Here is an 85,472-nt window from a genome sequence, read left to right on the forward strand (position 1 = left end):
ACTTGCCACGTCGAGCGGTATCTGCTTGTAGCTTTCGTCTTCCTGCCGCTCGTAAAAGCGCATATACGTTTTCGAGCTGACCACCTGTATGCTCTCGGTGATCGCGTCCATCGCGCGCCGCCATGTTGCGTCCGTGATGTTGAGCCGGCGCAAGCCGAGCACTTTGCCGGTACTGACGAGTCCGTTTTTACCGACGTTAAACGCGTCGTCGACAAGCACTTTCAGCTCCGGACGTGCGTTCTTGCTCCACTTACCGATACATTCGTCGATGAGTTGCTTTGCGATCTGGAGCTTTTCGTTGAACAGAATGCCGTCGTTGACCGCCACGATGAGCTTGTAGCGCCCGTCAAAACTCGTGAGCGTGATGTTGCCTTTTTTTCCGCCGAGCTTTTTCGCGCCGCTGTCCTTTGCGCTCTCATCGACAAACGCTTGAATCTCCTCCCATACCTGCCGCTTGAACTCGGCGAGCCGCTCGCGCTCTGCAAATGTCCGTTCCATGATCGAACACACCAAATCGTTCCGTTTAAGATCGAATTTTTTAATCATCGATACCGGTACCTGCCGTCCCTGCGCATCTTCCATAAATTGTTTACTCATTCTTTTCCTCCTGTTTCTCTTTCGTGCAACTCTTGAAAAGCATCCTCAAGCCGTTCCATATCGTAATCATCCACTCCGCAGCTCTCAGCAAACTCTTTTGTAATACCTGCGTTTCCAAGCACTTCAACGATTTCCGCTCCGGAAGCTATCTCTGCAAGCGCAAGACAAATACCGCACGTCATATATTCATCTCTGATCCTTTTTTGATTTTTTACTTTCATACGACATTCTCCTTTGCCGCCCGCTTTGCAGCCGCGAGTACCGTCTGCCAATCGGGAAGCCCGAGCGCTTCGGCGATCGCCTGTTGAATGCGCGCCGATGTGCGCCGTCCGTGAATAACCGCCCACACCGATGTATCGCGGACTCCGAATTTCTCAGCGATGTCCGTTTGCGATACGTTGATGAGCGCGAGCTGATACTTGATCCACCCGCCGTAAATGTGACCGAGAGTTCGATTTTTCGGCTTGTGAAATTTCACTTTTTGCTGTATCATAGATACCGTCCTTGCCTGATCACAGGCTTGTTTTTTGGGAAAAGCGGAAAATATGAAGCGTTTTTCGCTTTTCTTTTTTTTACCGGCTTAGGTTAACCAATGTTCCAGCCGATATGTATTATTATAATACATATCGGCTAAATGTCAAGCGGATTTGTATTAAAAGAGGTTATTTTTGGAAGATTTAGCACAAAAATTAAAGGTTTTTCGGGTAAGCAAAGGTTTTTCGCAGACCGAAATGGCCGAAAAATTGAAAATACCGCAAACGACATGGTCAGGATATGAACGAGGACGTTCCACCCCGACATTGGGTGTGCTTATAGAACTTGAAAAAATAGGTTTTAAACCGTTTAAATCACCTTTTGAAAATGCCGCCGAAGATGCGGGATTGACGCTTGAAGAAGCAAGCGATCGCCTTGACCTATTGGCAAACCTGCCTGCAGATACGGATTTAGCGACAGCAGAAAAGATAATCAGTGATTTCAAATCTGATCAATACACGATTTTTAAGTACAATAAATCAATTCCCTTGCCGATACCCACCAATAAAGCAGATACTGCCGCGCTTGTACTCTTGCCGCTCTATAGTCAAAAGGCCGCGGCGGGAACGGGTGAGGAACCGACACAGCTCGGTACGGTAAAATCGTATATACCTGTTATCACTGATTTACTGCGTGGAGCCGATCCGCGTAAATGCGGAATGTTACGAGTTAAAGGCGACAGTATGACCGATGTCGGCCTATATGACGGTGACTATGCGATTTTTGATACAACACAACTTGAAGGTGACGGTATATATGTCATAACCGTTAATGGACTAACACGCATCAAACGGTTGGAAAACCGTGTCATAGAAAAGAAAATTATTATTTCAAGCGAAAACGCGCGGCGTTATCCGAAACCGGAAGAACTTTCCTACGAACAGGCGGAATCGTTGCTTAGAATACACGGTAAAGTCATCGGCTGGATACACAGCCATTTTTATTAAAAAAATGTAATTAAGGATATTTTATCATGAAATATAAAATTGTGTGTGTATTATTTTTTGTTTCTATAGCTGTCTTTGCTCAGTCGTGGGAAGATCCTTTTTTTACCGCGTTGGAACGAAAATCATTAGAAGAGATAAAAGAACTTGTTGTCCAAGGCACCGATGTCAATAAGCAGGATTATGCTGGATGCTTCCCCCTTGAATATGCTATCAGGTGTCGTTGTGGCGTTGAAATATTACAGTATTTAATCGACCAAGGTGCGAACATAAATCCGAAAATTGATTCCGTAAGTTCCTTGCCACCTCTGTTACGAGCTGTTGATATGGATGATGCCTCTTTAGAAACTATAAAACTTCTTGTGAAACACGGGGCTGATATAGCGGCTATAGATCATAACGGATATACAATAATGATGCTTGCGGCTGATCATAGCGGTAATGCGCCAATTATTGAATTTCTTATACGAGAGAGAGCTGATATACAAGCAAAAGAAAAAAATGGACAAACAGCTCTGCACTTTGCAGCAAATAGACAAGAGCCAGATGTTATAAAACTGTTGGTACAAGCTGGAGCCGATATAAATGCACAAACAAAAGACGGTGATACGCCGTTGATGAAATCGATTGACACTCCTGCATCAGAACATAATACGGCAGAAACGCTAATAAAATTAGGCGCAAAAGTAAATCTGCAAAACCAGAAAGGAATGACTGCTTTAATGTATGCCTGTAAACAGAACCGTTATATTGACACAATACAATTGCTCCTTGATTATAAAGCGAATTCAACATTGGAAGATGTAACAGGAAGAACCGCACTGGATTATTTTGATGTAAATAAAAATAAATTTGTTCGCGAAAACCCGATTAGAAAAAGATTAAAAGAAGCAATATAAAGATTGGAAATCTTATAGAAAGTACGGGCAAATAGTCCAGCCTTAATATACTTTTTCAATGTGCAAAATAAAATATCGTATCCCTGTTTTTGCACCCCATCTTTCAAGTCCTTCTCCGATGCTGAGCCAACATAAAATATCGATATGAGGGCTTTGTTTCCGATAACCGTTTCTAAGCCGTACATGAATCGGTGCAATTGTTTTCAAAAACGGAGAAAACCTGCTTGTATAATACGGTTTGATTTCTCTATATTCTTCGCGTTTTTCTCCCGACCGTATCATATCAAACCATTTCTTTTTGATGGGTAATATAATCATAGCTTATTTACAACAGAGATTTTACCTGTTTTGACTTCGCTGTAATTCTTTATAAAACCCTGCCGGTGTTTTATCGGAGAGTGTCCTCAGATAACCGAAGCCGATCATAGCAAGTTGTTTTTGTTCTTTCGGGGTTAGTGTAACCCACATATCCATATAATCGCCGCCGGTTGCATTTTCTGTTTTTTGTTCAAGTGTTTTTCGCAAAGCCTTTTTTCTGCTCGATTTAATTTGTCGAAAAAAAGTATCTGCACATTTTTGACTGCATACGAAAACTTCTTTTTTCACTTCAGGCAATTTCTCATCCGGCGCTATCACGCATCCAGAAGTTTTGCACTTACCGCACACTGCACATTTACGAGCCATATTATTTTCTCTCTTTTAATTCCTCAACGGTAGCGCCCACGGCAGAACAAGCAATATAACCGTTGCGCCGATATAGATGAAGGCGAACAACGCATTGGCAAAAACTTCTGTCGCATTTTTTGCACGTATTTTTACCTGTATAGAAAGCGCGAGCAGCACTCCGAAACAAAAACAAAATGTCCGCATTACGATTTCAATGTGTTTCATTGATCCACCGTGTAAAACGCTTAACGGGCATACCCAAAGCCTGCGCGATACGTATTTCCAAATTCGCGCCGCGCGAATTTGTCCAGTTGGGAAGCGTCGCCACCCCGTCGCACGCGAGCAGTGCGGCTATATCCTTTTTCATATAATCTTCCCACGTCGTTCCGTGATGCCGTATTTTGCACGGGTTTACGACGATGTATCCGCGCAGGCGGAGTGCACGCTCGGCGGCGAGGAAGTTTTTTTCATAATTTTCTATGCCCGTAATCGGACCGGATATATACAGTTTCACGTATGCTGTCCTTTTTAAAATCATAGATGCGGCGGGATGAGATTTACTGTCCCGCCGCCTGTCGATAGCGTTGTCAAAGGTTAAAACGTGCGAGCGGAAAGCCGAAGAGTATTAGAGCTGCCGACCCGAGAATTGCCAATAATATCGTCCCTGAAAAAGTAACCGCCCCTGCAATAAGCAGTAGCACGACGGCCGTATATAGCGCGCATAAAAGCGCGATAAGCGTCGGTTTTTTCTTGACGGTTTTAATTGCGTAAACCGTCGCAAGCGCACATCCGACAATCAGCACGATACCGCCGATCACGTCGAACACCCAGTACGTGCTGTAACTCATGCAAACCGCGCCTCCTGCGATGAGGGCGAGCGCAAGAATTAAAAAGAATTTTTTCATGTTTACCTTCCTTGAAAAAATGTGCCGGCACGAGTCCGCCGGCGGGACATCCGATTGGATCGATGTTGTCGATCGAGGTTATGAGTATTTTAATAAGATTGCGCTTGCCGTGTGCTGTAACGGCTGTTAATAAAACTTGACATTTGTGTTATTTGGAGTTAGAGTAAAGGCGAGATAGGATACGGTAAGAGTGCGTCGTGTGTGTCTTTATGACCTCAGCGACCAGGGACAGACCCCACAAGGGAAACTCCCCCGGCGGTAACGGAACGGGGATGTAGGCTGCCGGATTCCTATCTTATTTTTTTTAGTTTTATTATCTTGCGGTATGCTTCAATGCCGGATTCGCTTTCCGTAGAAATATCCATATAAAACATCGTATCTATTTTTGGCAGTTTTAAATATTTTTCCGTCGCAGATACATCAACGGCAATTTTCAGATATTTCATTTCAGTCAATTTCTTTAGGAAAAGCAAAGAATTCTTTTTTTCGCCGTTCCAATAGACATCCGCGTCGGCAAGGTAATCAAACAGGTTTTTCCAGTCTTGCCGTGTCGGTGCGTTGCCGGCGGCAGTGTGGCGCTTTAAGTATTTATCACTCGTAATGAGATATTGCTCGAGCACAATGATATTTCGTGCATCGGCATCGATCCCTTGCGTGTGCAAAAAATCGATGATTTTTTTATCGAAAAAGCCGACCGGCGTCGTGTTGCGGGTGTTCACGCGATTTATCTCTTTATTTTTATACGCCTCATCGACAAAGGCCGAAAGCTCATCCCGATAAATTGTCGAGTTCTGCAGCGTTTTAATAACGGCATCGATCTCTTGCGGCATCTCCTGTTGTGCCTTTTTCAAACACTCCTGCAGCACCGGGATCGTCCGTCCCGTTTGCCCCTGATTCCAGTTAAACCCCGGCGTGATGCCTTGCGGTAATCTTTCAAGCGTTCCTTTTCGCTCGTTAAAATAGTTGCGATACTTGTCCGGAGGCGCTTTTGTTTTTATGCGAAGCGTCCCGCCGCCCGAACCGTCGGCGGCAGGCGGCACTTTTATGCCTTCGTTTTCATATCGTTGTTTTCGCGCTTCCGTTACCGCCCGCGTGTAGCACTTGCACCCGTACCCATTCGGCGGAAAATGATTGTTCCAAAACGGATCGTCTTTCGGCAGGATAAGCCCGTCCCATGCGAGGTGCTGCTCGCGGTGCTTTTGGCTGTTGCCGACCCGGTACATTAAATACGGATGCATGTCGCTTGCCATCGTGCGCTCGTACTGTCCCTTTTGATACGCGCTCCGCAAATTCACATTGTAAATCGTCCGGAGCCGCCGGTCACTTCCGAGTTGCGCGTCCACCTCGCGTCCGGTCAGCGGATCGGTCATTTGCTTTTTGCCCCACCATCCCTTTTGCTGGAGTGTCGGCCTTATGTTCTTCTTAAAACTCTCAAAGCTCTGCCCGTCCTCTATCGCCTTTTCAACCGCCTTTTTCATATCGCTTAAAACATCGATCTGCATCGCTTTCGCGACGGTAAACGCCGTCGCATGTTCTTCGTTCCACACATCCTTGTACGAAAAACCGACTTTGAGATTTTTATTTTTGATATAATCGAGCGCTTCTTTCGGGATAAACTTTTCAGGCATTTGCCGCCGCTCCTTGCTCACTGAAAAGGCTTCGTTCTTTTTCTCTTATCGCGTTTTCAATCCTCGTTTTAGCGATGCTAAAATAATTGTCATCCAGCTCCATACCGATAAACTTGCGGCCGGTATTGATACAAGCGACACCGGTCGTGCCGGAGCCCATAAAGGTGTCAAGTACGGTACCGCCTTCGTCCGTACTGTCTTTGATGAATTTTTCGATAAGCTCTACCGGCTTTTGTGTCGGGTGAACCTTCTCGCCGTTTGTTTTTCGTGCGCCGGAGACAAAAGACCGAATGCCGGATATAATGCTATATGTTCCTTTTACATTAAAAGCATTCCGCTTTGTGGTAAAAATAACGAGTTCGTGTTGATAGGTATAAAAGTTACCAGGACCGGCTTGTTTGTCCCATACAAGCATATTTTTAACACCTAATATGCCGTACATAATCGGGTAGTAAAACGCATAGCTACGCCAGTCGCAAAAAAAATAAACACAGCCGTCAGGCTTTAACACCCGCTTGTATGCCGTAAAGAGTTTTTCATAAAACGGTTTACAAATGGCAAGGTCATTAAAACAACCTTTTTGTCCGTTATGCGTCATGCCTAAAAAATACGGCGGATCGGTGATGACGGCATCGATACTTTCAGCAGGAATTTTAGGCAAAAGGTCGATACAATCGCCGTGTAATAAATTGATATTTTCAGTTATTTCCATAAAATTATTCTCCATTGTCAAAGTTCGCATCACCCTCTGCTCGTGCCTTAAAAAATGCGATCGCCATCGTGCGGGCGATTTTTTCAGCATCCCAGCCGCTCACGAGCTTTTCAAGCTGAGCTTCAAAACTCTTAAAATCTGTCGCTTTATCCGCAGCCTTTTCGATGACCGCCGCAATGTCGTCCGTTATTTCGATAAAGCCGTCGCCCGTATAGTCGTCAACGGTTTGGCCGCTTTCATCTTGTGCAACTTCGCTTGCATTGAGTGCAACGAGTTCGGATGTTTGAGCGTTCATCATCGGCTCGTATGCGGCAGGCGCGGTTAATACCTCATCGTCTTTTTCGGGCGACGACAATCCCAAAAGTGCGTGCATCTCCTGCGCTTTTACATTAAAGCCCAGCGGAACAAGTTTTGTAACCGAATCGACGATGAGCTGCACGTTTTTCGGCTCAACGTATTTTATCCGCAGCTTCGGATATCGCTCCTGTTTCCCGAAATTGAAATTCACATACGGAATAACAAGGTCGCGGTTCAACGTCTGTTCAAGCTGACGTACATCGGCTTTGAGTATGTCCTGCCTGACCGCCTGCTGGTCTTGGCTGTCACCGAGTTTTCCGGGAGTTCCTTCGGCACTTGCCGTCTGCCCCAGTACGAGCTTCGACAGCTGTTTGTCTGCCCATTCGGCAATCTTTTCGTAAACTTCGGAGTTCCCCGCGGTCGTCTTGCTTTCGATGATATCGATCGCCATAGCATCGGGGATCACCGCACCGACGTCGCTTCCGATTGCGGCAACCGCCCGCTTCAAAGTGGCAATATCCTCTTTTGTAGCCTTCCTGCCGTACTTTCCGAGCCTGACCGGATAGCCGAAGCGATCGGCAAACGCCGCCCAGCTTGTTACGTCGTAGGTTTTTACGAGCCAATAAAAAAGCGCGGTAAAACTCAAACCGCTCGTTATCTGCTTGCCGCTCAACAGGTTCGGCTCGTGTATGATAAACTTGTACGGCTCTAGCGGGTGCAGCTCCATCCCGTACACATCGCGGAGCGAGAGCACACCCGTTGTCTTGTCGTAAGCAAACCAGCGCGGATCGCGATAGATAAACGTTTCGGGTTTCCAGCGCGCGCTTCCGGTATTCCAGATGATTTCATTGACGGAAAATCCCTTGCCTAATGCGTCGAGCGCATTCTTTATCAAATCCATGCTGTCGGCATGGCTGATGATATCTTCATTTACCGCTTCCGCAATGACAAGCGCTTCTTTATCGTCGCCTCCTGCCTGTACATACAGCTCCAGTCCTTCGACCGCGTGCTTACGCGTCGAGAGAACCGAGCGATAATGCGCGTCCCGCTCTTCAAGCTCTCCGGCGATCTCCAAATACTCGGCGGGTACCTCTCCGCGCCGTACCCGATTCAAAATGACGGCAAGCCGCTCCGGAGTAAGACCCGCGACAAGGCCTCCTGACCATAGATCGCGGTTTGAGTTCGCCACGGGTGTCGCACGCTGTTCGGTAAGCTCTTTTTTATGTATCTGTTCTTTTTTCGTTGTATCCGCTTCTTTTAATCGTCCCAACCGTTCCATGGGTCAACTCCTTTAGCGCCAATTTTTGCCGTTGTCTTTACCGCTTCGTAGGCATACGGCTGATAGTTCGCTTCGTAGCTCTGCAGTTCCGCATACTTTGCCATTACTTTGGCAATGCAGGCGTCTCCGTGCCGCTTCGTTCTCCCGCCTCCAGTGCGTTCGGTGATGAGCGGTACTCCCTGTACCACCTTGACGACCTTAAAATCGTCTCGGATAAACATGTCGTTCGACACGGTTGTGTTTTTATCTTCAAGCGCGCTTTTAAGATGCGGAAAGTTTTCAGCGTACCACTTACGGCTCAACATCACCTGATACACATAGCCCGGCCATTCCTGCGCGGCATATTCGGCGATCATCTGCCCGTTGCCTCTGGAGTCAAAAGCGGCTCCTTCAAAATCTTTTAATCCGTTTCCGATGAGCTTTATCAGCTGCCATTGCTGGGCAAACGGTATGTTGCGCAGTTCGATAACGCAGAGCGTTTTTGTCTTTCCTTCGGCGACGATCTCGTCGAGCCAAATAACGGTCAAGTCTCCCGATCGCGCAAAGTCTTCGCCCATAACGACGGGATTATCCGTATTGTTCAGCACCGGTTTTATTTCCTTAAACCACACGTTGATTTTCCGCTCGCGCTTCCAATCGCTTTCAAAAGTAAACGCATCGCTTTCGACAAAACGGAAGACCGGTACATCCTCTTTTACGCTGTCGATAAGAGCGCGCGGAAAATATTGCGTACCGCTTGCGCGAGGCACACAAAAAAGCTCTTCGTCAGCCCCGTCCCCGTAATCTTTAATGAGAGCATCGAGCCACGCCGCTTCTTTTTCCTTGCTCCATTCTTCGCCCTTTACCTCGCAAATGCGTTTATACAAACCGTCGTTCAATGCGTCGGTTATGGTCGTCCGCGTCAACGAGTAATCTTTTTTTCCCTCGTGAATTTCTTTTATCAAATCGTTAAACGGATTATCTTCGCCGTTATGTGTACTCAATATTGCGACTGATCCGCCCCACATCAAAAGCGCCAAAGCCGCCTTAAGCAGCTCCGGCAAGTCGTCGCAAAACGCCGCCTCATCGATTATCACATGCCCTTGCTTTGAGCGCAGCGATCGCGCAACACTCGGTAATCCCCAAATTTCAAAGCCAGAATCGAAGCGGATTTTATAGACCGTAATGTCTTTATCCTCGTCTTTGATGACCGTCTCACCCAGATCGCTGTATGCGATGTTTAAAAGCTTCGCCCAAAAAGCGGCATCGTTGATAAATTGCTGTGTCATCTCTTTCGCGTACGAAAGATAATAGCAGTTCATGCCGCCGGCACTGCGGGAGAGCGAGGCAAGCAGCACGGAGCACAGCGCCTCGACATAGCTTGCTCCGATACGCCGACTTTTTTCCCATACCTTAACCTTCGCTTCGTTCAACAGCCATTTTTTTTGATAATCGAGCAATATATCTTTGTTTAAGGCTTCAGCTATGGTCATTGTGAAATCCCGAATAATTCCCGCATTATGATTTCTTTCTTTTTTGTGCTGACCCCTTGCTCTTTGCAGACCGCATCGATTTTTGCGGCAGCTTCGGCAAGGACTGCTTTTCGAATTTCATCTTCCCGTTCGGCATTCAGCTTTTCCGCCTGCTCCAAATCTTTTAATCCCCGCGCAACCTTGAAGATGACTTCCGTCATCAATTTGGGATCAACTTCCGATTCTTCCTTTAATTCCTCCAACTCGGAAATAAGGTCAAAAGCGACAAGCCGTACTTGTTCGTTTACCACTTTGCCGAGCCGGTTCCGCGTATCGCTGCCGTATTTTTCAAGATACGCTTCCGCAACCTCACGTGCCTGCCGATTCTTTTCGGCAAACTTTTTCATTCTGACGGCATAGCGGTTCAAGCTGCTTTTCGAGATGAGCGGCTCTCCCGCTTCCGCATTTATAGCGTCCACTATTTCAAGCTGCGTGACATCGGGGCGGTTGAGTAATTCGATGAGCTTTTTCCGTAAATCTTCCGGCAGCCGATCGACGGCGCTTTTCTGTCCCATGCGTTACTCCTCGAACGGCGGATCGATACCGTCGGCGCGTAAAAGCCCGAGCGCAACATCCAAGCCCGGACGGGTAAGTTTTGCCAACACCAACGCTTTATCTGCGAGCCGTTCCGTGCGAACATAGCCGCGGCGTTCAAGCCAGTTCACGAGCGCATTCACATCTGCGAGGCTTACCGTATGCCCGTAGCTTTTTAAAAGCCGTTGGAGCATTTCATTCGACAGCGTTCTGCCGGCATCCTTTTCGAGCCCTTGCAGGATGAGTATTCTTTGATTCGGCAAAAATATATTTTCCATTTCCGTCACCCTCGCGGTGTTTTATTGATAAACCAATTTTGTATGGACTGCAAAATCGGACGCATACTTTTCAGCTCGCCTTCGATATTGCTCATCCGATGTTCGACTGACTGTACAAATGTGTTTTCGAGGTTTTCAATCCTCTTTTCCAATTTGTTTACATCCCTTTGCCGTGCTTCGCTTTCCCTCTGTAAACTTCCTTTCGTTTCGGTTTTGAAATCATTGTATTTATCCTCCTGCTTCTTTTTCCAATATTGAAAAATACTGAAAGAAAGCGTAAATACCGACACAAACGATCCGATCGAATAAAGAACAAATTTCGCTATCTCCATAGTTGCTGCAGTTTAATAGCTCAAGCGTAGCCCGATGCCTAAACCGATTCCTCCTAAAAATCCTATACTGACCCCGCTCAAGCAAAACATCCAATTTTTTATCGTTTGATTGCGCAGCTCCTTTTCAAAGCCCTGCGCCTTTACCTTCCAGTATTCGGCATCCGGTTTATAAGCGAGTACCCCTTGCTTGTACCCTGCGTTATATGCCTCGTCTATGCTTTTCTCAGACTCTTCAACGACGATATCAATGAGCGCTTGGACTTCCTTTCCCGTGTAGCTTTTCGTTAAGTCGATTCCGTACTTCGGCTCTGAACCGTTCGGCGATCGACTCCCGTTCCCCGCGTAGCTCATTTGCATTACAAGCAGCATCAACAAGATCGCCACCGGACGTCTGTTCGATTTCTTCTTTCGTTTTATCCCTTGCATTTTGCGCTTTCTCCTCAACCGTTTTTCGATCCCGTTTACGCAGCAAAATAAACCCCGCTACGGCACACACTGATGCGAGGATTGCCCAAACGGTAAGTACGACTTTTTTCAGCTTGCTACACAACACCTGCTTTACCCTTGTATATATTGTTTATCCAGATCGACGTATCAACCGGCAAAAAAACCGCCTTGCAAAAGCCGCCTGCCATGAGCGCGTCCGTCATCGCGATATGTGATATGCCGACGGCGTTCAAGACAAACGACCCGATAACGATCGCGATGCCTACGCCAGCCATCACATTGCTCACCGTCTTCATATCGATTCCTTTCTTCTCTTCCATGCTTACACCTCTATCAAAGTTCCCTGTATTTCATCACCGGCTTTTACTCCGCACGATTTTAAAACGCGATTAAACGCAGCCAAATCATTCGACGAGAGGATAAAGCAACCGGCGCTCCACGCATAACGGGTATCGGCGCCGAGTGCAAACGAAAAACGATCATGAATAAGCCAGCGGCCGTTTTGATAGCCGCCTCTAGTCGTCTGCATCGCGTTTCGGTCTATTTCCTGCCCGTCGATGTCGCGCGTTTTTGTAATCGCATGGATTTGTCCGTGAAATCTGCGCGGCGGCACAAAACACCGTACTGTAAAATCTCCCGCGGCAACGCTGTCACCGTGCGGAACTGTGTCGCCCGGCTTCATCTTCCCGAAACAATAATTTGCAACGCTTTGGCAGCGACAACGGAAAAGCTCCGTATCGTCTGCGGTCAGGATAAAATCGTCGAGACTGTTGTTTTTCCAGTTGTTCTCAAAACTGTCCGGCTTTTTCGGGTCGGCCTTAAAATCATAAGATGTTTTGTATCGATTTATTTTTATCCGCAGCATTCTTAAACTCCGTTTCCTTATCTTACCGACTTTCATCCGTAAAACTCTCGAAACGGCTGTTAATATAATCGCTGATGTAAAAAAAAGAGAGCCTTTCGGCTCCCTAAATAATTACATATACTGTAACGCGCTTGCACTATATTCCCGATATTTCCCGCTTTTTCCCGGAAAATCCCGCCTTTTCTCCGTCATTTAACATTCTATTCTCTGGCTTTATCAACATGACCGCCGCTCTGCGCTCGATTTTTTTATCTTCATACATGGCAATCAAACAGCCCGGAAGGATGCCGCAGCTGCCGGCAGTGGGAGCCGCGACGATTTTACCCATAGAGGCGTTGCAGCCGGAAACCGCCAAAGCCCGGCTCAGCGCGCGCGTTATAAACGAACCGCACAGCCCGCCGCCTGAAACTTCAGCATAGTGCAGCATTTTATAGCCTTCGCCGCCGGTCAAGCCCGACATCGATTTTTGATTTTTTTTCTGTCCGTATTGTACGGCTTCGATCATCACTTGAAAGCTTCGATCCATTTTTTCATACAATGCTTCGGGAGTGCTTTCCATGTCCGCAGCCTGATCGGCGATGACGATTTCGCTTATCGTTTTGTTTTGCGCCTGTGCGGCTTCCGTCAATTCTGCAATCGATGTATATGCCAACATAGTTTAAATCGCCTTTATCAATAAAATGTGTATCACATTCGGAATGTGTTTGATATCTTCCGTAAGACCGTCCGGAATCTGTCCGTCCACTTCAATCGTCATGAGTGCCGGCCCGCCTTTAAAAGACCGCGTCAGTTTAAAGTTTCCGATATTGATCGTTTTGTATTCTTCGAACATGAGATTTGTAACGGCGGCGACCAGTCCCGGCTTGTCGTAATGCAAAACCAAAAGCGTATTGTTTTCGCCTGAAAAATCGACTTTCATATCGTTTATCCGCGTTATGCGGATATTACCGCCGCCGATACTCGAACCCTCAACGATAATTTTTTTTCCGTCTTTTGCGGTTATGGAAAGGCGAGCCGTATTCGGATGCGTGTCGGGTATATCGACGGGAACGATTTTGTAGCGGATGTGTTTCCGTTCGGCGATCGCAAATGCGTCTCTGATTTCGGGGGAATCGCTGTCAAAGCCCATGATCCCTGCGAGCAGCGCTCTGTCCGTGCCGTGCCCCGCATAAGTTTTCGCAAAGGATCCGGAAAGTTCTACGGTGATTTTTGCCGGTTCGGCACCTTCGAGAATTTTATGTGCGACGCGCCCGATGCGTACCGCTCCCGCCGTATGCGAACTTGACGGTCCGATCATGACGGGTCCGATGATATGAAAGACGTTCATAGATGTACCGAATCGAAATACTAGCATTACGGAACAGTAAAATCAATTACAGGGCATCGATGTTGATTAATTGCAACTATGGCAGAGACGGTGAAAATGCGCTATACTGACCGCCGTAGCGGAGGCATACATGAACGTATTGGTAATCGGCGGCGCCGGGTATATCGGCAGCCACGTCGTTAAAGAATTGATGAAGCAAAATCACCGCGTAACCGTTTTCGACAATCTTTCGAGCGGATTGCGCCAAAATCTTTTTAAAGAAAACGAATTCATATACGGAACGATTTTGATCCCGGGTGATTTGGACGCGGCCTTTGCAAAAGGCTTTGACGCCTTTATACACTTGGCGGCTTTTAAAGCGGCCGGCGAATCGATGATCGCTCCCGAAAAATATTCTATTAACAATATCAACGGTACGCTCAATATCTTAAACGCAGCCGTCTCTCACGGCTGTAAGCGCATGGTGTTTTCGTCGTCCGCGGCCGTATTCGGAGAGCCGCAGTATCTTCCGATAGATGAAAGCCATCCGAAGCATCCCGAAAATTATTACGGCTATACGAAGCTTTCGATCGAAGAGTTTATGGCGTGGTACGAAAAACTGCGCGGCTTGCGCTTTGCAGCTCTCCGCTATTTTAACGCCGCAGGCTACGACGTCGACGGAGAACTCTCGGGTCTCGAACAAAATCCCGCAAACCTTTTGCCGGTGATCATGGAAGTCGCCTGCGGTATGCGCGAAAAGCTCAAAATATTCGGCAGCGATTACGATACGCGCGACGGAACCTGTATCCGCGATTACGTGCACGTAAGCGATTTGGCCGCCGCTCACGTAAAAGCGCTCGAATACATCGCAGAACACGACGAAAGTATTTCGGTAAATCTCGGAAGCGAAAAAGGTACGACGGTGACGGAAATGGTCGAAGCCGCGCGGCGCATCACAGGCCGCCCGATCCCCGCCGACTATGTCGCGCGCCGCGCAGGAGATCCCGCGTCCCTCGTTGCGACGAGCAAATATGCGTACGAAAAGCTCGGCTGGAAAGCGGAGTATTCCGATACGGATACGCTCGTCCGCACGACGTGGAACGCGTATCAAAAATACAATGCACAATAGTATTGCGCTGTGAGGTGAAAAAATGGATAAGGATACGAAACAAAAACTCTTCGATTATATTGCATCTTCGAAACGCGATATCGTCGCGCTCGAAACGCTTTTGACGAGCCATCCCGCCCTCGCTCCGGAAAACGGCGGGCAGGGTGAAATCGAAAAATGCGAAGCGCTTATCGCGTGGCTCCGCGAACAGGGTTTTACGAATATCGAACGCTACGACGCGCCCGATCCGCGCGTTGCAAGCGGCATACGTCCGAACGCCGTCGTGACCCTTCCCGGCAAATCGGACGATTTTTCGGTGTGGGTTATGGCGCACTTGGATGTCGTACCCGTCGGTGAAAAATCGCTGTGGCATTCCGATCCGTGGAAAGTCGTCGAAAAAGACGGCAAGCTCTACGGGCGCGGCGTCGAAGACAATCAGCAGGGGCTCACGTCCGGCGTCTTTGCCGCCCTCGCGTATATGAAGTGCGGCATCGTCCCCGAACACACGGTCAAACTTTTATTTATGGCCGACGAAGAAGTGGGCAGCGAATACGGCATAAAATATTTATTAAAAGCGCACAAGCTTTTCCGCAAAGAAGACATCATCGTCATTCCCGACGGCGGAGACGCAAAGGGAGAAACGATCGAAGTCGCCGAAAAAAATATTTTATGGCTCCGCTTCCGCGTAACGGGTAAACAGACGCACGGTTCGCGTCCCGACACCGGATGCAACGCCTGCCTTGCCTCCGATGCCCTTGCGCTTTCGCTCCACGATATGAAAGACGTGTTCGACAAGCGCGATCCGCTTTTTACGCCCGACTGTTCGACTTTTGAGCCGACGATGCGAATGCAAAACGTAGCCGGCATCAATATCATTCCGGGAGAAGACGTGTTCTGCATGGACTGCAGGATCATCCCGTGCTATACGCTCAAAGAAGTGTACGCTGAAGTCGATAAGCGCTGCAAAGCGATAGAAAAAAAATACGGCGTAAAAATCGAATATACGATGCCGCAGGCAGGCGAATCGCCGGCAACTCCCGTCGACGCTCCCGTCGTGCAAAAGCTTTCCGAAGCGCTCAAAGCGGTGCACGGAAAAACCGCTCGGACGATCGGCATCGGAGGCGGTACCGTCGCAGCTCCGCTTCGGGAGCTCGGCTACAACGCCGCCGTATGGAGCACGCTAGACGACATGGCGCATCAGCCCGACGAATACTGCATCCTCGACAATATCGTTTCCGACGCACAGACGCTCGCATTTTTGTTCGGCGCCTGAACGGCACGCAATTTTTACAGAGGCGATCATGAACTTTGCCGCAGTTGAACATCGTTCGTTTGACAATTACTGTTATCCGCTTGATAAAGATACGCTTTCGATACACATATGCACCGGAAAAGATATTCGGCGCGTAACGCTTGTTTGGGGCGATCCGTTTGACCGCGGCCTCATGGGAGGTGCGTGGAATTGGATCGGAAAACGTACGGAAATGACGGACGTACGTGAGCTGCCCGATCACCTGTGGTGGTCTCTCGCGGTAAAGCCCGAATTCAAACGATGTCAATATTATTTTGAACTCGACGACGGCGAGCAAACGCTGTGCTTTGTCGAAAACGGTTTTTTTACGCAAGCGGATTTGAAAAAGCAAACCTTTCCTTTCGTGTTTATATTTCCGTGGATGAACGAAGCCGATATCTGTACGCCTCCCGTATGGCCGGAAAATACGGTGTGGTACCAAATTTTTCCGTCGCGCTTTTGCAGGGGCGGCAAAGCCGATACAAATGCGTATCGCAAATGGGCGCCTCCCGACAAAACGGTAACGAATGAAGAGCGATACGGCGGTAATCTGCAGGGTATTACCGACAAGCTCGATTACCTTGCGCGGCTCGGCATAACCGGTTTGTATCTCAATCCCGTCAACCGCTCTCCGTCGCAGCATAAATACGATACGACCGATTACCTGCGGATAGACGAATCGTTCGGTACGAATGACGATATGAAGCGCCTCGTATCGGAAGCGCACAAACGCGGCATCCGCGTTATGCTCGACGGCGTTTTCAATCATACGGGCACGGATTTTTTTGCATGGCAAGACGTGCTTAAAAACCGCGACAAATCGAAATACGCATCGTGGTATATCGTCAATAATTTTGATTTCGCCGGCAGCGGCAAAGCGCGGCACGGCGATTATTATACGTTTGCATTTGCGGACGGCATGCCCAAGCTTAATACGAACAATCCCGAAGTACGGGAATATTTGCTGAATGTGTGCGAAACGTGGGTGAAGGAATACGATATCGATGCGCTTCGCATGGATGTTGCAAACGAACTGTCGCACGTTTTCTGCCGCGAGCTGCATGAGCGTATGCGTAAACTGAAAAGCGATTTTTATATCGTCGGGGAAATATGGCATAATTCGATGCCGTGGCTGCGCGGCGACGAATTCGATGCGGTTATGAATTATCCGCTTTCGAATGCCGTTTTCGATTTCGCCTCTTCGCCTGAAACGGATACGCGGACGCTTGAGAGGAATATCAATTATTGTTTTACGATGTATTACAGCCAGACGACTCGCGTACAATTCAATTTATTGGACAGCCACGATACCGTAAGGCTCGTTACAAAGACGAAAAACCGCGATAAAACGCTGCAGCAGCTTGTGTTTTTGTTTGCGATGCCCGGCAGCGTATGTCTGTATTACGGCACCGAAGTGCTTCTCGAAGGCGCCCACGATCCCGACAATAGACGGTGTATGCCGTGGAAAGAAATCGAAAGCGGCACGTACGACGAGCAAATCGATTTTACGAAAAAGTTGATCGCGCTCCGCCGCACGCACCGCGCGCTTCGAAGCACCGACGTGCGCTTTATATATGAAGGAGCGGCAAAAGCCGATTCCCGCCTTGTGCATATACGCAAATTTGCCGATGGGGAAACGGCGGATATCGTATTTAATTTCGGAAACGAAGACGTCCGTATCGCCGATGCAAGCGGAAAACCGGTGATGAGCGGCGCATACGAATCCGGTATATTGCATACCGGCGGATTTGTCGTAATGCTCACATAACTTTCCCGACTGCCGCTTTATTAGCAGCCGCGAAAAAAAACTTAAAAAATACTTAAAAATTTTGTTGACAGATTTAAAATATCGCAGGATAATTATTGAAAGTACAAAAAAGGCTTTAGTAAGGAGGCTTTAATGAAAAAGTTTTGTGTTTTCATCTCTGTTTTACTGATATTCGCCGTTCATGTATCGGCGGACGTATCGGTAAAAAAACTCGGCGACGGAAATATAGAAGTAACGTTCTTCTATGGAAATCCGCGTGCACAAGAGGTTGTCATCGCAGGAGACTTTACCGATTGGCAAAACGGCGCTCTGCCGATGACAAAAGGTGAAAAGGGATGGACATATGTCCGTATCGTTCCGCCGGGAACCGTTATGAAATATAAATTTATTTCAGACGGAAACTGGACGGAAGACTTACGCGAGCCGGACAAAGTGGACGACGGCTTCGGCGGACACAACGGTCTTGTCGATGTCGACGTTTTGGTTGCGGCGCAAAGCAAATCGGAAAATGCCGCTGCAGGTGCGAAACGCGCCGGTAATCTGAAATTTTCAACATGGAGCATGCTCGGCTATCAGATGAAGTGGGGCGACGGTACGAAAGACGCCAAAAGCGACTTCGACAGCGCCGGTTTGAATCTCTATTCGTATCTTAAAATAAGCGGCGAAGCGCTTCCGCGTCTGCCTATGTACATCGAAGTGGCGGTCGCCGAACAAAAAGGTTTTGACAATCTGTATAAACGCGGTAAGACGGATTGGGCCGACGGTTGGAAAAATCTTTTAGTCGACACGATTTTCGATCCGATTTATTATTACGGATGACAGGATAAGGCGAAATCCTATCTCGGGCACCTCAAAATGGGATTGGATACGCCGTACGTAAACTGGACGACCGGCTATAAATATGCGAAGCTTTCTCCGCACCAAAACGTAAACTGGAACACGGTCGATAAAGAATGGGAAGCGGGCTACAATGAAGTCGGCGGTTTCAATCAATTCGATTTTGCACCGCTGTTTGCAAAAGTGCTCGCAGATACCGGCGTGGAAGCCGATGTCGTCATCGCTCCGAACCGCTCTGCAGACCGTGCAGGTTCGCAGTACGGTATGTACACCTACGGATGGGCGCGCTTTAACATCGCCGATTTCCCGCAGTATATCGATCTCCAATATAACGGCGCATACGGCAAAACCTATGATAGAATTTTCAAAGAAGTGATGGAACACGACATCATCTTGGGCTATCAGGGTATTTACGGACCCGTCACCGTAAAAGCGAACGCTCTTTGGAACCGTTACGGTTCGTACGACAACGGCGACGGAACGAAGACGCTGTACGCTCCGGCGTCATCCGATGTCGGTTTGGTTGACGACAACGATAACAACTTCGGCAATAATTCCGCTTCCAACGTGAACGTTTCATTCGGCTCGGATACGGTCAAAGCGACGGTCGGGTATCGGCACCGCGGTATTCAGGCCAATATGATGTATGTCGAACAAGGAGCGGACGATCATAACAATATCACCGATCAGCTCGGTTTCCGCAATACTCAAGTGATCTTCGGCGGCGCCGATGTCATGCTGCTCGATAACGCGCTTACCGTCGGCTTGGATGCGCAGTTTACGACCGTACTCAACAAAGACAAGGATTATTACTACGACGAAACGACGAAATTCAACAACAAAGATACGGCTCTCATTAAAATAAAACCGCACGCAGCGTACGACTTCAATCCGTACTTTGATTTCCCCGCAAAAGTCGACGGCTATATCAGATTCGATGCGGTTACGAAAAGCGACGACGAGTTTAAGCGCAAAGACAAGAGCGCCTTTATCGTCGCGGAAGCGGGTGTGCGTTATAATCAAACCTTCGATACGACAGTCGTAAAAGGCCTGACCGCAACGTACGCGTTCGACAATCTCGGATGAGAATACGTATTCAATACGCTTTCGGCGGATGTTTCGATGTTGCGCGACATCGTGGCAAGCTGCGGTATCGGAGTGCGAACGGAAGGTGCGAAAGACTTCGACGATATTATAAACCCGTTTGCGTTCTTTATCGGCGCACGGAAAAAGCTCAACGTTGCGGCCATTTACAAGCCGACCGCGTATTGCTACGTATTGGCGGGTATGGATCCGTTCAAAGAATTCAACGACGGGCCGACGGCGTATCGATACAATACCGACAGCTATACGTGGTATCGCCATACGGACAGCCGAGGCGACTATGACGGCGAAACGGCAATTCGCATAGGTCTCGTGTGGGATCTCTAATCGGGAGGAAAAATGATGAAAAAAATGACAATGGCGGCACTTATCGCCGCAGCGATAGCGGCGCTTGTTTTTACGGGATGCACGACCGGTGATCCCGATTTACCGGTAGCGCTTACGCCTGCATATATCATCGGAGGCGCGACGGCAGGAGATGCGGCGGGCACGGATATGTGGGGCACAATGCGCGTGCCGATTACGTTTGCAGCGGGAAAAGCGACATACGAGTTTACGCATTCGGCGGAAAAAGAGAATGCATGGGGCGACCATGCCGGTAAAACGTCGTTTAAGCTTTTGCTCGACGAAGGGGGAGCTACGGCGTGGGCGACGAACGGCGGGCCGATCACAGCCGGCACGGAGATCGTTACGGATGTCGGAGGCGCAAACAATATCGTGCTTAGCGGATTGACGATCGGCACGAAGTATAAGATCACGATTACCGCCAGCGGATCGACTATAAAAGTCAAATTCGAATAAAAGGTTTCGTATACGGACTGTCCGAAAACTGAAGTTTTCGGACAGTTTCTTTTATTTACTATGCATTTATAAAAAATAAGTGAGGAACAGTATGAAACATAGGGGATTTTTATGCGCGCTCGCGGCGGCGGCACTGTGCACGGCTGCGGCGTCTGCGGCGCCCGCAAAGCGCATTTCGCTTAAAGTATGGGAATCGGCCGGCCCGGAACAGGAGTTCATCGTTTGGGCTATAAAAGAATTTAAAAAAACGCATAATCGAACGACGATCACGTACGAACCCGTCGGATCGACGGACACGCGCGCAAAGATCGAATTGGACGGACCCGCGGGCGTGGGTGCCGACGTTCTCGTCGCCCCTCACGATCATATCGGGGCTCTTGTAAACGGCGGACACGTCGTTGCGAATACGACGGCAGGCTACCTCGATCCGTTTATTCCGGCGGCGAAAACGGCCGCGACGTATAAAGGTAAAGTCTACGGATATCCGCTCGGCATTGAAACCTACGGTCTTTTTTACAATAAAAAAATCATTAAAACGCCCCCGAAAACGTGGGAAGATGTCATCGCCTTTGCAAAGACGTACAACAATAAATCGCAAAACAAATATGCGCTCGTGTGGCCTGTCGGCGACGGCTATTACGAATATATGTTTATGAGCGCATTCGGCGCGCAGCTTTTCGGACCGAACGGCAGCGACAGACGGCAGCACAATATCAACAGCCCTGCTGCGATAAAAGGTTTAACCTATCTGCAAAATCTGCGCAAACAGATTCTCGACGTTCCGTCCGCCGATATGACGGGAGATTTTTGCAATTCTTCGTTTATCGAAGGAAAGGCGGCTATGATCATCACCGGACCGTGGAAGATCTCGGACTTTACGAAATCCGGTGTCGACTTCGGCATCACGACGCTTCCGGAATTTCCGGGACAAAATAAACCGGCGACTTCGTTTTCCGGCGTACGCCTCGCATTCGTCAGCTCGTATTCCGAAAATGCGGAAGAAGCGGCCGCATTCGCCGCGTTTATTACGAGCAAAGAAGCGCTTATGAAACGTTTCGAAATTACCAAGCAGATTCCGCCGAGAACGGACATCACGACGAACGATCCGGTTTCGAACGGAATTTTGGCGCAGACAAAGTACGCTATTCCCATGCCGACGATTCCTCAAATGGGTACGTATTGGTCGGCGATGAATGCAGCCTATGCCGGCATTTGGGACGGCGATAACGTTGAAAAAGATCTCAACGCCGCCGCCGCCGCAATGGACGCCGCTCGCTGATCGGTTATCGATAAAAGGGAGCGCATCGGCAGTCCGGCGAATGCAAAGTACGCTTGTCCGTACGCTGCTTTGCATTCGTTCCGCCGTTTCTGCGCAGCTTTGTTTTTCCCGCTTTAGACTTCACGGCATATTTTCGCCGGTACGCTCTCCGTTTTATTTAAAACCGTAATTTTTTTTCAGTACGATTTTGCGATACAATTCCAAATGTACGTTTCTCTATTTCAAAAGGGGATATAAAAAATGAACAATAGGGTAAACCCTGACAAAGTGAGGAAGGCTCCCGTCGCTTCGTGTTTTTTTATGGGGCTCGGACAAATTCTTTACTTAAAACAATACTTACGCGGCATCATCCTTGCGCTCTTTGAAGTCGTCATACTGTGCTGCGTTATCTTCGGTACAAAAAGAATCATACCGAAAGATCAGAGCGCCTACGAATATATGCAGGGCGCTCCCGATACCGTCGAGATGATCGATTATCTCGAAGCGAACGACTGGCCGAACCTTGCAGAGATCGTGCTTGCACGCAAAGAAAAAATCCGCACCTATGTGCAAAACAGTGCGCAATCGTGGATCGCTTCCGTTACGCGCTATTACAAAAAGAAAGACGCCGCACTCGGCACTGCGGTGCAAAATCATTTCGACGATTTTGTTCCCGGCTTTTTCGCTTCGGTCGATTGGGATGATCCCTATGCCGTCGAAGATGCCGTTTTCAATTTTGTCGATGAAGTCAATACCGCAGTCGATGATTTTCAATCTCAGCTTGCGGACAAAGCGGACGATGCCTATGCCGATGAAATCGACCGTGCCGGAGAAAAATTCATAGACCGTTACGCCGCGGCAGCCGCAAAATACGATCGCAAACTTTCCAAAGCGACGGCAAAAACCGCGCTTGCAAAAGGTGAAATGGAATTGTTCGACGAAAATTACGACGGATGCGCCGTTTGCAAACATGCCGCCGCCGCCGGACGCAGAACACAGGGACATCGCGCGTTTTTCCGAGGTCCCATCGTTACCGCAATAGCAGGTTTGATTACGCTCGGTTCTCCGCAGGCGACGACGGTAACGAAATACGCCGACCATTCCATCTTTATGATGATAAACGGTTTGCTTTGTCTCATCGTCCTTGCGATTTTTTTCATCACCTATGCGTACAATATAAAATCGGCAAAAGAAGATGCCGAAAAAATAATAAAATTCAATAAATTTCCGACGCTTCGCGAAACGCGCAACGATATTTCGCAGCGTTCGTTTGCGGTGATCGGAATTACGCCGTGCATTATCCTCATAGCGTTTTTTACGGTTATACCGCTTTTGTTTTCGGCGTTCGTCGCATTTACGAATTATTCTTCGCCGGATCATATTCATCCGAACAACCTCGTCGATTGGGTCGGTTTCAGAAATTTCGTAACGATGTTCAGTTCGCACGGAAGCAGCGGCGGGCAGTGGGCGAACACTTTTTCACGCGTTGCGCTGTGGACGCTCGTTTGGGCGGTTCTTTCGACGACTACCTGCTTTTTTACGGGATTCTTTTTTGCCGTCATCCTGCAGGATAAGCGCATAAAGATTCCGGAACTGTACCGCACGGTGTTTATCCTTCCGTATGCGATCCCTCAAATGCTTTCGCTTTTTATCTGGGCGAATTTACTGAACGGAACTTTCGGCCCGATAAACCGCACGCTTATCTTTTTCAAAATCATTTCACAAGGCATACCCTGGCTTTCCGATCCGATGATGGCAAAGCTGACGCTCATCCTCGTCAATATTTGGATCGGATTTCCGTACAGCATGATCCTCATTACCAGCAGCATGACGGCCATTTCAAATTCGATGTACGAAGCGGCCGTCATCGACGGCGCGAATAAGTGGGAACAGTTTCGAAGCATTACTTTCCCGCTCGTGATGTACCAGCTGAAACCGATTCTCATCATGCAGTTCGCAGGGAATATCAACAACTTCGGCGCCGTATTTTTCCTGACCGCCGGAGGGCCGAATCTGCCCGATACGATTTCGACGCAGGCGGGATCTACGGATATCCTCATATCGTGGATATTTAAATTGACGATGAATACGCCGAATATGTACAACATCGCATCGGTGCTCTCTATTTTGGTCTTTATCGTACTCGTGCCGTTTGCACTGTACAATTTTATGCGGACGAAATCGTTCAAGGAAAGCGAAATATGAAACAAGACAGAACAAACAGCCGTTCTCCGGTAACCGTTTTTTTGACAATCATATTGGTAATTCAGCTCGTCGTCGTGCTGTATCCCATTGCGTTTACGATCAGCGCGGCGTTTACAAGATCGAATTCGCTTGCATCGACGTCGATCGTACCCTTTCCCCGCGATCCGTCGCTGTTCCAGTTTCAGCGCCTGCTGACACCCGCCAATCAATTCGTTAAAGGCACGACGGACGTGCTCGGTACCAATTACGTGCACTGGTATCTGAATACGCTGCAAATCGCATGTATGAATACCGTGCTTACGGTTCTCCTGTGCAGTACGGTCGGATATATTTTTTCGCGCTTTACGTTTCCGTTCCGCAAAACGGTTATGGCGTCGATGATCATTCTTCAGATGTTTCCGAGTTTTATCGGAATGATTGCGACCTATGTCATCCTGTGGAAAATCAACGGCCTCAATACTTTGTGGGGACTCGTGCTCGTCTATGCCGCGGGAAGCCTGCCGTTCAATTCATGGCTTATGAAGGGCTATTTCGATACGGTTCCGAAAGAACTCGCGGAAGCGGCATATATAGACGGCGCTGCTCCGTTTACGGCTTTTGTCCGTGTCGTTTTGCCGGCCGCAAAACCGCAGCTCGTATTCCTTGCGCTTACGAGTTTTACCGGGCCGTGGATGGACTTTATCTTCCCGCGCCTCGTGCTCAGAAGCGACGACAAAAAAACGCTTGCGGTCGGTCTCTATGAAATGATAAGCGGCCGTGCTGCCGATAACTTTACGATGTTCGCTGCAGGAGCGCTTCTCGTCGCGGTGCCGTTTACCGTTTTATTTATGCTCGGACAAAAAGCGCTCATTCAATCGCTCGCCGGAACGGGCGGGAAGGAATAATCTCATGAAACGCGTATTCCTGTTGCCGCTTGCGCTCTGCGGTATGCTGCCGTTTTTTTCGTGCAGCTCTTCTCCGAAAAGCGCCGCCCGTCCGCGGCACGCTTCCGAAAAATCCTCACCTATCGTACGCTTGGCGGATAAGCCGTCGGAAGGCGTGTACTACAGTCTTTTCGTGCGCTCCTTTGCCGATTCGAACGGCGACGGAATCGGCGACTTTGCCGGCATTATCAAAAAACTCGATTATTTGAATGACGGTGACGACGCAACGACGGACGACCTCGGTATCACGGGTATTTGGCTTTTGCCGATTTATCCGTCGCAGTCGTATCACGGTTACGATGTCGACGATTATTACAACGTCAACCCCGATTACGGCACGATGGGGGACTTTGAAAAATTGCTCGCCGAATGCAAAAAGCGCGGTATTTCGGTGATACTCGATATGACGTGCAATCATTCGTCCGTTTACAATCAGTGGTTTATCGATTCGCGCAATCCCGCAGACAGTCACCGCACGTGGTATCGATGGATTTCACCCGACGACAGCCGCTATAATATGCGTCAGCAGATTTGGGGACACAACGTATGGAATTATTCCGACGGCTATTATTATTCGGGGATTTTTTCTCCGAATATGCCGGATTACAATCTCGACGACGGCGCCCGCAGGCCATGCGCCGAATGTCTTTTCCGCGGCTTTGAGCGCCGTTTCTTTTTGTATGCCGCCGCTTATAAAAAGTGCGCTGTTCTGCGGCACATAGTAGCATCGGGCGATATTCATGAGGATCGTACGGACGCCTGCGAGCGGCGTTTTCGTAAAGAGCGCAGGATAAACGCCCGAATCCCGCTTCCACGGGGCTACGGCATAGATGCGCGCGTCTATGCTCGCGTTGATAAATCCCGCCGTACTGAACGAATAATTCATCACTTCGCTTTTAAGTGCGGTAAACTGCGCCGCTATGTTCGCATCGCTGAACGACGGGGAAAACGCACAGTACGCAAGTTGGGAAAACGCTTTTTCGATTTCCTCCGGCGCGATCGTCACAACGCAGCGCGCCGCATCCGTATCGCAGGAAATTTTTGCCGATGAAGGCAGCCAGTCGTCAATCTGCTCGGGATACGAAGCTTTGCCCGCTTCCGCAAAGAGCCGCGTATAGAGCGGAAAAAATCCCGCCGTTTTCGGCGTCTGCTCTCTTGTGCCCGCCTTTACCGCGTATTCGATTCTGATCGGGGCGGCTGCGAAGTCTTCGAGCACGAACACGTGCATACCGTTTTGGAGCGTGTATTCTGCAAAGCCATGAGGAATATCGGCTTCATCGCCTGCAGCCGAAAAAACGCAAACGGCAAAGAGGAAAACAAAAAAGTGTGTGTGCAATACTCGTCGAAACATCATAAAATCAGTATACCATATACTATGCGGTTTCAAAAGCTCGGTTCACGGACGCGTATAGGCATATAAAACGCATACGAATCTTTCCTGCAACGGTAAGAGCATCGGATACCGTCATAACGTGTAGCTATTTTATTAATTTTTTCAGCACAGCGTCTTTTTGCCGCCAATTTTTATCGACTTTTACCTGCAAGTCGAGATCGACCGCGTAATCGAAGATGGTACGGAATCTGTTGATCGATGCCGTACGGATCGCTTTTATCATCGCGCCGCCCTTACCGATGACGATGCCTTTTTGGCTTTCGCGTTCAACGCAAATGCTCGCGCGCACCCAGAGGCGTTTGCCTCCGTCTTTCATTTCCGTATCCATGATGTCGACATAGAGACAGTGCGGCACTTCTTCTTCGAGCCGATTGATCGCTTCTCCGCGTATGATTTCCGCGATGCGAAAGCCGACATCCTGGTCGGTGTAGTATTCCCTCGGGTACAATTCGGGAGCGACGGGTACGAGCTTGTACAGCGCTTTCAACACATCGTCGATGTTTTCATCGTTTTTTGCCGATACGGCGATGACGCGCTCTTCGGGGATTTCCGGCAGCGTGTTTTTAATAAATTCGATCGTGTCGGGCATTTTTGCGTTCGGCGCGTCGCGCTTGTTGACGGCGACGACGGTTCTGTCGGCAAAGGGCTTAACGAGTTCTGCGACGAGCGCTTCTTCTTCTCCCGCAGCTCTCGTACTGTCGATGATGTAGAGCAGTGCATCGGCGGTTTTCAGCTGTTCGGCTGCGAGAGAGCGTAGTTTGAGGTTGAGTTTTTTTTCACTCGCGTGGTAGCCGGGCGTGTCGAGGCACACGAGTTGTCCGAGCGACGTATTGATAATGCCGCGAATCGCATCGCGTGTCGTCTGGGGTATTTTCGATACGATGGATACGAGTTCTCCGCACGCCGTGTTGAGGAAAGTCGATTTGCCGGCCGAAGGCCGCCCGATGATTGCTACGATGCCCGCTTTTCGGGTATCGCTTTGTACCGTGTGTTCCGTATTCATGTATGTACCACAGTATAGCGATATGACGTATGCGCGGCTACGTACCGTACGCAGCGTTCAGATTGACGCATTTCGTTTTTTACCGTTATACTTCCCATTATGGAACAAACGCTCCCGAAAATGCTGAAAAAAACCGCCGCCGACTTTCCCGAAATCGCGGCGCAATATTCGAAAAACGCCGAAGGCGTATTCGAGCCGGTGTCGTACCGAGAGCTGTATGAAACCTCTCTCGATTTTGCCGCCGCCTTAAAAGAGATCGGCGTCGTGCGCGGCGAAGCGATCGGTCTCATCTCCGACAACCGCAAAGAGTGGGAACAGGCCGACATGGGGATTATGGCGCTCGGCGCCGTCGACGTTCCGCGCGGATGCGATGCGACGCTTATCGACTTGCAGCAGATTTTGTCGTTTACGGAATGCGCCGTCGTCATTGCGGAAAACGCCGCGCAGATTAAAAAGATCGTATCCGTAAAGAGCGAACTGCCGCATCTGAAAACGCTCATTTCGTTTGAAGATGTCGGCGACGATATAAAAGCCGACGTAAAAAAAGCGAAAATCGATTTATTGTTTTTTAATAATTTATTGAACGAAGGAAAAAAATACAATATCGAACACAGGGCGGAGATCGAAGCCGAACTCGAAAAGGGAGAGTGGAACGATACGGCGTGCATCATCTTTACGTCGGGTACGACGGGTATGCCCAAGGGTGTCGAACTTTCGCACGGCAATTTTTTGACGCAGCTCGACGAACTGCAGGAACGCATCTATTTGAATCCCGGCGACCGCGCGTTGTGCGTGCTTCCGGTGTGGCACGTGTTTCAGCGCCTGTGCGAATACGTCATCATGATTCAAGGAGCTGCACTCTGCTATTCGAAGCCGGTCGGAAGCATTCTTCTCGCCGATTTTCAAAAGGTCAATCCGCACCTCATGCCCGCCGTTCCCCGCGTGTACGAAGCGATCTACGACGGCATCAACCGCAAGATGCGCAAAACGGGCGGTTTCGTTTATATGCTGTTCCATTTTTTTGTCGGCGTCGCGATTTTGCATTCTCGGATCGACAGACTCCTCTTCCGCAAAAACGTGCGCTTCGGGCCGGACTATATCGGTGCGCTGTGGGCACTCCTCGTCATCCCGTGGCTTTTGCTCTATCCGCCCAAATTGCTCGGAAATGCGCTCGTGTTTCGAAAAATCAAATCGATGCTCGGAAAAAACTTCCGTGCGGGCGTTTCGGGCGGCGGCGCTTATCCGCACAACATCGACGAGTTCTTTTGGGCGATCGGCGTAAAGGTCGTCGAAGGTTACGGCTTAACGGAAACCGCTCCCGTCATCTCCGTGCGGCCGATAGCCGATCCCGTGTTCGGCAACGTCGGCTCTCCCATCCGCGGCGTTAAAGTGCGCATCGTCGATCAGGACGGCTACGTGCTCGGACGCTGCAAACAGGGCATCGTACAGGTGAAAGGCGGTACGGTGATGAAAGGCTACTACAAGCGTCCCGATTTGACGGCAAAAGTGATGACCGTCGACGGCTGGTTCGATACGGGCGATATCGGTATTCTTTCCATTCACGACGAAATCGTTTTAAAAGGCCGCATGAAAGATACGATCGTGCTCCGCGGCGGCGAAAATATCGAACCGCTTCCGATCGAACAAAAACTGCAGGAATCGCGCTTTATCAAAGCGGCCGTCGTCGTAGGGCAGGACGAACGTTACCTCGGCGCGCTTATTCTGGTCGATGAGGACGAAGTAAAAGGCTACGCCGCGGAAAACGGCATCCAATACGATACGTACGAAAATCTGCTCGCATCCGAATACGTTCAAACGCTGTACGCGGGAGAAATCAACGGGCTTATCAATTCGAAAAACGGATTTAAGATGTTCGAGCGGATCAATAAATTCGTTCTTATCACAAAGCCCTTTGAAGTCGGCGTCGAACTTTCGGCAAAGCAGGAAATCATGCGTTTCAGAATCGGCGAAATCTACGCTAAAGAAATCACTTCGCTGTTCGCTCAGGATCCGAAAACGGATATGTGACGGACACGATATATTTACAGAGGAAATTGAATATGAAAGACGTACTGCCGGCGGAGATCATCGTACGCGATGTGTGCCGCGTAAAAAAAAGCGAGCGAGTGCTCATCGTTGCAAATCCCGAAACGAATGTGATCGCACAGGATTTATTCGAGTCGGTAAAAAAAGCAGGCGGCGAGCCGGTGCTTGTATTTCAAAGCGCAAAAAAATCCTTCGATAACGCATCTCCTGAAGTGCTCGCCTCTATCGCGACGAATCCCGACTTGTGTTTTTCCGTGTCATCGTCGAAGCTTGGAAAAGATCCTGGAGCTGCGGCGCATCCCTATGTCGACAAAACGGGTACGAAATTCATGCACATCTTCGACTTTTTGCTGAGCGGGAAAAAATCGATGCGCGCCGTGTGGATGCCGGGCATCACGCAGGAGATGTACGAGCGCGCGGTGCAGATCGATTACAAAGAGCTCGCCTCTCGCTGTGCGGCGTTGAAAAAAGCGTATGAAAAAGCCGTCTCCGTTCACGTTACTTCTCCCGGCGGAACGGATGTCGTCGTTCCGGTTGCGGGGCGAAAAGCGATGGAAGATGACGGAGATTTTTCGAAAGCGGGTACGGGCGGAAACATCCCCGCGGGAGAAGTGTTTATCAGTCCCGTCGTCGGTACGGGAGGCGTGCAGGACGAAGGAAACATCCTCGATAAAATCAAGCAAAAGATCGGCGCTCAGGGCGATGCCGAAGATGCGGGAACCGCCGGCGAGCAGGGCGGAGCGGAAGGGAAGGGCGCACAAGAGGCCGGCGAGCGGGCTGAAGAAAAAAGCGCGCAGACCGCATCCGGCACGAACGGGAAAATCGTATTCGACGGTTCTATGTCGTTCGGTGACGGGGACGCGCTCCTTGAAACACCGATCGTTGTGCAGGTTTCCGACGGTTTTGTGACCGACATAGACGGCGGAGACGAAGCCGCGCGTCTGAAAAAAACGATCGCCGATGCGGAAGCGAAATCGCTCGCGATGGAAAAGGAAGGAAAGCTGCCCGAAGGACAAGGAAGCGTGTACCGCAGAAATGCACGCAATATCGGAGAGCTCGGCATCGGCTTAAATCCCGCCGCCGTCATTACGGGAAATATGCTCGAAGACGAAAAAGCGTTCCACACGTGCCACTTTGCGATCGGCGAAAATTACGACAACGACGCTCCCGCGCTGATCCATCTTGACGGCATTGTACGTGAGCCGACGATCGAAATAGCGTATGAAGACGGCTCTGTGCGGACGATTTTGCAAAACGGCGATTTGACGCTGTGAGCCGTGTCATCGGTACGGGAATCGAAAGTATGATATCGACCGAGCCGTATTCGGAGTAACCGGCGTATCCGTTGTTTTGCGGCAAAATACGGTGGCCTATACGGATATGTTTTTTATACTGCACGTTTTTGCCGTAGGCGAAAATGCGGATGTGTATATTGACACGTTGTGTGCAGGTATGCTATAGTTGTTGAACAGCCCTATGCTGTATGTCTCCTTCGTCTAGTGGTTAGGACATCGGGTTTTCATCCCGACAACAGCAGTTCAATTCTGCTAGGAGATGATTCATGGATATAATCGTTTTCGATCTCGGCGGCGTTTGTATTTTCAATTTCCAAACGATCGGAAAAATCGCTTTACACTATCACCTCAAAGAAGACGACGTATATGCCGAATATATGCGCTCGGATATTCCGCTCATGGAAGGCAGTATAACGACAAAGGACTGGTGGAAAACCGTATCCGGAAAATTCGGCGTTGATTCGGATGCCGACCCCCTCGTCGATCTCTTTACGCCTTATCCGAATTCTCCGGTTCTTGCGCTCGTCGACGAACTTCGCTCGCGCGGAAAACGGGTCGTGTGCGGTTCCAATACGTGTGAGGGGCATTGGCAAAAGATGAACGCGTGCGCTTCGCTTGAGTCGCATTTCGATCGTTGCTATCTTTCCCAGCGCATGGGACTTGCAAAACCCGACGTGCGTTTTTTCGATTATATTTTGCGCGCCGAAGGCGTCGAAGCTTTTCGTGCGCTTTTTATCGACGATACGAAAGCGAATATCGAAGGCGCCGAAAAAGCGGGTATGCGCGGCTTTTGGTTTCGCGACGAATTTTCATGGGCGGCCGTCGATAAACTTCGGAGCATCGTACTGTAATGTGAAAAACGGCATAATTGGGTACCGCTAAAAACTCGGTTAGATTTAACGTGATGCAATACGCGTCTTGACTAATTCCCGTATTTTCCGATACAATAATCGATACGCATAGTCTAAAACGGTTTTGCATAATCCCCGTTTCGTGTGCCGCCGTTTTATGCGCATTATTTTAATAATCAGGAGTGTTGCCATGTACGCACTTATCGAATATAAGGGCAAACAGTATAAAGCGGAAAAGGGTGCCGTCTTAACGGTCGATAAATTGAGCGAAGAAAAAGGCGCAACCGTCGAACTCGATTCCGTTTTGCTCGTAAGCGACGGCGATAAAATCAGCGTCGGTGCTCCCTATGTTGCGGGCGCGAAAGTGAAAATCGAAGTCGGGGAAACGTTCCGTGACAAAAAAGTGCTTGTGTTCAAATACAAAGCGAAAAAGGATTACCACAGGCTCATCGGGCACAGACAAGCCTATACGAAAGTTACCGTAACGGAGATTACCGTCGCATAATGATCTCCGTTCAGCTCGCGCGCGCAAAGGACGGTTCTCTTGCATCGTGCAGAGCACTGGGTCACGCGCGTTTTGCCGAAAAGGGAAACGATATCGTCTGCAGCGCCGTTACGGTTTTGCTGCGCACGACGATGCAGGCGCTTTCCGAAACGGAGGGCGTCTTTGTCAGGCTTGACGCTCCGGATCGGGGGGCATTGGATTTTGATGTAAGCGCGGAAAGCGCGCCTCCGGAATCTCGATGTGCGCTCGTATATGCCGGGCGATTTTTGGAAGCGGGACTCGCTTCTCTTGCGCGGGAATATCCGCACAACGTAGAATTGAAGATACAAACTGATTAAACGAGGTATACTATGGGAAGATCGAGAGGCGGCAGCGGCGCCAAAAACGGACGTGATTCCAATCCTAAAAATTTAGGCGTAAAGCGATACGGCGGAGAAGCGGTTACGGCCGGTTCCATACTTGTCAAACAGCGCGGAACGAAATTTTTTCCGGGCAACAATGTAAAACGCGCGGGCGACGACAGCCTGTATGCGACGGCGGACGGCAAAGTCGTCTACCACGAACGGATGAACAGAAAATATATTTCCGTTGCTCCGGCAAACGCGTAAAAATTTTGTTTGACACTATGACGATACCCGGTTCAGCACAGCCTGCGCCGGGTATTTTCGTTTAGGGTAATTTTAAATGAAAATAGCAGGGCAACTGCACTGGAAATGTATACACAGAAAAGAAGCGTATACTTACATAAGAAAAGGCGGAACGCGAGGCAGCGGAACTGCCGCCGAGCCGCTCAGACCGATGGCAAGCAAACTTTTTGCAAAAAAAGTTTGTGCAGTCCGATTCCGATTACGGTCTGCCGCGGCGAACGCAGGGCTGCTGCCGGGAGTGCCGCCGATTTTTTACGTTACACGCTATTTTTAGATATATAGTTTTCCAGTGCGATTGCCCGGATATAAACAAGAGAACAGTATGGCACAGTTTGCAGATGAAGCGGTGATCGAAGTCCGCTCGGGAAAAGGCGGAAACGGCTGCATCGCGTTTCGCAGAGAAAAATACATTCCGCGAGGGGGGCCGAACGGAGGAGACGGCGGCAAGGGAGGAGATGTCGTGTTTTGCGTCAAGCGCAATATGCGCACGCTTGCAAAGCTCCGCAATCAAGTCGTCTTTAAAGCGAAAAACGGAGGCGACGGTTCGGGCTGGAACAAATACGGCAAAGACGGAGAAGATGTCGTCATCGCCGTTCCGCCCGGCACGACGATACGGGATGCCGAAACGGACGAACTCATCCACGATTTTACCGACGAAGACGAAAACGAGCGCTTCGTTTTTTTGAGCGGCGGTAAGGGCGGCTGGGGCAATGTCCATTTTAAGTCGTCGACCAATCAGGCGCCGCGTTACGCGCATCCGGGTACTCCCGGAGAAGTGAGAAAGCTCCGCCTCGAGCTTTCGATCATAGCCGACGCGGGGCTCGTCGGTTTTCCGAACGCCGGCAAGTCGTCGCTCTTAAACGCGTTTACGAACGCGCGTCCGAAAATCGCGCCCTATCCGTTTACGACGAAAATCCCCAATTTGGGAGTGCTCCGCGTCGACGGAGAGCGCGATATCATCATTGCCGATATACCGGGAATCATCGAAGGCGCGTCCGAAGGCGCGGGGCTCGGATTTAAATTTTTAAAACATATTTCGCGCACGGCCTGCCTCATCTATATGATCGACTGTTCCGACGAAAGTTGCATGACCGCTTACGCTGCGCTGAAAAAAGAACTCGCTTCGTATTCGCCCGAGCTCGCTGCAAAGCCGAAAATGGTGCTGTGCAATAAAATCGACGTGGAAGGAGCTGCGGAAAACGCGCAAAAAATTATTAAATCGATTCGCGAAGCGGAAAAGGAAACTCCCGTTATCGCGATTTCGGTTACCGCGAATATGAATATGCGGAGCGCAAAGATCGGGATCATCGATATGGTCGATGCCGCTTCGGGCGTAGGGACTGAGGGGCAGGACGGAGAGATTTCTCGCGGAAATGAAGCGTCGTCGTTTCTTTCGACGCGGTCGGTCGATGAAAGTATGGAAACGCAGTATCCGGGGACGGAGCGTTCATGAAAATCGCTTTGCTCGGCGGCGCGTTCAATCCTCTGCACATCGGACACGCCATGCTTGCCGAAATCGCAGCGGGCGAGCTCGGCTTCGACAAAGTGCTCCTCGTCCCGACCTTTATCCCGCCGCACAAACGTTTTACGGATGCGGCTTCTGCGAAAGACAGGCTCGGTATGGTGCGCTCGTTTTGCAAAGATTCTCCGCACTTTGCCGCCGAAGCGTGCGAAATCGAGCGAGGCGGGGTTTCGTACACTTTCGATACGCTTGAGTATATTATTAAAAAATTCGGCGATTCGATCGAAGGAAAGCCCGCGCTCATCATCGGGGAGGAAAACGCACGTGAATTTGAAAAGTGGTACCGCGCATCAGACGTCGCTTCCATGTCCGATATCGTCATCGCGCGGAGACGCGACGGAGAAAAGGGGGAAGCGCTCAAAGCGTTTCAAAATACGCCCTCGGGAAATTATACCGGCGGATTTGACGGAGTAGGGGAGTCCGAGTCTTTTCCGTTTCCGCACAGGCTTCTCGACAATCCTCCGCTTACGCTTTCTTCAACCGAAATCCGTTCCCGCATCGGTTCGGGAAAAAGCTGGCGTTACCTTGTTCCCGAAAGCGTTTTTCGATATATTATACGGAAACGGCTCTATGGATACGGAAGATTCTGATTGCAGCTCCGCGCTCACCGAACGCGTCAAAAATTATGCGAAAGCGGTTTTAACAAAAGAGCGTTACGAACATTCGGTGCGCGTCGCCGAAACCGCTTCCCGGCTTTGCAAAAAATACGGATTGGATGCTTCGCGCGGCTATCTTGCGGGCATCGCGCACGATATGTGTAAAGGCATGAGCGACGAAAAGATCGCGGCACTCGCCCGTGAGGACGGAAAAGCGATCACTGCGCTTGAAGCGCAAAAGCCTTCGCTGCTGCACGGACGCGCGGCAGCTCTCATGCTCCGCCGCGATTTCGGTGTAACCGATAAAGACATACTGCAGGCGGTCGCCGTGCACACGTTCGGAGAAGCAGGTATGTGCTCTCTTTCGAAAGTCGTTTACGCTGCGGATAAAATCGAGCCCGGCCGTCCGCAGGCGACAAAAGCGTATACGGATTTTCTCGATCGTCTTTCGCTCGACGAACTCGTAGAAAAAGTGCTCGTCGACGGGATCGCGTATTTGAAAAAAAAGGGATATGCCGTCGCGCCCGAATCGGAAAAACTTTTGCGGTCGTTGAATCGCCGTTAGATTGTTAAGGAGTTGTTACGATACATGCATATCCGTGACGAACAAAAAGGCATACTGTTTTTGATCCTCATATTTGCCATCATCGCGGGCGTTTCGATTTTTATCGCGATGTCGCTCCGTACCGACACTGTCGGTAAAAGCCTTGAAAACGATCAAGTGATCCGTACGCTCTATGTGCTCGACGACGGTGACGGAAATGCGCTTATGACGGAAGTCGTCATCTATTATCCGGTTTCGAAAAAAGCGGCCGTCGTCAATATTCCGTACAATGTCGGCGGCATCTACCGCGTACTCGAAGGCGTCGAAGGCACGCAGGGGCGTACCGACGGCATCGCGGTCATCTATCGCGAAAAGGGGATCGCCGCTTATCTCCGGCAAATCGAAAACCTGCTCGGAACGTCGATACCTTTTTATTCGATCGTAAAGCTCGACGATTTTATCACGCTGACCGATATGATGGGCGGTCTGCGCGTTTTTATTTCCGCCCCGGTCGACTCTCTTTCCGCCGACGGTGAGCGCTGGCTTTTGCCGTCCGGAGCGGTAACGCTTGACGGCGATAAAGTTTCGACGTATATTCGCTACCGTTTGAACGAAGAAACGGATGCCGACGTATACGAGCGCTATCAAAACATCATGATCGCTTATTTTACGCAGCTCGGCGAAAACAAAGCTATGATACTGGCCAAAAAAAATATTAATAAATTTTTGCCGCTCTTTTCGTCGAATCTCGATGCGAAAGATTTTACGACACACATGTCGCTGCTTGCGGAGATGAATACGGAATACATCATCAAGCAAAACGTAACGGGAAGAGTGAGTACCGTCGACGGTAAGCAGCTCCTTTTTCCGCTCAACGGCGGCGAGTTTATCAAACAGGCGGTCGCACAGTCGACTAATATGCTCATTTCGACCGGCAATACGATGACGAGCCGTATCTACGTACTCGAAATTCAAAACGGTACGACGGTGCAGGGGCTTGCGCACAATACGGCGATTTTGTTTCAAAACGCGAGCTACGATATTTTAAGTACGCTGAATGCCGACAGAAACGATTACGAAAAGACGGTGATCATCGATCACATCGGCAATAGGGAAATCGCGAAAATGGTCGGCGATTTTATCCGCTGCACGAATATTCAAGAAGAAGAAGTGGGGAATGACGGCGCGAACGAATCGGTTGCAAGCGTCGACTTTACGATTATTTTGGGAAAAGATTTCGACGGCCGCTATGTGCGCCCGTCCGCGAATTGATGTAAGGTTTGATATGAAAACGACGGAAGAAAAAGCGAAAGAACTCGCGCGGCTTATGGAAGACGGCAAAGGAAAAGATGTCGCGCTTATCGATGTTTCGGATCTGAACAGCTGGACGGATTATTTTGTCATCGTTACGGTTACGAGTGCGGCGCACAAAGAAGGTTTGTATAAACAGGCGTGCGATTATGCGAAGGAAAACGAACTCGAACTTTACCCGACGCGCAGAAAGCAGAGCGACGGCGATGACTGGCAGCTGACGGATTTCGGGGACATCGTCGTACACTTGATGTCGAGCGAAGCGAGGGGATTTTACGATTTGGAAAAGCTGTGGCACTCGGGGCTCCGTGTAGAGTTTAACGATTAACGCACGGTAGTGCTGCGAGTTTCGGAGGAAATGCAGAGCAGAAAAAGGCTTTGCGTGCGGCAGGGATTGGAGAGGCGGCGGAGCCGTTCCGAAGGAATGGAGCCGGACGGCGGAACCTCGGAAAGCCCGGTTTTTGCGGTTTGCCGCAAAAAGTCGCCCTGAAATAAAAAATAATAATTAATAAAATCGGAATTGAAAGCCGAGTCTGTCGGAAATTTTTAAAAAATGAAAGCGTGCCGATCGGTTTTTAAAGATCGATATCAATAGGAGTCGTCGTCGATATCGTCGAAGTCGTCTTCATCGGACAGATCTTCATCGTCGTCGCGTACGGCACCGTACCCGTCTTCTTCTTCGTAATCGTCGTAGGGTTCGTCTATGTCATCGTCTTCTTCAAGGGGATCGTCTTCGAAAAAATCGGCGTCTTCGTCGAATTCGTCGAGCTCTTCGTCTCCGTCGTCGCTGCCGAAATCGTCCTCGGCATCAAAATCGTCGTCATCGTATTCGTCGTCATACGAAAAGAATTCTTCGGCGGACATACTAACTCCTGTGAGGCTTGTATTGCTGACTGCTCTCAAACCTCACTCACTGTAAATGACCTGCGCGATCGTGTCAATAGAGTTTGACATACCGGATTAAAATCTGTATAATTGATTGAATATATGAGAACGGAAATCTGTGTAACCGCTCCGGCAAAGATCAACATCGGTTTGCATGTTTTGCCGGGATGCGTAAACGGATTTCATAGGATCGAAAGCATTTTTCAAACGGTAACGCTCTTCGACACTTTGGTCGTGCGCGCATCGGAAAAAAACGGCTGTGTCGTCGATTGTGAAGGTATGGAACTTCCGAGCGACAATACGATTTCGTTGTCATATACTGCGTTCCGTTCTGTTACCGGAATCGATAATTTCGGTGTACGTGTTGAGCTGAAAAAACGAATCCCGTCCGGCGGCGGATTGGGAGGCGGCTCATCCGATGCGGCTGCCTGCATACGGGCATTCGAAGCGTTAAACGACATAACGCTTTCCGTTCGGCAGCTCGAAGCGATCGCTTCAAGCATCGGCAGCGATGTGTTCTTTTTTTTATTGTGCGGTGCGGAGGGATGTGCGGTTGTAACGGGTCGCGGCGAAATCGTAAAACCGATTCGCGCCAGAAGCGATCTGTGTATACTGCTTGTTTTTCCCGGTGTGCACAGCTCTACAAAGGAAGCCTACGCGCTTCTCGACGAGAGCTTTGCGGCGGGAAAGATAGCGCCATGCCCGGCTTATGCGGATTTAGAGACTGTGTACACGACTCCGGTTTCCGGCTGGAGTTTTGTAAACAGTTTTACTCCGTCATTAGTAAGTCGGTTTCCGGAAATCGGCTTTGCGCTGGACGACCTTCGTCGGGCCGGCGCTTCGTATGCCGAAATGTCCGGATCCGGTTCTACGGTTTACGGGATTTTTCCTTCCGAAGAGGAAGCGGAAAATGCCCGCTCTGTGCTGGCTTCAAGCTGGAAAGGATGTATTGCAGTGCGTCCTTTTCAGAGCACATAAGCTCGTTTGAATGAGCGGAGGAACGTATGCAGATTACGGAATTGCGCATTCGGAAAGTGGAAGGCGAGGGTAAATTACGCGCCTATGTAACGGTCACTTTTGATAACTGCTTTGTTGTGCATAATGTGAAGATCATCGAAGGGAAAAACGGCTTGTTTATCGCCATGCCCAGCAGGAAAACTGCAAGCGGCGAATATAAAGACGTTGCGCATCCCATCAGTCCCGATTTCAGGGCTGAGCTCCAGAAAAAGATTCTGGACGAATACAATGCCGGCCACGTTGAAGAAGCGGGCTCCGGCGACGACGCTCCGTTCTCTTCCGTAGACGGCAGCGTGTAACACGGTTTTTAATTGGGACGTCGGCAAGCGGTAAGCCCCCGGCTTTTGGTGCCGGTATTCCACAGGTTCGAATCCTGTCGTCCCAGCGAATACAGCGAATATCGGAAAAACAGCGGATTCCGAAAAGCTTCTGCTGTTTTTTTAATGTAAGGAGTCCTAGGATATGGATCAGTTGGTTATCAATGCGAAAGTTCGCACGACGACGGGGAAAACCGCGGCGAAAAAATTGCGTGCTCAAGGCCGCCTTCCTGCGGTCATGTACGATGCGAAAGGCAAGTCGACGATGCTCGAAATCGATGAAGTTGAGTTTAATAAAGTGTGGCGTTCGATTACGCCGACGACGCTCATCTCGTTGAAAATAGACGGACAGGAAGCGCACGACGCTTTTATCAAAGATACGGAATACGCCATCCTCAAGGATAGAGTGCTTCATGCCGATTTTTTTGAACCCGATGCGGATGAAAAGCTTATCGCAAAATTCAAGCTTTCGTATACGGGAACTCCCGCGGGCGTTTTGAAGGGCGGCTATATGCTCAAGCATTTGCCGGAAATCACCGTACAGGCGGTGCCGCACAAGATGCCGCAGACGGTTACGGCCGACGTATCTTCTCTGAACATCGGCGACACGTTCCGTGTAAAAGATTTGAAATTGAACGAAGGCGTGACCGTCCTGACGGACGAAAACGCGTCTCTCGTGAGCATCACTCCCGCCCGCTAAGCGCGCGGCAAAAAAGGTATGCGGCTGTCTCTTGCGAGGCGGCCGTTTTTGTTTTAAAATACGAAGCGCATGAAAAGCGATATTGCTTCGGACGATGATTTTATCGACGATTTTATAGAGCGGGTGCGCGTCTCTTTGTGCTCGTGTACGGGCTGTGCGTTCGACGGCGCATCGCCTGAAGCTCAGGCGGTTTTGCATGAAGCGGGCACGTCGAGGGCAGAGGGCGCATTCGATGCCGCATCATCTCAAAGCGCTCCGATTTCGCTCGGAGCTGCGGTATCGGGCGGAGCGGATTCGGTCGCTATGTTCGTTTCTCTTGCCCGCATCGCGCGTGAAAAAAATATCGCGCTTCACGTCATTACGGTAAATCACAATATCAGAGACGAAAAAGAAAGCGAAGGGGACGCGCTCTACGTACAGTCGCTGTGCGCCGATTTTTTGAAAGAAGGCTTTCCCGTCGACTGTACGTGCAAAACCTTTTTGCCGGGCGAAGTGTTCGGCGAAGCGGAAAAGCGCGGGAAGGGTTTGGAAGAAGCCGCGCGCCATCTTCGCTATAAAGCGTTCGAAGAATTCGCGCGAGAAAAAAAAACCGCCTTTATCGCGCTTGCGCACACCGAAGACGATCAGCTTGAAACCCTCCTCATGCGTTTTTTCGAAGGGGGAGGCGCGGACGGAGCGGGCGGCATAAAAAAAACGCGCGGTATGTTTATCCGTCCGCTGCTCGGCATTTCGCGGCGGGAGATTGAACGGTTTTTAACGTTGCAGCGTATTCCGTGGCGTGTCGACGGCACGAACGGCGATACGTCGTATTTCAGAAATAAAATCAGATGTCGTCTCGTTCCCGTTCTCGACGCCCTTATTCCCGGATGGAAAAGCGCCGTTTTAACCGGAGCGAAAAAAGCGCGAGACGACGACGAAGCGCTCAGCGTGCTCGCCTCGTCTTTTCCGTGGAGCGAAAACGGAGACGGAATGCGTATGCCGAGAGCGGATTTTTCTTCCGCGTCCCGTGCGATTCAAAGGCGGCTTTTATACCGCGCTTTTAATAAAATCGGAATTGAAGTGCGCGTGCCCTACCGTTTTGTCGAACGCATCTGTAACGCAGCCGCCTCTTCCGGCGTTTTTTCGGAAGAGGCGTCGGGTCTTTTCGTTGAAATAGAGCGCGAATCGATTTCCGTAAAAAAAGTGCAAAAGGGCGCGACCGACACGGGATTTTCTGCTATAATACGGAAAACGGGCACGTATGAAATGCCTTTCGGTTTGCTCTGTGTCGTGCAAAAAGGCGATGCACGAGGTCGATGTGCCCGAAAAAGCGCGTCCGTTTTTTGCAAGGGGCAAGCGGGAAAATCCTCCGTGCTGTGCGTTTCGCTTCCGTTTTGCATACGGAGCAGACAGGCAGGCGACGCTGTTGCAACGGCTTCAGGCGGTGAAAAATCCGTATCCGATATCCTCTCGGATTGGAAAGTTTTTCCTCGCGACAGAGAGCGCATCCCGATCGTGCAGGAACTTGCAACTGCCGAACAAAAGATCGTGTGTATATGGGGAAGCGTATTTGGTATGCGCGATTGGATCGTAAACGATATCGAGGTTTGAACTATGAAAAAGACGGCGCTTGCCGCAGTGTTTGCATCGATTGTTTTTATTAATTTTACGGCATCTCTTTTTGCCGAAGATAAGGCGCTTGCCGCGGCGAACAGAAAAACCGCCGTCAGATTTTTAAAACTCGCCGAAGATTGTTTTGCCGACTCCGCGTGGGATGCCGCTCTTGCTCAAGCGAAGATGGGGCTCGCATACGATGACAGTGTCGCCGACCTGCATTATATCGAAGCGGCCGTTCTTGCAAAGCTCGGACATCCTCGCGCGGAAATCCTCCCGCTTGCAGAAAGGGCGCTTACCGAAGGAGTGTGGACGGGCTATAACCGCGACGGAGCTCGGCTTTTGTACGCGGATTTATTGTGCGATACGGGCTCATACGAAAAAGCCGTCAGCGTGCTCGACGAGCCTTCATTTATCTATTCCGCGGACGCCGAGTATGTGCGCCTAAAAGCGTATTACCGCATGAGAAGTGCGGATACGATCGATAAAGCGCGGAGCATAGTGAACGGTGCGCGTAAAATCTATCCAAACGATACGCGTTTCCCGCTTTTGTTTTTTCGCTGCGAATACGCGATGAAGGGCGACGATGTTCCGCTCATCGTTCAGTCGATAGCCGATTCGCTCATCGCCCGCATGGGGCGCCGGAACCGTACCGATGCGGAGCTTGAAATCTATGCGTGCCTCTTTGCATCGGGCGACGCACAAAAGCGTATGCTCCAAGCCTTTGCGGCGGCAGGCATGAGACATCCGCTCTATGCTCGCGCGGCTTTATCTGCGGGTCTTATATCGCAGGAGGAAGCCGTTTCGTATTTTTTTTATTTCGCCGATAAAACGATTTCTCTCCGCGTACTTTCAGACTTTGCAAGTGCCCTCACCGAAGAAAACGCAAAGCGCATCTTCGTCGAACACATCGCATCTTACGGTGGCGTACTCACGGTCGACACGGACGGCGATTTGGAAGCGAACCTTACCGTCCGCTATGAGCGCGGGAGACCCGCATCGATCTCATACGACAAAAACACCGACGGCGTTGACGAATGGAGCGCCCTGTGCGATTTCGGCGCTCCCGTGTCGCTTTCGATGCGGAACTGCAAAATCGAATACGGAAATTATCCGTCCGTTTTAAAAGCCGAGTTTACCGAGCAGGATTCGCAAAATCATACATCGTCATTCGATTTTGCCGACGGCGCTCTTTTGTGGTCGCCCTTTTCGATGGATGTTCTTCGCGAGTTCAAAGACGATTTCGGGGTCGATTTTTTTGTTCCCGTCGTAAAAAACGATGTTCCGCTGTCCGACAGCTCATCGCTTTTGCTCGCCGCGTCGAAGTATGACGTGCCGTCGACCGAGCGGGAAGGGGCGACTATCTCATTCAGCGTGCTCGACGGAAAAATGCAGACGGCCGATTATTATGCGGGCGGCAAAGCGTATGCGAGAGCGGTCTTTGAAAACGGTTTTCCGAAAACGCGTTCCGTCGACCACGACGGCGACGGTGTTTTCGAAACCGTCGAAGTTTTCGGAAGAGATACCGAAAACGCGATGCACCTTTCTTCTGAAGAGCGTCTTCGCGTTTCGAAAAACATACTCGGCTCTCCGAAAGACGAAGGCGTCTATATCAAAGCGATTCGAATCGACAGAGACGGAGACGCTTCCGCGGATTTTATCGAAGAATATGCCGCCGACGGTGCGAAAACCGTTTCGTGGGATACCGACGGCGACGGTTTATGGGACGTGCGCTACGAGCGTATGGCGCAAAAGGCCGGAAAAGCGACGGTTGAAAAGGCTTCGTTTTATCTCTTTCCCGAAAGACGTCTCGTCGTTGTCGGAAGCGAAAACGGTGTGCCGGTAAAAGTCGTTTCGGGCGGTATCGATTATAATGTCCGAAAAGGAAAGCGCGCTTCTTTGTATAGGATAGGAGAAGCCGGAACGGTCGAAGACGAAGCGCGTGCCGTCTCCGCGCTTGCATCCGTTTCCGAAGAGGGAAAAGTGACACCCGTTCAAGGTGCTTCGCGCCTTATGCTTGCAGTCCGTATCGGAGGCGTGACCTATGCCGCCCTCGTGCCGGATGTTCCGAAAGAGATTTCCTCCGAAACGACGGGAGACCTTCCGAAAGCGGCTCAGACTTCTCAAACGGCGGGCGAAACGGGAAATGCGGGAGCCGTAAGCGAAGTGCAAAACGGAGTGCGGGGTAATTGAGGTTTTCATGCGTGTAATAAAATTAATAAAATATATTTCAGTCGTCGTCGTTTTATCGTTTGCGGTTTTGTCGTGTAAATCGCTCGGCGAGCCGAAATCGGTTTATGAGCGCTTGAACTACACGGAAAAAGACGTGTACGAAAACGAAAAAAAACGCATCGCCGACCTTGTTAAAACGGAGCCGGTAAACGCGCTCTGGCATGCCGAGCTTCTCGGAGATGCCGATGTGGTTTCTCTGTGCCGGACGGCGGTCGCTCAAAAATACGACGAAGCGATAGGGACAAAAGACTATCTATCCGCTTTGAAATATTACCGCTCGCTTTCCGCAGTCGGTGCGGCATCCGTTTTGCGCCAAGACTTGAGCGAAAATGAATTGAGTGCATTGTGTGCATCCGGCGTTCCCGGTCTTTCGGTCGATGAGCGCTGTCTTCCGAAGACGATCGCCGACTGCATCGATGCGACGGTGACAGTGTGGATCGACCGCGGTATATCGATCAAAGACGGAGCGGGATACGCCGACCGCGTTATCGGTTCGGGTTTTTTTATCTCCAAAAATGGCTATATCGTGACGAACCATCACGTCATCGAAGATACGGTAAATCCGAAAAACGAAAAGTATTCGCGCCTCTACATCAAGCTCGCTTCCGACCCCGACACGCGCATTCCCGCAAAAGTCGTCGGCTACGATGCGGTGCTCGACCTGGCGCTGCTGAAAGCGGAAGTGGATGCGCCCTTCGTTTTTGCCCTCGGTTCAAGCGCGGAATTGGGAATCGGCGACAGAGTGTCCGCGATCGGTACTCCGCTCGGACTCGGCGGCACGCTTACGCAGGGCATCGTGTCGAACGTCGAGCGAAAGCTCTTTACGACGGGAAGCGTTTTTCAAATAGACGCCGCGGTGAACTCGGGGAATTCCGGCGGTCCCCTCATAGATGCTCAAATGCGCGTGCAGGCGATCGTGTTCGCGGGCATCGTACAGTACCAGGGCTTGAACTTTGCGATTCCCGTCGAATATCTGCGGCAGGATTTGCCGATGCTCTTCCGCGGCGGAAAACGCGAACATCCGTGGATGTGCGCGTACGGGCACACGAAAAAGACGAACGACGGCAAACAGAATATCGGGCTTGAAGTGCAATACCTTATGCCCGGCGGCAGCATGTACCGTGCGGAATTCGCTGCAGGGGACGTCGTCACGTCTGCCGGCGGAAAAACGGTCGATTCGATCGAAGCGATGCAGGATATCCTCCGCTCGCATATCCCCGATACGATTGTAAAATGCACGTACGTGCGCGGAGATGCTTCGGGCGAAAAATACGTCTATCTTGCGCCCCGTCCCGACAACCCGGGCTACGAAATATACAAAAGCGATTTGATTTCTGGTTCGTTCGTTCCGATTTTCGGCATGAAGCTCGCTTCTTCTTCGACCGTAAATCACCGCTCGTATACCGTCGTCGACGTACTCAAAGGCGGCATCGCCGACGAATCGGGTTTTTCGGAAAACGATCCGGTGAGCGTTTCGCGTGTCGTATTTGCGGACGATAACGATGCCGTGCACGTTTCGTTGTATACGCGCAGAAGGAAAAAAGGTTTTCTCGACATCGCGATGGGATTGACGGCTCCTCTCGACAGTCCTTATTATTTTTAACAATTTCGGATACGGCTATGGATTTAAACTACAAACGCAATTTTTGCATTACGGCTCATATCGACCATGGAAAGTCGACACTTTCCGACCGCCTCATTCAAAAGGGAAAAATCATCGACGAGCGGAAGATGAAAGACCAGCTCCTCGATACGATGGATATCGAACGGGAGAGAGGCATTACGATAAAAAGTCAAGCGGTGACGATTCCGTATACGGCAAAAGACGGAGTCGATTACGAACTCAATTTCGTCGATACGCCCGGCCACGTCGATTTTTCCTATGAAGTGTCCCGCGCCATCGCTTCGTGCGAAGGCGCCCTGCTGTTGATCGATGCGACGCAGGGTGTCGAATCGCAGACGGTGAGCAATATGTATATGGCGGTCGAACACGATCTCGTGATCATTCCGGTCATCAATAAAATCGATTTGGCGTCGGCCGACGTCGAAGGAACGAAAGCGCAGATCACCAAAGAGCTCGGTCTCGACGGAGATGAAGCCGTCCTCGTGTCGGCAAAGACCGGCGTCGGAGTCGACGAACTTAGGGAAGCGATTGTCGCCCGCCTTCCGCCGCCCAAGGGATCGCCCGACGGAAAACTCTGTGCGCTCATTTTCGACTGCAATTACAACGAATACCGCGGCGTCGTCGTCCACGTGCGCATCATCGACGGAAGGGTAAAAAAGGACGATGTGATCCGCATGATGGCGGGTTCCGCCGATTACAAAGTCGAACAGGTCGGCATATTTAAAATCGATTTTGAAGAAACCGATTGCCTCGAAGCGGGCGACGTCGGCTATATCATCGCGGGGATAAAAACCGTAAGCGACGTGCGCGTCGGAGACACGATTACGAATGCGGCCGATCCCGTCGAAAAAGCGATGCCCGGTTTTAAAGACGTAAAGCCCGTCGTCTACTCTTCCATCTATCCGATGGATTCGAACGAATACGAAGAGTTGAAAAACGCGCTCGAAAAATTAAAGCTTAACGATGCGAGTTTGATTTACGAAAAGGATAATTCGCTCGCGCTCGGAAACGGCTTCCGCTGCGGCTTTTTGGGGCTGCTGCATCTCGAAGTCGTACAGGAGCGGCTCGAGCGCGATTACGATCAGTCGGTTATCTTTACCGCCCCTTCGGTTCGCTACAAACTCGTTTTGACCGACGGCAAAGAAACGTACATCGATAATCCCTCGGAGTATCCTTCAGGCCGCATCAGAGAAGCCGAAGAGCCGTACATCAAAGCGTCGATCATCACGCCTTCTCAGTACCTCGGCTCTCTCATGGAACTGTGCAAACAAAAACGGGGCGAGCAGACGAATATGATGTATCTCGATGAAAAGAGAGTCGAGCTCGTTTACGAAATGCCGCTTGCCGAAGTGCTCTTCGATTTTTACGACAAACTCAAAAGCTACAGCCGCGGCTACGCTTCTTTCGATTACGAACTCATCGGCTACCGGCCGACAAAGCTTGCCAAAGTCGATTTTTTGGTAAACGGCAAACCAGTCGATGCGCTTTCCCAGCTGACCTTTGAAGGAAACGCAACCGAGCGCGCGCGGAGCGTATGCGAACGGCTCAAAGGCGAGATAAGCCGCGAACAATTTAAGATCGCGATCCAAGGCGCCATCGGCGGACAGATCATCGCGCGGGAAACGGTGAGCCCCGTCCGCAAAGACGTACTCGCAAAGTGTTACGGCGGCGACATCACGCGGAAGCGTAAGCTCCTCGAAAAACAAAAAGAAGGAAAAAAGCGCATGAAGATGGTCGGAAACGTCGCGATCCCGCAGTCGGCCTTTCTCGCCGTTCTCAAAGAAGGTGAAGAAAAATAATAGGGTGAATGACGATTTGAGAAGAAGCTGAACGCCGCTTCATCTTCAGACTTTGATAAAACGTATACACTTTATTGACAATACGTATTACACGTATTGTAATTATAAACGTGAAAGACAAAGACCTTTTAAAATTATTATTAAAAGACGGCTGGGAATTAGTGTCGGTGAAAGACAGTCATCATAAAATCACGAAAAACGGAAAAATCGAGATAATTCCCGTGCACGGCAAAGATATGAAAACCGGCCTTTTAGCGGCTATTCTGAAACGAACCGAACTGGAGGCAAAAAAATGAAAGTTATATATCCTGCAATTTTTCATAGTGAAGACGGCGGTTTCTGGGTTGAGTTTCCCGATTTGCCCGGATGTTCTACGCAGGGCGATACGGAAGCCGAAACGTATGCAAACGCGGTTGAAGCGATGGAGCTTTTTTTACAAGACGATTATACGGTCGATACCTTGCCTAAGGCGTCGGCCGCAAATAAAATTAAAACGGATAAAAAAAGTTTTATGTCTTTTGTATGCGGCGAATTTAAAGTAAATGAAAAGGCAATAAAAAAGACATTGACAATTCCGGCATGGCTTAATATTCAGGCGGAAAAAGCGGGAGTCAATTTTAGTAAAACATTACAAGACGCATTGTGTGAAAAATTAAATCTTGTAATATAATGCAGCTTTCTACATCGCCTGATGTAGGACGATGATAACGCGCGCTTTTCGGTTTCGGATATTGCCGGAAACGCAGTTACCCGCGCTCTTTTAATTTTTTTCCAAAATCGATTTTCCGACTGCAATGTCTTTAATAAAAAAATCGATTTCCGCTCTGACGCGCTTTAAAAACGACAGGTCGAGAGAAGCTTTTAAGCCGTCGGGAAAATGCAGGTACAGGTATTCACGGGAGAGAAGCAGCTTTTCGATTTCGGCGCTGCGCTCATTTTCGCTCATATTTTGCCCCGACGATAAAATATTTTTTAAGCGTTTGAGAGAGCGCTCTTCTTCTTCATAAAAATCACGGACGGAGAGCGCTTTTCGTTCTGAGAACGCCGTCCCTTCGGCAATGGTTTTTTCCGCATGTGCCGCTTTCCCGTCCGCATCCTTTCGAACGATATCCGTTTCCGTACCGGCCGTATTATCGCTTTCCCGAATCAATTCGTCCGCATCCTTTTTCGGGATTCCCAAGTCGATGCCCGTCGTTCCCGCATCGAAGAGATTCGGCGATTGGGAAAAATAAGCGCGGAAGGTTTGGGCGTACGAGAAGAGGGCTGGAGAAGTAAAAAACGGGGTACCGTCTTTTCCGATAATTTTTTGCATGAAGGAAGTGAATGCCGCATCGTAATTTGCCGCAGGCGCGGTTTTGAAACTCGACGCAAGGCGCGACGTATGAGCTTCCGCTCCGCGCGCGTGCGTCGTACCTGCGCGGTATGAAAAATCGAGTCCCGTAACGAAGACGGGAACCTGTTCGGTTTTTCGAAGCATAAGCGCTATCTTTGTCGCGGTGAGTCCCACCGAACCGAGGGGCGGCATAACGGGAGGGATAATGTTCCTTGCGGCAAGAGAATCGAAAAAGACCGTGTCGTCATAGTGCGGTGAAAAATAGCAGATATCGGCGCCGCACAGGTCGAAAAGTTTCGGCCACGACGTAATGCCTGCAAATACGCGAAAGCGCTTTCCGTTTGCGCCTAAAAAAAACGGTGCGATGACCGACTGCGCTTCTTCGCACACGACGGCGTCCGGCTCGATGCCGAGACGGAAAAGCGGGGCAAGGGCGGCATCGGCTGCGACGATATAAAACGCGTTTTGCACGTTTCGAATGCTTCGCGCGGTTTTTTCCATGCTTTCGCCCGCACCGAAAACGACGATCGGTTTTTCGACCGACTGCGCAACGCGCTCGATCGGGACTGAGCGGCTTAAATGTGCGAGATTGCGGAAAAGATTTTTTGAAAAGCGGCGTCCGAATTTGATGAGCGTGACGCGGTTTTTCCAAAAACGCGCTACGGCATTTTCCGCAGCTTCCGTAAGCGCCGCGTAGTGCTGCGGAAAAAACTGCGTGCCTGCCGAAAAGTCCGCGCGTAAAATGCGGCGGAAGGTTCCTGCAGGGGGAAGAGGCGTTCCGCCTTTTGTTTCGGCGCGGCGCTTTGTAAGCATAAACGGGAGATTCGGCAATTCGTCCGGCGAAAGCATCGCAAAACGGGCAAGCCCGAGCGGGATGTGTTTTATCGAAAAATCGTACAGCGCCGCGTCGAATTCGCAGCCGAGTACAAAACAATTTTCGGGAAGCGAGGTGCACAATTCGGCAAGGCATAAACACAGGACGGGGGAACAGGCGAGCACGAGGGTGCCCGGTGCAAGGGATTTCGACAGAACTGCGCTCCTGACCGCTTTTTCAGGCGCGTATTTTGAATAGAGGTATCTGCCCTTATACAAAACGGAAAGGCCGCCTTCCGTCCGCACCGGTCGGGGATTTCCGTCATCATTTTCGATCACCGCTTCTCCGTTTTTAATCAACATACCCCCTCGGATTTTATATATCGGATTGTATGACATTTTTTATTTTAGAACAAGACATCGTATTTATGTAAATACGGCTTGATTAAAATAAAAAAAACGCCGATACTGCGCGTATGTCGTATTTCTTGTATTGTGCCGTCGAAATAATTATGTTTGTCACAGGATTGATTTGTTTTTTCGCTTTGTATTTTATTCCCGCAGGATACGGAAAGCTCATCGATAAAAAATGGGGATTCGCTTTTAACAATAAAATCGCATGGATACTTATGGAGTGTCCGACACTCATCGTTATGATCTATTTGCTTTGCGCGCTCAACTATGAACACAGGCCGGTACGCGTACTGCTGGCGTTTTTTTTTATCGCTCACTATATACAGCGTACCTTTGTTTTTCCGTTTTTATTAAAAGGTAAAAGCAAAATGCCGCTTACAATCGTGCTTATGGGCATGATCTTCAACACCATAAACGCGCTTTTAATCGGCTTGTGGATTTTTTATTTTTCTCCTGCCGAAATGTACGAGCGCAGCTGGCTTTTCGATCCGCGTTTTATTGTCGGGACGATTTTATTTTTTGCGGGCATGTTTATCAATATACGCTCCGACGCCTATATCCGCTCTCTGCGTCCGGCCGGCGACAGTAAGCATTATTATCCGTCCCGTGGAATGTACCGCTATATTACGAGCGCAAACTATTTCGGCGAACTCGTGGAATGGCTCGGCTTTGCCGTTTTGACGTGGTCGCTTCCGGGCTTTTTATTTGTGTTTTGGACTGCGTGCAATTTGGTGCCGAGAGCCGATGCGATTTATAAAAAATATGCCGAAATCTTTCCTGACGAAACGGCGCGATATAAGCCCAAGCGCATAATTCCGTTTTTATATTGATTTACAGCAGGGAATACGACTCACCCTTTGTCGACGACGGCGATTGTTTTGGGTACGCTTTTATTTTTCGTAGGCCAATATGTCGCGGCCGTCTTCGGCCGAATAGGATTCGGTTTCATTCTCACCGTGATCGTCATACCGAAGCTGTGCATAAAACGGAATGTGCTTTGCAAGTTCGCCGAAATTCCACGGCGGAGCGCTGCAGCATTCGGGGCACCAATGTCCCGTTTTTAGAACCAAGTACGGGCTTGCCGTAAAGCGGTGGCCGTTATGGCACTGCCATTGCAAATGGCTGTACATATCGCCCTTCGTCATCGTTTTGCTTACGCACTTTCCGCCGCGGAAAGATGCCGCCTGTTTTACATCTTCAATATCGAGCTCTTCGGTCTTTTTCGTTTCATCGTAGCCGTGATTTAAAAGCAAACCGTTTTGTTCGATTAAAGATTCATCCTTTAATTTTTCGTAATCCAAAAAAGCGCCCGTTTCCTGATTTTGATTTTTGCACAATAAAGGAAATTTTTCCCAGCTGCGCGGAAGCGCGCGGTACGCTTCGAGCGAACCGAAAAAAGCGTTGATCCGTTTTGTAAGATTGTGCGAAACCCAAAAGGCAGGCGCATTGTTCGTGCGCAAAAGCGGCATTATCGCAAAACGTCGTACGAAACGCGGAAAGGGCTTTCCCAATTTAAAATACCATAATTTTTTTTCGAGTCGTGAAAAGAATTCTTCAAAACTTTCGTGCTGAAAATCGAGGTATTCGTTCAATACGTGCGAATCGGAAAACCACATACAGTGAAAGTTGCGCGTTGCGTTCCATTCGGGCTTAAAAATTTCGGTGCAGCTTCGTCCCATCATCTTAAAGCCGCGGTCGAGTGTTTCAAAACCCGTAACTCGGGAAGCCTTTCCGTTTCCGATGTTGTATACTTTTTTCCAAAAATCGGCGCCGAGCGTTCCATCCGAATCTTTTTCGACAAGATTTTTCAAAAGCAAGCCGGAAGTTTTTGCTGTTGCCCATTCGATAGGCGTATTCCAGCACGTATGGAACATCAGCCCGTCGTGCATATTATTAAAAAGCACGCGGTCGTATAAAATGCCGCTTTGCCGCAGTGACACCCAGCACAAAGGAGAATCGATAACCGCGCGTTCGGCTTTTATCTTGCTTGCAGCGTACACGTCGAATGCGCTCGGCATGAGCGGGTCTCCGACACGTCCCCACGGGTGTTTGAACGTTCTGTTTCCGTATTCGGCAACCGTGCCGATGTAAACGAATTTTGTCTTTTGGATTTGGCCGCTCGCAGCTACGGCTTTAAGCAGATTTTCGGTGCCGAGACGGTTGGTGCGGAACGTTTCGTCGGGGTTGTGATCGGCAGCAGGCGGAATGATCGCCGCACAGTGAAGCACATAGTCGGCGCCTTTTACGGCGGTAAGACAATCGCCGTAATTTTGTATGTCGCCTAATATGACTTCAATGAGTTTGTTTTTTTGAAGCTTTTTTGCCAAGCGTATATTCGCTTTTTTTGGACGTAAAAGAACGCGGCACAGGAATTTTCCCGTCCGCGCGATTTGCGTCAAAGCTTCCGCCCCCATCGTTCCGGATACTCCGGTAATGAAGACCGTTTTCATTTTTCGTAAAATAAAATTGCGAACATCGCTGTCAGTTGTTCGACGCATTCATAAAATAATTGAAGTATACCGTAAAGAGATCGTTTTTCAGTTTCGGACTCGCCATGAGGTGCGAAGAAGCCGACGATTCGTCGCTGCTCGCAATCTGTCCTGCAAGCGAAGCCGCGTTTTCCGACGGCTCGTCTTTTACTTCGTTCGTATACTGCAGCACGAGCACGTTTTTCCCGTTGACGATAGGCGATGAGATTTCATTGGACTTTAAGGAAAATGCCGTCTGCAAAAAGTTTTTGTTCGTGTCGGCTCCCGAAAGCCCTTGAATGCTCGTATCCACGGAATTGGCAAACGAAACGCTTCCGTAGTTGAGCGGGAAAGGAGCGATCGCCGTGTTCGCTGCGTCGATTTTTTTTGCCGCTTCCTCGAATCCGCTGCTTGCGGCTTCCGCTGCAAAATTCTTTGCTATATCCGTATAATAATCTTCGATGCGCCCCGCTTCATTCGAGCGCAGATAGCTCCACACATCCTTTACGGTTTGTTCATTTGTAAAATCGGGATCGGAAGCGCTGCCGTCCGCGTGAAACACGGAAAAGCCGATATTCGTTTCGATGACGGCACTCGTCGCATCTTTTGCAAGGGAAACGACTTTTTCGACGTCGTCGGAATTTTTTATGATGCGTTCGATTTCATATCGATATGAATTTGTTAATTTTCCGTTCGCATCGCTGTAATTTTTCGTCGAATATTCGTTTACCGCGTCCGCAAATGTGATTTCGTTATTTTTAAGGCGCTTCGCTACGGTTTCCGCTTTCGATTTTTCGCCGCACGTGATGATCGACATATCGTATTTAATAAATTTCTGCGCGTTTGCACGCCCGTATGCTTCTTTTTCGCTGTCGGGATAATCGTCGGTGCTGAAGGATACCATATCGAATCCCCGTTTTTCGGTGCCGAAATTTTCAAAAAAAGCGATTTCGTTTTCAGACGATTTTAATCCGTACAGCGCCGTACCCGCAAACTGTTCGGAAGAACCGAATACGTCGTCGGTGTAGCGGCGCATCGTAAGTTCTTCGCGGATTTCCTTTTGTCTCCGTTCGATTTCGGATGCGGGGGTTTCTCTGTATTTTCGCTGCGAGTATTTGCCGTTTTCAAAAAAGTCCGGAAGCATTTCACGGTTTACGGCGCTTTGCGGTACGACATAACCGCTCTCTGCTACCGCCTGCGTATATGCCATTTTTTGAACGACCGCGTTGAACGCATAATTAAAAATATAATAATTAGACTGCGGGTCGAGCTGTCTGCCCTGTCTTTGAAAAAGATCCGCATATTTCGAAACGTAGTCGGCAAAATCGGAACCCTGTTCGTATTTTATTTTTTTGCCGTCGTAGGATCCGAATGGCGGGAGCGTGTCCCGATTGCCTCGTCCGACCATGGCGGGAGCGAGGATAAACGCAAAAGCCGATACGGCCAAAACGATAATCAAGCCGGCGGTGTAAAAGCCCTTTTTCATGATAGAATCCTTATACCAATTCGTGTAAAATAGAAAATTGTATAATTTTATCACGATAAGGACGGAGTGTCAATTTATGCGCCGATTGTTATGCGCCGATTGTCCGAAAGTATCGCCGAATGTGTCAAATATTATCGTCGGATGTCGGATATGCCGTCGGCTTTTGTTCGGCGTCTGGATTGCTTTCGCGTACGGTAATACGTATTTTTATCTCGATACAACATATCGTCGGCTCTGCCTATGAGAGATGCCGGATGCTCGTCGGCTGTCGTACACTTTGTATATCCGATGCTGAGCGTCAGCGCGTAGGGAAGAGCTCTTTCTTGCGATTTTTCCGCGATCATATTTCGGATGGTTTGCATGAACGATTCCGGATCCGGAATGTGCTGCGCTTCGGCGATTATGATAAATTCGTCGCCTCCCCAGCGCGCGATAAAACTGTGATACAGCCGTCCGATGTCCTGAAATGTTTCGGCGACGGTTTTGATTGCGTTATCGCCTTCCAAATGTCCGTACGTATCGTTGATATGTTTGAAACTGTTTATATCGGTTATGAAAAAGTAAAGCGGGCGAAGCGCGGAAACCGACGGAAGCCTATTCAAAAGCCACTCGTCGGCGAGCCGCCTGTTGTTTAATCCGGTGAGCGCATCGCTGTAAATCTGCGATTCTTGGAGGTTTGCAAAGACGATAAAGATCGCAAACAGCATCGCCATTTCCAAAATAGGCAAGTCCGGGATTATAGCATCGATGCCGCCGGCGATGAACGGACAAAACAAAAACGCGATGAGCATAAAGTATTCTTTTTTCTTTGCAGCGTTTTTTATCCGCTTCGAAGCGACGGCGGCATGAACGGATGCGAATGCAAGATAGAAAATATCGAGCACCAGCTGAATGTCGTAGAGCGGGCCGTGGACATAATTACCTGCGGCACTGTAGTAAAAGAGCCATCCCGTAAACGGAGACGAAAGAGAGAGCAGGACGATGATGCACATCGGCACGGGGTACAGGCAGCGGAATACTTTCGACTGCCATAGGGGGGAGTGCAATTTCAATTCCGCGTATTGAAACCAAAAGAATGCGCACAAACTCAGTGCGATTATATTCATGCTGCTGAGCGGATAACCCCATACAGCGGGAAGGTAGCCGTAATTGCACCATACCCAAACGCCGTTCGTTATTAAAAAAACAGCGTATCCCGAGATGACGCCTTTAAAGGCGCGCATTTCCGATTCGCTTCCGACATCGCGAGTAAGTTTTGTTCCGATGACTACGGCAATGGCAAAGCAGATGACGGTGACGGAAAAATAAGCGACGACATACGTGAATATCACAGGAATTCTCTCCCCCTGTCATAAATCTTAGTGATACACAAGGAGTCCGTTCAAGTATAATATAAAACAAAAAAATGTACTATCTTTTTTTTACGATTTTCGATACAGTATCGGTATAGGATTTTCGAGGACGTACATGAGCGATTTTATAAAGACTGCATATCCGTATATACCCGGAATTCAAAAAGCGGCGATTTTGTTCGGAGAGTTGGGAATCGATGCGGGCGAAGCCGTTTTTCGGCATTTGCATCTGTCCGACCGAGAGCGGCGCTCGCTTACTTCCGCGATTCGAATGCTCGGCCGGTATAATCCCCGTGACGAACGGCAGGTGTTGCGCGAGCTTTCCGTTTTGCAGGAAGCGATCGACTACGGTACGGCAAAGGGAATCTTTGTTGCACCGCAAAAGCCTAAGGGGCAGGGAGATTCCGTCCGTAGTCCGGCCGATATTGCGCGTATGGCAAAAACGGAACCCGATACCGTCGCCCGCGTGTTGAAAAGCTGGCTTGAAACATAAATCCTGCGTGCGGCCCGCATTGTGCGTCGAACTTGCGCGACAGTTCATCCGCGGGCAGCGCATCGTTCAAAACAGTTTCAATCATTCGATAAAAAATCGAATGACCGAAACGCTTAAATGTCCGTCGTCTGGGTTTTGAATTTACCGACTTCGGTGACGAGCCCGTCAATGGACTCTTTGTTTTTTCCCGCGATTTCCAGCGATTCCTGTGTTGCGGAATTGATAAGATCGACTTGCGACTCGATCGAATCCATCGTCTTCCGTAAAACGCGGGTGAGTTCGTCAAGCTGCGTCGCCTGCGTCAAAATATTTTCGCTGCTCGCGAGCATTTCGGCGGAATTGTATTTTACGCCGCTTGTCGTCGTACCGATATTTTTTATCATATCGCGGATATTCGTGCTGTTTTCTTCCTGCTTGTCCATCACTTTGACGACGCTTTCGATCGCGTTGTGCACTTCGTTCGAATAGTTTGAAATATAATTGAATTTTTCGACCGCACCCGATGCGGACGATGCGAGCAGTTCGATTTCATCGATGATGTTTTTGAGCGTCGTTGTGATTTTTTTACCTTGTGCACTCGAGCTTTCCGCGAGCTTTCTGATTTCCGAAGCGACGACGGCGAAGCCCTTTCCCGCTTTGCCTGCGTGCGCCGCTTCGATGGCGGCGTTCATCGCCAAAAGATTTGTCTGGTTTGCGATGTTCTGAATGACGGCGCTCGCTTCGATCAAACTGCCCGACGCTTCGGAGATTCGCTGTGATATGTTGTTCGCCTGCGTCAGCGTTTCGCGCCCGGAGTCCGTCGCCGAAGCGAGGTTTTGCATGGTGTCCTGTGCATCCTTTATGTTTTCTTCGACGGAGCTTACGAACTTCGTTATACCGTCGAGCGACGACGTCGAGTTTTGAACAACGCTCAGCTGCCGGTCGATGTCTTCGTGCAATGCGCGGATCGCTTTGATAACTTCTTCGATTGCGGATGCGGTTTCCGAAACGCTTTTTTCCTGTTCCGTAAAATGCCCCCGCAGTTCGTCGATGCTGTCCGTAATCGCTTTTACGAATTCGCTTACGGATACCATATTGCTTTCGAGATCGGATCCGACGGTTTTCATTTCGAATGAACCGGTACTGACGTTTTTGATCGCATTCCGCAGTTTTGAGATCGTTTCGTTAAAGTAAGTCGACAGAATACCCGTTTCGTCTTTGCCGACGACCGGCAGTTTGATGGTGAGATCGCCTTCGCCTTGCGAAATATTGTGCAGCGCGTCGATCATCAAATTGAGCGGTTTGACGATACGGCGCGCGATAAAAAATCCGATGATAATTGCGACGACGAGCTGCAATGCGGCGATGAGGATAAATGTTCGGATAAGCGTCGTTATATTTTCTGCGACGAATTCCGAAACGGGCGCCATGAGCAGCAGCGTCCAACCGGAGTAGCGCATGGAAGATGTTGCCGCAATATACCGCGTATTATTTATTTTTGAAATACTCACTTTCGATTTTCCCGAACTCAACGCGTTCCGCAGAAAACCTTGAAATTCTTTGCTTTCGCTTTCGAATACTTCGGTAAAGATATTTTTATACAGTATTTCCGGCTGACGGGTTCCGAGTACGATGCCGTCGGGACTGATCAGATATGCGGCTCCCGTTTTTCCGACCGTCATATCGCTTACGAGATTCGACAGTGAACCGCCCAAAAGCGTTGCGCTGATAACGCCGGTAATCTTACCCTGAAGATCGCGCAAGGGAATCGCGATCGTGGACACGTACATCCGTTCCGTAGCGGAAAAAACCGGCTCCGTGATGGCGTACTTACCCGTCATCGCTCGTTGAAACCAGTCTTCCCGCGAAACGTTTTCGGTTTTATTGTCGGTGCGGTAGAGAATGCCGTTTTTTCCGCCGATACCGAAATTGAGCCAGCCGCGCTGACGCTGCAGTTGAATTTCATTTTTTAATAATTCTATTTTGGCCCGGTACGACAGTGTATCCTCTTGGATATCGGGGATATTCGAAAACGCTTCCAATTTTTCGAACATCGCCTTTGAGCGTTCGTCGAGCGCTTTTGAAGAGCTGAATACCAGTTCGTTGAGAAAGTATCGCGTATTGCGTACGAGGGAAAAAGAGGCGAGCGTTATCGATACGATACACGAAATGAGCACGATCGAAAGAGAAAAAAACGCAAACGCCGTTATCATTTTATTTTTTATCGAAAATATTTTATGCTTTTTTCCGTCTGAAAAAACGTATTTCATACCCCTTCCTTGAAATGCTGCATTGCAGAAAATATCAATTTTCGAAAATGCCGCAGCCGTGCGCGTTCGCGCACATATAATATATGAGCGAGTTTTCGAAAGAAAACTCGAAGTTAAAAGAGCCGCGCAATTTAAGCGGTTCTTTTATATCTTCCTCGGATTTATTTAGCGAGCGACTCGTCGGAATTTTTAACAAAATTATTCAGCACGCCCTGTATATTCTTTCCGGATGCGGCATTTTTCAGCGCCGTATTCCAATAGCCGCGCATATCCGCAAAGCCCGTGATATTGTTATAGTACTGACCGAAGAATTTCTGCAGCACCGAATTATACAAGATTTCGGGATCATCGGTTTCGATGTCGATTTTCGACGTCACGGGAAAACCGCCGGTTGCATCTACGAGCTTGGGCGCCCATACTTCATCCGTTGCCATAAAGTGCAAAAATTTTTTTGCAGCCTGTATTTTATTTTGTTTTTTGTTATTGAAAATACAGGCGCCGCCGACGATGAATTCGAGGGACGGAGCGCCCGAATCGTTGGGGAAAGGCATATAAATCGGTGTAAAATCTCTGCCGCGGTATTTGCGCTTTCCGTCATACATTTTGTTCAGCTGCGGTGAATAGAGGATCGTGTGGGCAGCGTCGGATGCCGCGAACATGCCGATGACGTCGTTCGACGTGAGATTAGCGCCGTCAAGCAGCAAGCCTTCTTTTATCGCATTCATCGTCCACGCTACATTCCTTACCGCTTGCGGCGTGTTGAACGTATAGCGCGAATAATCGTTGTTCAAAAGCGATACGTTACCGAAGAGATTAACTAAAAATGCACGAGTGCCCTGATCACCGCCCTGCGTTTTATAGTAGAATACGCCGGGTGTTTTGCCTTTCGGCAGTTTCGCTTTGAGCGCACGCAAAAGATTTTCATACTCTGCGACAGTCCACTGGCGGTCGCGCCGCGTGTACGGCAAAAGCGAAAGAAGCCCCAAGTCGTTAAGCATCTCTTTGTTGAACGCCATCGCAAAAGGACCCGCATGCATCGGATACATATAGGTGCGCAAATCTTTACCTGCGGAAACCGCAAGCATACCCGTCATGATATACGGTTTTTCCGTTGCGAGTACGTCATCGAGCGGTTCGAGCAAACCTTTGTCCGCCCATGCGATGATGCGGCCGGGTGCGTCGTATACGATATCGGGAGCTTTGCCGGAAGAGATCGCCTGTTCGATTTTATCCGCACCGTCGGCATAACTGAGCGATGTAAAGCGCACGTTGATCGATGGATTTTCTTTTTCGAAAGCCGCAATAAGCTCTTTTTCAAAATCGCCTTGAACTCCCGTTTCCGAAGTAAAGTTGGGAAACGACCAAAAGTCGATATCCGCCGAAACGGAATCGGTTTTTTGATTCATACAGCCCGCTAAAAGCGATACGCATATAACGGCTGCAATATTTTTCAGCAGAAGTCCCCACCGGCTGTTGTTCATAAACCCTCCCGTAAAAACTTTTGTACGTATACAAATCTTTTGCAAATATCCGCGCAAACTCGAGATAAAGAACGACGGCGATATTTCAGACGCCGCTTTTTATCATATCTCCTGATTCGCGCAATATTTTTTGCTTATAGTATTTGCGTATGAATATCGATAATAGTACCGACTAAAGAAGCTCGTGTCAATCTTTTATATCGGCAGGTTATCATAGTCGTAAAAATAAGGAATCAGCAGTCGGGCAAGGCGGATTTGAACCGCCGACCTCTTGGTCCCGAACCAAGCGCGCTACCAACTGCGCTATTGCCCGTTCGTCGGTTATTCCGGCGTGAAAAAAATAGGGCTGTTCAAAAACTTCAGTTTTTGAACAGCTTCCTTGATTTTAGGTGCGATGTTTAAAATTAAATCATTACAATACACAGACTTAATTTTAAACTCGATAGGCTGTCGAAAAAGTAACCGACTTTTGAAACAGCCCTTGTTACGGGAGCGACGGGGCTCGAACCCGTGGTCTCCGGCGTGACAGGCCAGCGCGATAACCAGCTTCGCTACGCCCCCGTGATTTTTATACTATAGCATAATTTTATTTTTTATGTCAAGTGTCGTAAAAACATATAACCGATTTAAAAAACCTTGTAAAAGAAATCGTCGTAACGTAAATCTCTGAACGGTCTCTAAAACGGGAGAATCTTTAAAAAGATATTTCAAATCGGCGTATTTGTTTTAGTTGCTAAACTATATTGACAAAAGGCTGCGGCGGGTGTATATTTGTTTTAGCGGCTAAAATATACTGACGGAAGGTCATAAAAACGGACGGCACGATGCACGACATACAAAGCTTTATGGAGCTTACGGCAAAGATTCAATACCGGATCAATGCCAACGATAAAAAACCGAAGCGCTTCGGCACCGCTCACCTGCTTTATCAGAGTGAAATACATTTTATCGCAGCGATAGGTTTGTCGGACGGATACAGCGCATCTGAGCTTTCGGAAAAACTCGGCATTACAAACGGTGCGGTAACGCAGGTTTCCGATAAATTGCTGAAAAAAAAATTGATACGAAAATATAAAAAAGAGGGGAATAAAAAAGCCGTCTATATTACATTGACAAAAGAAGGAGTGCGTGCGTATAAAAACCACGAAAAATTCCACGACGGTTTTAATAAAAAAATTACGGCGTATTTAAGTTCGCTTTCGAAAAAAGAATTTTCGGCGATAGCACGCTTAGCGGAATTGGTAAACGAAAACATACCCGATTTCGATACAACGGAGGATATCGTATGAAAGCCGTCGTAATCGTATTCAGTCCTGCGGGACATACGCTCGCCGCCGCACGGATGATTGAAAAAAGTATTGAAGCGAGGGGAGGCGAAACCGACATCGTCAACTTGACAAAAGACGATACTCTGTTGTTCTCTCCGGTCGGAAGCGAAAATCTCGCGGCGAAAGCGGGCGAGTTCGACGCTCTTTTTGTCGGCGCTCCGGTATATGCCGGTCACGCGGAACACACGGTATTGCGTACGATCGCGATGCTCCCGCCTCCGGACGAAAGAAGATCAAAGATTGCCGTGCCGTTTATAAGCTACGGAGGAGCGCATTCGTTTGTCGCGTTGGAAGAGATGGGACGCGCATTGAAACGAAAAAAATACGTGCCGGTTTTGGGCATAAAAATCGCTTCGTTTCATACGCTGAGCAGAAGTTTTCGCACAAAGATATTGGAAGACCGGCCGGGCGAGACGGAGCGTTGTGTAATAGACGACGCCGTAAGCAAAGTCGTCGATCTGTGTGCCGACCCGAAATCGATACGGGACGGCAGTGCATCTTTTGCATATACTAAAATGCCCATGCGTTTTATATTAAAAATACTTTCACAGGAAAGAATTCATGCGAAATTCAAAACCGTGTCGATCGTATACGAAAAGTGCCGCGTATGTAAAAGATGTATAGAGGTGTGTCCCGTCAATAATTTTGTTTTTACGGACGGTATCGTGTCGGTGAAAAATCAAAAAAATTGTATTCTGTGCGGGGAGTGTTTTTACAACTGCGCAAGCGATGCGATCGTTTTCGACTACCGTAAACTTGCAAAAAAGCGATTGCGTGACGGCGAGGTCGTTTTGGAAAGTCCGCTCTCGGCCGTATATCCTGACGAATACGGTTATATACGGGAAAAATAGGAGGTTTGAATTATGAATGAAATTTGCATTGTGTACGATTCTCCGCACAAGGGAAATACGGAAAAGCTGCTTTTGAAAATCAAAGAAAAATATGCGGATACGGCTCTTGTTAAAGCGGCCGATTGCACTCCCGAAATTTTTTCCCGCTATGACGTACTGGGATTTGCATCGGGAATTTATTACGGAAAGTTTTCTCCGTCCGTTTCGGCCGTGCTCGAACAGGCGATTAAAAGCGATGTAAAAAAATTGTTTTTTATCTATACGTCGGGAGCGGGCAGGTCAGGGTATGAAAATGCACTTCGGGCTAAAACGGAGAAAAGCGGCAAAATCTGCTTGGGTATATTTTCCTGCAAAGGTTTCGATACCTACGGTCCTTTTAAGCTTATCGGCGGATTGAATAAGGGCAGGCCGAACGAAGACGATTTCAGAGACGCGATTGCATTTTTCGAAAACGATATTTTAGCGATTTAAATTATTAAAATATCAAGTGTTTCCGAAATTTATTAAAGCAGGGAAGTCGTTTTTCTGATTTTGAGCGTGCCGCCGATTTTAATTTTCGAATAACTCTTAAATCGGTTAAAGATTATTTGCGCTCTTCGCGTCCGGCGGCGGTAAACCTTTCGTGGGCTTTAGAGCGTATGAATACGGTTTGTGTTGAGCATAAAAGCGAGCCCGATAAAGAATATACTGGAAGCGCTTTTGAGCGACGATGATCAACAGTCTGTCGCGTGCTCCGGCGCGGCGAAAACGAGTGTCGAATTCCGCGTCCCTTGAGCGCGCGTACCGTGAGGGCGGCGATTGCCGAACGACGTGGTGATTTTAATATGTTAAACGATTGACATATACGGGTTTTGTGCTATACTCGTTTATACCTATGCGCGTACTTTTGATTTCCGACGTTCACAGCAATTTCGAAGCCCTTTCGGCCGTTTTATCTGCAGAAGCGGGTTTTGATTGGGTTTGGTGCGCAGGAGATTTTGTCGACTACGGCATTTCACCGAAGCCCGTTATCGATTGGTTTCGTAATCATAGAGCGGAGAGCCGCCTTGTCAAAGGCAATCATGATGAGCATTTGGTAAATGTATGGAAATCGGGAGTATCGAAAACTATTGCTCCGATGCAGTTTAAATGGGTTCATCAAAATTGTCTGCAGCTTGATGCCGCCCGTGTGTCTTTTTTAGATTCGCTCCCTGAGATTATTTCGTTTGAACAAGATGGTCGGTATTATCTTATGGCGCATCGTTTCGATAAAACCGTTCCGTATCGCGATATAAACAGTATCGAAGAGTTCGATGCATTTTGGAATGCAAATACGCCGGAGTCTTATCATAATGCGTTTGAACGCCGCATTATTGTCGGGCATACGCATCGTCAATGCGCCCATTACCTGTACGGAAACAGGATGTGGATAAATCCGGGAAGCATATCATATCGCCGTCCCGACGAACACGATAAAAGTGCGCAGTATGCCGTTATAGAAGACGGTACGATTATTTTCAAAAGAATACCCTATGATCGCAGCATACAGTTTGCTGCTGCGGAACAATACGGGAAAAATAAATCGATGATGGAAACGGAAGTGCAGGATTTTTATTTCTTTTTCGGAGATGCAAAAACGACGCGGGATCCGCTTCCGACAGGAGCTGTATGAAATCCTACAGACGGCTGCATTTTGACGGTATTGAAAATTTTCGTGATCTCGGCGGCTGGGAATGCAGCGGCGGCGGGATGACAAAGTACGGGGTATTTTACCGTTCGACGGAACTCGCAAAAGCAACGAAAGCCGACTTGAAGCGTATTGAAGATTTGGGAATACGGACAATCCTTGACTTGCGGCACCCGGCGGAAACGTCGGCACGACCCGATTGCCGACCGAGATCCTGTGTTTATAAAAACATATCGGTGCAGGGGTCAATTCGGCCGCATGAGCTCAATGTACACGGAGATGTGTATATGACGCATACGCTGCACCATATGTATCGACAGCTTCTCACGGTGAGCGGTGATGAATTCCGCAAAGTGCTGTTTTTTTTGGCGGATGCCGAAGGGCCGGTGGTGTTTCATTGCGTTGCGGGAAAGGATCGCACGGGACTTACCGCGATGTTTTTATATACGATTGCAGGAGTCGATGAAAAGGATATCGTCGCGGACTACGAAGTGAGCCACACGTATATCAAAGGCTTTATGACCGACGTTTCCGGTTCTCACTATATGAATATGGAAAAGCTGCTCGCTTTTTTGCATAAAGCTTACGGCGGTGCCTCGCAGTACCTCGATGCGATCGGCGTAACTGAGGAAGTGCGCCGAAAAATTTACAAAAAATTTGTTATGAATTAATTGTAATGCGATTCGGTTTATATGCCGGATCGAACAGATAAATTTGTTTTTATAGAGGGAGCCGTAGGTTCTCATTTCTTAATAAAGATTTTTTGGAGGACAGCTTTATGAAAAGATGGATAGCGGTTTTGCTTGCCGGCAGTGTGGCGGTATCCGCCGTTTCGGCGCTGGGACAAACCGACGGTGCGCAACGCAAGCAGGACTTTGTCAAAGTATGGGTAAGCAGCGGTGCCGAAGACGGTGTGTATCGAAAGCTTTTTGATACTATCAGAACGACTTCGGGCATTACGATTAAAGACGAATATTACCCGAAAGACGAACTTGACGGAAAGCTGCAAGTAGCTCCTGTTGTCGGAGACGCCCCGGATATGATTATCGTCGATTATTTGCAAATGCCCGCGTATTATGAAGCGGGACTCATAGAAGCGCTCGATACATATATGCCCGCATCTTTAAAAAGCGATTTGATTCCATCCGTCGTTGCCGAGTCTTCGTATCGCGGCAAGCTTATTTCGACGGCACAATTCGACGCCGGTATGGGGCTGTGGGCAAATAAAGCGATGCTCCAAAAGGCGGGGGTACGCATTCCGGTAAGTTATAAAGAGGCATGGTCGAAAGCGGAATTTGAAGATGTACTCAAAAAACTCAAATTGAGCGGGGTTCCGTATCCGATTTATATACGCCAAAATAAACCGTCGACGCTCTATTTTACGTATATGCCCATCCTTGCAAGTTTCGGCGGCGATTATATCGACAGGAAAACGTTTCATGCAAAAGGAGTGCTCGACGGCGCGAATACGGTAGCCGCTTACGATTATCTCTCGTGGCTTTTAAAGCAGGGATATCTCAACGGCCGATGTGATTACGAAGATGCATTTTACGGTAAAAAAGAGAGCGCGCTTGCACTCATCGGTCATTGGAAATATACCGATCATGTAAAAAATCTCGGAGACGATGCGATAATCATTCCGACGCCGAATTTCGGAAAAGGCGTGTTTACGTGTTCCGGTTCAACCGTATGGGCTATGACGACCGCCGCAAAACAAAACGGAATTGCGGATGAAGTATGGCGGATTTTGCAGATGAGTCTTGAACCGGCGAATATCAGAATTGTTACCGATTTTAACGGAGCCATTCCGTCGCGAAAATCGGTTATGGATCAAGTTGCAGCTTTGCAAAAAGGCGGACGGTTGTATTTGTACCGTGAACAACTTGAAGCCGGTATTTCCGTTCTTCGGCCTCTTACTCCGGCACACATGACGATCTATACGGCCATGCAGGCGGCGACGGGAGACATCATTCACGGTGCCGATGCCAAAACAACGCTTAGTGCCGCAGCGAAAGAAATCGATGCCGTCATCAAAGAAAACGGCTGGGACAAGTAGGAAGAAGGCTGTCCTAAAACTGAAGTTTTTGGACAGCCCCTTGCTTGCAGCTATTTTATGGAGGAAGGCGGCATGAAGTCTTATTCCAAAAAATTAAGCGGATTGCAGAAAAGTCAAGCCCGTACCGCGCGGATATACTGCATTCCCGCATTTTTGTGTATTTTTATTTTTTATTTTTTTCCCTTTGTTCTCGCGGTCTTTTATTCGTTTACGAATAAAATGCTCGTACCGAGGATGGGTAAGCCGACCGATTTCGTCGGCTTGCAAAATTATCTGCGCCTGTTTACGAATGAAACGGCGGCGATTGCATTTCGTAATACAGCTTTATATGCACTCATGGTTGTTCCCGCCGTTCTCTTACTTGGAACGATCCTCGCCGTCTTTGTGAATAAGCAGCTTACCGGCGTAAAAGTATTTCGAGCCGTATATTTCAGTCCGCAAGTCGTAACGATGACCGTCGTTGCCGTAGTATGGTCGTATATTTTTTCTCCGGGGCAAGCCGGCCTTTTAAATTCGTTTTTAGGCGTATTCGGCATTCCGCCGCAGACATGGCTGCAAAACGGGAATCAAGCGCTGCCGTGTCTTGCATTTATGTATATATGGCAAACTCTCGGTCTTGAAATGGTTATTATACTCGGAGGGCTTCAGTATATTCCGCATGAATTGTATGAAGCGAGCTATCTCGACGGATGTTCCGTAGCGCAGAGATTTTTTTATATCACAATTCCAATGCTGCGCAATACGCTCGTGTACGTGCTTATATCGGTAACGATCGGGTCTTTGAAACTTTTTACGCAAGTGTACGTGCTGACGAACGGCGGACCGAAAAATGCTACGGTATCGGTTATCTATCTTCTCTATAAAGCGGGATTTATCAACAATCAAGTCGGATATTCTTCGGCGATCGCCGTCGTATTCTTTTTGATCGTTTTTGCCGTTTCGCTTATGCAAAATCATTTGACGAAGGAGAAGTGATTGTGACATCGATTGTAAAAAGAACGACGGCAAAAGTCGTATATTATATTTTATACATCCTCATTGCATTGATTTTTATATTGCCGGTTTTTTATATGTTTATTTCATCGGTAAAAGACGATATGCGGATTGTGGCGGATATGTCCACGATCAAAGCATTTATTCCGACGTTGCATCCTTCATGGGAAAATTATGCAGAGATTGTCGGCAAAGTAAAATTTTTTACGTTTTTTAAAAATTCCGTCGTCGTTGCCGTTATCAATGTCGCCCTCGTAACGATTATCAATGCGATGGCCGGTTATGTTTTGGGTATGCTTGCGTTTAAGGAAAAGAATTTTTTGCTGGCGCTCGTCATCGCCCTTGCCATCATCCCGACCGAATCCGTCATCATCAACAGATTTATGATTGTTAATAAAATGCATTTGCTTAACAGTTATATCGGACTTGCGCTTCCGACGGCCGGTTATCCGATGCACATATTTTTGTATTACAATCATTTTAAAGGTATGCCGCAGGAACTTATCGATGCGGCTATCGTCGACGGAGAATCCTATAACGGAATCTTTTGGAAAATAATGCTGCCGCTGTCAAAGCCTATTATGGCGACGGTCGCGATTATGAGTTTTGTACGATCGTGGGGCGATCTGCTTTGGCCGACACTTGTAACGCGAGATGAGACGTATCGTACGCTGCCGCTCGCACTGCGGGCACTTTCTACCGACGTCCATATTTTCTGGGGACAGATATTCGCGTTCGCCGCTCTCATGACGCTGCCCGTGCTTATTGTCTTTATCGTATTTCAAAAGCAGTTTATCGAATCGCTTACGATGACCGGTATTAAGGGGTAGGTGCGTTATGATTCGAATCCGTTATCTTGGAACGGGTGCGGCAGAAGGATTCCCCGCTCCGTTTTGCGAATGCGCTGCCTGTGAAAAAGTGCGACGACTCGGCGGTAAAAACAGAAAAACGCGCAGCTGTGCGCTTGTAAATGAACATATACTCATAGATCTGTCACCCGATATTTTTATGCAGAGCTGGGAAAACCGCCTGCACCTTTCCGCCGTAGATACGATTGTCTTTACGCATTCGCATGACGATCATCTCGATCTTATGTCGCTGATGCTCAGATGCAAGAGCGGCGCAACCGTGCTGCTTCACATCGATGAAAACGATAATTATATTTCGGTATGGGGAAACGATACCGTTCGGAAAAAAATTAATAAAAAATTTTTTGAAGAAGTTCATGCCGATCCGTCTAAGCTGCGTTTTTCGAAGATATCGTACGGAGTACCGTTTTCCGTCGGAGACGTCGAATTTACCGCATTTGAAGCGAATCATATACAAGGTGAAGATTGTTGCATTTTTGCTCTTTCTGACGGAACGCATTCGTTTCTCTACGGTAACGATACGGGGTTTCCGCGTGAAAGGACATTCGATGCATTGAATCGGTTCGGAAAAACATTTTCCGCCGTAAGTCTTGATTGCGCACGCGGTACGCTGCCCGGAGATGCACACATGGGATTGGCCGAAGACAAAAGGTTTTGCGAACGACTGCGAGCATGCGGTCTTATTGACGCGTCGACGGAAATATACCTCAATCATTTTTCGCATATGTGCGGTTTATCTCCCGATGAATTCGCTTCTCTTGCCGAAAAAGACAATATGCATTTAACCTATGATGGTATGGTCATCACCGTATAAGAGCGGAGTTATGTTTTGGCTACGATAAAAGACGTTGCGGAAAAAGCCGGAATAACGGTGACAACGGTGTCGCGCGTTCTCAATAACAGAGGCTATATCAGTACGCGGACACGAGAAAAAGTATATAACGTTATGCGCGAACTCGATTACCGTCCGAATGAAATAGCGCGTGCGCTTGCGCAAAAGCAGACGAAATTTATCGGAGCGATCGTACCGTCATTGCTGCATCCGTTTTTTTCTGCATGCATCAATTATCTCGAAAAATACGCATTTCGAAACGGATTTAAATTGCTCGTGTGTAATTCACAGCAAAACAGTAAAAAAGAAAGCGACTATATCGATATGTTAAAATCGAACAAAGTGTCGGGTATCATTCTCTGTACGAGAAGCGGTAAAATTGCAAGCCGTCTCGATCAATTTCCCGTCGTTACGATAGAGCGCTCGATTTCCGATTCGATTCCGGCCGTTTTATGCGATAATTATCGAGGAGGTGTCTATGCCGCCGAATTGCTGTTGGCGCAGGGCTGCAAGCGTCCCGCAATTTTCAGCGGCATTCCGCGCATAAAGCTTCCGGCCGATGATCGGGCAAAAGCGTTTGAAGATACCTGCCGAAAAGCGGGCGTCGCGCCGGTCGTCATTGCGACAAGCGAAGAGCAGTTTAAAGATTTCGATTATCGCAAAGCGATAGATGATATGTTTAACGGAAACAGACGATTTGACGGAATCTTTGCAACGAGCGATATCATCGCAGCGCAATTGCTTCAAGCGTGTGCGGCAAGAAATATATCGGTTCCGGAAAAATTGAAGATAATCGGTTTCGACGACACCGATATCGCCTCTCTCACGAGTCCTCCTCTTACAACGATTCACCAGCCGGTCGAAGATATGTGCCGCTGTGCGCTTGAAATTATTATTAAAAAAATGAAGGGTGAAACGATTCCTGCCCAAACGATTTTTCCCGTCACACTGATACCGCGCGGTTCAACGTTTTAAATATTTCTCTCCCGTGTTCGAACTCGGCTTTTTGTGATATAGTCGGTAATCATGGAGGAATAACGATGAAAAAACAAGTACGCGTGATGCCGATTGCATTGCTCTTTATCGCCTCTCTTTTTGCGGCAAGCTGCGCGACGATAAAAAAAGTTTCCGCGGAGTCTCCCCGCGCGGGCGTTCAAACGACGGTTTCGTCGATCGACAAATACGGAAACTGCGCGCTCAGCATTACGCAGGATGAATTTACCGCAGCGGGTTTCGAGCCGGGCGACATCGTGTCGGTAAAGGCGGGCGCTTTCGCGTTCGATGCTCCCGTGTGTACGAATTACAGCGACGTCGATAACGGAAAATACCTCATCCGTTTGAGCAAGGAAGGCGTTTCGTTCGCAATCAATATGGGTAATTTTGTCAAAACGAGCGGAGCTGCAGCCGGCACTCCCGTCGCCGTCGCGATGAAAGGGAAGGGCGCATACCTTGCCGACTATAAAATCCGCCAGCTTAAAAAAAGCGAAAACAGAAGCGACTATGCATCCGACGAAGTTTTTGCCAATTTTCGCGAAGTAAAAGCGGGATGCATTGCGTCCGGCCGCTTGTACCGATCGTGCAATCCCGTCTACGGTGATGCGCGCGCCCCTTATGCCGAAAAGCTCATACAGGCGAACGGCATAAAAGCTGCGGTAAACCTTGCCGACAGCCGCGAAAGCGCTTGGAAACACATCGATGAAGCGCCGTATTACAAATCGCTTGCGGAAAGAGGCGATGTCGTTTTTCTCAACATGGGCGTTTCGTTTGCCGACGAAGATTTTATTAAAAAATTGCACGACGCTCTCGTCTTTATCGGCGAAAAGAAAAGCGCGTCTTACCTCGTTCACTGCAATGAAGGAAAAGATCGTGCGGGCTATGTATGCGCTTTGCTCGAAGCGCTGTGCGGCGCGACGCTCGATGAAATCAAAGCCGATTATATGACGAGCTTCGAAAATTATTTCGGCGTCAAAAAAGGCACGGAGCAGTACGATATGATCGGAGGCGTCATTATCGGTACGCTCGTATCGATCAACGGAGGACGAAGCGTTACCGATCGGAACGTCGGAAAAGTCGTCGAAAATTATCTTCGCACGAAGGCCGGCCTTACGCGAGAAGAGATCGACGCCGTGCGTGCGGCGCTGCAGTAGGAAAGTGCGGCGCCGGAAATTTTACGCATATTAAATTAAAGATACGGACAGGAACGGTAATTACGATAAAAATCGTTACTTGCTTTATATTAAAACCGTGTATATTATATTTAGCAGAGGGTATCAATAATTATGAGAAAAATTCTATTTATTACTTTTGTTTTTATATTTATTTCTTTAAACGCTTGTAATATTACCGAGCCGAACAGAATGGAAAATGCGACGGTAACGAATAAATCTTCGATAACACCGATCAATTTTAAGATTGACGGAATTACTTACAGTGTATCTAATGCCGCAGGCAGCAGTATTACGATACAAACAAGATGGACTGATGCTGTTGAATTGTTGAATAATCCGAGAGTTTTAACTAATAAATATTATAATTATTCAAACGGCGATAAATTAAAAATAGATTTCGTCGATATGCCTGTGTATAAATTTACGATAAAAAACAATTCAAATTCTAATATAACGCTTAAAGAAGCGAATAATTTATTAACCGACACATACGGCGGAACGCTTACGTTGGCGGCTCATACGGAAGAACAGAATGTCAATATTTATACTGAACATCCTCTTTTATCAGTTGTAACACCGACAAATATTTCTTTTACGATTAAAAGAGACGGTAAGGTTATTATTATCGAAGAAGTTTAATAAATCTTCAAGTAATATTTTTTATCGTTTTTATCAAAATAATTCTCATAACGATAACCGCCGACATCGCAAGTGAAATCAAATCGTATGTCGTTGGGATTAAGTGCAAATTTGAATAATATCCCTAAAATTGCTTGACGTAGAAAATTGTGATATAACTGTGAATGCGGCAAACGAAATCTTACGGGGGGGGGGCGAAAAATGACAATTCAAGATTTTATCGGTGAACACAGCGCAGATTTTGACACATACGAAGTCCGCCCCGATTGGCACGGAAACAAGATATATTCAGTATGGCTGAAATCAAACGAAGGGGCTTGTGTCGGCTATCCGCAATATGCCATTGACAACGGAAAAACAATCAGGCTTTCAACTATCGAAGAAACAATAGCCATTATGGAAACAGATATACCGAGCACCGACGATTAAAATACCCGCTTAGCGCTGCGAGGATTGTCGGAGTGCGGTTTTATAACAATACTTGAGAAAATAATAGCCCTGCGTAATTGCGGGCTTACGGGAACGAAGCTTAACGAAATTATGAGCTACCGTTGCTCAAAGCCCGGCAAAGATAAAACGATAACGAAGCTGAAACGTATTTGGGCGCTGCCTATAAAGGAAAGCGCGGAAAATAAAGCGGCACGCGAGAGGTTTAATAAATTAAATTGCTTGAACGTTAATTCTTTCGAAACAATAGTCCGAGCGCGACGAGTAAATCGAGTTTTTCGGGAGCGACGGACGGGAGTTTATCGTCAAGGCGTTTATGAACGGCTTTAACGAGAAGCCATACGAGGTAGTAAAAGCCTAAAACGGCGCCGATTATCACGGCAAGAATAAGTAAAGCGATCATTGCACACCGCGTTTTTTAAGCGAGCGCTTTATAAAAGGAGAAAGTAAAATTGAAACAATTTTACCGATAAAACCGCCGATACATGCGCCTATAATACCGGCAACGAGAAGATACAAGATGGTAAGAAAAAAAACCATATTATCACCCTCGTCTATAGTATCAGTATAAAATGAATTTTGGAGATGGGGGGAATTGAACCCCCGTCCGGGTACGTAAAACAGGTACATCTACAGGTGTAGCTGTGCGAGGTGATTGTCGGGAGCGTTTAACGGCACAGCAGGTGTCCGCTCCGTATTCCGATAGATGTCCTGCGTACATATCGGACACTGTACGCAGCAAGCTCCGGTTTACGACGGAAATCCCGCCAGCTCAGAGCGGCGCGGACGGGTTTCCGGCTCTTTAAGTCGCCGCTTACGCAGCAAGAGCTAACTGTTCGTCTTCAGACACGAAGTCTTCTTCACGTTTGGCAGTTATGTTTTTTTGCGTTTTCAAAGGAAACGCGGCCTTACCTGCAGTACAAGCTTTCCCGTATCCGTCGAAACCGGTGCACCCCCGATTTTACGGCATACATTTCAAACTTGTCGTTCATTAAAAAAATACTCACGCAGCTGATTTTTGTCAAGAGCACATTTGCAAAAAAAGCCGTTTCCAAAAGCCGTGTTGCCTGCGAGTCTCAGTGTATGACGTGATGCTTTTGCTTAAACTTTTTCAGCATCGCGACCGCATTGCGTTTGCCGTTGAAGACAAATCCGCCGTTCCAATATTCGACGGCTGCAAAGAGCGCATTTCCGCCGTCGTGCTCGTCGCTCGCTGCCGTTCGGAACGAAACGTAGTTTGCGAGGTCTTCGAAATTTTGCGTGCGCAGGCATTCGATTCTTTTGCGGTTGAATTCGTTCCACTCTTCAAGATTTTTAAAACCTTCGCCTTCGTCCTGTACGATGAGATGGGCGTGAGCGGGGCTGAACGAATACCAGACGGTTACTTTTTTATTCATGTCGCAGCGGTTGCCGTGTTTGACGGCGTTTTTGATCACTTCGCTTATCTGCTGTTCGAGCAGGTTCAGCTCTCTGATTTCCGTCGGCGCCGACTGGACGATCAAAAGCGTAAAATATCTGATCTGTCTGAAATCCGACGGAAAGGTTTTTACGAGCATGTTTTCCGTATTGAACAGGGGATCGTTATCGTCCGAGTGCAGTTCTTTTATCTCTTCTTCGCGTGCCATAGGACAAACTCCTTTTTAAATGTTCGTTTTGCAATAAAGCTCTGTAATAATTAAAGATTTATAAAAAACGAAAGAAGCGCCGATTTATGCGCTTATCGCTTTCATCGGTGCTTCTTAGATAAAAGCAAAGAGCATCTTATTCTTTGACCATCTGCAGCGCTTCTTCGATGCTGTTTGCGATCGGAAAATATCCGGTCAGCTTTGTCAATTCGATAACTTTTTTTACCGAACCGTGAATATTTGCAATGGAAAGACGCAGATTCATCTTTTTGATCGTCGAACAGATATAGATGAGTGCGCCGATTCCCGACGAATCGATATAATCGACCTGTTCCAAATTGATGACAAAGAATTTGACGTTTTTTTCCAGCATCTTCATGACGAGCTCTTTGAGCTTGTATGAATTATACAGATCCATCTCTCCGTTTACATCGATGATGTAGATGTCGCCGTTTTTCCGGATTTTCAGTTCCATAGATATCCCTTCCTGTTTTACCGAATTTTTATAATCAAAAGGCTTTGATCGTCGTATTGCTGTGCGGTACCCGAATGGAGTTGTACGTCCGCTTTTACACGTTCGGCAATTTCCGCTCCGGACAATTCGCGATTCGTTTTGATAACTTGCATGAGGCGTGCTGTTGAATATTGTACACCGGATTCGCTCAGAGATTCAAGTAAGCCGTCCGTACAGCTTACGAGAATGTCGCCGCTTTGCAGCTGTACGGTTATTTCGTCGAATACCGACGTCTTTTCGACGCCGAGCGGTTCGTTTTGTTTCGACAGCTGCGACACGTCGTCCGTTTTCGCGGTATAGACGAGCACCGGATTGATGCCGCTCGTCGAAAGCCGGGCTTCCCGCGTTAAAGGGTTATAATCGACGAGGGCGACACTCGCAAAGTGATCTTCAATGCCGGTCTCCGCGCAGAGCCCTCGGTTGATCCATTTTAAAATAGAAGCGGGGCTTTGCGGAGAAGGTGCGAGCATACGCAGCATCGTGCGAATCATCACCATGACGCTGAACGAATTCATGCCTTTTCCGACGACGTCGGCCATGACAAAGAGCGTACGGTCTTTCCGCACCGGCACGATATCGTAATAGTCGCCGCACACGTTTTCGTTTTGCACCGACCACGCTCCGAGCGATACGCCGAGCATTTCGGGTATCTTTTCGGGGATGAGTTTTTTTTGAAATTTCGCTGCGGTATTGCCTTCTTCCGTGAGGCTACGTTTTTCGCTGTAGTCGAGGAAGCTCAAAAGCGTGCGGAGCGCCGAAGCGGCCGCATCGGTAAGCGTCTTTGTACGTTCGAAATCGATTTCGGAAAAGCTCTCTTTTTTCGGATCCCGCGACAGCGCCGAAACACCGATCGTTTTGCCCTGTATGCGGATCGGAACGCAGATATAGGAGCCGCATGCGAGGAAATCTTCCGGCCCGTTTTGATAGATGCGCGGATCGTGAGAGGCGTCTTTTATAAGTACGGCTTCGCCCGACGACGCAACATCTCCGAAAATTGTGTCGGAAAGCTGAAACTGCATATAACGGAAATTCGCTTCGACGCGTACCGGCTTGTGAGGCAGCGTATCGGGCAGCCTATACGGCGGCGGAAACGAGCCTGTCATGGAACGGACGGTGAGAAAATTGTCGAATTCGTCCGACAGGAGGATGACGCAGCCGTCGGCCTTTGCCGCTTCGGTGAGCTTTGCATTGAAGTAGTCGAGAAATTGGCTCAAGCTGTTGTCGAGCGAAAAAAGTTCGGCCGCCTTTGCCGCAAACTCTTCATTCGTATCGATCTTTTTTTCATACGATATGTTTGCAAGCGAATCGAGCTCGGCTTCGGAGCTCTCTTCCGGCTCTTCTTTTTTTTCGCGCTTTCGGGGAAAGCCGAATGCGAGAATGACAAAATAGGGCAGCACGAACAATTCCGAAACGAGCATGGCGGCGACGAGGTATATGCTGAGCGAAGAGCGGAGCATATAGATAAGGCCTGCAAAAAGGATGCCGAGCGCGACGTACAGCACAAAACTCGCTTTTGCCGTATTGCGGTACCGTATGACGACGAGCAACAGGAATAGAATCGTGAGCAATACCGCTGCCGTTATAATCGGTATGTGTATAAAAGAATCGATCGAATACAATTTTTAACTCCACATACTATACAATATATTTAAATATTTTATCATTGAAGCGATACGCAGTCAAGGTGATTTTATTTCCCTTTTAAACATGATGCGTTCGATGCCGTTTTTTATGCGGGCAGTAAAATGTACTCGTTTGCTGCGCGTAAAGGACTGCACCGCTTCGTCGAGCTGCACGCCGTCTCCGAATTTTTCCCGCAATTCTTCCCAATACAACATAATCCACACGTAGAGGTCGCTCTTCGTGTGCTGCCTGAAATAACGCATGACGTGCCTGTCGTCTATCGCTTTGATTATCGGAAGATAGACGTCCTCGAACCACGACATAAGCGCATCCGCTGCCGACATTTCGGCGCCTTGTTTTTTTTCGATATACGCTTTGTGCGTCAGTATGTGATTATAGATGATATCGTACTGTCCTGTCGATGTAAAATCGAGCGACCAAAAATCGGTGATGTCTCCGAAATTCGTTTCGGTGTAGAACACCCGTTTTTCATACGAAATGATCTCTTTTATCATCGATTTCAGCGTGTACGCGGGTTTTAATTTTATTTCGCTCTGCAATGAAACGATTTCCGCGTCGATGAATTCGATGCCGCGCGCTTTTGCGACCGAAACGCGGTGATTGCCGTCGCGCACAAAATACAGGCCGCCGAGCTCGTACACTTTTATCGGCGGCAGGATGATCGATTCGTATTGCGCCGCATCGACGTGTTTCCAGCGTTCGCGCAAAAATCCGCTTTTCGGAAAAAAACGGTTATCGAAATCTTTATAGCGGCCTTCGCTTCCGACGATCTTGTCGAGCGGGATAGTCTTTAATCCGACGTAAATTTCGTCTTTCGGTTTTAAAAGCGATTTTATTTCCGAAAACGAAATGAGAGACGCTTCTTCGGGATTTAAAAAATGCTGTATTTCGTTGAACAGCGCTTTGCTGTGCGCTTTATTAAAATCTTCATCCGTCTGCAACGAAAACAAGCTACCGTTCATTGCGATCCTCCCGTTTTCGGAAATTCGATGAGACAGTGCGCGTATGCGTTTACGACTGTCGTTGCGCCCGATTCGGTGATGCGGCGGGTGCGTATATCGTACAGGTGGATGTGCCCGTGCACGAGATAGACGGGCGAAAATTTTTTTATGAACCAGTTGAAGCATTCGAAGCCGACATGGCACGGATCTTCTTTGTCGTGAATGCCCCTCGGAGATGCGTGCGTTAAAAAGATATCGAGATATCTGCCGTAACGCAGTTTGTTCCACAGAAGAGAAGGGATCATACCGATGAGACGGCGCTTCATCTCTCCCTCGCTGTATTGGTTGAGACCGTTGTTGTATTTCCGCGATCCGGAAACGCCCGCGATAAGGAGCGGCGTCTTTTTCCCCGTTACGGGATCGGCAAACGAAAGCGTTTTGTCGCGGATGACGCGGAACCCGCAGTAAGCGGCTCCGTGCCCGTGCGTTTCCCCGCGCTTTTCCGCAGGAGCGTGAACGCTCGAATGATAATAGTGAAATTCGTTTAAGTTGTGATTGCCGAAGATAAAGTATGTCGGTTTATTGAACATCGATACGATAAAATCGACGTAGTCCATCGGTAAATCTCCGGCGCATAAAATCATATCGATATCGGAAAACAGCGACGAAGCGTTTTGATTATAGATAAGCGGATCGATCATATCCGAAACGCAGAGTATTTTCATTATACACCCGATTTTTTCAGTGCCTGTTCAAGCTGCTCTTTACCGATAAGCTCGACGGGCCTGCCTTCCGCAAATGTGCGCGCGCTTCGAGAAAAATCCGAACTTGAAAAAATATATGCGCGTGAACAGTTCGTCCCCTTGAGGTCGTCGAGCGCTTGCCGCACGACCGAATCTTCGAGCGGATCGGAAAAACGGTAAAAACGCAGCAAGTATAATTGCTTTCGCACGCTCATCCAGTCACCATCTCGTTCCGTCGCGATGATTTGGCATCCCCACTTTGCCGCGTCGGAACGCTGGACTGCGAACGACAACGCGTTTTGTGTGAGCTTTGCGCACATCGCCGTAAAGTCTTCGTTGCCGCATGTGAGGTAATCTTTGAGCGCGTCGTTCGTCTGTATGTCTTTGTATTTTGCAAGCTTTGCCGCGACGTCGCGGAACGCGTGATTTTTTTTATAGATGATTTCCCACTGTGCTATCGCGTTGTCGATTTGCCGCAGCACTTCAAAGCACGCGGCCATACAATAGCGCGCGTGCAGCGTTTCCTGTTTGATGCCCGCTTTGTCGAGTTCGACCGCGCGACTGAGATCGATGAGTGCGCTGTCGGGACGGCCTGCAAGCATGAGGCTGATGCCGCGTTCGATGAGCGAGCGTTCGCGGTATTCCGTACTGCGCTGCGCTTTTTCAAAGGCTTTGACGGCGCCGGCGTAATCTTTATTTTCTTTTAATATCTTTCCGAGGTAGTAATAATTCGAATACGCTTCGGGATTTAGAGAAAGGGCGAGATCGATTTCCTTTTTCGCTTCGGCAAATTGTTTTGCATTTGCGAGGAGGAGGGCAAGGGAAGCGTGCGCTTCGGCGCGGCGCTTATCGAGGGCGACTGTTTTGCGAAACAATGTGAGCGCAGTATCGGTGCGATTTTGCTTTTCGTAAATTTTTCCCGCACTGTAATACGCGTCGGCATTTTCCGGTTCGAGCTTCGTGAGCAGAAGAAATTCGCGGAGCGCGTTTTCGTCCTGATTGCATTGCAAGTACAACGCTGCGAGGTTTTTTCGGAACGGAACTTCGGCGATGTCGTCTCCGAAGACGGCGTTTTCGCTTACGGTTTTGTATTCCATGAGCGCGAGCTCGGCTCTATTTTCGGCGAGATAGGCTTTGCCGAGATAATAGTGGACGAGGTAATTTTTCGGCTCCTTTGCGAGGATCTGCTTTGCGAGTTTTTCGGCTGCGGAAAGTTTTTTTTGTTTTATGAGTTTGAGGATGTTTTCGGCGCGTTTCGGTGCGAGTACGGATTTTGTGAGAAACAACAGCAGTCCCGCGATAAACGCTATGAGCGCTGCGATAACTGCGATTTGAATCGGCTCCATAATAAATCCTCCGTATGAAATGCGGGATGCGGAACATATCGATTTTCGAAAATGCCGCATCCGTGCGCACAAACGCATTCGAAAAAATATGTATAAAACGGTCTTTTGTAAAATTGTAAATTGCTGTATACTAGATTAGTAGATTTATTAAACTCTGTCAAATGACCGATAATGGAGAAAGGTTGTAATTGAATGCGGAACGGTAAAATGAACCGATACATTAAAGGAGCGATTCTTTTTTTGCTTTTTGCAGCGCCGTTGTTTGCGGAAAGCGAAGGAGAGCGTCTTTTTAAATCGAATGATCCGACTGCCGCTATCCCGATTCTCGAACGGGAGCTTTCGTCGGGAAGCGCTTCGGTCGCCGCGTATAATTATCTCGGCCTTTCGTATTATCAAACGGGACAGTACGACAAATCCGTCGCGGTCTTTGAAAGGGGACTCGCCGTACCGGGTACGGACAAAAAAGTGCTCGCATACAATGCGGGCAACTCCGCATTCGCCGCGGGGAATTACGCGAAAGCCGACAGCTGCTATTCACTTGCGCTGAGCGCTTCTCCCGATTTTGCAAAAGCGCTTTTGAATCGGGCAAACGCGCGGCTCAATCAGATGCAGCTTGAGGGTGCGCTCGGCGATTACGAGCGTTATATCGAAAAGGTGCCGGGTGATCCGCAGCGGACTGAAATCGAACGCGTCATCGCGCTCATCCGTGCCGAGCTTGTAAAGCGGGAAGAAGATGCGAGGGCGGCTGCGGCTCTGGAGCGGATGCGCAGAGAAGAAGAAGCGCGCATGTATGCCGAGCAGGAGCGCGTGGCGGCCGATAAAGCGCGGCGGGAAGCCGAGGCGAGGGCTGCCGAAGAAGCGCGCAAAAAAAAGCTGCTCGAAGACGTAGCGAATTCGCTGCGATCTACGAATGCCGAAAATATGACGGGTGGGGCGGAAGATACGCTCGGCTACGAAACGGAACCGGAACTCGATTGATGTAGTGCAACGGGATATTTTTATAGGTCGAATGACGAGTTTTGAAACTATGAACTGATAAAACTGTGCTTGCGGCGAGAACTTCGTTCGCTGCGCTCACTACCGAGTTTGCTCTGCAAACTCGCCGTGTATGCCGCTTCGAGCTTTTTAAGCCAGGCTTTCGTAAGCCTAACGCTCGAAACGGCACGCAGCCGGAACCTTGCCTTTCGCACGATTTTACTTGTTTGCAAAACTCGCCATTCCGGCATTACGCGAAACTGATGGAAAATTTTGAGTTTTAGAAAACTCGAAATTGAACTTTTATAGCAAAGGAAAGGGATATGGCAAAGACAAAGACGACTGAAAAAACGGCTGCCGTAAAAAAGACGGCAAAAAAGGCGCCGGTTGAAAAATCGGTAACGCCGGCAGTTAAAAAAGCTGTCGAAAAACCGGCCGCAAAAAAGGCGGGCGCCAAAAAAACAAGCGCAAAGATGCCCGTCAAAGCGAGCGTAAAAAAAGCCGATGTAAAAGCGACGGCAAAAACTGCGCCCAAGACGGCTGCAAAAAAAACGACTGCAAAGGCTGCCGCCAAACCGGCGGTAGCGGCATCTGTAAAAATGCAGGCGGCTAAACCTGCTGCCGAAAGCACGCGTACAAAACCCCGAGCTGCCAAAAAGATTGTACCGGAAAAGCCCGTTGCAAGTGAAAAATCGGTTTCCGTGAAAACGTCTGAAAGCGCGGATGTTCGTAAAGCGGTCGACACGCTTGTCGCATCGAAGCCGATTTTCGGCGATGCGCCGGTATCGGTGCATACAACCGAGCAAAAAGAGCCGGTGAAAAAAGTATCGTTTGCCGATTTTTCCGCCGGAAGCAAGCCGGCAAGTCGAGATGCCGTCGAAAGCGAATCCGAAAAAAAATTGAATAAAAAAATCGTCATCGCGATTATCTGCGCGGCAGTCATCATCGCCCTTATTGCGGTTTTTTTTTAAATAGATCCGCTTTATCCGGTTCAACATCCGCTTCACGCGGCGATGCGCTCGCTTCCGTTCAGCTTTACATGGACAGCGGCGACTACGATCGCGCGCAGAGTATTCTCGAAAAGCTGCTCAAAAAGGATCCTTCGGATGCCGAAGTACGAAAATTGCTCGATGAACTCGCTTTATTAAAAGGCGCAAAGTCCGGCGACGGGGCGATGCAGGATGAGCTTGCGCGCAGTACGGCCGAAGCTCAGAAGACGCAAAGAGAACTCGAAGAATTGCTCTCTCGCGGAAAGGGCTCGGGTGCAGATGCCGCGTCAAATGTCGATGCGGGATCTGCTCAGCGGACGGGCGGACGCGATGCCGCATCCGAGTCTTCAGCCGATCGAACGGTGGCGCAGCAAAAGGCGCGCGCGGCAGAAGATGCCGCCCGGCGGGAAAAAGAGGCCGCTGCCGAACGGGAGCGAAAAGCGAAAATCGCCGCACAAAGGGAAGCTGAGGCAGCTTTGGAGCGCGAGCGGAAAGCCGAAGCAGAAAAGGCGGCAAAGGCGCTTGCGGCGCAAAAGCAAAAAGAAGAAGCGGCACGCAAAGCAGCCGAAGAAGAACTTGCGCGCAAAAATCGTGCGATTCAAAGGGAAATCGACGGCGTAAATACCGAAATCGCGCAGGGCAAATCCGATTTGACGGCAAATAAAATCGATTCGGCTCTCAATCATTTCGGCAAGGCGCAAAAAATGCTTCCGATTTCCGCAGGCGAGCCGCTTTTTTCAGGCAGTAAAAATTCGGAAATGGCGTCCGCGCTTTACGACGCTTCCCAAAACGCGGCATCGGATGCGGACAAAAGGCGGCTTCGCGATGCGGCCGTCGGCTATGCCGAAGAAGCGATCCGAAAAACGCCGAACGATGCCGCTTCCCACTATGTGCTCGGTATGGCATCTTTCGACACAAAGAATTATCCGAAAGCGCTCGACGAACTTTCCAAAGCGGTGCAAAACGACCGATCGAATGCTCTCTATCACTATAACCTCGGACGCGCACAATACCTTTCGCGCCGCTACAGCGACGCCCGCTCATCGTTTCAGAGAAGCGTCGATTTGGACGGACGATTTGCGCCGGCTCAATACAATCTCGGACTGGCAAACTTGAGAACGGGAAACGAAGCCGAAGCGCTGTCTTCTTTCCGCCGTGCACGGACGACCGATGCGAATTACGAAAAAGCCTATCTCGAAGAAGCCCGCCTTCTTTCAAAGCAGGGCGATCACAGCGGGGCTGTCAGCGCGTACAACAATGTGCTCCGCGTAAACGATGTGAACGGCAACGCGCTGCGCGAACTCGGTTCCGAATACTACGCGATGGAAAATTACGCCGCATCCGAAAATTGCTATCGCCGTGCGCTCGCGCTTTTGAGTCCGACGGAAGAAGACCCGACGACGTACTACAATCTTTCCGCAACATTGTACGCGGAGCACAAAGATGCCGAAGCGATTACCTATGCAAAGCGCGCCTACGCTTCGAAGTCGTCACTCGGCAATGCCGCGCAAGCGAACATCGTATACAATTATGCGCTTATGCTGCAGGAGGCGGGAAAATCCGAAGAAGCGATTCCGCTCTACGTCGAAGCACTGCGCTTAAATCAAAATCACGAAAAATCGAAAATCAATCTCGGAAAAATGTACCTCGAAATGAATCCGCCCGACGTCGATACGGCGCTTAAGCTTTTCAGACAAGCATACAATGCGGACAATAAAAGTTTCGAAGCGAACAATAATCTCGGAAGCGCATACCTCGCAAAAAAAGATTATAAAAATGCGATTCAATTTTATCAAAACGCGCTGCGCCTCGATCCGTCCAACAATACGGTGCGCTCGAATCTCGCGCAAACCTACGCGAGCGACGGTCAGTTCGACAACGCGAAAACGACGTACACCGAACTGATCAAGCGCGACGGCAGGAATTGGGATGCATATATCGAACTCGGAAAAGTATGTATGTCGACGGGAGATACGGCAGGCGCGGAACGATATTTGAGCGAAGTGCAAACCAAGCAGCCGAATCACCGCCGCGCCGAAGTGACGGAGCTTTTGTCGGCGCTTCGAAACGGCGGCGCTCAGGCAAGATAGCAGGCGGACATTTACGTGCGCTTTACGAGGGCGAAAAGCTCCGCCCTCGTTACCGCCGTCCACACGGGTCTTCCGTGCGGACAGTGCGGGTCGGGGAGGGTGAGAGCCTTTTCCGCCAAATCCGAAGCGGCCGCATCGTCAAGCACATAACCGTCTTTAACTGCGGCTTTGCACGCGGTCATAGCGGCGATCTCGGAAATGACGTCTTCCGGGGCGACTCGCTTTTCGAGAAGGGCGCGGTACAGATCGTTTTCGCTTCCTTTCCAGCGCTCCGGCACCGACCTTATCTCCCACACTCCGTTTCCTTTGTTTTTTGCCGCAATGCCGGCTTTTTTCATCTCATCCCGTATGCGCGTCAAATAGATATCGTCCGCCGCGTTTTGCGTAACGATTTCATAGGGAACGAGAAGCGTTTGACTTTTTCCCTGATTTTGCATAATGGCGTCGTAGAGAATCCGCTCGTGAGCCGCGTGCTGGTCGATGATATACAGCGTATCGCCTTTTTCGGCAACCAAAAAAGTGCCGAGCGCGCTTCCGAGAAAGTGAAAACCGCCGTTTGTTGTTTTGATTTTTTCGGCTGCGTTTTCGATGTCGTATAGTTTTGTTTTGTCTGCCGCATCGCTTGCCGTGCCGTCTCTCGTTTCATCGAACGAAAGCGCTTTTTTTGCAAGTTCAAGCGGTACGTCCTGCGCTTCGTGGTTTATCGAATAGCGCGCTTTGTATGCATCGGTTTTATATTCGCGGGCATAGGGATTCGTAAAGTCACCTGCGCCGCGGTGCATGACGATGCGCGAAAAATCTTTCGCCTGCCGGATCGAGTCTTTGTTTTTTCCGTACGATATGCCTTTTCCGCTTCCGCCGGCCGCATCGAAATCGAAAGATTGAAAATTGTTAATTTCATCGTTGCGGTCGTTTTTCATTTCGCGCAGAGTATATTGATGAAAAAAATTCCGCAAAGCTCCGCTTACGCCGTGGTGCAGGCTTGCGATGTCGCGGAAGCGCGCTTCTTTTTTTGCCGGGTGAATATTGAAGTCGACAAGATCGCTTTTCATCGTGACGAAGAGGGCGGCTGCGGGATAGGTGCCGTTCGGAAAATAACCTTGACCGCCGTACTCGATCGCCTGTACGAGCGAATATTCGGTAATCCTTCTGCCGTTTACGAAGATGTATATGTCTTTTTTATTTGTGCGCGATACACCCGGTTCTCCGATGACGCAGGTAAAACTCCAGTCGGGATTTTCTCCGCCCGAAGAGCCTGAGATTTCGTAAAAGAGAGAAGCGTTTTCGGAAGGGAGCGCCGCTTCTACGAATCGCTTTTTTAAACTCGTGCCAGCTTCGAGCGTTATGCGCCGCTCGCCGTCCGCAGTAAACGAGAAGGCTATGTCCGGCCTCGCAAGCGTCTTTTCGATAAACGTGTTTTTGCACATGAGCGCTTCGGCTGCCGGGCGTTTTAAAAATCTTCTCCGCGCGGGAAAGTTTTCAAAAAGACCTTCCGCCTGTACGATCGTACCCGCAGTCGATGCACTCCGTTCGATGATGTGATCTTCCGTTACCGACGCCCGCATTTTCCAGCCGCCCGATATGATCGAAAGGCGGCATACGGCGGCGATCGACGAAAGCGCTTCTCCCCTGAAGCCGAGCGTCGACAGGCGCAAAAGATCGGTTTCCGTTTCGATTTTGCTCGTCGCGTGCGGCCGCGCGCAGTTTTGCAGATCGCTTTTCGTCATGCCCGAACCGTTGTCGACGACGCGCACTTTTTCGATGCCGCCCGAATCGATTTCGACGGCGATGCCGTCTGCACCCGAATCGACCGCGTTGTCCATGAGTTCTCGCACAATCGCATTCGGCCGGTCGATGACTTCGCCCGCCGCGATCTTCCTCGCGACTTCGGCGGAAAGCTGCCGTACCGGTTTCGCATCGCTCATTGACGCGTGCCCTCCTGCGGAGCGCCCGCCGTTCCCGTCGCTTCGTCGGTACCCGAAAAGAGATCGAGTTCGGGCGTATCCGCGCTTTCGGGTGCGGGTTCATTCATGAGCATTTGGATCTTTCCTTCGATCCTGTCGATTTCGGCTTCCATGCCGCGCGCGAGTTTTATGCCCGTTTCGAAATCTTTGAGCGCATCTTCGAGCGATATGTCGTCGCGCTTGATGTCGGCGGTAAGCTTTTCAAGCGTTTCAAGGTTTTTTGCAAAATTTTTCATGACAGACTCCTTGTAAATTATTAATTAATAATGTGCTTTGCCTCTGTGCATACGCTTTTGACGGTCGCCGTAAGTTGTCCTTTTGCCGGAACGATTTCAAGTTCCGCTCCGACTGCGACGAGCGATGCATCCCGCACGACTTCTCCGCTTGACGTATCTCGCACCATCGAATAGCCTCGTGCAAAAATTTTTTCGGGACTTGCGCTTTCGAGTACATGCGTACACAGGGCGATGCGGTGCTTTGCGTCTTTTAATTTTTCATCGATGTTTTGCAGCAGCGCGACTTTTGCGCCGTCAAAGCGCGCGAGGAGCGGCTGTTCGATAGTTCGGAACTGCAGTTCGAGGTTTTCGGGATTGAACGTGCGCACGACGAGTTTCATGTTTTCGACTTTGCGTTTTATTTCCGTATGGAAGGTATCGGCATAGGTTTGCAGCGTGCGAATGATATCGCTTTTGAGCGGAATTGCGGCTTCCGCTGCGGCCGACGGAGTCGGGGCTCGAAAATCGGCTGCGTAATCGGAAAGCGCCCAATCGATTTCGTGTCCGACGGCGGAAATCACCGGTATGTTCGATTCGTAGACGGCGCGTACTACCGCTTCGTCGCTGAAGGGAAGCAGATCTTCGAGGGAGCCGCCTCCGCGGCCGACGATAAGCACGTCGCAAAGCCGGAAATAATTTGCGACTTTTATCTGCCTCACGATCGTTTCCGCCGCGCCTTCTCCCTGCACCGTCGCAGGTAAAATGACCGCCGATACGCAGGGATTCCGCCGCTTCATAATCTGCAGGATATCGCGCAGGGCGGCTCCCGTCGCGCTCGTGACGATACCGACCGTTTTCGGAAAAAGCGGCAGCGGTTTTTTGTGCGCTTCGTCGAATATGCCTTCGGCGGCGAGGCGCTTTTTGCGCTCTTCGAGCATCTGTAAAATATTTCCCGCGCCTGCGATTTCCATGCGCGAAATGACGAGCTGATATTTGCCGTGCGGCGGGTATACCGTAAGACGTCCGGTACAGCGCACGAGCATACCGTCTTTCGGCGAAAACGAAAGAGAGGGCGTCGCGCTCCGCCACATCGCACATCCGAGCTGCGCACCTGCATCCTTCAGCGTCAAATAGATGTGGCCTGCGCTCGTCAGTTTGCAGTTGGAAATTTCACCTTCGACTATGACGGTAGCGAACGAACTTTCGATTGTTTCTTTGATGAGATTTGTGATCTGCGTGACGGAAAAAAACGCGGAGGCGTCTTGAGCCGAATGTGCCATAGCGGTAATTTTATAGCGTATGGAAAAACTGGTCAACGCGTGGGCGAGGTGTTGTCAATATTATAGAATAAAAAGTATTCCGCTGCAGTATCTTTTTCCCGTTTCACTTGGGAAAAAGTTCACTTTTAAGATGAAAAGGACGGAAAGCTATATTAATAATTAATAAATTTTCGAAAGGTGATTTCATTTGAGTGCTCAGTGTCTGAGCGAATATGGCCTGCGCGATGCTTTCGAGTCGGATACGATGCGAGTGCCGACAGGAGCGGCTGTGCTGCGGTGGTAAAAAAAAGTGTAAAAAA

Annotated in this window: 88 protein-coding genes, 4 tRNA genes and 1 other RNA gene (1 of these 93 cut by a window edge); 54 read left to right on the forward strand and 39 right to left on the reverse strand. The window is 49.1% G+C overall.

The features are described 5' to 3' along the window. The 3 genes in view from HMPREF0860_RS08925 to HMPREF0860_RS08935 are tightly spaced (each overlapping or abutting the next) and all read right to left on the reverse strand, a layout consistent with a single transcriptional unit that may run on beyond the window. Positions 1–597 carry the 5' portion of a DUF3164 family protein gene (locus HMPREF0860_RS08925; RefSeq protein ID WP_021329172.1) on the reverse strand. It extends 6 nt beyond the left edge of the window, so only the first 597 of its 603 coding nucleotides appear in the window; it begins with the start codon at positions 595–597; its stop codon lies beyond the left edge, outside the window. Further along, positions 594–818, reverse strand: coding sequence for a hypothetical protein (locus HMPREF0860_RS08930; protein WP_021329212.1), 225 nt, complete (start codon positions 816–818; stop codon positions 594–596). The genes HMPREF0860_RS08925 and HMPREF0860_RS08930 overlap by 4 nt, the downstream gene beginning before the upstream one ends. After that, positions 815–1,090, reverse strand: a complete 276-nt coding sequence (locus tag HMPREF0860_RS08935) for a helix-turn-helix domain-containing protein (RefSeq protein ID WP_021329180.1) — start codon at positions 1,088–1,090, stop codon at positions 815–817. Before HMPREF0860_RS08935 ends, HMPREF0860_RS08930 begins: the two co-directional genes overlap by 4 nt. 175 nt (positions 1,091–1,265) lie before the next feature. Here HMPREF0860_RS08935 and HMPREF0860_RS08940 point away from each other — a divergent pair, with 175 nt between their 5' ends. Beyond that, on the forward strand, positions 1,266–2,078 hold the full coding sequence (locus tag HMPREF0860_RS08940) for an XRE family transcriptional regulator (RefSeq protein WP_021329107.1): 813 nt from the start codon (positions 1,266–1,268) through the stop codon (positions 2,076–2,078). Between the two features lie 26 nt (positions 2,079–2,104). Further along, the gene (locus HMPREF0860_RS14245) at positions 2,105–2,974 is read left to right on the forward strand and encodes an ankyrin repeat domain-containing protein (RefSeq protein ID WP_021329209.1); all 870 of its coding nucleotides are present in this window, start codon (positions 2,105–2,107) and stop codon (positions 2,972–2,974) included. Between the two features lie 339 nt (positions 2,975–3,313). On the opposite strand, the gene HMPREF0860_RS08955 is transcribed toward HMPREF0860_RS14245, so the two are convergent. From HMPREF0860_RS08955 to sdaAB, 15 genes are all read right to left on the reverse strand, one after another. After that, on the reverse strand, positions 3,314–3,658 hold the full coding sequence (locus HMPREF0860_RS08955) for a hypothetical protein (protein WP_038080186.1): 345 nt from the start codon (positions 3,656–3,658) through the stop codon (positions 3,314–3,316). Between the two features lie 193 nt (positions 3,659–3,851). Further along, on the reverse strand, positions 3,852–4,154 hold the full coding sequence (locus HMPREF0860_RS08965) for a DUF4406 domain-containing protein (RefSeq protein WP_021329157.1): 303 nt from the start codon (positions 4,152–4,154) through the stop codon (positions 3,852–3,854). Between the two features lie 73 nt (positions 4,155–4,227). Further along, positions 4,228–4,545 carry a hypothetical protein gene (locus HMPREF0860_RS08970; protein WP_021329122.1) on the reverse strand — a complete coding sequence of 106 codons (318 nt, stop codon included), beginning with the start codon at positions 4,543–4,545 and terminating at the stop codon, positions 4,228–4,230. 290 nt (positions 4,546–4,835) lie between these two features. Next, a complete protein-coding gene (locus HMPREF0860_RS08975) occupies positions 4,836–6,173 on the reverse strand; it encodes a phage head morphogenesis protein (RefSeq protein WP_021329136.1) in 1,338 nt (445 codons plus the stop codon). Further along, positions 6,166–6,885, reverse strand: coding sequence for a DNA-methyltransferase (locus HMPREF0860_RS08980; protein WP_021329097.1), 720 nt, complete (start codon positions 6,883–6,885; stop codon positions 6,166–6,168). Before HMPREF0860_RS08980 ends, HMPREF0860_RS08975 begins: the two co-directional genes overlap by 8 nt. A 4-nt stretch (positions 6,886–6,889) precedes the next feature. After that, positions 6,890–8,461, reverse strand: a complete 1,572-nt coding sequence (locus HMPREF0860_RS08985; protein ID WP_021329105.1) for a DUF935 domain-containing protein — start codon at positions 8,459–8,461, stop codon at positions 6,890–6,892. After that, positions 8,440–9,933, reverse strand: a complete 1,494-nt coding sequence (locus HMPREF0860_RS08990; protein WP_021329184.1) for a Terminase-like family protein — start codon at positions 9,931–9,933, stop codon at positions 8,440–8,442. The genes HMPREF0860_RS08985 and HMPREF0860_RS08990 overlap by 22 nt, the downstream gene beginning before the upstream one ends. Next, the gene (locus HMPREF0860_RS08995; protein WP_021329145.1) at positions 9,930–10,487 is read right to left on the reverse strand and encodes a phage protein Gp27 family protein; all 558 of its coding nucleotides are present in this window, start codon (positions 10,485–10,487) and stop codon (positions 9,930–9,932) included. The genes HMPREF0860_RS08990 and HMPREF0860_RS08995 overlap by 4 nt, the downstream gene beginning before the upstream one ends. Before the next feature lie 3 nt (positions 10,488–10,490). After that, positions 10,491–10,784 (reverse strand): VpaChn25_0724 family phage protein, encoded by a 294-nt coding sequence (locus tag HMPREF0860_RS09000; RefSeq protein WP_021329181.1) that lies wholly within the window; start codon positions 10,782–10,784, stop codon positions 10,491–10,493. Between the two features lie 5 nt (positions 10,785–10,789). Beyond that, entirely contained in the window at positions 10,790–11,116 is a 327-nt protein-coding gene (locus tag HMPREF0860_RS09005; RefSeq protein ID WP_021329158.1) for a hypothetical protein, read from the reverse strand. 12 nt (positions 11,117–11,128) lie between these two features. Further along, the gene (locus HMPREF0860_RS09010; RefSeq protein ID WP_038080183.1) at positions 11,129–11,542 is read right to left on the reverse strand and encodes a hypothetical protein; all 414 of its coding nucleotides are present in this window, start codon (positions 11,540–11,542) and stop codon (positions 11,129–11,131) included. 116 nt (positions 11,543–11,658) lie between these two features. Next, positions 11,659–11,883 (reverse strand): hypothetical protein, encoded by a 225-nt coding sequence (locus HMPREF0860_RS09015; RefSeq protein ID WP_021329151.1) that lies wholly within the window; start codon positions 11,881–11,883, stop codon positions 11,659–11,661. Between the two features lie 2 nt (positions 11,884–11,885). Then, the gene (locus tag HMPREF0860_RS09020; RefSeq protein WP_021329108.1) at positions 11,886–12,428 is read right to left on the reverse strand and encodes a hypothetical protein; all 543 of its coding nucleotides are present in this window, start codon (positions 12,426–12,428) and stop codon (positions 11,886–11,888) included. Between the two features lie 136 nt (positions 12,429–12,564). Further along, positions 12,565–13,083: an L-serine ammonia-lyase, iron-sulfur-dependent, subunit alpha gene (locus HMPREF0860_RS09025; protein WP_021329148.1), complete on the reverse strand. Its 519-nt coding sequence runs from the start codon at positions 13,081–13,083 to the stop codon at positions 12,565–12,567. A gap of 3 nt (positions 13,084–13,086) precedes the next feature. Beyond that, on the reverse strand, positions 13,087–13,755 hold the full coding sequence (sdaAB, locus tag HMPREF0860_RS09030) for an L-serine ammonia-lyase, iron-sulfur-dependent subunit beta (RefSeq protein ID WP_021329146.1): 669 nt from the start codon (positions 13,753–13,755) through the stop codon (positions 13,087–13,089). Positions 13,756–13,885: 130 nt separating this feature from the next. Here sdaAB and galE point away from each other — a divergent pair, with 130 nt between their 5' ends. The 11 genes from galE (at position 13,886) to HMPREF0860_RS14160 (ending at position 26,080) form a co-directional block, all read left to right on the forward strand. Then, positions 13,886–14,863, forward strand: coding sequence for a UDP-glucose 4-epimerase GalE (galE, locus tag HMPREF0860_RS09035; RefSeq protein WP_021329211.1), 978 nt, complete (start codon positions 13,886–13,888; stop codon positions 14,861–14,863). Positions 14,864–14,885: 22 nt separating this feature from the next. Continuing rightward, positions 14,886–16,115, forward strand: coding sequence for a M20 family metallo-hydrolase (locus HMPREF0860_RS09040; protein ID WP_021329202.1), 1,230 nt, complete (start codon positions 14,886–14,888; stop codon positions 16,113–16,115). Between the two features lie 28 nt (positions 16,116–16,143). Continuing rightward, a complete protein-coding gene (locus HMPREF0860_RS09045) occupies positions 16,144–17,901 on the forward strand; it encodes a glycoside hydrolase family 13 protein (protein WP_021329123.1) in 1,758 nt (585 codons plus the stop codon). A 132-nt stretch (positions 17,902–18,033) separates the two neighbouring features. After that, on the forward strand, positions 18,034–18,720 hold the full coding sequence (locus HMPREF0860_RS09050; RefSeq protein WP_021495692.1) for a glycogen-binding domain-containing protein: 687 nt from the start codon (positions 18,034–18,036) through the stop codon (positions 18,718–18,720). Positions 18,721–18,756: 36 nt separating this feature from the next. Next, complete coding sequence (locus HMPREF0860_RS09055; protein ID WP_021495702.1) at positions 18,757–19,824, forward strand: hypothetical protein; 1,068 nt, start codon at positions 18,757–18,759, stop codon at positions 19,822–19,824. A 36-nt stretch (positions 19,825–19,860) separates the two neighbouring features. Further along, positions 19,861–20,169 carry a hypothetical protein gene (locus tag HMPREF0860_RS09060; protein ID WP_021329216.1) on the forward strand — a complete coding sequence of 103 codons (309 nt, stop codon included), beginning with the start codon at positions 19,861–19,863 and terminating at the stop codon, positions 20,167–20,169. Between the two features lie 12 nt (positions 20,170–20,181). After that, positions 20,182–20,643, forward strand: coding sequence for a hypothetical protein (locus HMPREF0860_RS09065; protein ID WP_021495699.1), 462 nt, complete (start codon positions 20,182–20,184; stop codon positions 20,641–20,643). 91 nt (positions 20,644–20,734) lie between these two features. Continuing rightward, the gene (locus HMPREF0860_RS09070) at positions 20,735–21,922 is read left to right on the forward strand and encodes a sugar ABC transporter substrate-binding protein (RefSeq protein ID WP_021329130.1); all 1,188 of its coding nucleotides are present in this window, start codon (positions 20,735–20,737) and stop codon (positions 21,920–21,922) included. Between the two features lie 240 nt (positions 21,923–22,162). Further along, the gene (locus HMPREF0860_RS13345; protein ID WP_021329197.1) at positions 22,163–24,106 is read left to right on the forward strand and encodes a carbohydrate ABC transporter permease; all 1,944 of its coding nucleotides are present in this window, start codon (positions 22,163–22,165) and stop codon (positions 24,104–24,106) included. Continuing rightward, complete coding sequence (locus tag HMPREF0860_RS09080) at positions 24,103–24,990, forward strand: sugar ABC transporter permease (RefSeq protein ID WP_021329134.1); 888 nt, start codon at positions 24,103–24,105, stop codon at positions 24,988–24,990. Before HMPREF0860_RS13345 ends, HMPREF0860_RS09080 begins: the two co-directional genes overlap by 4 nt. A 43-nt stretch (positions 24,991–25,033) precedes the next feature. Continuing rightward, positions 25,034–26,080 (forward strand): alpha-amylase family glycosyl hydrolase, encoded by a 1,047-nt coding sequence (locus tag HMPREF0860_RS14160; RefSeq protein ID WP_231364245.1) that lies wholly within the window; start codon positions 25,034–25,036, stop codon positions 26,078–26,080. Between the two features lie 427 nt (positions 26,081–26,507). Here the strand turns inward: HMPREF0860_RS14160 and era are convergent, their stop codons facing one another. Then, positions 26,508–27,425, reverse strand: a complete 918-nt coding sequence (gene era, locus HMPREF0860_RS09095; protein WP_021329164.1) for a GTPase Era — start codon at positions 27,423–27,425, stop codon at positions 26,508–26,510. A gap of 99 nt (positions 27,426–27,524) precedes the next feature. Here era and HMPREF0860_RS09100 point away from each other — a divergent pair, with 99 nt between their 5' ends. The 12 genes from HMPREF0860_RS09100 to rsfS all read left to right on the forward strand — a co-directional run bounded on the left by HMPREF0860_RS09100 (position 27,525) and on the right by rsfS (position 37,070). Continuing rightward, positions 27,525–29,453, forward strand: coding sequence for an AMP-dependent synthetase/ligase (locus HMPREF0860_RS09100; RefSeq protein WP_021329195.1), 1,929 nt, complete (start codon positions 27,525–27,527; stop codon positions 29,451–29,453). Positions 29,454–29,485: 32 nt separating this feature from the next. After that, positions 29,486–30,745 (forward strand): aminopeptidase, encoded by a 1,260-nt coding sequence (locus tag HMPREF0860_RS09105; RefSeq protein WP_021329207.1) that lies wholly within the window; start codon positions 29,486–29,488, stop codon positions 30,743–30,745. A 211-nt stretch (positions 30,746–30,956) separates the two neighbouring features. Next, positions 30,957–31,028: transfer RNA gene (locus HMPREF0860_RS09110), tRNA-Glu, on the forward strand. A gap of 4 nt (positions 31,029–31,032) precedes the next feature. Beyond that, positions 31,033–31,617 carry an HAD family hydrolase gene (locus HMPREF0860_RS13350; protein ID WP_021329163.1) on the forward strand — a complete coding sequence of 195 codons (585 nt, stop codon included), beginning with the start codon at positions 31,033–31,035 and terminating at the stop codon, positions 31,615–31,617. Between the two features lie 190 nt (positions 31,618–31,807). Beyond that, positions 31,808–32,122, forward strand: coding sequence for a 50S ribosomal protein L21 (gene rplU, locus HMPREF0860_RS09120; RefSeq protein WP_021329159.1), 315 nt, complete (start codon positions 31,808–31,810; stop codon positions 32,120–32,122). Next, positions 32,122–32,460: a ribosomal-processing cysteine protease Prp gene (locus tag HMPREF0860_RS09125; RefSeq protein ID WP_021329152.1), complete on the forward strand. Its 339-nt coding sequence runs from the start codon at positions 32,122–32,124 to the stop codon at positions 32,458–32,460. Before rplU ends, HMPREF0860_RS09125 begins: the two co-directional genes overlap by 1 nt. 12 nt (positions 32,461–32,472) lie before the next feature. Continuing rightward, positions 32,473–32,730, forward strand: coding sequence for a 50S ribosomal protein L27 (gene rpmA / locus HMPREF0860_RS09130; RefSeq protein ID WP_021329140.1), 258 nt, complete (start codon positions 32,473–32,475; stop codon positions 32,728–32,730). Between the two features lie 361 nt (positions 32,731–33,091). Next, the gene (obgE, locus tag HMPREF0860_RS09140; RefSeq protein ID WP_021329168.1) at positions 33,092–34,222 is read left to right on the forward strand and encodes a GTPase ObgE; all 1,131 of its coding nucleotides are present in this window, start codon (positions 33,092–33,094) and stop codon (positions 34,220–34,222) included. Beyond that, entirely contained in the window at positions 34,219–34,881 is a 663-nt protein-coding gene (nadD, locus tag HMPREF0860_RS09145; protein ID WP_021329188.1) for a nicotinate (nicotinamide) nucleotide adenylyltransferase, read from the forward strand. Before obgE ends, nadD begins: the two co-directional genes overlap by 4 nt. Beyond that, the gene (gene yqeK / locus HMPREF0860_RS09150; RefSeq protein ID WP_021329179.1) at positions 34,862–35,452 is read left to right on the forward strand and encodes a bis(5'-nucleosyl)-tetraphosphatase (symmetrical) YqeK; all 591 of its coding nucleotides are present in this window, start codon (positions 34,862–34,864) and stop codon (positions 35,450–35,452) included. The genes nadD and yqeK overlap by 20 nt, the downstream gene beginning before the upstream one ends. A 24-nt stretch (positions 35,453–35,476) precedes the next feature. Next, positions 35,477–36,703: an LCP family protein gene (locus HMPREF0860_RS09155; RefSeq protein ID WP_021329135.1), complete on the forward strand. Its 1,227-nt coding sequence runs from the start codon at positions 35,477–35,479 to the stop codon at positions 36,701–36,703. 13 nt (positions 36,704–36,716) lie between these two features. Beyond that, a complete protein-coding gene (gene rsfS, locus HMPREF0860_RS09160) occupies positions 36,717–37,070 on the forward strand; it encodes a ribosome silencing factor (RefSeq protein WP_021329187.1) in 354 nt (117 codons plus the stop codon). Positions 37,071–37,330: 260 nt separating this feature from the next. On the opposite strand, the gene HMPREF0860_RS09165 is transcribed toward rsfS, so the two are convergent. Beyond that, positions 37,331–37,606: a hypothetical protein gene (locus HMPREF0860_RS09165; RefSeq protein ID WP_021329138.1), complete on the reverse strand. Its 276-nt coding sequence runs from the start codon at positions 37,604–37,606 to the stop codon at positions 37,331–37,333. Between the two features lie 123 nt (positions 37,607–37,729). Here HMPREF0860_RS09165 and ispE point away from each other — a divergent pair, with 123 nt between their 5' ends. The 10 genes from ispE to HMPREF0860_RS09215 all read left to right on the forward strand — a co-directional run bounded on the left by ispE (position 37,730) and on the right by HMPREF0860_RS09215 (position 47,579). Further along, the gene (ispE, locus tag HMPREF0860_RS09170) at positions 37,730–38,605 is read left to right on the forward strand and encodes a 4-(cytidine 5'-diphospho)-2-C-methyl-D-erythritol kinase (RefSeq protein WP_021495695.1); all 876 of its coding nucleotides are present in this window, start codon (positions 37,730–37,732) and stop codon (positions 38,603–38,605) included. A gap of 26 nt (positions 38,606–38,631) precedes the next feature. Further along, the gene (gene spoVG / locus HMPREF0860_RS09175; RefSeq protein WP_021329177.1) at positions 38,632–38,943 is read left to right on the forward strand and encodes a septation regulator SpoVG; all 312 of its coding nucleotides are present in this window, start codon (positions 38,632–38,634) and stop codon (positions 38,941–38,943) included. A 13-nt stretch (positions 38,944–38,956) separates the two neighbouring features. After that, positions 38,957–39,029, forward strand: a tRNA-Gln gene (locus HMPREF0860_RS09180). A 77-nt stretch (positions 39,030–39,106) separates the two neighbouring features. Then, a complete protein-coding gene (locus tag HMPREF0860_RS09185; protein ID WP_021329190.1) occupies positions 39,107–39,661 on the forward strand; it encodes a 50S ribosomal protein L25 in 555 nt (184 codons plus the stop codon). Positions 39,662–39,730: 69 nt separating this feature from the next. Further along, a complete protein-coding gene (gene tilS / locus HMPREF0860_RS09190; protein ID WP_021329175.1) occupies positions 39,731–41,251 on the forward strand; it encodes a tRNA lysidine(34) synthetase TilS in 1,521 nt (506 codons plus the stop codon). A 3-nt stretch (positions 41,252–41,254) separates the two neighbouring features. Next, a complete protein-coding gene (locus HMPREF0860_RS09195; RefSeq protein ID WP_021495694.1) occupies positions 41,255–43,447 on the forward strand; it encodes a hypothetical protein in 2,193 nt (730 codons plus the stop codon). 7 nt (positions 43,448–43,454) lie between these two features. Continuing rightward, positions 43,455–45,089, forward strand: coding sequence for a S1C family serine protease (locus tag HMPREF0860_RS09200; RefSeq protein ID WP_021329194.1), 1,635 nt, complete (start codon positions 43,455–43,457; stop codon positions 45,087–45,089). A 17-nt stretch (positions 45,090–45,106) separates the two neighbouring features. Then, positions 45,107–46,909 (forward strand): translation elongation factor 4, encoded by a 1,803-nt coding sequence (gene lepA, locus HMPREF0860_RS09205; protein ID WP_021495701.1) that lies wholly within the window; start codon positions 45,107–45,109, stop codon positions 46,907–46,909. Positions 46,910–47,019: 110 nt separating this feature from the next. After that, positions 47,020–47,205: a type II toxin-antitoxin system HicA family toxin gene (locus HMPREF0860_RS09210; protein WP_021329147.1), complete on the forward strand. Its 186-nt coding sequence runs from the start codon at positions 47,020–47,022 to the stop codon at positions 47,203–47,205. After that, a complete protein-coding gene (locus HMPREF0860_RS09215) occupies positions 47,202–47,579 on the forward strand; it encodes a type II toxin-antitoxin system HicB family antitoxin (protein ID WP_021329186.1) in 378 nt (125 codons plus the stop codon). Before HMPREF0860_RS09210 ends, HMPREF0860_RS09215 begins: the two co-directional genes overlap by 4 nt. 90 nt (positions 47,580–47,669) lie before the next feature. Here HMPREF0860_RS09215 and HMPREF0860_RS09220 read toward each other — a convergent pair whose 3' ends face one another. After that, positions 47,670–49,418 (reverse strand): 6-hydroxymethylpterin diphosphokinase MptE-like protein, encoded by a 1,749-nt coding sequence (locus HMPREF0860_RS09220; protein WP_021495691.1) that lies wholly within the window; start codon positions 49,416–49,418, stop codon positions 47,670–47,672. 113 nt (positions 49,419–49,531) lie between these two features. Between HMPREF0860_RS09220 and HMPREF0860_RS09225 the strand changes: the two genes are divergently transcribed. Beyond that, on the forward strand, positions 49,532–50,299 hold the full coding sequence (locus HMPREF0860_RS09225) for a DUF1295 domain-containing protein (RefSeq protein ID WP_021329102.1): 768 nt from the start codon (positions 49,532–49,534) through the stop codon (positions 50,297–50,299). A gap of 60 nt (positions 50,300–50,359) precedes the next feature. On the opposite strand, the gene HMPREF0860_RS09230 is transcribed toward HMPREF0860_RS09225, so the two are convergent. The 3 genes from HMPREF0860_RS09230 to HMPREF0860_RS09240 all read right to left on the reverse strand — a co-directional run bounded on the left by HMPREF0860_RS09230 (position 50,360) and on the right by HMPREF0860_RS09240 (position 54,754). Next, on the reverse strand, positions 50,360–51,919 hold the full coding sequence (locus HMPREF0860_RS09230; protein ID WP_038080163.1) for an NAD-dependent epimerase/dehydratase family protein: 1,560 nt from the start codon (positions 51,917–51,919) through the stop codon (positions 50,360–50,362). Positions 51,920–51,950: 31 nt separating this feature from the next. Beyond that, a complete protein-coding gene (locus HMPREF0860_RS09235; RefSeq protein WP_021329215.1) occupies positions 51,951–53,423 on the reverse strand; it encodes a SurA N-terminal domain-containing protein in 1,473 nt (490 codons plus the stop codon). A 131-nt stretch (positions 53,424–53,554) separates the two neighbouring features. Then, positions 53,555–54,754 (reverse strand): GGDEF domain-containing protein, encoded by a 1,200-nt coding sequence (locus tag HMPREF0860_RS09240; protein WP_021329199.1) that lies wholly within the window; start codon positions 54,752–54,754, stop codon positions 53,555–53,557. A gap of 136 nt (positions 54,755–54,890) precedes the next feature. On the opposite strand from HMPREF0860_RS09240, the gene HMPREF0860_RS09245 reads away from it, so the two are divergent. Continuing rightward, on the forward strand, positions 54,891–55,268 hold the full coding sequence (locus HMPREF0860_RS09245; RefSeq protein WP_021329150.1) for a FliG protein: 378 nt from the start codon (positions 54,891–54,893) through the stop codon (positions 55,266–55,268). Between the two features lie 113 nt (positions 55,269–55,381). Here the strand turns inward: HMPREF0860_RS09245 and HMPREF0860_RS09250 are convergent, their stop codons facing one another. The 4 genes from HMPREF0860_RS09250 to HMPREF0860_RS09265 form a co-directional block, all read right to left on the reverse strand. Continuing rightward, positions 55,382–57,517, reverse strand: a complete 2,136-nt coding sequence (locus tag HMPREF0860_RS09250) for a methyl-accepting chemotaxis protein (RefSeq protein WP_021329155.1) — start codon at positions 57,515–57,517, stop codon at positions 55,382–55,384. Between the two features lie 161 nt (positions 57,518–57,678). Beyond that, positions 57,679–58,998 carry an ABC transporter substrate-binding protein gene (locus tag HMPREF0860_RS09255; RefSeq protein WP_021329201.1) on the reverse strand — a complete coding sequence of 440 codons (1,320 nt, stop codon included), beginning with the start codon at positions 58,996–58,998 and terminating at the stop codon, positions 57,679–57,681. A 240-nt stretch (positions 58,999–59,238) separates the two neighbouring features. Beyond that, positions 59,239–59,311: transfer RNA gene (locus HMPREF0860_RS09260), tRNA-Pro, on the reverse strand. Positions 59,312–59,485: 174 nt separating this feature from the next. Further along, positions 59,486–59,559, reverse strand: a tRNA-Asp gene (locus HMPREF0860_RS09265). A gap of 263 nt (positions 59,560–59,822) precedes the next feature. Between HMPREF0860_RS09265 and HMPREF0860_RS09270 the strand changes: the two genes are divergently transcribed. From HMPREF0860_RS09270 to HMPREF0860_RS09330, 14 genes are all read left to right on the forward strand, one after another. Then, on the forward strand, positions 59,823–60,287 hold the full coding sequence (locus HMPREF0860_RS09270) for a MarR family transcriptional regulator (protein WP_021329174.1): 465 nt from the start codon (positions 59,823–59,825) through the stop codon (positions 60,285–60,287). After that, positions 60,284–61,177 carry a 4Fe-4S dicluster domain-containing protein gene (locus tag HMPREF0860_RS09275; protein ID WP_021329167.1) on the forward strand — a complete coding sequence of 298 codons (894 nt, stop codon included), beginning with the start codon at positions 60,284–60,286 and terminating at the stop codon, positions 61,175–61,177. Before HMPREF0860_RS09270 ends, HMPREF0860_RS09275 begins: the two co-directional genes overlap by 4 nt. 12 nt (positions 61,178–61,189) lie before the next feature. Continuing rightward, entirely contained in the window at positions 61,190–61,648 is a 459-nt protein-coding gene (locus HMPREF0860_RS09280) for a flavodoxin family protein (protein WP_021329169.1), read from the forward strand. Positions 61,649–61,659: 11 nt separating this feature from the next. Beyond that, positions 61,660–61,890 carry a hypothetical protein gene (locus HMPREF0860_RS14290; RefSeq protein WP_156001961.1) on the forward strand — a complete coding sequence of 77 codons (231 nt, stop codon included), beginning with the start codon at positions 61,660–61,662 and terminating at the stop codon, positions 61,888–61,890. A gap of 161 nt (positions 61,891–62,051) precedes the next feature. Beyond that, entirely contained in the window at positions 62,052–62,828 is a 777-nt protein-coding gene (locus tag HMPREF0860_RS09285; protein ID WP_021329098.1) for a metallophosphoesterase family protein, read from the forward strand. Continuing rightward, positions 62,825–63,514: a tyrosine-protein phosphatase gene (locus HMPREF0860_RS09290; RefSeq protein WP_021329133.1), complete on the forward strand. Its 690-nt coding sequence runs from the start codon at positions 62,825–62,827 to the stop codon at positions 63,512–63,514. Before HMPREF0860_RS09285 ends, HMPREF0860_RS09290 begins: the two co-directional genes overlap by 4 nt. Before the next feature lie 107 nt (positions 63,515–63,621). Continuing rightward, positions 63,622–64,899, forward strand: coding sequence for a sugar ABC transporter substrate-binding protein (locus HMPREF0860_RS09295; RefSeq protein WP_021329173.1), 1,278 nt, complete (start codon positions 63,622–63,624; stop codon positions 64,897–64,899). Between the two features lie 72 nt (positions 64,900–64,971). Continuing rightward, the gene (locus HMPREF0860_RS09300) at positions 64,972–65,874 is read left to right on the forward strand and encodes a carbohydrate ABC transporter permease (protein WP_021329103.1); all 903 of its coding nucleotides are present in this window, start codon (positions 64,972–64,974) and stop codon (positions 65,872–65,874) included. A gap of 2 nt (positions 65,875–65,876) precedes the next feature. Next, positions 65,877–66,722, forward strand: a complete 846-nt coding sequence (locus HMPREF0860_RS09305) for a carbohydrate ABC transporter permease (RefSeq protein ID WP_021329161.1) — start codon at positions 65,877–65,879, stop codon at positions 66,720–66,722. Between the two features lie 7 nt (positions 66,723–66,729). Beyond that, positions 66,730–67,575, forward strand: a complete 846-nt coding sequence (locus tag HMPREF0860_RS09310) for an MBL fold metallo-hydrolase (RefSeq protein WP_021329111.1) — start codon at positions 66,730–66,732, stop codon at positions 67,573–67,575. 15 nt (positions 67,576–67,590) lie between these two features. After that, on the forward strand, positions 67,591–68,568 hold the full coding sequence (locus tag HMPREF0860_RS09315; RefSeq protein WP_021329213.1) for a LacI family DNA-binding transcriptional regulator: 978 nt from the start codon (positions 67,591–67,593) through the stop codon (positions 68,566–68,568). Between the two features lie 65 nt (positions 68,569–68,633). After that, positions 68,634–69,740 (forward strand): tyrosine-protein phosphatase, encoded by a 1,107-nt coding sequence (locus HMPREF0860_RS09320; protein ID WP_021329214.1) that lies wholly within the window; start codon positions 68,634–68,636, stop codon positions 69,738–69,740. Between the two features lie 210 nt (positions 69,741–69,950). Then, positions 69,951–70,400: a hypothetical protein gene (locus tag HMPREF0860_RS09325; RefSeq protein ID WP_038080153.1), complete on the forward strand. Its 450-nt coding sequence runs from the start codon at positions 69,951–69,953 to the stop codon at positions 70,398–70,400. A gap of 201 nt (positions 70,401–70,601) precedes the next feature. Beyond that, positions 70,602–70,829 (forward strand): hypothetical protein, encoded by a 228-nt coding sequence (locus HMPREF0860_RS09330; RefSeq protein WP_021330002.1) that lies wholly within the window; start codon positions 70,602–70,604, stop codon positions 70,827–70,829. Between the two features lie 247 nt (positions 70,830–71,076). On the opposite strand, the gene HMPREF0860_RS13835 is transcribed toward HMPREF0860_RS09330, so the two are convergent. From HMPREF0860_RS13835 to HMPREF0860_RS09360, 8 genes are all read right to left on the reverse strand, one after another. Next, positions 71,077–71,250, reverse strand: coding sequence for a hypothetical protein (locus tag HMPREF0860_RS13835; protein WP_156002055.1), 174 nt, complete (start codon positions 71,248–71,250; stop codon positions 71,077–71,079). Between the two features lie 174 nt (positions 71,251–71,424). Then, positions 71,425–71,804, reverse strand: a transfer-messenger RNA (tmRNA) gene (gene ssrA, locus HMPREF0860_RS13620). Between the two features lie 119 nt (positions 71,805–71,923). After that, positions 71,924–72,472 (reverse strand): ATP-binding protein, encoded by a 549-nt coding sequence (locus HMPREF0860_RS09335; protein ID WP_021329995.1) that lies wholly within the window; start codon positions 72,470–72,472, stop codon positions 71,924–71,926. 136 nt (positions 72,473–72,608) lie between these two features. Beyond that, a complete protein-coding gene (locus HMPREF0860_RS09340) occupies positions 72,609–72,947 on the reverse strand; it encodes an anti-sigma factor antagonist (protein WP_021330003.1) in 339 nt (112 codons plus the stop codon). A gap of 17 nt (positions 72,948–72,964) precedes the next feature. Then, positions 72,965–74,605 (reverse strand): PP2C family protein-serine/threonine phosphatase, encoded by a 1,641-nt coding sequence (locus HMPREF0860_RS09345; protein WP_021329998.1) that lies wholly within the window; start codon positions 74,603–74,605, stop codon positions 72,965–72,967. Between the two features lie 60 nt (positions 74,606–74,665). Further along, entirely contained in the window at positions 74,666–75,592 is a 927-nt protein-coding gene (locus HMPREF0860_RS09350; RefSeq protein WP_021330008.1) for a hypothetical protein, read from the reverse strand. Then, entirely contained in the window at positions 75,589–76,296 is a 708-nt protein-coding gene (locus HMPREF0860_RS09355) for a metallophosphoesterase family protein (RefSeq protein WP_021330006.1), read from the reverse strand. Before HMPREF0860_RS09355 ends, HMPREF0860_RS09350 begins: the two co-directional genes overlap by 4 nt. After that, positions 76,296–77,660 (reverse strand): tetratricopeptide repeat protein, encoded by a 1,365-nt coding sequence (locus HMPREF0860_RS09360; protein ID WP_021495698.1) that lies wholly within the window; start codon positions 77,658–77,660, stop codon positions 76,296–76,298. The genes HMPREF0860_RS09355 and HMPREF0860_RS09360 overlap by 1 nt, the downstream gene beginning before the upstream one ends. Positions 77,661–77,867: 207 nt before the next feature. On the opposite strand from HMPREF0860_RS09360, the gene HMPREF0860_RS09365 reads away from it, so the two are divergent. The 3 genes from HMPREF0860_RS09365 (at position 77,868) to HMPREF0860_RS09380 (ending at position 81,714) form a co-directional block, all read left to right on the forward strand. Beyond that, entirely contained in the window at positions 77,868–78,638 is a 771-nt protein-coding gene (locus HMPREF0860_RS09365) for a tetratricopeptide repeat protein (protein ID WP_051169932.1), read from the forward strand. A 320-nt stretch (positions 78,639–78,958) separates the two neighbouring features. Beyond that, positions 78,959–79,606: a hypothetical protein gene (locus tag HMPREF0860_RS13355; protein WP_021330001.1), complete on the forward strand. Its 648-nt coding sequence runs from the start codon at positions 78,959–78,961 to the stop codon at positions 79,604–79,606. Next, entirely contained in the window at positions 79,564–81,714 is a 2,151-nt protein-coding gene (locus HMPREF0860_RS09380) for a tetratricopeptide repeat protein (RefSeq protein WP_331270935.1), read from the forward strand. The genes HMPREF0860_RS13355 and HMPREF0860_RS09380 overlap by 43 nt, the downstream gene beginning before the upstream one ends. Before the next feature lie 11 nt (positions 81,715–81,725). Here the strand turns inward: HMPREF0860_RS09380 and mutL are convergent, their stop codons facing one another. From mutL to xseA, 3 genes are read right to left on the reverse strand one after another with little or no spacing between them, the layout of a single operon-like run. Continuing rightward, positions 81,726–83,639 carry a DNA mismatch repair endonuclease MutL gene (gene mutL / locus HMPREF0860_RS09385; protein ID WP_021330009.1) on the reverse strand — a complete coding sequence of 638 codons (1,914 nt, stop codon included), beginning with the start codon at positions 83,637–83,639 and terminating at the stop codon, positions 81,726–81,728. Beyond that, entirely contained in the window at positions 83,636–83,914 is a 279-nt protein-coding gene (gene xseB, locus HMPREF0860_RS09390; protein ID WP_021330004.1) for an exodeoxyribonuclease VII small subunit, read from the reverse strand. Before xseB ends, mutL begins: the two co-directional genes overlap by 4 nt. Positions 83,915–83,934: 20 nt before the next feature. After that, positions 83,935–85,173, reverse strand: coding sequence for an exodeoxyribonuclease VII large subunit (gene xseA, locus HMPREF0860_RS09395; protein ID WP_021329996.1), 1,239 nt, complete (start codon positions 85,171–85,173; stop codon positions 83,935–83,937). Positions 85,174–85,472: the final 299 nt, after the last annotated feature.

It is taken from the genome of Treponema socranskii subsp. socranskii VPI DR56BR1116 = ATCC 35536 (assembly GCF_000468115.1).
Taxonomy (GTDB): Bacteria; Spirochaetota; Spirochaetia; order Treponematales; family Treponemataceae; genus Treponema_D; species Treponema_D socranskii.

Excerpts from the sequence above, each read along its gene's own strand:
- HMPREF0860_RS09230 (WP_038080163.1), bottom strand. The coding sequence starts at position 51,919 with ATGAAAACGGTCTTCATTACCGGAGTATCCGGAACGATGGGGGCGGAA.
- HMPREF0860_RS09280 (WP_021329169.1), top strand. The coding sequence starts at position 61,190 with ATGAATGAAATTTGCATTGTGTACGATTCTCCGCACAAGGGAAATACG.
- HMPREF0860_RS09275 (WP_021329167.1), top strand. The coding sequence starts at position 60,284 with ATGAAAGCCGTCGTAATCGTATTCAGTCCTGCGGGACATACGCTCGCC.
- nadD (WP_021329188.1), top strand. The coding sequence starts at position 34,219 with ATGAAAATCGCTTTGCTCGGCGGCGCGTTCAATCCTCTGCACATCGGA.
- HMPREF0860_RS09295 (WP_021329173.1), top strand. The coding sequence starts at position 63,622 with ATGAAAAGATGGATAGCGGTTTTGCTTGCCGGCAGTGTGGCGGTATCC.
- HMPREF0860_RS09155 (WP_021329135.1), top strand. The coding sequence starts at position 35,477 with ATGCATATCCGTGACGAACAAAAAGGCATACTGTTTTTGATCCTCATA.
- HMPREF0860_RS09300 (WP_021329103.1), top strand. The coding sequence starts at position 64,972 with ATGAAGTCTTATTCCAAAAAATTAAGCGGATTGCAGAAAAGTCAAGCC.
- HMPREF0860_RS09270 (WP_021329174.1), top strand. The coding sequence starts at position 59,823 with ATGCACGACATACAAAGCTTTATGGAGCTTACGGCAAAGATTCAATAC.
- HMPREF0860_RS09235 (WP_021329215.1), bottom strand. The coding sequence starts at position 53,423 with ATGAAAAAGGGCTTTTACACCGCCGGCTTGATTATCGTTTTGGCCGTA.
- HMPREF0860_RS08955 (WP_038080186.1), bottom strand. The coding sequence starts at position 3,658 with ATGGCTCGTAAATGTGCAGTGTGCGGTAAGTGCAAAACTTCTGGATGC.
- yqeK (WP_021329179.1), top strand. The coding sequence starts at position 34,862 with ATGGATACGGAAGATTCTGATTGCAGCTCCGCGCTCACCGAACGCGTC.
- galE (WP_021329211.1), top strand. The coding sequence starts at position 13,886 with ATGAACGTATTGGTAATCGGCGGCGCCGGGTATATCGGCAGCCACGTC.
- HMPREF0860_RS09070 (WP_021329130.1), top strand. The coding sequence starts at position 20,735 with ATGAAACATAGGGGATTTTTATGCGCGCTCGCGGCGGCGGCACTGTGC.
- xseA (WP_021329996.1), bottom strand. The coding sequence starts at position 85,173 with ATGGCACATTCGGCTCAAGACGCCTCCGCGTTTTTTTCCGTCACGCAG.
- HMPREF0860_RS09250 (WP_021329155.1), bottom strand. The coding sequence starts at position 57,517 with ATGAAATACGTTTTTTCAGACGGAAAAAAGCATAAAATATTTTCGATA.
- HMPREF0860_RS14245 (WP_021329209.1), top strand. The coding sequence starts at position 2,105 with ATGAAATATAAAATTGTGTGTGTATTATTTTTTGTTTCTATAGCTGTC.
- HMPREF0860_RS09255 (WP_021329201.1), bottom strand. The coding sequence starts at position 58,998 with ATGAACAACAGCCGGTGGGGACTTCTGCTGAAAAATATTGCAGCCGTT.
- HMPREF0860_RS09055 (WP_021495702.1), top strand. The coding sequence starts at position 18,757 with ATGGGATTGGATACGCCGTACGTAAACTGGACGACCGGCTATAAATAT.
- obgE (WP_021329168.1), top strand. The coding sequence starts at position 33,092 with ATGGCACAGTTTGCAGATGAAGCGGTGATCGAAGTCCGCTCGGGAAAA.
- HMPREF0860_RS09350 (WP_021330008.1), bottom strand. The coding sequence starts at position 75,592 with ATGAACGGTAGCTTGTTTTCGTTGCAGACGGATGAAGATTTTAATAAA.
- HMPREF0860_RS09285 (WP_021329098.1), top strand. The coding sequence starts at position 62,052 with ATGCGCGTACTTTTGATTTCCGACGTTCACAGCAATTTCGAAGCCCTT.
- HMPREF0860_RS09080 (WP_021329134.1), top strand. The coding sequence starts at position 24,103 with ATGAAACAAGACAGAACAAACAGCCGTTCTCCGGTAACCGTTTTTTTG.
- HMPREF0860_RS09200 (WP_021329194.1), top strand. The coding sequence starts at position 43,455 with ATGCGTGTAATAAAATTAATAAAATATATTTCAGTCGTCGTCGTTTTA.
- HMPREF0860_RS13355 (WP_021330001.1), top strand. The coding sequence starts at position 78,959 with ATGGCAAAGACAAAGACGACTGAAAAAACGGCTGCCGTAAAAAAGACG.
- HMPREF0860_RS13350 (WP_021329163.1), top strand. The coding sequence starts at position 31,033 with ATGGATATAATCGTTTTCGATCTCGGCGGCGTTTGTATTTTCAATTTC.
- HMPREF0860_RS08970 (WP_021329122.1), bottom strand. The coding sequence starts at position 4,545 with ATGAAAAAATTCTTTTTAATTCTTGCGCTCGCCCTCATCGCAGGAGGC.
- HMPREF0860_RS09105 (WP_021329207.1), top strand. The coding sequence starts at position 29,486 with ATGAAAGACGTACTGCCGGCGGAGATCATCGTACGCGATGTGTGCCGC.
- HMPREF0860_RS08930 (WP_021329212.1), bottom strand. The coding sequence starts at position 818 with ATGAAAGTAAAAAATCAAAAAAGGATCAGAGATGAATATATGACGTGC.
- HMPREF0860_RS09045 (WP_021329123.1), top strand. The coding sequence starts at position 16,144 with ATGAACTTTGCCGCAGTTGAACATCGTTCGTTTGACAATTACTGTTAT.
- HMPREF0860_RS09020 (WP_021329108.1), bottom strand. The coding sequence starts at position 12,428 with ATGCTGCGGATAAAAATAAATCGATACAAAACATCTTATGATTTTAAG.
- HMPREF0860_RS08980 (WP_021329097.1), bottom strand. The coding sequence starts at position 6,885 with ATGGAAATAACTGAAAATATCAATTTATTACACGGCGATTGTATCGAC.
- HMPREF0860_RS09220 (WP_021495691.1), bottom strand. The coding sequence starts at position 49,418 with ATGTTGATTAAAAACGGAGAAGCGGTGATCGAAAATGATGACGGAAAT.
- era (WP_021329164.1), bottom strand. The coding sequence starts at position 27,425 with ATGAATACGGAACACACGGTACAAAGCGATACCCGAAAAGCGGGCATC.
- mutL (WP_021330009.1), bottom strand. The coding sequence starts at position 83,639 with ATGAGCGATGCGAAACCGGTACGGCAGCTTTCCGCCGAAGTCGCGAGG.
- HMPREF0860_RS09050 (WP_021495692.1), top strand. The coding sequence starts at position 18,034 with ATGAAAAAGTTTTGTGTTTTCATCTCTGTTTTACTGATATTCGCCGTT.
- HMPREF0860_RS13835 (WP_156002055.1), bottom strand. The coding sequence starts at position 71,250 with ATGATCGCTTTACTTATTCTTGCCGTGATAATCGGCGCCGTTTTAGGC.
- sdaAB (WP_021329146.1), bottom strand. The coding sequence starts at position 13,755 with ATGAACGTCTTTCATATCATCGGACCCGTCATGATCGGACCGTCAAGT.
- HMPREF0860_RS09320 (WP_021329214.1), top strand. The coding sequence starts at position 68,634 with ATGAAAAAACAAGTACGCGTGATGCCGATTGCATTGCTCTTTATCGCC.
- HMPREF0860_RS14160 (WP_231364245.1), top strand. The coding sequence starts at position 25,034 with ATGCTGCCGTTTTTTTCGTGCAGCTCTTCTCCGAAAAGCGCCGCCCGT.
- HMPREF0860_RS09195 (WP_021495694.1), top strand. The coding sequence starts at position 41,255 with ATGAAAAAGACGGCGCTTGCCGCAGTGTTTGCATCGATTGTTTTTATT.
- HMPREF0860_RS09185 (WP_021329190.1), top strand. The coding sequence starts at position 39,107 with ATGGATCAGTTGGTTATCAATGCGAAAGTTCGCACGACGACGGGGAAA.
- HMPREF0860_RS09355 (WP_021330006.1), bottom strand. The coding sequence starts at position 76,296 with ATGAAAATACTCTGCGTTTCGGATATGATCGATCCGCTTATCTATAAT.
- HMPREF0860_RS09125 (WP_021329152.1), top strand. The coding sequence starts at position 32,122 with ATGATCTCCGTTCAGCTCGCGCGCGCAAAGGACGGTTCTCTTGCATCG.
- HMPREF0860_RS08935 (WP_021329180.1), bottom strand. The coding sequence starts at position 1,090 with ATGATACAGCAAAAAGTGAAATTTCACAAGCCGAAAAATCGAACTCTC.
- HMPREF0860_RS09060 (WP_021329216.1), top strand. The coding sequence starts at position 19,861 with ATGTTGCGCGACATCGTGGCAAGCTGCGGTATCGGAGTGCGAACGGAA.
- HMPREF0860_RS09365 (WP_051169932.1), top strand. The coding sequence starts at position 77,868 with ATGAACCGATACATTAAAGGAGCGATTCTTTTTTTGCTTTTTGCAGCG.
- HMPREF0860_RS08995 (WP_021329145.1), bottom strand. The coding sequence starts at position 10,487 with ATGGGACAGAAAAGCGCCGTCGATCGGCTGCCGGAAGATTTACGGAAA.
- rplU (WP_021329159.1), top strand. The coding sequence starts at position 31,808 with ATGTACGCACTTATCGAATATAAGGGCAAACAGTATAAAGCGGAAAAG.
- rsfS (WP_021329187.1), top strand. The coding sequence starts at position 36,717 with ATGAAAACGACGGAAGAAAAAGCGAAAGAACTCGCGCGGCTTATGGAA.
- spoVG (WP_021329177.1), top strand. The coding sequence starts at position 38,632 with ATGCAGATTACGGAATTGCGCATTCGGAAAGTGGAAGGCGAGGGTAAA.
- HMPREF0860_RS09065 (WP_021495699.1), top strand. The coding sequence starts at position 20,182 with ATGATGAAAAAAATGACAATGGCGGCACTTATCGCCGCAGCGATAGCG.
- xseB (WP_021330004.1), bottom strand. The coding sequence starts at position 83,914 with ATGAAAAATTTTGCAAAAAACCTTGAAACGCTTGAAAAGCTTACCGCC.
- HMPREF0860_RS09340 (WP_021330003.1), bottom strand. The coding sequence starts at position 72,947 with ATGGAACTGAAAATCCGGAAAAACGGCGACATCTACATCATCGATGTA.
- HMPREF0860_RS09100 (WP_021329195.1), top strand. The coding sequence starts at position 27,525 with ATGGAACAAACGCTCCCGAAAATGCTGAAAAAAACCGCCGCCGACTTT.
- tilS (WP_021329175.1), top strand. The coding sequence starts at position 39,731 with ATGAAAAGCGATATTGCTTCGGACGATGATTTTATCGACGATTTTATA.
- HMPREF0860_RS09325 (WP_038080153.1), top strand. The coding sequence starts at position 69,951 with ATGGAAAATGCGACGGTAACGAATAAATCTTCGATAACACCGATCAAT.
- HMPREF0860_RS13345 (WP_021329197.1), top strand. The coding sequence starts at position 22,163 with ATGAACAATAGGGTAAACCCTGACAAAGTGAGGAAGGCTCCCGTCGCT.
- HMPREF0860_RS09165 (WP_021329138.1), bottom strand. The coding sequence starts at position 37,606 with ATGTCCGCCGAAGAATTCTTTTCGTATGACGACGAATACGATGACGAC.
- HMPREF0860_RS09000 (WP_021329181.1), bottom strand. The coding sequence starts at position 10,784 with ATGGAAAATATATTTTTGCCGAATCAAAGAATACTCATCCTGCAAGGG.
- ispE (WP_021495695.1), top strand. The coding sequence starts at position 37,730 with ATGAGAACGGAAATCTGTGTAACCGCTCCGGCAAAGATCAACATCGGT.
- HMPREF0860_RS09335 (WP_021329995.1), bottom strand. The coding sequence starts at position 72,472 with ATGGCACGCGAAGAAGAGATAAAAGAACTGCACTCGGACGATAACGAT.
- rpmA (WP_021329140.1), top strand. The coding sequence starts at position 32,473 with ATGGGAAGATCGAGAGGCGGCAGCGGCGCCAAAAACGGACGTGATTCC.
- HMPREF0860_RS09015 (WP_021329151.1), bottom strand. The coding sequence starts at position 11,883 with ATGGAAGAGAAGAAAGGAATCGATATGAAGACGGTGAGCAATGTGATG.
- HMPREF0860_RS09025 (WP_021329148.1), bottom strand. The coding sequence starts at position 13,083 with ATGTTGGCATATACATCGATTGCAGAATTGACGGAAGCCGCACAGGCG.
- HMPREF0860_RS09245 (WP_021329150.1), top strand. The coding sequence starts at position 54,891 with ATGAGCGATTTTATAAAGACTGCATATCCGTATATACCCGGAATTCAA.
- HMPREF0860_RS08990 (WP_021329184.1), bottom strand. The coding sequence starts at position 9,933 with ATGACCATAGCTGAAGCCTTAAACAAAGATATATTGCTCGATTATCAA.
- HMPREF0860_RS09360 (WP_021495698.1), bottom strand. The coding sequence starts at position 77,660 with ATGGAGCCGATTCAAATCGCAGTTATCGCAGCGCTCATAGCGTTTATC.
- HMPREF0860_RS09005 (WP_021329158.1), bottom strand. The coding sequence starts at position 11,116 with ATGGAGATAGCGAAATTTGTTCTTTATTCGATCGGATCGTTTGTGTCG.
- HMPREF0860_RS09215 (WP_021329186.1), top strand. The coding sequence starts at position 47,202 with ATGAAAGTTATATATCCTGCAATTTTTCATAGTGAAGACGGCGGTTTC.
- HMPREF0860_RS09310 (WP_021329111.1), top strand. The coding sequence starts at position 66,730 with ATGATTCGAATCCGTTATCTTGGAACGGGTGCGGCAGAAGGATTCCCC.
- HMPREF0860_RS09330 (WP_021330002.1), top strand. The coding sequence starts at position 70,602 with ATGACAATTCAAGATTTTATCGGTGAACACAGCGCAGATTTTGACACA.
- HMPREF0860_RS08985 (WP_021329105.1), bottom strand. The coding sequence starts at position 8,461 with ATGGAACGGTTGGGACGATTAAAAGAAGCGGATACAACGAAAAAAGAA.
- HMPREF0860_RS09010 (WP_038080183.1), bottom strand. The coding sequence starts at position 11,542 with ATGCAAGGGATAAAACGAAAGAAGAAATCGAACAGACGTCCGGTGGCG.
- HMPREF0860_RS09290 (WP_021329133.1), top strand. The coding sequence starts at position 62,825 with ATGAAATCCTACAGACGGCTGCATTTTGACGGTATTGAAAATTTTCGT.
- HMPREF0860_RS09040 (WP_021329202.1), top strand. The coding sequence starts at position 14,886 with ATGGATAAGGATACGAAACAAAAACTCTTCGATTATATTGCATCTTCG.
- HMPREF0860_RS08975 (WP_021329136.1), bottom strand. The coding sequence starts at position 6,173 with ATGCCTGAAAAGTTTATCCCGAAAGAAGCGCTCGATTATATCAAAAAT.
- lepA (WP_021495701.1), top strand. The coding sequence starts at position 45,107 with ATGGATTTAAACTACAAACGCAATTTTTGCATTACGGCTCATATCGAC.
- HMPREF0860_RS09225 (WP_021329102.1), top strand. The coding sequence starts at position 49,532 with ATGTCGTATTTCTTGTATTGTGCCGTCGAAATAATTATGTTTGTCACA.